The organism is Exiguobacterium alkaliphilum, assembly GCF_018138125.1.
In the GTDB taxonomy this organism is placed as follows: Bacteria; Bacillota; Bacilli; order Exiguobacteriales; family Exiguobacteriaceae; genus Exiguobacterium; species Exiguobacterium alkaliphilum.
Genome location: NZ_CP073101.1, coordinates 1,559,151 through 1,674,493 on the forward strand (window position 1 = coordinate 1,559,151; position 115,343 = coordinate 1,674,493).

At 53.7% G+C, this 115,343-nt stretch carries 120 protein-coding genes and 1 pseudogene (2 of these 121 cut by a window edge); 87 read left to right on the plus strand and 34 right to left on the minus strand.

What is annotated here, in order from left to right:
* Together KB235_RS08025 and KB235_RS08030 are read left to right on the plus strand one after the other, a co-directional pair.
* Positions 1–445, plus strand: partial view of a hypothetical protein gene (locus tag KB235_RS08025; RefSeq protein ID WP_034806008.1) — the 3' portion only. 101 nt of this gene lie to the left of the window's left edge; the window shows 445 of its 546 coding nt (coding positions 102–546); its start codon lies beyond the left edge, outside the window; the stop codon is at positions 443–445.
* Between the two features lie 29 nt (positions 446–474).
* Positions 475–813: a hypothetical protein gene (locus tag KB235_RS08030; protein WP_211779326.1), complete on the plus strand. Its 339-nt coding sequence runs from the start codon at positions 475–477 to the stop codon at positions 811–813.
* A gap of 25 nt (positions 814–838) precedes the next feature.
* Here KB235_RS08030 and KB235_RS08035 read toward each other — a convergent pair whose 3' ends face one another.
* The gene (locus KB235_RS08035; RefSeq protein ID WP_034806010.1) at positions 839–1,633 is read right to left on the minus strand and encodes an SDR family NAD(P)-dependent oxidoreductase; all 795 of its coding nucleotides are present in this window, start codon (positions 1,631–1,633) and stop codon (positions 839–841) included.
* Between the two features lie 147 nt (positions 1,634–1,780).
* Between KB235_RS08035 and KB235_RS08040 the strand changes: the two genes are divergently transcribed.
* From KB235_RS08040 to KB235_RS08050, 3 genes are all read left to right on the plus strand, one after another.
* The gene (locus tag KB235_RS08040) at positions 1,781–2,680 is read left to right on the plus strand and encodes a peptidase U32 family protein (RefSeq protein WP_211779327.1); all 900 of its coding nucleotides are present in this window, start codon (positions 1,781–1,783) and stop codon (positions 2,678–2,680) included.
* A gap of 10 nt (positions 2,681–2,690) precedes the next feature.
* Positions 2,691–3,941 carry a peptidase U32 family protein gene (locus KB235_RS08045; RefSeq protein ID WP_211779328.1) on the plus strand — a complete coding sequence of 417 codons (1,251 nt, stop codon included), beginning with the start codon at positions 2,691–2,693 and terminating at the stop codon, positions 3,939–3,941.
* 81 nt (positions 3,942–4,022) lie between these two features.
* A complete protein-coding gene (locus KB235_RS08050; RefSeq protein WP_211779329.1) occupies positions 4,023–5,402 on the plus strand; it encodes an MATE family efflux transporter in 1,380 nt (459 codons plus the stop codon).
* Here KB235_RS08050 and KB235_RS08055 read toward each other — a convergent pair.
* On the minus strand, positions 5,397–6,266 hold the full coding sequence (locus KB235_RS08055; protein ID WP_211779330.1) for a DMT family transporter: 870 nt from the start codon (positions 6,264–6,266) through the stop codon (positions 5,397–5,399). The two genes, KB235_RS08050 and KB235_RS08055, sit on opposite strands and share 6 nt — an antisense overlap.
* Before the next feature lie 124 nt (positions 6,267–6,390).
* On the opposite strand from KB235_RS08055, the gene KB235_RS08060 reads away from it, so the two are divergent.
* Complete coding sequence (locus KB235_RS08060; RefSeq protein ID WP_211779331.1) at positions 6,391–8,523, plus strand: DNA topoisomerase III; 2,133 nt, start codon at positions 6,391–6,393, stop codon at positions 8,521–8,523.
* A 14-nt stretch (positions 8,524–8,537) separates the two neighbouring features.
* Here KB235_RS08060 and ytzI read toward each other — a convergent pair whose 3' ends face one another.
* Positions 8,538–8,717, minus strand: coding sequence for a YtzI protein (ytzI, locus tag KB235_RS08065; protein ID WP_034806018.1), 180 nt, complete (start codon positions 8,715–8,717; stop codon positions 8,538–8,540).
* A gap of 154 nt (positions 8,718–8,871) precedes the next feature.
* Between ytzI and KB235_RS08070 the strand changes: the two genes are divergently transcribed.
* Positions 8,872–9,990 carry a PP2C family protein-serine/threonine phosphatase gene (locus KB235_RS08070; protein ID WP_246514143.1) on the plus strand — a complete coding sequence of 373 codons (1,119 nt, stop codon included), beginning with the start codon at positions 8,872–8,874 and terminating at the stop codon, positions 9,988–9,990.
* 591 nt (positions 9,991–10,581) lie between these two features.
* Here KB235_RS08070 and KB235_RS08075 read toward each other — a convergent pair.
* On the minus strand, positions 10,582–11,517 hold the full coding sequence (locus KB235_RS08075; RefSeq protein ID WP_034806021.1) for a magnesium transporter CorA family protein: 936 nt from the start codon (positions 11,515–11,517) through the stop codon (positions 10,582–10,584).
* A gap of 139 nt (positions 11,518–11,656) precedes the next feature.
* Here KB235_RS08075 and KB235_RS08080 point away from each other — a divergent pair, with 139 nt between their 5' ends.
* On the plus strand, positions 11,657–12,034 hold the full coding sequence (locus KB235_RS08080; protein WP_211779332.1) for an Hpt domain-containing protein: 378 nt from the start codon (positions 11,657–11,659) through the stop codon (positions 12,032–12,034).
* Between the two features lie 39 nt (positions 12,035–12,073).
* Here KB235_RS08080 and KB235_RS15765 read toward each other — a convergent pair whose 3' ends face one another.
* Entirely contained in the window at positions 12,074–12,955 is an 882-nt protein-coding gene (locus KB235_RS15765; protein ID WP_211779333.1) for a chemotaxis protein CheV, read from the minus strand.
* 222 nt (positions 12,956–13,177) lie between these two features.
* Between KB235_RS15765 and KB235_RS08090 the strand changes: the two genes are divergently transcribed.
* The 9 genes from KB235_RS08090 to KB235_RS08130 all read left to right on the plus strand — a co-directional run bounded on the left by KB235_RS08090 (position 13,178) and on the right by KB235_RS08130 (position 21,481).
* Positions 13,178–14,614 (plus strand): NADP-dependent glyceraldehyde-3-phosphate dehydrogenase, encoded by a 1,437-nt coding sequence (locus KB235_RS08090; protein WP_034818292.1) that lies wholly within the window; start codon positions 13,178–13,180, stop codon positions 14,612–14,614.
* Positions 14,615–14,716: 102 nt separating this feature from the next.
* Positions 14,717–15,691, plus strand: a complete 975-nt coding sequence (locus tag KB235_RS08095) for an MBL fold metallo-hydrolase (protein WP_211779334.1) — start codon at positions 14,717–14,719, stop codon at positions 15,689–15,691.
* Positions 15,691–16,437 (plus strand): SDR family NAD(P)-dependent oxidoreductase, encoded by a 747-nt coding sequence (locus tag KB235_RS08100; protein ID WP_211779335.1) that lies wholly within the window; start codon positions 15,691–15,693, stop codon positions 16,435–16,437. The genes KB235_RS08095 and KB235_RS08100 overlap by 1 nt, the downstream gene beginning before the upstream one ends.
* 19 nt (positions 16,438–16,456) lie before the next feature.
* Positions 16,457–17,626, plus strand: a complete 1,170-nt coding sequence (locus KB235_RS08105) for an ABC transporter substrate-binding protein (RefSeq protein ID WP_211779336.1) — start codon at positions 16,457–16,459, stop codon at positions 17,624–17,626.
* Entirely contained in the window at positions 17,613–18,389 is a 777-nt protein-coding gene (locus tag KB235_RS08110) for an ABC transporter permease subunit (RefSeq protein ID WP_211779337.1), read from the plus strand. Before KB235_RS08105 ends, KB235_RS08110 begins: the two co-directional genes overlap by 14 nt.
* A complete protein-coding gene (locus KB235_RS08115; protein ID WP_211779338.1) occupies positions 18,386–19,081 on the plus strand; it encodes an ABC transporter permease subunit in 696 nt (231 codons plus the stop codon). The genes KB235_RS08110 and KB235_RS08115 overlap by 4 nt, the downstream gene beginning before the upstream one ends.
* A complete protein-coding gene (locus tag KB235_RS08120; protein ID WP_211779339.1) occupies positions 19,081–19,956 on the plus strand; it encodes an ABC transporter ATP-binding protein in 876 nt (291 codons plus the stop codon). The genes KB235_RS08115 and KB235_RS08120 overlap by 1 nt, the downstream gene beginning before the upstream one ends.
* An 11-nt stretch (positions 19,957–19,967) precedes the next feature.
* Positions 19,968–20,549: a CDP-alcohol phosphatidyltransferase family protein gene (locus KB235_RS08125; protein ID WP_211779340.1), complete on the plus strand. Its 582-nt coding sequence runs from the start codon at positions 19,968–19,970 to the stop codon at positions 20,547–20,549.
* Positions 20,546–21,481 carry an FAD-dependent oxidoreductase gene (locus KB235_RS08130; RefSeq protein WP_211779341.1) on the plus strand — a complete coding sequence of 312 codons (936 nt, stop codon included), beginning with the start codon at positions 20,546–20,548 and terminating at the stop codon, positions 21,479–21,481. Before KB235_RS08125 ends, KB235_RS08130 begins: the two co-directional genes overlap by 4 nt.
* A 28-nt stretch (positions 21,482–21,509) precedes the next feature.
* Here KB235_RS08130 and KB235_RS08135 read toward each other — a convergent pair.
* Positions 21,510–21,854: pseudogene (locus KB235_RS08135) on the minus strand (thioredoxin family protein); the annotation flags it as partial.
* Positions 21,855–21,953: 99 nt separating this feature from the next.
* Between KB235_RS08135 and KB235_RS08140 the strand changes: the two are divergent.
* Positions 21,954–22,493 (plus strand): PadR family transcriptional regulator, encoded by a 540-nt coding sequence (locus KB235_RS08140; RefSeq protein WP_211779342.1) that lies wholly within the window; start codon positions 21,954–21,956, stop codon positions 22,491–22,493.
* A gap of 3 nt (positions 22,494–22,496) precedes the next feature.
* Here KB235_RS08140 and KB235_RS08145 read toward each other — a convergent pair whose 3' ends face one another.
* Positions 22,497–23,327, minus strand: coding sequence for an aldo/keto reductase (locus tag KB235_RS08145; RefSeq protein ID WP_211779343.1), 831 nt, complete (start codon positions 23,325–23,327; stop codon positions 22,497–22,499).
* A 77-nt stretch (positions 23,328–23,404) separates the two neighbouring features.
* On the opposite strand from KB235_RS08145, the gene KB235_RS08150 reads away from it, so the two are divergent.
* Together KB235_RS08150 and fur are read left to right on the plus strand one after the other, a co-directional pair.
* Positions 23,405–23,935 (plus strand): NUDIX domain-containing protein, encoded by a 531-nt coding sequence (locus KB235_RS08150; protein WP_211779344.1) that lies wholly within the window; start codon positions 23,405–23,407, stop codon positions 23,933–23,935.
* Positions 23,936–24,048: 113 nt separating this feature from the next.
* The gene (gene fur, locus KB235_RS08155) at positions 24,049–24,528 is read left to right on the plus strand and encodes a ferric iron uptake transcriptional regulator (protein WP_034818178.1); all 480 of its coding nucleotides are present in this window, start codon (positions 24,049–24,051) and stop codon (positions 24,526–24,528) included.
* Between the two features lie 44 nt (positions 24,529–24,572).
* Here the strand turns inward: fur and KB235_RS08160 are convergent, their stop codons facing one another.
* From KB235_RS08160 to KB235_RS08175, 4 genes are read right to left on the minus strand one after another with little or no spacing between them, the layout of a single operon-like run.
* Positions 24,573–25,406, minus strand: coding sequence for a Cof-type HAD-IIB family hydrolase (locus tag KB235_RS08160; protein WP_211779345.1), 834 nt, complete (start codon positions 25,404–25,406; stop codon positions 24,573–24,575).
* Positions 25,407–25,420: 14 nt separating this feature from the next.
* Entirely contained in the window at positions 25,421–25,801 is a 381-nt protein-coding gene (locus KB235_RS08165; RefSeq protein ID WP_211779346.1) for a VOC family protein, read from the minus strand.
* On the minus strand, positions 25,798–26,973 hold the full coding sequence (locus KB235_RS08170) for an MFS transporter (protein ID WP_211779347.1): 1,176 nt from the start codon (positions 26,971–26,973) through the stop codon (positions 25,798–25,800). The genes KB235_RS08165 and KB235_RS08170 overlap by 4 nt, the downstream gene beginning before the upstream one ends.
* Positions 26,974–26,985: 12 nt before the next feature.
* Positions 26,986–27,978: an ROK family transcriptional regulator gene (locus tag KB235_RS08175; RefSeq protein WP_211779348.1), complete on the minus strand. Its 993-nt coding sequence runs from the start codon at positions 27,976–27,978 to the stop codon at positions 26,986–26,988.
* Between the two features lie 226 nt (positions 27,979–28,204).
* Between KB235_RS08175 and xerD the strand changes: the two genes are divergently transcribed.
* From xerD to KB235_RS08205, 6 genes are all read left to right on the plus strand, one after another.
* Complete coding sequence (gene xerD, locus KB235_RS08180) at positions 28,205–29,089, plus strand: site-specific tyrosine recombinase XerD (RefSeq protein ID WP_034818193.1); 885 nt, start codon at positions 28,205–28,207, stop codon at positions 29,087–29,089.
* A 23-nt stretch (positions 29,090–29,112) separates the two neighbouring features.
* Entirely contained in the window at positions 29,113–30,279 is a 1,167-nt protein-coding gene (gene deoB / locus KB235_RS08185) for a phosphopentomutase (RefSeq protein WP_211779349.1), read from the plus strand.
* Positions 30,280–30,292: 13 nt separating this feature from the next.
* Complete coding sequence (locus KB235_RS08190) at positions 30,293–31,102, plus strand: purine-nucleoside phosphorylase (RefSeq protein WP_034805097.1); 810 nt, start codon at positions 30,293–30,295, stop codon at positions 31,100–31,102.
* 38 nt (positions 31,103–31,140) lie between these two features.
* Complete coding sequence (locus KB235_RS08195; RefSeq protein WP_034805095.1) at positions 31,141–32,442, plus strand: pyrimidine-nucleoside phosphorylase; 1,302 nt, start codon at positions 31,141–31,143, stop codon at positions 32,440–32,442.
* Positions 32,443–32,547: 105 nt separating this feature from the next.
* Positions 32,548–32,988 (plus strand): peptidylprolyl isomerase, encoded by a 441-nt coding sequence (locus KB235_RS08200; RefSeq protein WP_034805093.1) that lies wholly within the window; start codon positions 32,548–32,550, stop codon positions 32,986–32,988.
* An 89-nt stretch (positions 32,989–33,077) separates the two neighbouring features.
* Complete coding sequence (locus KB235_RS08205) at positions 33,078–33,434, plus strand: GNAT family N-acetyltransferase (RefSeq protein ID WP_034805092.1); 357 nt, start codon at positions 33,078–33,080, stop codon at positions 33,432–33,434.
* A gap of 60 nt (positions 33,435–33,494) precedes the next feature.
* Here the strand turns inward: KB235_RS08205 and KB235_RS08210 are convergent, their stop codons facing one another.
* Positions 33,495–33,965, minus strand: coding sequence for a DUF309 domain-containing protein (locus tag KB235_RS08210; protein ID WP_246514145.1), 471 nt, complete (start codon positions 33,963–33,965; stop codon positions 33,495–33,497).
* 81 nt (positions 33,966–34,046) lie between these two features.
* On the opposite strand from KB235_RS08210, the gene KB235_RS08215 reads away from it, so the two are divergent.
* The 24 genes from KB235_RS08215 to KB235_RS08330 all read left to right on the plus strand — a co-directional run bounded on the left by KB235_RS08215 (position 34,047) and on the right by KB235_RS08330 (position 57,160).
* Complete coding sequence (locus KB235_RS08215; protein WP_211779351.1) at positions 34,047–34,811, plus strand: segregation and condensation protein A; 765 nt, start codon at positions 34,047–34,049, stop codon at positions 34,809–34,811.
* On the plus strand, positions 34,789–35,382 hold the full coding sequence (gene scpB / locus KB235_RS08220; protein WP_200871096.1) for an SMC-Scp complex subunit ScpB: 594 nt from the start codon (positions 34,789–34,791) through the stop codon (positions 35,380–35,382). Before KB235_RS08215 ends, scpB begins: the two co-directional genes overlap by 23 nt.
* 3 nt (positions 35,383–35,385) lie before the next feature.
* Entirely contained in the window at positions 35,386–36,144 is a 759-nt protein-coding gene (locus KB235_RS08225; RefSeq protein WP_034805086.1) for a pseudouridine synthase, read from the plus strand.
* 138 nt (positions 36,145–36,282) lie between these two features.
* Entirely contained in the window at positions 36,283–36,861 is a 579-nt protein-coding gene (locus tag KB235_RS08230) for a redoxin domain-containing protein (RefSeq protein ID WP_051690385.1), read from the plus strand.
* A 19-nt stretch (positions 36,862–36,880) separates the two neighbouring features.
* Positions 36,881–38,428 carry a cytochrome c biogenesis protein ResB gene (gene resB / locus KB235_RS08235; RefSeq protein WP_034805081.1) on the plus strand — a complete coding sequence of 516 codons (1,548 nt, stop codon included), beginning with the start codon at positions 36,881–36,883 and terminating at the stop codon, positions 38,426–38,428.
* Positions 38,428–39,612, plus strand: coding sequence for a c-type cytochrome biogenesis protein CcsB (gene ccsB / locus KB235_RS08240; protein WP_034805078.1), 1,185 nt, complete (start codon positions 38,428–38,430; stop codon positions 39,610–39,612). Before resB ends, ccsB begins: the two co-directional genes overlap by 1 nt.
* A 160-nt stretch (positions 39,613–39,772) precedes the next feature.
* The gene (locus KB235_RS08245) at positions 39,773–40,489 is read left to right on the plus strand and encodes a response regulator transcription factor (RefSeq protein WP_211779352.1); all 717 of its coding nucleotides are present in this window, start codon (positions 39,773–39,775) and stop codon (positions 40,487–40,489) included.
* Positions 40,489–42,192, plus strand: coding sequence for a sensor histidine kinase (locus KB235_RS08250; protein ID WP_034818207.1), 1,704 nt, complete (start codon positions 40,489–40,491; stop codon positions 42,190–42,192). The genes KB235_RS08245 and KB235_RS08250 overlap by 1 nt, the downstream gene beginning before the upstream one ends.
* 53 nt (positions 42,193–42,245) lie before the next feature.
* A complete protein-coding gene (locus KB235_RS08255; protein WP_034818209.1) occupies positions 42,246–42,797 on the plus strand; it encodes a cob(I)yrinic acid a,c-diamide adenosyltransferase in 552 nt (183 codons plus the stop codon).
* Positions 42,798–42,805: 8 nt separating this feature from the next.
* Positions 42,806–44,044 (plus strand): EF-P 5-aminopentanol modification-associated protein YfmF, encoded by a 1,239-nt coding sequence (gene yfmF / locus KB235_RS08260; protein WP_034818211.1) that lies wholly within the window; start codon positions 42,806–42,808, stop codon positions 44,042–44,044.
* Positions 44,041–45,300, plus strand: coding sequence for an EF-P 5-aminopentanol modification-associated protein YfmH (gene yfmH, locus KB235_RS08265; RefSeq protein ID WP_211779353.1), 1,260 nt, complete (start codon positions 44,041–44,043; stop codon positions 45,298–45,300). The genes yfmF and yfmH overlap by 4 nt, the downstream gene beginning before the upstream one ends.
* Positions 45,297–45,992 carry an SDR family NAD(P)-dependent oxidoreductase gene (locus KB235_RS08270; RefSeq protein WP_211779354.1) on the plus strand — a complete coding sequence of 232 codons (696 nt, stop codon included), beginning with the start codon at positions 45,297–45,299 and terminating at the stop codon, positions 45,990–45,992. Before yfmH ends, KB235_RS08270 begins: the two co-directional genes overlap by 4 nt.
* 96 nt (positions 45,993–46,088) lie before the next feature.
* Positions 46,089–46,865 carry a YmfK family protein gene (locus KB235_RS08275; protein WP_024371601.1) on the plus strand — a complete coding sequence of 259 codons (777 nt, stop codon included), beginning with the start codon at positions 46,089–46,091 and terminating at the stop codon, positions 46,863–46,865.
* A gap of 27 nt (positions 46,866–46,892) precedes the next feature.
* Complete coding sequence (locus tag KB235_RS08280; RefSeq protein ID WP_211779355.1) at positions 46,893–47,765, plus strand: helix-turn-helix domain-containing protein; 873 nt, start codon at positions 46,893–46,895, stop codon at positions 47,763–47,765.
* Between the two features lie 30 nt (positions 47,766–47,795).
* A complete protein-coding gene (pgsA, locus tag KB235_RS08285) occupies positions 47,796–48,374 on the plus strand; it encodes a CDP-diacylglycerol--glycerol-3-phosphate 3-phosphatidyltransferase (RefSeq protein WP_034818218.1) in 579 nt (192 codons plus the stop codon).
* Between the two features lie 59 nt (positions 48,375–48,433).
* Positions 48,434–49,663, plus strand: coding sequence for a competence/damage-inducible protein A (locus tag KB235_RS08290; protein WP_211779356.1), 1,230 nt, complete (start codon positions 48,434–48,436; stop codon positions 49,661–49,663).
* Positions 49,664–49,739: 76 nt separating this feature from the next.
* On the plus strand, positions 49,740–50,789 hold the full coding sequence (recA, locus tag KB235_RS08295; protein ID WP_211779357.1) for a recombinase RecA: 1,050 nt from the start codon (positions 49,740–49,742) through the stop codon (positions 50,787–50,789).
* A gap of 185 nt (positions 50,790–50,974) precedes the next feature.
* Positions 50,975–52,537, plus strand: a complete 1,563-nt coding sequence (gene rny / locus KB235_RS08300) for a ribonuclease Y (RefSeq protein ID WP_034818221.1) — start codon at positions 50,975–50,977, stop codon at positions 52,535–52,537.
* A gap of 48 nt (positions 52,538–52,585) precedes the next feature.
* Positions 52,586–53,380, plus strand: coding sequence for a TIGR00282 family metallophosphoesterase (locus KB235_RS08305; protein WP_034805045.1), 795 nt, complete (start codon positions 52,586–52,588; stop codon positions 53,378–53,380).
* A gap of 26 nt (positions 53,381–53,406) precedes the next feature.
* Positions 53,407–53,667, plus strand: a complete 261-nt coding sequence (locus KB235_RS08310; RefSeq protein ID WP_024371608.1) for a stage V sporulation protein S — start codon at positions 53,407–53,409, stop codon at positions 53,665–53,667.
* Positions 53,668–53,836: 169 nt separating this feature from the next.
* Complete coding sequence (gene tdh, locus KB235_RS08315; protein WP_211779358.1) at positions 53,837–54,913, plus strand: L-threonine 3-dehydrogenase; 1,077 nt, start codon at positions 53,837–53,839, stop codon at positions 54,911–54,913.
* Positions 54,914–54,928: 15 nt separating this feature from the next.
* On the plus strand, positions 54,929–56,110 hold the full coding sequence (locus KB235_RS08320; RefSeq protein WP_211779359.1) for a glycine C-acetyltransferase: 1,182 nt from the start codon (positions 54,929–54,931) through the stop codon (positions 56,108–56,110).
* Positions 56,111–56,369: 259 nt separating this feature from the next.
* Positions 56,370–56,642: a hypothetical protein gene (locus KB235_RS08325; protein WP_211779360.1), complete on the plus strand. Its 273-nt coding sequence runs from the start codon at positions 56,370–56,372 to the stop codon at positions 56,640–56,642.
* On the plus strand, positions 56,639–57,160 hold the full coding sequence (locus KB235_RS08330; protein ID WP_211779361.1) for a hypothetical protein: 522 nt from the start codon (positions 56,639–56,641) through the stop codon (positions 57,158–57,160). The genes KB235_RS08325 and KB235_RS08330 overlap by 4 nt, the downstream gene beginning before the upstream one ends.
* Here the strand turns inward: KB235_RS08330 and KB235_RS08335 are convergent.
* A complete protein-coding gene (locus KB235_RS08335; protein WP_034818227.1) occupies positions 57,150–57,698 on the minus strand; it encodes a DUF4256 domain-containing protein in 549 nt (182 codons plus the stop codon). The two genes, KB235_RS08330 and KB235_RS08335, sit on opposite strands and share 11 nt — an antisense overlap.
* A gap of 90 nt (positions 57,699–57,788) precedes the next feature.
* On the opposite strand from KB235_RS08335, the gene KB235_RS08340 reads away from it, so the two are divergent.
* Both KB235_RS08340 and KB235_RS08345 read left to right on the plus strand, forming a co-directional pair.
* Positions 57,789–58,616: a hypothetical protein gene (locus KB235_RS08340; protein WP_034818228.1), complete on the plus strand. Its 828-nt coding sequence runs from the start codon at positions 57,789–57,791 to the stop codon at positions 58,614–58,616.
* Positions 58,606–59,112: a hypothetical protein gene (locus KB235_RS08345; protein WP_211779362.1), complete on the plus strand. Its 507-nt coding sequence runs from the start codon at positions 58,606–58,608 to the stop codon at positions 59,110–59,112. Before KB235_RS08340 ends, KB235_RS08345 begins: the two co-directional genes overlap by 11 nt.
* A 59-nt stretch (positions 59,113–59,171) precedes the next feature.
* On the opposite strand, the gene KB235_RS08350 is transcribed toward KB235_RS08345, so the two are convergent.
* A complete protein-coding gene (locus KB235_RS08350; RefSeq protein ID WP_211779363.1) occupies positions 59,172–60,332 on the minus strand; it encodes an MFS transporter in 1,161 nt (386 codons plus the stop codon).
* Positions 60,333–60,474: 142 nt separating this feature from the next.
* On the opposite strand from KB235_RS08350, the gene KB235_RS08355 reads away from it, so the two are divergent.
* Positions 60,475–61,023, plus strand: a complete 549-nt coding sequence (locus KB235_RS08355; protein ID WP_211779364.1) for a GNAT family N-acetyltransferase — start codon at positions 60,475–60,477, stop codon at positions 61,021–61,023.
* Here KB235_RS08355 and KB235_RS08360 read toward each other — a convergent pair whose 3' ends face one another.
* The gene (locus KB235_RS08360) at positions 61,024–61,419 is read right to left on the minus strand and encodes a hypothetical protein (protein ID WP_211779365.1); all 396 of its coding nucleotides are present in this window, start codon (positions 61,417–61,419) and stop codon (positions 61,024–61,026) included. It abuts the gene before it with no gap.
* Between the two features lie 57 nt (positions 61,420–61,476).
* Positions 61,477–62,472 carry a tyrosine-type recombinase/integrase gene (locus KB235_RS08365; protein WP_034805020.1) on the minus strand — a complete coding sequence of 332 codons (996 nt, stop codon included), beginning with the start codon at positions 62,470–62,472 and terminating at the stop codon, positions 61,477–61,479.
* Between the two features lie 104 nt (positions 62,473–62,576).
* Between KB235_RS08365 and hflX the strand changes: the two genes are divergently transcribed.
* The 4 genes from hflX (at position 62,577) to glnA (ending at position 67,005) form a co-directional block, all read left to right on the plus strand.
* Positions 62,577–63,821: a GTPase HflX gene (hflX, locus tag KB235_RS08370; RefSeq protein ID WP_246514148.1), complete on the plus strand. Its 1,245-nt coding sequence runs from the start codon at positions 62,577–62,579 to the stop codon at positions 63,819–63,821.
* A 3-nt stretch (positions 63,822–63,824) separates the two neighbouring features.
* Positions 63,825–65,120 carry a methionine gamma-lyase family protein gene (locus KB235_RS08375; protein ID WP_211779367.1) on the plus strand — a complete coding sequence of 432 codons (1,296 nt, stop codon included), beginning with the start codon at positions 63,825–63,827 and terminating at the stop codon, positions 65,118–65,120.
* 93 nt (positions 65,121–65,213) lie between these two features.
* Entirely contained in the window at positions 65,214–65,618 is a 405-nt protein-coding gene (locus tag KB235_RS08380) for a MerR family transcriptional regulator (protein WP_034805014.1), read from the plus strand.
* Between the two features lie 46 nt (positions 65,619–65,664).
* Entirely contained in the window at positions 65,665–67,005 is a 1,341-nt protein-coding gene (gene glnA, locus KB235_RS08385) for a type I glutamate--ammonia ligase (RefSeq protein WP_034805011.1), read from the plus strand.
* Between the two features lie 92 nt (positions 67,006–67,097).
* Here the strand turns inward: glnA and KB235_RS08390 are convergent, their stop codons facing one another.
* Positions 67,098–67,538 (minus strand): metal-binding protein, encoded by a 441-nt coding sequence (locus KB235_RS08390; protein WP_034805008.1) that lies wholly within the window; start codon positions 67,536–67,538, stop codon positions 67,098–67,100.
* Positions 67,538–68,158, minus strand: coding sequence for a transcriptional repressor LexA (gene lexA / locus KB235_RS08395; RefSeq protein ID WP_034818240.1), 621 nt, complete (start codon positions 68,156–68,158; stop codon positions 67,538–67,540). Before lexA ends, KB235_RS08390 begins: the two co-directional genes overlap by 1 nt.
* 204 nt (positions 68,159–68,362) lie before the next feature.
* On the opposite strand from lexA, the gene KB235_RS08400 reads away from it, so the two are divergent.
* The 7 genes from KB235_RS08400 (at position 68,363) to KB235_RS08430 (ending at position 75,792) form a co-directional block, all read left to right on the plus strand.
* Positions 68,363–68,596, plus strand: coding sequence for a hypothetical protein (locus KB235_RS08400; RefSeq protein WP_034818241.1), 234 nt, complete (start codon positions 68,363–68,365; stop codon positions 68,594–68,596).
* Positions 68,597–68,668: 72 nt separating this feature from the next.
* On the plus strand, positions 68,669–69,313 hold the full coding sequence (locus tag KB235_RS08405) for a YneB family resolvase-like protein (protein WP_034805000.1): 645 nt from the start codon (positions 68,669–68,671) through the stop codon (positions 69,311–69,313).
* 60 nt (positions 69,314–69,373) lie between these two features.
* Complete coding sequence (locus tag KB235_RS08410; RefSeq protein ID WP_211779368.1) at positions 69,374–69,607, plus strand: DUF896 domain-containing protein; 234 nt, start codon at positions 69,374–69,376, stop codon at positions 69,605–69,607.
* 198 nt (positions 69,608–69,805) lie between these two features.
* The gene (tkt, locus tag KB235_RS08415) at positions 69,806–71,797 is read left to right on the plus strand and encodes a transketolase (RefSeq protein ID WP_034818244.1); all 1,992 of its coding nucleotides are present in this window, start codon (positions 69,806–69,808) and stop codon (positions 71,795–71,797) included.
* 128 nt (positions 71,798–71,925) lie between these two features.
* Positions 71,926–72,159 carry a YneF family protein gene (locus KB235_RS08420; protein ID WP_024372458.1) on the plus strand — a complete coding sequence of 78 codons (234 nt, stop codon included), beginning with the start codon at positions 71,926–71,928 and terminating at the stop codon, positions 72,157–72,159.
* Between the two features lie 125 nt (positions 72,160–72,284).
* Positions 72,285–74,039, plus strand: coding sequence for an ABC transporter transmembrane domain-containing protein (locus KB235_RS08425; protein ID WP_211780936.1), 1,755 nt, complete (start codon positions 72,285–72,287; stop codon positions 74,037–74,039).
* Positions 74,029–75,792, plus strand: a complete 1,764-nt coding sequence (locus KB235_RS08430; protein ID WP_034804992.1) for an ABC transporter ATP-binding protein — start codon at positions 74,029–74,031, stop codon at positions 75,790–75,792. Before KB235_RS08425 ends, KB235_RS08430 begins: the two co-directional genes overlap by 11 nt.
* A 76-nt stretch (positions 75,793–75,868) precedes the next feature.
* On the opposite strand, the gene KB235_RS08435 is transcribed toward KB235_RS08430, so the two are convergent.
* A complete protein-coding gene (locus KB235_RS08435) occupies positions 75,869–76,051 on the minus strand; it encodes an aspartyl-phosphate phosphatase Spo0E family protein (RefSeq protein WP_211779369.1) in 183 nt (60 codons plus the stop codon).
* A gap of 192 nt (positions 76,052–76,243) precedes the next feature.
* On the opposite strand from KB235_RS08435, the gene KB235_RS08440 reads away from it, so the two are divergent.
* Together KB235_RS08440 and KB235_RS08445 are read left to right on the plus strand one after the other, a co-directional pair.
* A complete protein-coding gene (locus tag KB235_RS08440) occupies positions 76,244–76,942 on the plus strand; it encodes a cytochrome c biogenesis CcdA family protein (RefSeq protein ID WP_211779370.1) in 699 nt (232 codons plus the stop codon).
* Between the two features lie 19 nt (positions 76,943–76,961).
* A complete protein-coding gene (locus KB235_RS08445) occupies positions 76,962–77,414 on the plus strand; it encodes a CcdC family protein (protein ID WP_034805147.1) in 453 nt (150 codons plus the stop codon).
* Positions 77,415–77,450: 36 nt separating this feature from the next.
* On the opposite strand, the gene KB235_RS08450 is transcribed toward KB235_RS08445, so the two are convergent.
* From KB235_RS08450 to KB235_RS08460, 3 genes are all read right to left on the minus strand, one after another.
* A complete protein-coding gene (locus KB235_RS08450) occupies positions 77,451–79,010 on the minus strand; it encodes a solute symporter family protein (protein WP_034818246.1) in 1,560 nt (519 codons plus the stop codon).
* The gene (locus KB235_RS08455; RefSeq protein ID WP_034804984.1) at positions 79,007–79,336 is read right to left on the minus strand and encodes a DUF485 domain-containing protein; all 330 of its coding nucleotides are present in this window, start codon (positions 79,334–79,336) and stop codon (positions 79,007–79,009) included. Before KB235_RS08455 ends, KB235_RS08450 begins: the two co-directional genes overlap by 4 nt.
* 259 nt (positions 79,337–79,595) lie before the next feature.
* Complete coding sequence (locus KB235_RS08460) at positions 79,596–80,027, minus strand: DUF2621 family protein (RefSeq protein ID WP_034804980.1); 432 nt, start codon at positions 80,025–80,027, stop codon at positions 79,596–79,598.
* A gap of 173 nt (positions 80,028–80,200) precedes the next feature.
* Between KB235_RS08460 and KB235_RS08465 the strand changes: the two genes are divergently transcribed.
* The 12 genes from KB235_RS08465 to KB235_RS08520 all read left to right on the plus strand — a co-directional run bounded on the left by KB235_RS08465 (position 80,201) and on the right by KB235_RS08520 (position 94,529).
* The gene (locus KB235_RS08465) at positions 80,201–81,796 is read left to right on the plus strand and encodes a peptide chain release factor 3 (RefSeq protein WP_211779371.1); all 1,596 of its coding nucleotides are present in this window, start codon (positions 80,201–80,203) and stop codon (positions 81,794–81,796) included.
* 201 nt (positions 81,797–81,997) lie between these two features.
* Positions 81,998–84,712 (plus strand): aconitate hydratase AcnA, encoded by a 2,715-nt coding sequence (gene acnA / locus KB235_RS08470; RefSeq protein ID WP_211779372.1) that lies wholly within the window; start codon positions 81,998–82,000, stop codon positions 84,710–84,712.
* A 107-nt stretch (positions 84,713–84,819) separates the two neighbouring features.
* The gene (locus KB235_RS08475) at positions 84,820–85,308 is read left to right on the plus strand and encodes a DUF3939 domain-containing protein (protein WP_245175570.1); all 489 of its coding nucleotides are present in this window, start codon (positions 84,820–84,822) and stop codon (positions 85,306–85,308) included.
* Between the two features lie 126 nt (positions 85,309–85,434).
* Positions 85,435–87,000: a BCCT family transporter gene (locus tag KB235_RS08480; protein WP_211779373.1), complete on the plus strand. Its 1,566-nt coding sequence runs from the start codon at positions 85,435–85,437 to the stop codon at positions 86,998–87,000.
* Positions 87,001–87,103: 103 nt separating this feature from the next.
* Positions 87,104–87,787: a hypothetical protein gene (locus KB235_RS08485; protein ID WP_211779374.1), complete on the plus strand. Its 684-nt coding sequence runs from the start codon at positions 87,104–87,106 to the stop codon at positions 87,785–87,787.
* Positions 87,788–87,844: 57 nt separating this feature from the next.
* On the plus strand, positions 87,845–90,106 hold the full coding sequence (locus KB235_RS08490; RefSeq protein WP_211779375.1) for an AAA family ATPase: 2,262 nt from the start codon (positions 87,845–87,847) through the stop codon (positions 90,104–90,106).
* 30 nt (positions 90,107–90,136) lie between these two features.
* Positions 90,137–90,556 carry an acyl-CoA thioesterase gene (locus tag KB235_RS08495; RefSeq protein WP_034805448.1) on the plus strand — a complete coding sequence of 140 codons (420 nt, stop codon included), beginning with the start codon at positions 90,137–90,139 and terminating at the stop codon, positions 90,554–90,556.
* Positions 90,557–90,631: 75 nt separating this feature from the next.
* Positions 90,632–91,516 carry a M15 family metallopeptidase gene (locus KB235_RS08500; protein WP_211779376.1) on the plus strand — a complete coding sequence of 295 codons (885 nt, stop codon included), beginning with the start codon at positions 90,632–90,634 and terminating at the stop codon, positions 91,514–91,516.
* An 11-nt stretch (positions 91,517–91,527) separates the two neighbouring features.
* Positions 91,528–92,142, plus strand: coding sequence for a glycerol-3-phosphate 1-O-acyltransferase PlsY (plsY, locus tag KB235_RS08505; RefSeq protein WP_211779377.1), 615 nt, complete (start codon positions 91,528–91,530; stop codon positions 92,140–92,142).
* Between the two features lie 223 nt (positions 92,143–92,365).
* Complete coding sequence (locus KB235_RS08510; RefSeq protein WP_034805457.1) at positions 92,366–93,136, plus strand: DeoR/GlpR family DNA-binding transcription regulator; 771 nt, start codon at positions 92,366–92,368, stop codon at positions 93,134–93,136.
* A gap of 16 nt (positions 93,137–93,152) precedes the next feature.
* Entirely contained in the window at positions 93,153–93,815 is a 663-nt protein-coding gene (locus tag KB235_RS08515; protein WP_034818258.1) for a copper homeostasis protein CutC, read from the plus strand.
* Between the two features lie 60 nt (positions 93,816–93,875).
* Positions 93,876–94,529: a DUF975 family protein gene (locus KB235_RS08520; RefSeq protein WP_211779378.1), complete on the plus strand. Its 654-nt coding sequence runs from the start codon at positions 93,876–93,878 to the stop codon at positions 94,527–94,529.
* 21 nt (positions 94,530–94,550) lie between these two features.
* Here KB235_RS08520 and KB235_RS08525 read toward each other — a convergent pair whose 3' ends face one another.
* The 3 genes from KB235_RS08525 to KB235_RS08535 are packed head-to-tail and all read right to left on the minus strand — an operon-like array spanning position 94,551 to position 97,432.
* Positions 94,551–94,784, minus strand: coding sequence for a DUF2188 domain-containing protein (locus tag KB235_RS08525; RefSeq protein WP_211779379.1), 234 nt, complete (start codon positions 94,782–94,784; stop codon positions 94,551–94,553).
* A gap of 45 nt (positions 94,785–94,829) precedes the next feature.
* Positions 94,830–95,702 carry an NAD(P)-dependent oxidoreductase gene (locus KB235_RS08530; RefSeq protein WP_211779380.1) on the minus strand — a complete coding sequence of 291 codons (873 nt, stop codon included), beginning with the start codon at positions 95,700–95,702 and terminating at the stop codon, positions 94,830–94,832.
* On the minus strand, positions 95,699–97,432 hold the full coding sequence (locus KB235_RS08535; RefSeq protein WP_211779381.1) for an ABC transporter ATP-binding protein: 1,734 nt from the start codon (positions 97,430–97,432) through the stop codon (positions 95,699–95,701). Before KB235_RS08535 ends, KB235_RS08530 begins: the two co-directional genes overlap by 4 nt.
* Before the next feature lie 104 nt (positions 97,433–97,536).
* On the opposite strand from KB235_RS08535, the gene KB235_RS08540 reads away from it, so the two are divergent.
* From KB235_RS08540 to KB235_RS08565, 6 genes are all read left to right on the plus strand, one after another.
* Entirely contained in the window at positions 97,537–98,643 is a 1,107-nt protein-coding gene (locus tag KB235_RS08540; protein WP_211779382.1) for an exonuclease SbcCD subunit D, read from the plus strand.
* Positions 98,640–101,651, plus strand: coding sequence for an AAA family ATPase (locus tag KB235_RS08545; protein WP_211779383.1), 3,012 nt, complete (start codon positions 98,640–98,642; stop codon positions 101,649–101,651). Before KB235_RS08540 ends, KB235_RS08545 begins: the two co-directional genes overlap by 4 nt.
* Positions 101,652–101,657: 6 nt before the next feature.
* A complete protein-coding gene (locus KB235_RS08550) occupies positions 101,658–102,449 on the plus strand; it encodes an AAC(3) family N-acetyltransferase (protein ID WP_246514150.1) in 792 nt (263 codons plus the stop codon).
* A gap of 20 nt (positions 102,450–102,469) precedes the next feature.
* Entirely contained in the window at positions 102,470–103,357 is an 888-nt protein-coding gene (locus KB235_RS08555; protein WP_034818268.1) for an alpha/beta hydrolase, read from the plus strand.
* Between the two features lie 81 nt (positions 103,358–103,438).
* Positions 103,439–103,849 carry a WapI family immunity protein gene (locus KB235_RS08560; RefSeq protein WP_211779384.1) on the plus strand — a complete coding sequence of 137 codons (411 nt, stop codon included), beginning with the start codon at positions 103,439–103,441 and terminating at the stop codon, positions 103,847–103,849.
* Positions 103,850–103,923: 74 nt separating this feature from the next.
* A complete protein-coding gene (locus KB235_RS08565) occupies positions 103,924–104,778 on the plus strand; it encodes a sulfite exporter TauE/SafE family protein (RefSeq protein WP_246514152.1) in 855 nt (284 codons plus the stop codon).
* Positions 104,779–104,806: 28 nt separating this feature from the next.
* On the opposite strand, the gene KB235_RS08570 is transcribed toward KB235_RS08565, so the two are convergent.
* From KB235_RS08570 to KB235_RS08600, 7 genes are all read right to left on the minus strand, one after another.
* Complete coding sequence (locus KB235_RS08570) at positions 104,807–104,998, minus strand: hypothetical protein (RefSeq protein ID WP_034808114.1); 192 nt, start codon at positions 104,996–104,998, stop codon at positions 104,807–104,809.
* A 64-nt stretch (positions 104,999–105,062) separates the two neighbouring features.
* Positions 105,063–105,593 (minus strand): biotin transporter BioY, encoded by a 531-nt coding sequence (locus KB235_RS08575; RefSeq protein ID WP_034818272.1) that lies wholly within the window; start codon positions 105,591–105,593, stop codon positions 105,063–105,065.
* A 109-nt stretch (positions 105,594–105,702) separates the two neighbouring features.
* Positions 105,703–107,085, minus strand: coding sequence for an argininosuccinate lyase (argH, locus tag KB235_RS08580; RefSeq protein ID WP_211779385.1), 1,383 nt, complete (start codon positions 107,083–107,085; stop codon positions 105,703–105,705).
* The gene (locus KB235_RS08585; RefSeq protein ID WP_211779386.1) at positions 107,078–108,292 is read right to left on the minus strand and encodes an argininosuccinate synthase; all 1,215 of its coding nucleotides are present in this window, start codon (positions 108,290–108,292) and stop codon (positions 107,078–107,080) included. The genes argH and KB235_RS08585 overlap by 8 nt, the downstream gene beginning before the upstream one ends.
* A 127-nt stretch (positions 108,293–108,419) precedes the next feature.
* Positions 108,420–109,613, minus strand: coding sequence for a CapA family protein (locus tag KB235_RS08590; RefSeq protein ID WP_081852739.1), 1,194 nt, complete (start codon positions 109,611–109,613; stop codon positions 108,420–108,422).
* Positions 109,614–109,700: 87 nt separating this feature from the next.
* Positions 109,701–111,188 carry a sodium/proline symporter PutP gene (putP, locus tag KB235_RS08595; RefSeq protein WP_211779387.1) on the minus strand — a complete coding sequence of 496 codons (1,488 nt, stop codon included), beginning with the start codon at positions 111,186–111,188 and terminating at the stop codon, positions 109,701–109,703.
* A gap of 129 nt (positions 111,189–111,317) precedes the next feature.
* Positions 111,318–111,875: a DNA-3-methyladenine glycosylase I gene (locus KB235_RS08600; protein ID WP_211779388.1), complete on the minus strand. Its 558-nt coding sequence runs from the start codon at positions 111,873–111,875 to the stop codon at positions 111,318–111,320.
* A 99-nt stretch (positions 111,876–111,974) separates the two neighbouring features.
* On the opposite strand from KB235_RS08600, the gene KB235_RS08605 reads away from it, so the two are divergent.
* Positions 111,975–112,604 carry a DedA family protein gene (locus tag KB235_RS08605; protein WP_034814898.1) on the plus strand — a complete coding sequence of 210 codons (630 nt, stop codon included), beginning with the start codon at positions 111,975–111,977 and terminating at the stop codon, positions 112,602–112,604.
* Between the two features lie 44 nt (positions 112,605–112,648).
* On the opposite strand, the gene KB235_RS08610 is transcribed toward KB235_RS08605, so the two are convergent.
* Positions 112,649–113,821, minus strand: coding sequence for a cation:proton antiporter (locus KB235_RS08610; protein WP_211779389.1), 1,173 nt, complete (start codon positions 113,819–113,821; stop codon positions 112,649–112,651).
* A 37-nt stretch (positions 113,822–113,858) separates the two neighbouring features.
* Entirely contained in the window at positions 113,859–114,278 is a 420-nt protein-coding gene (locus tag KB235_RS08615; protein ID WP_034814902.1) for a GNAT family N-acetyltransferase, read from the minus strand.
* Between the two features lie 120 nt (positions 114,279–114,398).
* Between KB235_RS08615 and KB235_RS08620 the strand changes: the two genes are divergently transcribed.
* Both KB235_RS08620 and KB235_RS08625 read left to right on the plus strand, forming a co-directional pair.
* On the plus strand, positions 114,399–114,959 hold the full coding sequence (locus KB235_RS08620) for a glycerol-3-phosphate responsive antiterminator (protein WP_034814903.1): 561 nt from the start codon (positions 114,399–114,401) through the stop codon (positions 114,957–114,959).
* Between the two features lie 37 nt (positions 114,960–114,996).
* Positions 114,997–115,343, plus strand: partial view of an SDR family NAD(P)-dependent oxidoreductase gene (locus tag KB235_RS08625; RefSeq protein ID WP_211779390.1) — the start only. The gene runs 358 nt beyond the window's last position; the window shows 347 of its 705 coding nt (coding positions 1–347); it begins with the start codon at positions 114,997–114,999; its stop codon lies beyond the right edge, outside the window.

A 115,343-nucleotide genomic window follows, 5' to 3' on the forward strand; every position in this document is an offset into this window, starting at 1 on the left:
GGCCGTCATCGGTCGTTGGCTGTTCGTCGCCATTCCGAACGTCCAACCGACGACGGCAATCATCATGTTGACCGCACTGTATTTTGGGTGGACGAGTGCCGCGATGCTCGCCTTGTTCGTCCCGGTTTTATCCGGACTGTTGCTCGGACTCGGTCCGTTCGTCTTGTATCAGTTTCTAGGGTGGCTCGTCGTCGTGACGACGGTGGTCGCGCTTCGGCGAATACTTATGAAGTCGAGACTCTTGCTCGGTCTCACCGGTCTAGCGGCGGGCTTTCTGTTCGGATGGACGACGAACGTCGCTTACGCCGAGGTGATTGGCAGTGAATTCGTGAATTTGCTCATCTTGAGCGTACCGTTCGACTTGGCCCATGGCGTCGGTAACGTTTTCTTCTTGCTCGTCTTGCGAGATCTGTTTGTTCGCATATTTGTCCGGGACGAAGGGTAAATGTTATGGAAAGAGTGAGGTGATGCATCGTGAGTGATTATATCAACGTCTATGAATTTGGCATGTTCCTCTTCATCGGATTGTTCTTCATCGGACTTCATATCTTTTTCATTCTTCGCCGCTTCGTCCGGACGCGTTATGCGATGGTCGGGGTGCTCGCCGCGAGTGTCTGGCCGGCACTCATGATCGTCTTGTCCATCCAGTCCATCGACTTGGTTCAAGGGATCATGTCACGGGAAGCATCGACCGCTTCCATCCTCGCTGTCACGAGCGTGGCTGTGACCGGGCTGATGCTCCTCATTCCTGCAGTCGTCCTCATCAAGCGCCTGTTCCACGTCGTCGATTGGCCGACACGTAAAAAACCGTAAAGCGCCGCAGCGCTTTACGGTTTTTCTATGCGTTCGGAACTTGTTCCACTGCCGCGTCGGTCGGTTTTTGGAAACGTCGTAAAATTTCGAGGCTGACGGCGCGTGGCATTAGTTTCGCCGCGCCGACGAGCAATTGGTTCGATAGCCCTGGCACGATGACACGTTTATTGTTCATGACCCCTTTGTATCCGAAGAAAGCGACAAGGTGCGATGGCATTTTCGATACCATCATCTCGCTGCCGGCTCGATTGAAGAAGCCTGTGTCGGTCGGACCCGGACAGAGGACGCTGACGTGAACACCGGTGCCTTTCACTTCGGCATGAAGCGCTTCGGTGAGGGAGAGGACATACGCTTTCGTCGCATAATAGACCGCCATGTATGGACCAGGCTGGAACGCTGCGACGGAGGCGACATTTAACACATGACCGTGATTGCGACGGACCATGTCTGGCAAATAGGCCTTCGTCAATTCCGTCAAGGCGTTGACGTTCAGGCGGACTTCTTCGGCTTCGGTCTCTGCATCCAAGTCGATGAACTCCCCGGCCGTGCCGAACCCGGCATTGTTGATGAGAAAGTCGACCGTCAACCCGGCTTCTTCGATGGCGTGGGTCAGTCGCTTCGCAGCCTGATGTTCCGACAAATCGAGGGCGAAGACGTGGACGTTCACCCGGTATCGCTTTTCGAGCACTTTCTTCAATTCATGTAGGCGGGGCTCGTTTCGTGACACGAGGATGCAATCATACCCATCGCGGGCAGCCAATACGGCGAGGTCGAGACCGATGCCGGTCGAGGCTCCAGTGATTAAAGCTGTTTTGGACAAAGTGGTTCACTCCTTTAGAAAAGTCATACATTGTTACTCATTTCTTCACGAGATGTTAAATTCCTGCCTCGCTCGCATATCGAAACGTATGCTAGAGTATAGCAAGAATATGTGATTAGACTCACAAAGTCAGGAGAAGAGAATGAGATGATGATTCAGTTAATCGCGACGGCGCAAAGCGTCGCGCAAGCAGAAGCACTTATGTTAGCGGGGGCAGACCGTCTCACCGTCGGAGAATCGACGTATGGATTGCGTCACAAAGGTGACTGGTCGCTCTCGGCTGTGAGAGAAGTCACAGCGCTTGCACATCGCTATGGAAAAGAAGTCACGGTCGCCGTGAACAACTTGATGCACAACGATCAAATCGCGTCATTACCGGACTATTTGAGCGCGTTAAAAACGATTGGGGTCGACAGTGTGACGGCCGGCGACCCTGGTGCGATTTCATTAATCCGTAAAGCCAATATCCCCTATTGGTACGACGCTCAAACGCTCGTCACGTCGGCCCGGCAGATTCAATTTTGGGCGAAGCGGGAAGCGATTGGTGCCGTCGTCGCCCGTGAAGTGACGTTGACCGAACTTAATCAGATTCAGCGTCAACTTGGTCTGCCGATTGAGGTACAAGTATACGGTCCGACATGTATCCACCATTCTAAACGTCCACTCGTAACGAACTACTTCAACGAGTTAGGACGAAACGAGTCGGGGGAGATGCGTGAATATTATATAAGCGAACCGAATGATGAAACGAGCCGTTATCCGATTTACGAAGATGCGAACGGCACCCACGTCTTTTCAGAGGATTTGACGTTAATGGGCCAACTGCCCGAACTGTTCCGAAACGGGCTCCATACGTGGAAGCTTGACGGATGGCATGCCGGGGAGCAGTTCGTTGAAATTGTCGCCTTGTTTAGTCAGGCCCGCTCGCACCTGTTGAACGCCAAGTTTGACCGATTCGAGATGGAGCGGCGTTTGGCCGCACTCCAGCCTGAACCGTTCCGGCTCGGAACCGGACTACTGTTACGAAATCCAGAAGAGATCAAGTGAGGGAACGATGATGAGAAGACGACCAGAATTATTGGCACCGGCAGGGAACTTGGAAAAATTGAAGATGGCGATTCGATACGGGGCGGACGCGGTCTATATCGGCGGGCAACAGTTCGGTTTACGCTCGCGCGCCGGAAACTTCAGTTATGACGAAATGCAAGAAGGGATTGCGTTCGCCCATGCGAATGCAGCGAAAGTGTATGTGGCCGCCAACATGGTTACGCACGAAGGCGATATCGAAGGGGCGGGCAAGTTCTTCACGACGCTACGCGACATTGGAATCGATGCCGTCATCGTCTCAGACCCTGCGATGATCGAAGTGTGTCTGAGCGAGGCGCCCGGTCTCCCGGTCCATCTTTCGACACAGGCCTCGGCCACGAACTACGAGACGCTTCGATTCTGGAAAGCGGAAGGGTTGGAGCGGGTCGTACTCGCACGTGAAGTCTCGATGGAAGAAATCAAAGAGATGAAACGGCAAGTCGACGTCGAGATTGAGACGTTCGTCCATGGGGCGATGTGCATCTCGTACTCCGGTCGATGCACGCTCTCGAACCATATGGCGCTCCGTGACGCGAACCGAGGCGGCTGTGCGCAGTCTTGTCGGTGGAAATATGGTTTTTTTGAAGCCGATGAACTCTTGACCCCGGCTATGGAAGCCCGAGACGAGGAACCGTTCTCGATGAGCTCGGTCGATTTATCGATGGTTCGTCACATTCCAGACTTGGTCGAGGCGGGTGTCGACAGTTTAAAAGTGGAAGGACGGATGAAGTCGATTCATTATGTGGCGACGGTCTGTAACGTGTATCGAAAAGTAATCGATGCCTATTGTGACGATCCCGAAGCGTTCGAATTCGACCCGGCGTGGGAAGAGGAGATTTGGAAAGCGGCCCAGCGTGAACTATCGACCGGCTTTTATTACGGGACGCCGACCGAGAGAGAGCAACTGTTCGGACAGCGTCGGGCCATCCCGCAGTATGCGTTCGCGGCGCGCGTCATCGCGTACGACGAAGCATCAAAGACGGCCACGCTCGAACAACGGAATCACTTCCGATGTGGCGAAGAGGTCGAGTTCTTCGGACCTGGTTTTACGCGCTTCACGCAGCGGATTGAAGACATGTGGGACGTAGAAGGTAACCGAATCGAGACGGCACATCAAGCGATGATGACCGTCCGTATCGTCGTCGATCATCCGGTCGATGTTGACTTTATCATGCGGAAGCGAAAAGTCATGGCGAAGGAAGCCGTCCCTCTCAAAACGTGACACATCGCACAAGACAACATAGTCGACCGTTCCATTCAATCTTGCTACCCTATTACCATAAGAGATGGAGGGGATGGAAGGATGAATCAAAATACGGAGCAACTCCGGACCGAGCCGATTGCGCGACTGCTGTTTAAACTGTCGCTCCCGGCGATGATCGGGATGCTCGTGACGGCGCTCTATAACATCATCGATACGATCTTTGTTGCACGTGGCATCGGGGCGTCAGCAGTTGCGGCGATTGGGATTGCGTTTCCGATTCAAATGATTCTCATGGCTGTCTCGAGCGCGGTCGGGTTAGGGGGCGCTTCCATCAGTTCCCGGAAGCTCGGAAAAGGAGATGACGCCGGCGCGGCCGTGACGTTTTTAAACGTGCTCGTCCTCGTCGGCGTGTTCGCCGCCTTTGCCGTCAGTTCGGCCTTCTTTATGCTTGATTCGATTTTGACCGTCTTCGGGGCGACGGCCGCCATCATGGAGTTGAGTCAACAATACTTATCTGTCGTACTGATCAGTTCTCCGTTCTTCATGTTTACGCTCGCGGCCAGTGCGATGGTACGGGCCGAAGGACAAGCGCCGTATCAGATGAAAGTCATGCTCACGACAGTCGTCGTCAACTTGGTGACAACACCGCTCTTCATCTTCACGTTTGGCTGGGGCATTTACGGTGCAGCTTGGTCGACCGCGCTCGCTCAAGTCATTGGTTCGGTTCTTATGCTGCGCTTTTTCTTCTCAAAAAATCGCCGAACGGCGCTCGACTTTCAATGGCGGAAGTTTCGGCTTCGTTTCGGCGAGTTGAAAGAGATTATGGCGATCGGGTCTTCGTCGTTCATCATGATGGTGTCGCAATCGATATTATTCGTTTGTGTCAACGTCATGCTCGGGACGTACGGTGGAACGGAGGAGTTGGCTATTTTCGCCATCATCAACAAGTTCATGGCACTCGTTGGCATGCCGATCATGGGCATCGTGCAAGGGATGCAACCGATTGTCGGCTATAATTTTGGCGCGCGCCAGTTCGAACGAATGCGCGAGACGATTTGGACGGCGCTTCGGGCCGGCCTCGCGATCGCCGTGTTGATTTGGCTGACACTTCAGCTGTTCCCGAACCCGCTCATGCGCATGTTCACGAACGATACCGCACTCATCGCCGGAGGGGTCACGGCGATTCATGTCCTGTTCGCCGCGTCGTTTTTACCGAGCGTCCAAATGCTCATCAACGGCATCTATCAATCGCTCGGCAAGGCACGGGTGGCGATGTTTTTATCGCTCTCGCGTCAGACGCTTTACACAATCCCGCTCGTGTTTATCTTGCCGTCTTACCTTGGCGTATTCGGCGTTTGGCTCGCGTTTCCGATTGCCGACGCGTTGACATTTTTGACAGCGGTCGGCATGGCCGTCTGGGATCGGAAACTGTTATTCCGCCCGGCAGAAGAGGAAGTCAAACAAGCGACCAACTTATGAAACGACGTCCGCTCTTACAGAGCGGGCGTCTTCTTTTAAGAACAAGTATATCCCGCCGAGTAAGACGGCTGCCCCAATCAGCTGGAACGGGCCGAGCCGTTCCTCGAAAAAGAAGAAGCCGAACAACATGCCCCAGAGCGCTTCTCCGAGAATGGTGATGCTGACGACAGTGGCGCTCACACGGGCAAGCGCATAATTGAATAAGTTATGCCCGAGTAGCGTCGGGAAGAAGGCGAGGGCGATGAAATACCACCAGTTGACCGTCTCAAAGGCGACGAACGTCGTATCGCGAACGAGCAGCATGAAGCCGAGCACGATTGTCGCGACGATATAGACGCTAAACGAATAGTCGTTCGTCTTCATCTCCGTCCGGACGTGTTGTCCGACGAGCCAATAGCCGGCAATCAAGATAGCGGCAGCTAAAGCGAGCGCGTCCCCGATGAGTGCGTCCCGACCGAGCTGGAAATCACCGGCCGCGACGAGCATGCCGCCGAGAACGGCGACGAGGGCGAACGTGAGTCCTTTCGGTGTCGGTCGTTTTTTGAAGAACACGGCGTTCCCGATTAACACAAAAATCGGACTCGACGTGACGAATAGTGTCGAGCTCGCGACGGTCGTATAGTCGAGCGATAAGAACCATAACCAGAAATGGAAGGCGAGCAAGACGCCGCTCAGCCCAATCGCATAGCGGGTGTTCGTCCGCAAGGAGACGAGCGATCGATAATCGAGAAACGGCAACAGCATCAGGCTCGAGAACAACATGCGATAAAATGCGGCCGTCTCGGCTGGTGCGGACGTCCATTTGACGAAGAGGACGCTCGTTGATAAGAAAAAGACGGCAGCAAAAAGAATCAGATAAGACAATCGATGGCCCTCCTTTTGTATGTATGTAATCCTCCTAATGATATAGTAAAATGACAGAGCGACCAACATAAACTCGAATCGTGACGCAAACAATTGTAGTCGCGTCACAGAGGAAAGGAACGATATGAGACTAATCATTGCCGAGAAACCATCGCAAGCACAAAAGCTTGCGGCCCCATATCCGTCAAAAAAACGGAAAGAAGAGATTGAAATCTCGCCGTGTGCCCGTTTCCCGGAAGGGGCGATCGTCGTTTGGGCGGTCGGGCACCTGTGCGAGTTGCAAGAGCCGGCCTATTACCGACCGGAATGGAAGTCATGGAAGTACGAGGCGCTCCCGATCGTGCCGGACCGGTTCGACTATCGCATTTCGAAAGGGAAGTCAAAGCCGTTCCAGACGATCAAACGATGGCTCCATGATAAGTCGATCACGGACATCATCATCGCCTCGGATGCCGAACGCGAAGGTGAGGCGATCGTCCGGCTCATCTTGCGGTTGGCCGGGAATAAGAAGCCGCTCACGCGCCTTTGGATTTCCAGTTTGACGGAACAGGCGGTCGACCGTGGCTTCGCGAACTTGCTACCAGGAGAAGAGACGGTCCCGTACTATCACGAGGCGATGAGCCGGGCCTGTGCCGATTGGCTTGTCGGGATGAACGCTTCGCGTGCATATACGACGTTACTGAAGACGATCGGGATTGAAGACGTCTTTTCGCTCGGCCGCGTGCAGACGCCAACCCTCGCACTCATCGTCGAGCGGGAACGTGAAATAAAACAGTTCGTCCCAGAACCGTATTTTGAGGTCGAGGCGACGCTTCAAAAATCACGGGCGACCTTCAAAGCAAAATATACGGTCGGGAAGTCAACGAAATTGAAGACCCGGCAAGAAGCGGACGACGTCGTCAAACGCGCTTCCGGTCAAGCGGTCGTCCAATCGATTGATACGGAAGAGAAAATCGAACAACCGCCGTTTTGGTTCAGTTTGTCCGGCTTGCAAGCCGAGGCTGGGAAACGATTCGGGTTCGGTGCAAAAAAGACGCTCGATGTGGCCCAAAAGTTGTACACAAAAGGTTGGATCAGCTATCCGCGGACGGACTCCGGATTCGTGACGCCAGACGAGGCGACGCTCTTTCCGGTGACGAAGGCCCGTCTGTTGAAGTCTTCGGCTTATGCCGAGCTCGCGCCTTTCTTGACCGAGAATCCGGCGTCCAATAAACGTTACGTCAACGCGAAAAAAGTGAGTGACCACTATGCGATCATTCCGACGGAGGCGTGCGGGGACGTGATGCGGTTGAGCGGGGACGAGGCGAAGCTTTACGATTTAATCAACCGACGATTCCTCGCCGCGTTCGCTAAACCGGCAAAGCTCGAGAAGACGACGGTCGATTTAGTGGACGGGAACGATTTGTACCGGGCAAAAGGGACGGTCGTCGTCAGCCCCGGGTATCGTCAAGTCGTCGAGATGAAATCAAAAGACGTCGAACTGCCTGCCCTTGAAAAAGGAGAGGTGCTCGCTGAACGAAAAGTCGAAGTACTGTCAAAGCAGACCGAACCACCGAAACGGTACACGGAAGGGGCACTCATCTTGGCGATGAAAGTCGCCGGCCGCCAGCTAGACGATGATGAGTTGATTCATATCATGAAAGAGGTCGAAGGGCTCGGGACGGAAGCGACTCGAGCGAACATCATCGACGGGTTGAAAAAGCGCGGGTACGTCATGCTTCAAAAGAAAGAGCTCGTCCCGACGGACAAAGGCCGACTGCTCATCGATGTCCTCGGAGACAGCATCCTTGCTTCCCCGGCGATGACAGCGAAATGGGAGAAGCGACTTCATGAAATCGGTCAAGGCGCGGCTTCTGCCGCCGAGTTCATCGATCAAGCGAAGAAGATGTCTATCCATCTCGTCGATGAGGCGAAAAATCGAGTCGGGTCAGCCAACCCGGAAGGCTATACGATTGAACCGAGACGCGGTTCGCGTAAAGGCCCGGGCTCGAGTCGTCCAAAACCGTCGTTCGGCGTATGCCCGAGCTGCGGGAAAGCACTCGTCGAGCATCCGAAATTCATCGGGTGTAGCGGTTTTCGAGACGGCTGCAAATTCACGATGTCGAAGCAAGTGCTCGGAGTCGGCATCTCGAAAGACGAGTTAAAGCAGATGATCGGTGGGGGCCAGTCGAACGTTCATACGTTTACGAAAGGGGAAAAGACGTTCAATGCCGCCCTTTATCTCGAGGAGGGGGCGCTTCGATTCGAGTTCAAATGAAAACAAGACCGTCCTCATGGGCGGTCTTGTTTCTCTTCTTGCTCTTTTTCTAAAATGCGGCGATTGATCTCGTCATAATCGAGGACGATGTCATCCTTGTTGTCTTTATAAGCGTACCCTTTTTGGATGACAACGACAGAGGCGATTAAGACGAGCAAGATAATCAAGCCGCTCACGGCGAATATCCATCCCATCCGGCATCCCTCGCTTTCATAATTCTAGTATGCCAAACTCTGCATCATTTCTCCACGCTTGAACCCGACGAACTGTCACAAGTTTGAAATGGGCGGACCGCCGAATAAATATGATACAATAACTCTTAAATGAACATTGACTGAGAAGGTAGGGATGAAGATGGCGATTATGATTGTGGATGATGAACCGGTCAACACGATGGTTCTCGAACAATTATTGCATCAACACAATTACGAGACAATCGCTGTCTCAAGCGGTGAAGCTGCGCTTGAGCTCCTCATGGATCCGCAGGCACCGTCACTGTATGATCTAGTCTTACTCGATGTCGAGATGCCCGGTATTTCAGGTATCGAGACGTGTAAGCGAATTCGTCAGATGGCCGGGTACGAAGAACTGCCGGTGATCATGGTGTCGGGGCGAACAGAAGAAAAACAAATTGCCGAAGGACTCGACGCCGAAGCGTCGGACTATACGACGAAGCCGATTAAAATTACGGAATTGCTTGCCCGGATTCGTTCGGCTTTGCGCTACAAGGCAGCCGTCGATGAACGAAAAAAATATGAGGCGCGACTGCAGTACGACCTCGACTTGGCGCAAAAGATTCAACAAAGCGCGTTGACGCCGCCAATCAGCAATGGTGAGATTGATGTGCGCGCGCTCTATTTACCGTCTAAAAAATTGGCGGGCGATATGTACGCTTGGTTCCAAGTCGCCCCGGACCGCTATGGCGTTATCATCTTCGACGTCATGGGGCATGGCGTCTCCTCGGCGCTCATCACGATGGGCATCCGTTCGATTTTGCCAGGGCTCGTCGGGAACGTCCAGTACCCGGTTGACGTCATGAGCGAATTGAACCGACAGATGACTTTCTTGTTCTCTGGGGACGACATGCAAAGTTACTTCACAGCCGTCTACTGTTACATCGATACGACGAACCGCCGAATCGAATACGTCAACGCGGGCCATCCGCCGGTCATCGTCACGTCAGATGAAGGCGTCTGTCACTTGGAGACGACCGGGGTGCCGGTCGGCATGTTCGAAGAGCCGAACTATGAGGCGAAAGAGATTGAGATGCAGTCGGGGATGGTCTTGCATATGTACACAGACGGATTGATGGAGTGCTACAGTAAAGACATCGACGATGGCATCCGTTGGCTCGAGAAAGACATCGCTACATACGGTGTCGGCTATGCCGACCACGTCGCCGAACGTCTCGTTCCGAAAATCGAGATTGAAGATGACCTTTGTCTCGTCACGGTCAAACTGATGTAAGGTGATCGAAAAGGAGCGTCATTCCGGAAGGGATGACGCTCCTTTGTTTTCCTTGCTTCAGCCGCCCTGTCCGGCACGCCGCTTTCGTGTCGGCGGGCGTCGAGCCGTATCGCGAAGCGCTGCTCGGTCTTGCTGATTCCCTTGTCGGTGTGCCCTAGGGTGGCGCGTCATTCCGGACGATGCTGGCTGTAACCAGCCAACATGGAGACGATCTCGCTGCTGTCCAACCTACCGAACATGAAGCTGAGCCTGTATGTGGCCCTCTATGACCTGTTGATTCCGGCCGATGTCATGTAGCAAGTCGGGCCAGTCACCTTTATCACATTCTCAGACTCGAATAGATCGAGGCTTTATCTTCGGCCTTCGAAGCCGAAGATAAAGACAAGCGGCCACCGAATGGCAACCGTTTGCGTCGCTCGTCCGAGGCGCCCCGAATCCTGCAGGAAAGCAATCTAACGGAGACCCAGCAGCGACGCGAGTCGCGATGCGGCTCCGGGATTGCCTGCGGAAAGCGTGGGCGCTGGAAGGACGAGCGATGTCAGTCATGTTAGTCAACAAATTAAGCAACCACACGTAGTGATTGCTTTCTGTCTAAAAATACCGTTTCCGCCATAAGATGTAGAAGGCGAGGCTCGAGAATCCGAGCATGAGCGTGATGGCGATGACGAAGCCGATCTCTTGTCCTTCGAACGGCACTTCGACGTTCATCCCAAAAATCCCAGAGATCATCGTCGGGATGCTCAAGACGATTGTGATGGACGCCAAGAACTTCATGACGAAGTTGACGTTGTTCGAAATGATTGAGCCGAACGCTTCCATCTTGATGCTGATGATGTCGTTATAAATCGACGCCATCTCCATCGCCTGGCGGTGCTCGACGAACACATCGTCGAGTAGCTCCTCGTCCTCTTCATGCTTCTCGAGACTCGGCGTCTTGACGATTCGGTCGAGGACACTGTCATTCGCCTTCAAGGACGTCATGAAGTAGACGAGAGATTTCTGTAAGTTCATCAATTGAAAAATTTCTTGGTTTCGCATCGATCGTTGCAACTCTTGCTCGAGCTCATCCATCCGCCGGTCGATTTGACGCAAAAAGCGCAAATACGTCATGCTGACGCGGTGCAGAATTTGAAAGACGAATCGGCTGCGATAGTTCGTCCGGAACAAGCGGGCTTTTCCGGTCGAAAACAAGTTCAATACGTCAAGTTCTCGTGAACAGACGGTAATGAAATGTCTCCCGGTCACGATGATACCGAGCGGGATCGTGTTGTAGGCTCTTCCCGTATCGTCTTCTTCAACGTACGGTACGTCGATGATCATGAGGAGGCCTTCATCATCTTTTTCAAACCGTGGTTTTTCTTCAATATCGAGCGGGTCATAGACGAAGTCTTCCGGGATGCCGGAGGCGGCGATGACTTGATCGGCCTCGTCTTTCGTCGGATTGACGAGCTGAATCCAACTGCCTTTTTCAAAGTCTGCAATCTCGTCGACATGTCCTGACGCGTCGGTCCGGTAAATCGTTAGCATAGTTCTCCTCCTACCTTAGCTCAACTTCATTATAGGTAGGCGTTTAGGGGAGCGCAATCGGAAAGAAGGAGATTTTTTCTTTTCTGGCGAAAACGTGCTACAGTGAGGAAGAATGGATTGACATTCAGACAAAGGAGGGATGGAGTTGTCACAAACGCCCAAGCATGCTCTGTTTAACGAAGAAAAGTTGGCGGAGCTCCATCAAATTGCCGGCGGGAATAAAGATTTTCTAACGAAAATCGCTCAAACGTACTTGAAACAGTTTGAGGACAAGTTTCCTGAATTGAAGCAAGCGGTCCAACGTGAGGACCACGAACAAGTCGAACAACTCGCCCACCTGTTAAAAGGTGCATCGTATTCGGTCGGTCTCGAACAGACGGCCGAACAGTTCCACACGCTCGAACGAGCGGGGGAAGAGGAGGTTTCGGACGATTTAGATCCGGTGCTCGATACGATCGAACAACAAATGGAACGATTTTTGGTGGAATGGGATGACCATTTCGACCGATTCAATTAAATCATAAGGGTCCCGCCATTCCTGGCGGGACCCTTTGTCTTAAGCGAGAAACTCGTCGAGCGTCGCAATCAAAATCCCGATTTCGGGTTTCGTGATTTGGGCGTTCGCACCGACAGCCTCTCCTTTATGTTTCAAATCGTCCGAGATGAGCGAGGAGAAGATGATGATCGGAAGGTCGCTGTACTGCTCCATCTCCCGGAGACGTTTCGTCAAATGCAAGCCGTCCATCTGTGGCATCTCGATGTCCGTGATGAGCAGGTCACAACTTGCCCCGTCCACCTCGAACGCCTCGAGTGCTTCCTTCCCGTTATTAAAGATCGTCGTGTTGAAATAGCCTGCATCGTCGAGCGTATCGATGATGAGCGTACGGAGCATCTCCGAGTCTTCGGCGAGCCAAATCTGTTTATGCGATCGTTCACGGGCACCGAGGCGTTTCACCGACTCCCGAGCCATGATGTCTTTTCGTGACAATTCGAGGGCGATTCGTTCGTAGTCAAGTAAGATGATCATTTGGTCGCCCGTCTTGACGACGCCGTTCGTGATGCCTTGCATGCCGCGCGCCAAGTCAGACGGCGTATCGATTTGTTCCCAAGAGATTCGTTTAATCTCGGTCACTTGATCGACCCGAAGCACCGACTTCTCACCGTTGAACTCACAGACGATTAAACGGTCGCCTTCGCCGACTTCACGCGGATGACCGATGACCATCGGCAAATCGATGACAGTCATCACTTCTCCACGTAGTTCGATGAGCCCCATGATGGCCTCCGGCGTCCCCGGCAGCGGGGTGAGCGGAAGCATTGTGATGATTTCTCTGACTTTCATGACGTTGATCCCTAAAATGAACGGGCCCGATTGGAAAATGACGATCTCGAGCTCATTCGTGCCTGCTTCAAGTAAAATGTTATGGTCCATGCTCATTCGTAGTCCCTCCTAGTTCACGTACTCTCTTCTTCTCTATCGGTCGAACGGGCCGGACTCTTCAGTTGAAAAGTGTCAATCTGGAGACGGATTTCACAAAAAGTTGCCACGTAACCGTTTACATTACATAAACTGAATCTTTATAGTTGTTCATCCGAATTAATTTTGCATACAATGGGGATGGCAACGAGATATCAAAGCTTACTCAGGAGGCAGATAGAGATTATGAGTATGAACACGTATCCATATTTAATCAATGGACAATGGCAGGAATCAACAACCAACGAGACGATTGAACTCGTTTCCCCTTATACAGAAGAAGTTGTCGGCAGCGTACAGGCAATGTCACGTGATGAAGTCGACGAAGCCATTCATGGCGCCAAACGTGCACAACAAGAGTGGGCAGCGCTTCCGGTCAACAAGCGTGCTGAACTCCTTTACGCATGGGCAGATAAGTTAGAAGAGCGTGTCGATGAGATTGGTCAAATCATCATGCGCGAAGTCGGGAAAAACTTGAGCGACGCGAAGAAAGAAGTCGTCCGGACAGCGGAAATCATCCGTTACACGGCTGAAGAAGGTCTTCGCTTCACGGGCGGGTTCATGCAAGGCGATTCGTTCCCGGGTGGTTCGAAAAACAAGATGGCAATCATTAAAAAAGAGGCGCTCGGTGTCGTCCTCGCCATCTCGCCGTTCAACTATCCGGTCAACTTGGCGGCAGCCAAGATTGCACCGGCACTCATCACAGGAAACGCCGTCGTCTTCAAACCGGCGACACAAGGCGCGATCAGTGGGGTGAAAATGGTCGAGGCGCTTCAAGACGCGGGTCTTCCGAGCGGTCTTTTGAACCTCGTCACAGGACGGGGCTCGGTCATCGGTGACTATTTGACGTCGCATCCGGGCATCGACATGATCACGTTCACGGGCGGCACGGGGACAGGGCAACACTTGTCGCAACAAGCTTCGATGGTACCGGTCGTCTTAGAGCTCGGAGGGAAAGATCCGGCGCTCGTCTTAGAAGACGCCGACCTCACGCTTGCTGCCGATCAAATCGTCAGCGGTGCGTTCTCGTACTCTGGACAGCGCTGTACGGCGATCAAGCGTGTTTTTGTGCTCGAACACCAAGCGGACGAGCTCGTCGGTATGTTGAAAGAGCGCGTCGAGAAGCTCTCGGTCGGTTCGCCGGTCGACAATAGCTTCATCGTGCCGCTCATCGACAAGAAGTCGGCGGATTACGTGCAAGGCTTGATTGACGATGCCGTCAACAAGCAGGCGACGGTCGTACACGGCAACGAACGCGACGGCAACTTGCTTCACCCGACGCTCCTTGACCACGTCACACGTGAGATGCGTGTCGCATGGGAAGAGCCGTTCGGACCGGTCTTGCCGATCATCCGTGTCTCGTCACTTGACGAGATGATTGAGCTTACGAACGAATCAGAGTTCGGCCTTCAAGCGAGTGTGTTCACGCAAAACGTGAACAACGCCTTCACTGTGGCCGACAAGCTCGACGTCGGGACGGTTCAAGTGAACGGACGCACAGAGCGCGGCCCTGACCACTTCCCGTTCATCGGCGTGAAGCAGTCAGGTCTCGGCGTTCAAGGGATTGGACGCAGTCTCGAGACGATGACGCGCGATAAAGTGACGGTCATCAACTTATAATTTGTCAGGAGAGGAGACATCCTCTCCTTTTTTTGTGTCATTGAAATCCAATCTTTCAGACGGGTATAATGGGTGGAGATAGGTGGAAGGGGTTGGGGGCACGTGGCGAACTGGATTTCGAGCCAATTGGCTAGATTGGACATACCGACGCCGTTTGAAGTCGGGAACGTGAACGTATACATCGTCGAACATATGAACCGGTTCTTTATGGTCGATTGCGGACCGGATACGGAAGAGGCGTGGACGTCGTTGAATGCACAGCTCGCAGAGTTGGAGCTGTCGCTCGAGTCGATCGACTTCTTGTTTTTGACGCACCACCATGCCGATCATGCCGGACAAGCGTGGCGCCTTCGAGACGCCGCGATTCCGGTGTATGGTCATGAAAAACTCGTCCGTTACTTGGAGCAGACACCGAACTTCATCAAGCGGGGTAATCAATTTCTGCACGATTTGGCCCATTCGTTCGGCACCCCCGAGTCGATTGTCGCCAAACTGCCCGACTACCGGGAAGCGCTACGTTGGATCGGCCCGACGACCGTGACGATGACGTTCGAGGACGGTCAGGCCGTCACACCGGACGGGGCGTGGCGGACGATTCACTTGCCGGGTCATGCGAGCGACCAGCTTGGACTCATCGGACCTGGCGGCGTCTTGATTGCCGGTGACCATCTGATTGACGCGGTCGAACCGAACCCGCTCATCGAACAACCGTATGAAGGGGAAGGGTTTGCGTCGCCGGTGCTCTTGTATCTCGATTCGCTCCGTAAGCTGCAGACGTATGAGTTGAAGCTCGTCGTGAGCGGGCACGGCGACCCGATTCTGCACCCGATGCCGTTGATCGAGAATCGAATTTCACAGCGATACGACCGGAGCGAGCAACTATTAGGCGATTGGGTCGACGGATTGAGCGTCTTCGATTGGTCGATGCGCCTTTATGGGCGTAAGATGCGCCGGGCGATGCCGCTCGTCTTCAGCGAAGTGTTCGCCCGTCTGACGTTGCTCGAAGAACGTGGCCACGTCGAACGAATTCTCGTCGACCGGAAATGGACATATGAACGGACAAAGGAAGTGGAATGATGAAACATATCGTGATCACAGGTGCGTCAAGCGGCTTTGGTGCCGCAATGGCGCACTGTTTTTATGAACGAGGTTACAAGTTGACGTTAGTGGCGCGAAGCGAGGAGCGGCTGAAAGGCTTGGCCAAACAACTTAACGCAAATTGGCACGTCGCCGACGTCATTACGAGCTATGACACGCTCGTGTCGGAAATCGAACAGGCTTACGGACCGATTGACGGTTGGGTGAACAATGCCGGAATCGGCGAGTTCGATGCGGTCATCGATCAAACAAAAGCCGTCATCGAAGAGACGATGATGTTGAACGCGACGGCGCCGATGGTCCTGTCACGCGACTGTGCGAAGCTGATGCGTGCCGGCGGGACGATCGTCAACGTCTGCTCCCAGGCAGCGAAAGTGCCAACGCCGAAGTCGGCGGTCTATGCCGGTTCGAAAGCGGCTTTGCTCCAATTTTCAAATGCACTCCGGCTCGAGCTCAGACCGCGAGATATTCACGTGCTGACCGTCAACCCGGGACCGATCGCGACTCCGTTCTTTGAACGGGCCGACAAGAGTGGACGCTACGAACAGAGCGTCAAACGAATCATGCTATCTCCTGACCGCCTGGCCCGGCGCGTCGTCAAGGCGTTTGAACGGGCCGAACGGGAAGTGAACGCCCCGTGGTGGATGAATGCAGGCGCAAAAGCGTATGCGATGTGCCCGGTCTGGTTCGAACGGCTCGCAAAACGGGGATTTGATAAAAAATAAAGAATTAGGGGGAACATGAATGAACCGATTACGTATAGCCGGGCTCTTGCTCGTTTTGTTTTTAAGTGCGTGTGGCGAGGAACGTGCGGAGGTCGCGGGGACATACGATGAGGCGACCGAAACCGCGAAAGGGACGACCGTCAACTTTTACTTATGGGGCGGTGACGAAGGCATCAACCGCTACTTGGATGAATACGTCGCACCTCGACTCGCGTCGTCCCACGACATCGAGTTGAAACGTGTGCCGATGGATACGGCCGAGTTCGTGCGACAGCTGTCGCTCGACAAACAGCCTGACCGTGAACGCGGGACCATCGATTTGATGTGGATCAACGGGGACAACTTCCGGAACGCCGCCGAAGCGGACTTGCTAACAGGCGGCCTGTTAGAGCGGATTCCGAACGCGTCACTGTTGAACGAGACGGCGCAAGCGACCGATGCGGGTACGCCGACCGATGGCCTCGAAGTCGCCTGGGGCAACGTACAATTCGTCCTTCATTACGATGCGGATAACGTCAAAAATCCGCCCGAAACGTTCGAACAACTCATTCGATGGACCGAGGAAAATCCTGGCCGTTTCACGTATCCTGAAGTGACGGACTTCACAGGTAACGCCTTTATCCGTCATCTGCTATATGCGGAATATGGAGAGTCTTTACGTGACATGGAGACGATTCCTGAAGCGTTTTGGGACGAACTCGCCGCCTGGTCACCGAACTTGTGGAAACAAGGCGAGACGTATCCGAAGTCGCTCGCCCAGCTGGACCAACTGTACGCAAACGGTGATGTGTGGATGACGATGGGCTTCAATGAACGTCGAGCTGAGGCGGAAGTGAACGCCGGCGTCTTCCCGGACAGAACACGCGCGCTCGTGCTTGATCATTCCATCGCCTCCACGCACTTCCTTGCCGTACCGTTCAACGCACCGAACCCGAACGGCGCCATCGTCGTCATCAACGAATTGCTCGCCCCGGAAGTCCAGCTCATGAAACAACAGGACACATACTGGGGCGACGGGACGTCACTCGACCTCGAGAAGCTCGACGAGGGTGACCGGGAAGCCTTTTTGGCGCTAGATGCAGGCCGCACGTATCCGGACCCGGAACGGTTGAGCGAGCGTCAAGTCCCGGACTATGGACCGAACGTGATCGACCTCGTCCGAGAGGGTTGGACACGTGTCGCGCGTTAACGTCTTCGTCAGCCTTATCGTCGCATCGTTGCCGATCACGGCGATTTTGTTCTTATTCCGTGGGGCAGTCGGTACCGACATCGTGGCACTCGCACAAGATGAGGCGTGGTGCGCGAGTCTAGGCGTCACGTTATATGTGACGCTCGTCTCGACGTTCTTCTCGCTCGTGCTCGGGACGTTAGCGGCCCGAGCCGTCTACGTGACGGGGCAGACGTGGCTCTTGACTTGGTTGAAGTGGCCGTTGTTCGTCCCGCACATCGCGGGGGCGTATTTGTTTTATTTATTGTTTGCCGGGGGCTTCCCGTTTTACGGACTGATTGAATCGAATGAGCGGCATCATCTCGTCGTCATCTTGACGTATATATGGAAAGAAGTCCCGTTCGTCTTTCTCATGGTGCTCGGCACGTATGCCCAGCTGAACGCCGGCTATCGCGACATGGCGAAGACGCTCCAACTGAGTCGTTGGCGCCAGTTCGCCGTCGCGGAATGGCCATTTCTGATGAAGCCGCTCCTCGACTCGTTTTGGATTTTGGTGGCGTTCGTCTCGTTCGCGTACGAAGTGCCGGCGCTCCTCGGTGTCACGTTTCCGAAACTCTTCGGCGTGCTTGCCTATGACCGGTTGACGACCGGCTTGTTCTTGGACGAGAGCGAGGCGTATGCCGTCGCCCTCATCTGGACGCTCTTCCTCTTCGTCGGCGTATTGATTTCATACGCATTGACGGCGAGGCACCGGCGTCGAATTGAGAGAGGGGTGAGACGATGAGACGTTTCTTTGTGCTCGTGCTCATCTTGTCGCCGTTCCTTGGATTGCTCACGACCGTGCCGACCTTGGTCTGGGACGATGCGATCGTCAACACGGTCGTCCACGTCGTCGTCATCGCGAGTTTGAACGTATGGCTCGCCCTCGGGACGGCGTGGTGGATCCTGTTCACACAATCTAAGTGGCGCACGTTCGTCGAATGGTTCGTCTTTTTACCTTTGTTCATCCCGGCGCTCGCGGGTACGTTCGGCATGTATATCGCGCTCGCACGGTTCGGACTCATCGGTACAGACATCGGCGTGCTCATCGTGCTGCTCGTCGTGACGTTGCCGTACTCGATTCGGCTCGCCTATAACGCGATGTATGTGATCGGGCGACCGATGTTCGAACAGGCGCTATTTTTACCGCCGCTCAGACGGTATCGTGTCGTCTTGTTCCCGCTTTTAAGCGGGACGATACAGACGATTGTCCTCATGTCGACGGTGATCGTGCTCGGTCAGTTCGTCCTCGTCCAACTGATCGGGGCAGGACTCGTGCCGACCGTGACGACGAGGCTGTATCAAGTTTATGCGGGGAATGATATCGCGCTCGCGTTACAACATACGTGGCTCTTGATTCTCATTCCGGCGGCTTTATATATCGCTATCGGCTTTGGGGTGCGCATGGGGGTGAAGTTCGTGAAAGGAAGGTTATGATGGGCTTACAATTGACGAACATACAAAAGCGATTTAAACGACGTGACGTGTTGGCAGGCGTCGACTTTTTTGTGCGGCAAGGGGAGATACACGCCCTTGTCGGCACGAGCGGGTCCGGGAAATCCACACTGTTGCGCATCATCGCCGGTCTCGAGACGCCGGATGTAGGGAACGTCACATGGAACGGGGCGGCTCTGCTCGGTGTCCCGGCCCACGAGCGGAAAATCACGTTGCTGTCGCAGACCCCGCTCTTGTTCCCGCATTTGACGGTCGGCGAGAACGTGTTGCTCGCAATCCCTGACCGCTCACGCGAGCAGGCAGAGCGCTGGCTCGCACGCGTCCGACTCGCCGGCCGTTACGACGATGAAGTGCACACGTTGTCAGGTGGGGAGGGACAACGGGCCAGCTTTGCCCGGGCGCTCGCCGCCGACCCGCGTCTGATTTTACTCGATGAACCGTTCACGAACCTCGATCCCGATTTGAAGTATGAGCTGCAACAGTTGATTCGTGAGGTGGTAGGCGAGCTTGGTCTGACGGCGCTACTCGTGACGCATGACCGGGAAGAGGCGATGCTCGTCGCGGACCGGGTCACGTTACTCGACGGCGGAACGGTTCACGCGACCGGGACACCACGAGAATTGAGTGAGACAGAACCGACGTTCGGTGATTTCATCGAATTTGAAGGCGAGATGTATCCACTGACGCAATTCGGCGTGTTTGACGACGAAGACGGGGAACGGGTCGAATTGACCCGTCACCTCGTCAAGTTCGGTGTCCGGCTCGGTGAATATCGACGTTCGAACGGGGAGTATGTGATCTTGCCGTCGGACGAGTCGTACACGACTGGCCGAGCGTATTCGTTACGGAAAAAATAAGGAGTGGTTTTATGTTAGATACGTATGGAAGCCGAATCGTCCGTCCCGTCGTCGAACGCGGGGCCGATCGGCTGTTGAAATGGAAGTTTACGCCGAACGAGGTCACCTTACTCGGCGGCATCGTCGGGGTGTCGGTCGGCTTCTTCATCTATAACGATATGCACTGGACGGCCGTCATCTTGTTATGGCTGTCAGGACTGTTCGACGTATTGGATGGGACGATGGCCCGGCGTTCCTCGAAGACAGGATTCGGGACGGTGTTAGACCTTGTCGTGGACCGTCTCGTCGAAATCGCGGTCGTCATCGCGCTCGCTTTGCGGTACCCGGAGCATATGACCGTGTTTCTGTTGCTCCTTGCCTCGTTCATCGTGGCAATGACGGTGTTTTTGGCCGTCGGCGCGAGCAGTTCTCGTCGGTCGGAAAAGACGTTTTATTATCAGCCGGGGATACTCGAACGGACCGAATGCTTTATCTTGTTCAGTCTCATGATTTTGTTCCCGAGGTTTGTCGGGGTCATCGCCACGATTTTCTTGATTCTCGAAGTGGTGACGATCTCTCAACGGATGCTCGAAGTCCGGCGGATTTTACCATGAAGCCGCGTCTCGTTCTCGTCGGTCTCGGGCACGGCCAACTTGAGATTCTGGACCGATTCGACGAGTTGCAAAAGTCGTATGACGTCAAATATATCGGCGGGGAAGAAGCGATCTATACCGGTGCCTTCCCCCAAGTCATCGCCGGAGAACTGACGGACGCGACCGTTCACTTGAGACAAGACGTCAAACCGATCGCTTCGCGACTCGTGTCACTTGACCCGATCAACCGCATCGTGAAAACAGAAACGGGCGAGGTCCCGTATGACGTGCTCGTCCTTGCGACGGGAGCGGTCAGCCGTGGTGTCGGGCTGGACATTAAGCCGATGACGAAGGAAGGATTGGCAAAGATCGCTTCGAGCGATGCTGTCACGATTGTCGGGGGCGGCAAGGCGGGCGTCGAACTCGCTTTCGCATGCATCCGGACGAAACGTCACGTCACGCTATACGCCTCTGACGTCTTGTCGGATTTGCCGGCCCGTGTGCAACGGACGATAAAGCGACACCTCGTGAGGAGCGGTGTCACCCTCGTATTGCGTAAATACGAGAGGAATGTACTCCAAGACGGTCTCGTCCTTGATGCGTCAGGCGTCGTACCCGATGGTTGGTGGCGAGAAGCTCGACTCGCAAAGGCGGGTGCGTTCATAGAGACGGACCATTATTTGAGACACGCTGACTATAAACAAATTTTCATCACCGGCGACATGGCCTCAAGGTTGAACGGCGGCGTCGATGCGGTCCGTTCCGGGCGACACGTCGCCGCCTATTTGCTCGGAGACCGCCGACCGTTCCGGGAGCAGACGTCACTCAATATTTTATTGACGCTACCCGGACAGGCGTTGTTGACGTACGGGAAGTGGACGTGGCACGGACGTCTCCCAAATCATGTGAAACGGCTGATTGATTCACGCTACTTGAAACGGTTCCATTCATGAAAAAAGACGGCCGTAGCCGTCTTGTCGTTTATACGTTCAACGTGTCGAGGAACGATCGGATTTGCATCTCCGTCTTGGCGTGCGCCGAGTGAAGATGTTCTTGTTTCGTGCCGTCTTGATAGAAGAGTAGTGACGGGATGCCACGTACTTCTTGTTCGTCGGAAAGCTCGGGTAACTCGTCGCGGTCGACGACGTACCAATTGAACTGTGGATAGTCTTTGACGAGTTCGTCGACATACATATCGAGACGACGGCAATCCGGGCACCAAGATGTCGTGAAGATGACCATGCCGTTCTCTTTCGTCGCTTCTTGGAATTGTGCTGCTGTTTGAATCGGTTTCATCGTTGAATCTCCCCTTTCCATCTTATTGTCTGTGTCTTTCGAGCGTCCGTCAACCGATTGGCGTTCTCGGTCTGTTCCCTAGATGTGATACACTGAAAAAAATAGAACCGCAAGGGATAGGTGATGGTTATGGCGTTACGTCATGCACTACTCGGGTTGTTGACCCATCAGCCTGCGACCGGCTACGCCTTGAACGCGACGTTCAAAGCACAAATGATTCATTTTTGGCACGCTCATCATACACAGATTTATCGTGAGTTACTGAAGATGGAAGACGAGGCGCTCGTCTCATCTGAACACGTCGCCCAACACGATTTGCCGGATAAGAAAATCTATTCGATCACCGATCGTGGACGGGAGGAATTGATCGATTGGCTCCGGCAGCCGACGTCGTTCCAACCGAAGATGAAAGATGAGAACTTGCTTCGGATGAGCCTGCTCCAACTCCTTCCGCTCGATGAGGCGATTCGATACGTCGAGGAGACGAAAGCCCATCACGAGCAGGTCGCCCAGCAAATCCGGACTTTCCAAGCCGCCCATCAATCCGAAGACGACACGCTCGGTTATTTATTGACGAGCGAATATGCGATTCGGATGATGGAAAACTATGCAGGTTGGGCCGATTGGGCCATTGAAGAAATGAAACGACGCGCTCCGAATGCGACCTGACGATCAGGTCGCATGTTTTGTGTACGGATGAATCGGGAGACGGGACAAGACGTCGTCGAGCTTGTCCTCGTCGACTGATTGCTGAAACGCGTCAATCGTCTCTTGAAGCTGCTCGACCGACGAAGCACCCGGCAAGACGACGGCGCACGTTCGTCTCGCCGCGGCAAGCGCGTACGCTTGGATCGGTTTTGGCAACGTCGGCAACAGGTCGCGCAACTCGTCCTCGTTCCAAGACTCAAATCCTTTCTCACCCAGACGTTCGGACCATTCGTCGGTCAACAGCCCTTTTGCGAGCGGACCACGGCCAACGATTGGGACGTCGAGCTCGAGCGTCTCAATGCGTCGGTCGAGCAAAGAATATGGCGTCATCAACACGTCGAGCTCGCCGTGCTCGAGCCAATAACGGATGACGTTCGGACGGATGGACGACAAACCGATTTGACGGATGACGCCTCGCTGTTTCTGTTCACGCATGAACGCGATCGTCTCGTCGAGATCATCTTCAATCGTACCGCCGTGGACGTAGTATAAATCTAAATAGTCGGTCTGCAATCGCTCGAGCGAGCCGGCGAGCGCCGTCTCTAAATAGCTCGCCCGCGGATTCCACCGCATCCCGTCTGCCGTCAGTTCATTGCCGCCTTTACTTGTCAAAAACAGTTCTTCGCGACGAGAGGCGAACGTCGAACCGACGATCTCCTCGACTTTGTACCGGTCATAGACGTCAGCGGTGTCGAAGTGCCGAATCCCCGCACGATAGGCGGCTTCTAAAATCGCTTTCGCTTCCGTTTCACCATGCTTCAAGATGGACATCGTGCCAAGACCTAGTTCTGCCATTCATAATTCCTCCTTGTTCCGTCTACTTGTTTCACTCATAATCAAAGTATAAAGCAAAAAGTGAGGCGGATATACATATGGTCGAGAAAACGATTGAACGTGAAGTCATCTATGAAGGAAAAATCTTTGACGTCGAGAGGCACGTCGTCGAACTGCCAAACGGTGGAACGTCGGTCCGTGAGCTCGTCTACCATAACGGTGCCGTCGCCGTACTCGTCATCGATGAAGACGATCGCATTGTGCTTGTGGAGCAGTATCGGAAGGCGTTCGAGTCGATGTCACTCGAAATTCCGGCCGGGAAACTTGAAAAAGGAGAAGAAGTGCTCGCGAGCGCACGACGGGAACTCGAGGAAGAGACCGGTTATCGGGCTGAGTCGCTTGAAAAGATCTTCTCGTTCTATGGGGCTCCGGGCTTTTGCAGCGAGCGGGTGGATGTGTTCGTCGCACACGGGCTGACGGCAGGGGCGATGAATTTAGACGAAGACGAATTTTTGAACGTGGAACGTTTCACGTTCGACGAGGCGAGTGGGCTGTTAGCGAGCGGGCGCATCACTGACGCCAAGACGATTATGGCGATTCAATGGTGGCAATTGTCCAAATTAAAATAATTCTAATCTGAAGTGTCGTGTGCTACACTTACTTAGTAATGATTTTAATTTGAAAATGATGCCGATTTTCGGTATGCTTTGAATAGCGAACTATTGTAAAGAGGGGGCGCCTTATGGAAACGCGAATTGACCGAATCAAACAGCAGTTGAGCGCCAAAGGATATAAATTGACTCCGCAGCGAGAATCAACCGTCCGCATTCTACTTGAGAATGAGGCCGACCATCTTAGCGCCGAGAACGTCTTCATGCTCGTCAAGGCGATCGCACCTGAGATCGGTCTCGCGACGGTTTACCGTACGCTCGAGTTATTGACCGAACTCGGTGTCGTCGATAAAGTGAACTTTGGAGACGGCGTAGCCCGATTCGACTTGAGACCGGAAGGGGCGAACCACTCGCACCATCATCTCGTCTGTGTCGAGTGCGGGTCGGTCGAAGAGATCATGGAAGATTTGCTCGTCGACGTCGAGAAAAAAGTGGAACGTAAATACGAATTCTTAATCAAAGACCACCGCCTGACGTTTCACGGTATCTGTAAAGTATGCCAAGCGAAAGGTGTCACGCTTGAAGGCCATAAGGCCGTCATCAACGGATGAATCGAAAAGCCGCACGCTCCGACTTGGAGCGTGCGGCTTTGTTGTTAAGGCAAATATCGGGCTAGATGATGCGCGATGCCCTCTTCATTGTTCGAGCGGGTCACGTCGGTCGCGATCGCTTTAATCGCGTCGACCGCATTATCCATCGCCACACTGATCCCTGCATATTCGAGCATGGAACGGTCGTTATGGCCGTCTCCGAAAGCGATCGTCTGGTCACGTGCGATGCCGACCTGTTGAAAGACATGGTCGAGGGCACGTGCTTTGTCGATCCCGTAATCCGTGAACTCGTAATACATATTTGCGGTGAACATCCCGGTCACTTGTTGATTGAACGGTTGCGACATGGCGTCCGCGTTCGCCTGCAAGTAGTCCGGTTGGCCGGCGACGAGGATTTTATATACGGGGAAGGCGATCGCATCTGCGAGGCGCGGTTCTTCCCTCAGTTGAAACCGTCCGCCACGCGATTCATATTCGATGATGTTGAACGGTTCCCCGTTTAGTTCAAGCATGCCAGAAAACACGTCGTTCACGTACAAGTACGTCTCATCGTTAAGCATCGGGATGACATCAAAGCCGGTCAAATGGTCGAGTATTGCGCGCGCAACGTCTCGGTCGATTGCTTGTTCAAACAACGTCTCGCCGGTCGTCGCATCCGTCACACATGCCCCGTTCGACGAGACAATCAACCCCCCGTATTGTTCGAGCTTCAATTCCGTCGCGAACGGTTCGATGCCCCGCTTCGGCCGACCCGAGGCGAGCACGACTCTTATACCGTTCGCTTGGAGCGAGAGGAGCGTCTCTTTCGTCTTCGGTGAAATCATCTTCTGGTCGTTCAATAATGTGCCGTCAAGGTCTAACAAAACCGCTTGAATCATTTGTCCATCTCCTTTTAAACGGTGAGTTCGATGCGGTTGGATTCAGGATCGAGGATGACGCTTTCGTAATAGCCGTCCCCAGTCGTACGCGGACCGTCAAGTCGCTCATAACCGTCGTCGACGAGACGTCTCGTCATCACATCGACTGCTTCTTTGCTGCCAAGACGGATGGCGAGGTGGGCATAACCGAGCGTCTCTTGTCCCGGGTCTTGAATATCCGCCCGGCGCATAAGTTCAAGTCGACAGTCCGACTTCGGAAACGTCAAGAAATAAGAAGCAAACTGTTTTTGTTCATTCTTATAAAGGTCATTCGCCTTCGCCTCAAAATATGTTTCATAAAAACGACGCATGACGTCTAGGTCGTTCACCCAGATGGCGAGATGGTCAATTTTCATACGGTTTCCTCCTTATGTTTAGCTAAGATCCGGTTCAGTCGTTCCGTGTTCAGCAGCATGAAGAGCATGATGAACAAGAGGACGATTGGGAAGATGCCGAGTGACAACTTCGTGGCGATCAAGCCGAATAGTGGAGGCAAGAACGTGCTCCCGATATAGGCGAACGCCATTTGGTAACCCATCAAGTGTTTCGCCCGCTGTCTACCGAATCGAACGGGCGTCTCATGCAACATACTCGGATAGATCGGGGCAAGGCCGAGACCGACTAGAATGAGACCGACAATCATCGCACCGTTGAGCGGAAGGAAGAATACGAGACTTCCTATTAAGGCGAGGCATTGACCGAGACGAATCATCTGACGATTCGTAAAACGGAACGACAAAAACCCGCTCAACAATCGTCCGACTGTGATGCTGCCGTAGTAAATCGACACCCACGTCGCGGCCGTTGCAATCGAGAACTGCTTCATTTGGACGAGATAGCTGCTCGCCCACAAACCGACGAGCGCCTCGACGCCGCAGTATAAGAGAAACGTGACGAGCGCATAAGACAAGCCGCGCGGAAGCGTGTGGTCCAGTTCGGTCACGGCCGCCTCATCCTGATGATTGGATTTGTCGCGTTTTACTTCCTGACGCCACAAAGGAAAGGATAGTAACAGTAAGAATGCCAGACCGAATTGAATCAAAGCGACGACGAGATAGCCGTCGCGCCATCCGTTCTCATCCAACAAGGAAGCCATGATGAGCGGGCCACCGGTCGCCCCGACTCCCCAAAAACAGTGGAGCCAGTTCATATGATGTGCCGCGTAATGCTCGGCCACATAATGATTCAACGCGGCATCGACGGCACCGGCGCCAAGGCCGAGCGGAATCGACAGGGCGAATAACCACGGGAGCGACGGGGCGGTAGAGAAACCGAATAGACAAAGGGCCGTCAAGACGCCTGAACCAAACGTCACTTGTTTCGTGTCGAACCGCTCGAGCAGTTTCCCGCTGAACAAACTCGATATAATCGTTCCTGCTGCGATGGTCATGAAAATCCAGCCCGCCATCGCCAGAGGCGCATCCAATTCTACACGCATCGATGGCCAACCAACTCCGAGTAACGCATCGGGGAGGCCTAAGCTAATAAAGGCGATATAAATCACCGTCAATAATAAAAAGCCGCTCATGTGTCACCTCATTCAAATCGTTTCAAGTAGTGTCTCGACACAAAAGGTGATGAGACCTTGGAAGTAATGCTCTTCCCATAGACCGCGTGTTAAATCGGGCAAATGCGTCGCCGCGATGTAGCGTTCACTTCGTTTACGAACCCGGCGGATATCTTCCTCAGTCACATCGATATCCGAAAAGACGATCGTATGCGGATTGAGCGTCGCAGTGAACGTCGTGACGAGCCGGGCAAGCGCATCGCATGCTTGATCCGTCAGCGGCGTTCCGCGTTGGTGATTGCGAATGCGATCGTAAAACGTGTGATGCGCATAAAACGGTAGAAACGAAATCTCCCCCGTGAAATTCGTCTTTCCACGAATTAAACGACCGTTAAGGAGAATGCCCGACCCCGGCCCGTTCTTGCCTAAATAGACGTAAACGATTGTTTCATCTGCATACGTCGGTACAGACCGACCGTAGCCGTATACAGCTGCGTTCATGTCGTTCTCGACTACGACGGGCACATCGAACGTCGACTCAAGTAACGTGGTCAGCGCAACGTTAGAAAGGGTCGGGTAATCCGGTGCATAGATAATCTCACCGTCTGCGACGGCGGCAGCGACGCCGATCGTGATGGCTTGTATCGAATGTGACGCCAGTTGGCTAGCCAACAAGTCGAACAGCGTCTGTAGATGATTTCCGTGTCGGATCGCCATCCGGCCCTTGTCGAGCGTCGTCCCGATCGCGTCAATGCGGCGGTAGGCGATGACATCTTGCTCGATGTAGGCACATAGTCCGTTCGCCGCAGACGGATTGAATACATAGCGTGTGGCCGGTCTTCCTCCTGTCGAAGGGGTGAGGCCTTGTTCGTTGACTTCGCCAGCCGCACGCATCAATTCCAAATGCTTTTTGACCGTCGGAAAACTATGACCGATCGCTTCGCTAATTTCAGCGACGGTGTGATGGTCATGAAAGACGAGTTGACGTCGAATCGCAACCGACAACGGAGTCGCGTTTCCTTTCATCTCAATCCTCCCTTCCTACTTTTTAAATAATTTTAATAAGTCGTCGATAGTGTAGCAAACTATTCATTTCCGAGCAACTCAATTGTCAAAACGTTGGCGGGATTCATCACGAAAAATTGTCACAAAAAAGCTTTAAAAAAATTGAGGTCAGACGTCTTCACAACGGTTTACATAAGTGATATGATGTAAGCGTATTCAGGTGTGAACGAGAAAGGAGGGGGATATCATGCGTTCGCAAGTCGAGTCTTTTTTACAATATATGACCGTTGAGAAACGAATGTCCTCGAACACGAGACAAGCCTATGCGAGCGATTTGACGCAGTACTTATCGACATTGACGCAACTCGATGTCACGGACTGGAACGATGTCTCACGGTCCCATATCGTCAAACATATGGAAGAGTTGTCTCAAGCAGGACGAGCCGCATCATCACTTCGACGCGCCGTCAGTTCGATTCGGACGTTCCATCATTATCTAAAGATGACGAATGAAACGTCGACCGACCCGTCACTGTATCTAGAGTCGCCGAAAGCGGAGCGGCAACTGCCGGACACGTGGTCGCAAGAGGAAGTCGAGCGGTTGCTCGACAGCGTCCCGACGTCAGACCCGCTCGCGCTTCGTGACCGGGCCATGCTCGAACTGTTGTATGGTACCGGGATGCGGGTCAGTGAACTTCTTGGCCTTGATTTGGATGATTTACAGTTCGAATTGGGGTATTTACAGTGTGAAGGCAAAGGGGAGAGTGCTCGAATCATCCCGGTCTCCTCTGTCGCCCAAGGATTTGTCGAACGGTATATCCAGCAAGCCCGTAACGGGATTGGTGGTCGGGAGACGGAAGCACTGTTTCTGAATGGACGGGGTGGACGCCTCAGCCGTCAAGGATTTTGGAAGATGATCAAGCGACGCGCGAAAGAGGCCGGCATCCAAAAAGAAATTACGCCGCACGTGCTCCGTCATTCGTTCGCCACGCACCTTCTCGAGAACGGTGCCGATTTGCGTGCGATTCAACAGATGCTCGGTCATGCAGACCTCTCTACGACTCAAGTTTACACCCATGTCAATAAGTCCCGGCTTCACGATGTATATCGGAAACATCATCCCCGGGCGTAACACCTTTAAAGGAGGAACTTTTTGTGAAGAAATTTAAACGTATTTTCCTAGTCGTCATGGACTCGGTCGGGATTGGCGAAGCGCCAGATGCCGAACAGTTCGGGGACGCAGGCTCAGACACGCTCGGTCATATCGCTCGCGAGCACGGCGGGTTGGCGATGCCGCACATGGGCCGTCTCGGTCTAGCGAACATCAAACCAATCGAAGGCATCGAGGCATCGGACGCACCGAGCGCTTACGGACGGATGCAAGAAATCTCGGCTGGGAAAGATACGATGACAGGACACTGGGAAATCATGGGGCTTCACATCGATACGCCGTTCCGTGTATTCGAGGAGTTCCCTGACGATTTGATCAATCGATTGAAAGAGTTCAGCGGGCGTGACATTATCGGCAACAAACCGGCTTCAGGGACAGAGATTTTAGATGAGCTCGGAGAAGAGCACGTCAACACGGGCGCCCTCATCGTCTACACGTCGGCCGATTCGGTGCTCCAAATCGCAGCGCACGAAGAAGTCGTGCCGCTCGACGAGTTATACCGCATCTGTGAGTATGCGCGTGAAATCACACGAGAAGATCCGTACATGCTCGGTCGCATCATCGCGCGCCCGTTCATCGGTACGCCTGGGGCTTGGGTCCGGACCTCGAACCGTCACGATTATGCCCTCAAACCGTTCGGGAAAACGGTCATGAACACGCTTCAAGATGCCGGGAAAGATGTGATCGCACTCGGGAAGATTAGCGATATTTACGACGGTGAAGGCGTGACGAAGGCCGTTCGCACAAAGTCGAACATGGACGGCATGGACAAACTTGTCGAATCGCTCGATGAAACGTTCGAAGGACTTTGCTTCTTGAACCTCGTCGACTTTGATGCACTCTTCGGTCATCGCCGTGACCCGGCTGGTTATGCGCAGGCACTCGAAGAATATGACGCGCGGTTACCAGAAGTGTTTGCCAAGTTGCGCGAGGACGACCTCTTAATCATCACGGCAGACCACGGGAACGACCCGACGCATCCAGGTACGGACCATACGCGTGAATACGTCCCGCTCATCGTTCATCACCACGGAGCGACAGCGATCGACCTCGGCATTCGAGGCACGTTCGCAGATATCGGCGCGACGGTCGCGGATAACTTTGACGTCGACGCACCAGCAATCGGAAAAAGTTTCTTAAACGAAATTTGAGGAGGCCATTCACATGGTAAATTGGAATGAAACGAAAGCATTTTTACAGGAACGCATGAACGGCACACCGGAGATCGGTTTGATTTTAGGGTCAGGGCTCGGTGTACTTGCCGACGAGATTGAAAACCCTGTCGCCATCCCTTATGAAGACATCCCACATTTCCCGGTGTCGACGGTCGAAGGCCATGCCGGCCAACTTGTCTTCGGAGACCTTGAAGGAAAACGCGTCGTCGCGATGCAAGGTCGTTTCCACTTCTACGAAGGCTATTCGATGGAGCAAGTGACGTTCCCGGTACGTGTCCTCAAATTGATTGGTGTCGAGACGCTCATCGTCACAAACGCTGCCGGCGCATGTAATGAGAACTTCAACCCGGGAGATTTGATGATCATCACGGATCACATCAACTTCTTCGGGACGAGCCCGCTCATCGGAAAAAACGCGAACGAATTCGGAACGCGTTTCCCGGATATGTCGGAAGCTTATGACAAACAGCTCGTGAAATTGACGGAACAAGTCGCTTCAGACCTCGGTCTCAACGTCCAAAAAGGGGTGTACTTCGGGAACACCGGCCCGACGTATGAGACGCCTGCCGAAGTGAGAATGGCTCGCCTGCTCGGAGGCGACGTCGTCGGGATGTCGACGGTCCCAGAAGTCATCGTCGCACGTCACTCGGATATGCGCGTTCTTGGCATTTCTTGCGTCTCGAACATGGCGGCCGGTATTTTGGATCAGCCGCTCAATCACGAGGAAGTCATCGAGACGACAGAACGCGTCCGTCAAGACTTCTTGTCACTCGTGCGCGGCACAATTAAAAGCATCTAATTCAATCCCACTTACATCCAACTAGGAGGACGAAACTTATGCGTATGGTCGACTTGATTTTGAAGAAACGTAACGGTGGCGAATTGAACGAGGAAGAGATTCGCTTCGTCGTCGAAGGGTTCACGAACGAATCGATTCCAGATTATCAAATGTCTGCCCTCTCGATGGCGATTTACTTCAACGGGATGACAGAGAAAGAGACAGCTGCCCTCACGATGGAGATGGTGAAGTCTGGGGACGTCATCGACCTCTCGAACATCGAAGGCAAAAAAGTCGATAAACACTCGACAGGAGGCGTCGGCGACAAGATCAGTCTCATCGTCGCGCCACTCGTCGCGTCAATCGGGATTCCGGTCGCGAAGATGAGTGGCCGTGGCCTCGGCCACACGGGCGGAACGATTGACAAGTTGGAGTCGTTCCCTGGTTTTAACGTCGAATTGACGGAAGAACAGTTCACGAAACAAGTGAACGACATCAAGATGTCGATTATCGGCCAGACGGGGAACTTGACGCCGGCTGATAAGCGCCTGTATGCGCTACGTGATGTCACGGCGACAGTTGATTCAATCCCGCTCATCGCGAGCTCGATTATGTCGAAGAAGATTGCGGCCGGTGCCGACAGCATCGTCCTCGACGTGAAGACGGGGTCTGGCGCGTTCATGAAATCGTTCGATGATGCGAAAGCGCTCGCCGAGGAGATGGTCGCGATTGGGAAGAACGTTGGCCGCCAAACGGTCGCTGTCATTACCGACATGGACCAACCGCTCGGTTTTGAGGTCGGGAACGCGAACGAAGTGAAGGAAGCGATTGAGGTATTGTCTGGAAAAGACGTCGAGGACTTGAAGACGATCGCGTTGACGATTGCTGGCCACATGGCCGTTCTCGGCGGGTTCTATCCGACGTTCGATGAAGCGTACGCTGACCTCGAGAAACGGATTGCCGATGGGCACGCCCTCGAGGTGTTCCGTCAGTTCGTAGCGGCACAAGGTGGCGACGCGTCGCTCGTCGATGACTTGTCGAAACTTCCGCAAGCAAAATATGAGACGACGTTCGTCGCGAAGCAGGCGGGCTACGTCGAGTCAATCATCGCCGATGAAGTCGGTGTCGCCGCGATGCTCCTCGGGGCAGGTCGGGCAACAAAAGATGATCAGCTCGACTTCGCGGCCGGCATCACGCTCGAGAAGAAAGTCGGCGACCGGGTCGAAGAAGGCGACGTCATCGCCGTCTTGCGCGCGAACATTGAAGATATGTCTTCGGCGCTCGAACGGATGGATCACGCCTACACAATCGGTGAGGCGAAGCCTGAGGCGCGTCCGCTCATTCACGCGGTCATTCAGTAAGTCAGAACGCCTGTTTCCACAAAACAGTGGAGACAGGCGTCTTTTTTTGATAGAATGGGCAATGTGAGTGATGATAACTATATGAACATAAAGGGGTTTTTGTACATGAAAAAAGGATCGATGAAACTTGAGAACGGTGAAATGATCGAATTCGACTTGTTCCATGACGCAGCACCAATCACGGTAGAAAACTTCGAAAAACTTGCGAACAGCGGCTTCTACAACGGCTTGACGTTCCACCGTGTCATCCCTGGCTTCGTGAGCCAAGGCGGATGCCCACAAGGAACGGGTATGGGCGGCGCAGGCTATACGATTCCTTGCGAGACGTCGACATCGTTCCCATATAAACATGAGGCAGGCTCGCTCTCGATGGCACACGCTGGACGCAACACAGGTTCGTCACAGTTCTTCATCGTCCACGAGCCACAGCCGCACTTGGACGGTGTGCACACCGTATTCGGGAAAGTGACGTCTGGTCTCGAGCATGCAGTCAAGCTCCGTCAAGGCACGAAGATGGCCGAAGTCAAGGTGTGGGACGAGAATTGATTTTTGTATGACCGTTATGGCACAATGAGCCATGTCTCTCACGTGTTCACTTCGTGAAACTTGAATGACTAAAGGTGGTGAAACCAGCAATGCTGGTGAAATATAAACAATCGTACGAAAAGACAGCGATGGGCCTCTTGGCGTTCTCGTGTAGCGACAAGTCCCCGCTCGCGCTGTTAGAGCTCGTCCGCTCTTACGAGGAAGACCCTGCCCGTTTCCTTTATCTATGGAAAGTCGGGGAAGACTTCGTCGGAATCATCGGGATGGAACAACAAGATACGACGATGCATATTTTGCATATCGCCTTGTCGCCATCGTTCCGGGGCGAGAAACGCTCTTATGAACTGCTCGATGAGACTCGAAATTTGTTGCCGCTTGACTTGACGCTAACGGGTCAAGGCAAGACAGGTGAACTGCTTGATAAATGGAATCAAGTGGCCATATAAAAAGCTAGGCAGCGTGCCTAGCTACTTGACTGCAGACAACGATGTCTGCAGTTTTTTATGTCATTTTTTGGCCTTGTTTCGAGCTTCAAGTGCCCGCAGTCGTTCCTTGACGACTGGACTTCGGTCGCGATACAGGTGCTTGTGCACGAGCTCTTCAAAAGAGAGGTCGGTCGGTGCGAACGCGTGTTTCAATCGTTCGATGCGGGCCCTCGTCGTCGGCTCGAGCGGGAGTACGGTCGACAAAGGCCATATAGTCAGGTCGCGTTTGAATTGTGGGATGTCGACGCCGAGCGACTGGAGTTCGTCTGCGGCGAAATCGAGTTTACGGTGCAACGCGGCGATACTCTTTCGTGCACCGATCTCATTGCCGCGTCGGGCGTGATAGTGGGCGACCGCATATTGGATGAGCACCGCATAGCCGAGTGATGCCCGGTTTCCGGCTTGCCATGCCTCTTCGAGCACTTCGTGGCATTCAAAATAATCGGCATGGCACTCGAACAAGAGCGTATACTGGGTAAAAGGGGTAGTCAAATCAAATTTCTCCTTTCGTGGTCGCAGTCCTATAAAACATGTTATACTAAAGCGCAAAAATGTAAAATGGCAGGTGTCTCTATGGAAGCGTATAACGTCAAAATTGATACGTTCGAAGGGCCGCTCGATTTGTTGCTCCATTTGATTGGGAAGATGGAGCTCGACATCGTCGATATTTCTGTTGCGGAAGTCACGGACCAGTATGTCGCCTTCATCCGTACAATGCAAAAGTTTGAGCTCGACGTCGCGAGCGAATATTTGGTCATGGCAGCGACGCTCCTCCAATTGAAGAGTAAGCAGCTATTGCCCCCTGTACCCGTCGAGGAAGACGACATCCCTGACTTTTCGGATGAACCGACACGCGAAGGGTTGATTCGTCAATTGATTGAATATAAAGCGTACAAAGAAGCGGTCGTCTTCATGCGTGAACAAGAGGAGCAACGGCTCGAAATGTATAGCCGTCCCGGTGACGATTTATCGCGTTATACGTCTGAACATGAGCCGTATGACGGGCCGCTGAACTTTTCTGATTTACTTCACGCCTACTCGAAGATGGTCGAGCGAAAGCGTTGGAAAGAACGGCGTAAGAAAACGATCAAACGTGAAACGCGCACGCTTGAAGAGCAGATGACGCGGCTGCATGAACACGTCGCATCGAAACGGAAGACGTCGTTCTTCGCTTTCTTCGAGGAACGGCCGGACGTGTCCGACCTCGTCGTGACGTTCATGGCGCTCCTCGAGTTGATCAAGTTGCGCGTCGTGACGACTTCGCAAGTCGAGCGTGATATCGAGATCTCGTTCATCGAGACGTCAAAGGAAAGGGATGAAGCCGTTGTTGTCCTATGAAACTATCATTGAAAGTTTACTGTTCGTCGTCGGGGAGGAAGGGATGGAAGTCCGAGCACTCGCCGAGACGCTCGACATCTCGGAAGCCGCCGCCCGTGAACAGTTAACGAAACTCGAGATCTCGTTCAAAGACTCGGGTCGTCCGTTTCAACTGATTGAATCGGCCGGTGTCTATAAGCTCGTGACAATCCCGGACGTGTCGCCTTACATTCAGCGATACGTCGGGACGATGGCGGAACAGGCGCTCTCGCGTGCGGCGATGGAGACGCTCGTCATCATCGCGTATAAGCAACCGGTGACGCGGGCAGACATCGAGGAAGTGCGCGGTGTGAAAGTGGAACGTGTCATTCACACGCTACTCTCAAAAGGCCTCATCGAATCGGCCGGTCGCGCGAAGACGCTCGGTCGCGCAAAGCTTTACCGGACGACCGAGCATTTCCTTGATCATTTCGGGTTTAACTCGCTCGACGAGTTACCACCATTAACATTTGAAGACGAGCTCTCGGACGAAGGCGATTTGTTCTTCGCAGAGCCGGCACGTCATTCGCAAGACAGATTGGAGAAGGATTAATTCATGGAACGTTTACAAAAAGTAATTGCCCAAGCAGGTGTCGCTTCACGGCGAAAAGCAGAAGAAATGATTTTAGACGGCCGCGTCCGTGTCAACGGGAAAGTCGTCCGTGAACTCGGTACGAAAGTTGGACCGAAATCAGAAGTTGAAGTCGATGGTGTCAAAATCGAACAAGAAGAGCACGTCTATTACGTCGTCTACAAACCGAGCGGCTACGTCTCGACGGTCGATGACGATAAAGGACGAAAAGTCGTCACGGACCTCGTCCCACCAGGCTCGCGCGTTTTCCCGGTCGGTCGTCTCGACTACAATACGACAGGGTTGATTCTACTCACGAACGACGGCGAGTTCTCGAACTTGATGACGCACCCGAAGTTCAAGATTCCGAAGCGCTATGTCGCGAAAGTGAAAAATGTCCCGTCGTACATCGCCATCAAAGAACTCGAGTCGGGCGTCAAGCTTGACGACGGCTTCAAGACGGGTGGTGCGAAAGTCCGGATGAAATCGGTCGACCATAAGAAAAACACGGCGATCGTCGAGCTCGTCATCTCCGAAGGTCATAATCGCCAAGTCCGTCGCATGTTCGAAGCGGTCGGCTCGGAAGTGATTAAACTGAAACGTGAACAGTTCGGTTTCTTGACGCTTGACGGGTTGACGACAGGAGAATGGCGTGAACTTTCACGCAAAGAAGTGTCGAAACTTCGCGAACTCGCGAACCCGACCGTCCCGCTCGAAAAACGAGGCAAGAAAAAGAAGAAATGACAATAAAAAAATCGTCCTTTGTAGGATGATTTTTTTGATTGTGGAGATTGTGTGACAAAACAATGAAAAAAGTCTGTTAATGTGCGTTTTTATTGTTTTTTCAGTACAATAGCAACTGAAAGGAAGGTGTGATCAATCATGAAGAAAGAGAAGACGGGTGACCGCATGGAGCAAGCGATGGCCCATAAGAAGAAACGTTCGTTTTGGCGGCTCATGGTCATGACGATGGTGCTGTTCGCAGGTGCGGTCGTCGTCATGCAACTGATTGAACAAGCAGGAAACGACGGCCGGGTCGAAGCCGGAGATACGGCACCGAATTTCAAGCTTGTCAGCCTCGATGGGGCGACGATGCTCGAACGTGAGAACTACGAGGGCAAGGGACTGCTTTTAAACTTCTGGGGTACGTTCTGTGAGCCGTGCAAGAAAGAGATGCCGGTCGTCCAAGAAAACTATGCGACGCTACAAGACATGGGGGTCGACTTCTGGGCGGTCAACGTCGGGGAGACGCCACTTCGCGTCGACAATTTTGTAAACGGTCTCGGCGTCAAGCTCGACTATCCGATTTTGATGGATACGCGTAGCGAGGTCGAGAAGGCATACGGCATTTATAACTTGCCGGTCACGTTCGTCATCGATGAGGACGGGAACGTGATTGAGAAATATGAAGGTGAACTCACAAAAGAGAAATTGATGGAGTTGGCCGAGAAGTCATTGTAAGGGAACGGGGGGCGCACACATGCTAGATATGAAATATGACGGCGCTGATTTGCGGTCGAAACGACGTCCGAGATCATGGATTGATCGCGTCTGGAGCTTCTTTGCATCGGTAAAGGTCGGGCTCTGGTTGATTGCTGTGATTATCGTCGGTTCCGCTGTCGGTACGATTTTCCCGCAGGAAATGTACATCCCGCAACAATTGCCGGCGAGCCAGTATTACACGCAAGAGTACGGTTCGGCCGGAACGCTCTACTACACGCTTGGATTCCATAATCTTTATACGTCATGGTGGTATATCGGGCTCATCGTCATGTTGACACTGTCGCTCATCGTCGTGTCAATCGATCGGTTCTTCCCGTTGTACAAAGCGTTGAAAAACCAGCCGGTGCGACGTACCGACCGTTTCATGCGTGGGCAACGTCTAACTGGAGAAGGAAAAGGCTCGGACGCACAAATCGATGCGTTCGGTGACGCTTTAAAAGCGAAACGCTATCAAGTGAAGCGTGACGGTGACGCACTGCTCGCCGAGAAACATCGCTTCGGGCGCTGGGGCCCATACGTCAACCACGTCGGTCTCGTCATCTTCTTCATCGGGGCGATGCTCCGCGTCTTCCCTGCCTTCTATACAGACACGCTCGAATGGGTGCGGGAAGGGGACACGGTCGCGCTCGAGGCGACCGAAGACGAGTATTATTTGCGCAACGACCAATTCATTCTCGAGATGTACGACCCAGAGAACAATGAGGAAGATGCGAAGTTCGCCGATGCAATCGAGAAGGCGGGTGCCGTCCCGAAAAACTATGAGACGGAATTGACGCTCTTCAAGAAGACCGGGACGAACGATGACGGATCGCCTGTTCTCGAAGAAGTCGAGGTCGGTTCGACGAAAGTGAACCATCCGTTCAAGTTTGATAAGTATGAAGTCTATCAAGAGCAGTACTCGAGCCGTCCCGAGTTCTTATCGATGTCGTTTAGCGTCGGTGATAAAGAGACGGGCGAACTGTACGGCCCGTTCACGGTCGACTTGGACAACCCGGAGACGACGTATGCGCTCGGGGACGTGACGGTCTCGTTGAAAGACTTATATCCTGACTTTGAAGTGCGAAACGGGGTGCCGGATACGAAATCGCCGCGCGCATTGAACCCGGCGTTCTTCTTCACAATCGATACGCCGGAAGGGACGAGCGAGACGAACTTGATTGGAATCCGGATGAACGTGGCCGACGAAGAGAATCGGTATGCCGTTCAATTCGCAGGGACCGAGATGGCGAGTACGAGTGGTCTCCGGGTGAAGAGCGACTCGACGTACCCGATTTTAATCGTCGGTGGGACGATCTTTATGATTGGGATCGTGATGGGCATGTATTGGCCACACCGTCGCGTCTGGATACGTCGTCACGGTGAGACGGACGTCCTCGTCGCGGGCTTCACGAATAAAAACCCGTCGTCGCTTCGTCGTGAAGTGTCGCCGCTTCTCGAGAAGGCAGGGCTGCCGATTTGGGAAGATCAGGCGATGTTCGAAAAAGAGACAAACGCCAACTCAACAACTGAAAGAGGGGAATCTTAATGGAATGGATTCAATGGAGCAGTCGTCTGCTCCTCATCGCGTTCATTTTATACGCCGTCGCGACCGTGTTGTTCACGATCGCGGTCAGCGGGATGCGTAAAGACCGAAACGTCAACCGTGTCCCATACGGCAAAATCGCGTTCATCTTGGCTGTGATCGGCTTTATCGCCCAGACAGGCTACTTTATTTTACGCTGGGCCGGTGTCGGTTATGCGCCTGTGTCGAACTTGTACGAATATACGACGTTCTTTGGAATGATGATAGTGCTCGGTTTCCTCGTCGTCTATGGGATTTATAAAAATGATGTGCTCGGCTTGTTCGCGATGCCGGTGGCGCTACTCGTCATCGCCTTCGCTTCGATGTTCTCAAGCGACGTGGCACCACTTATCCCGGCACTCAACAGTGTCTGGTTGAAGATTCACGTCACGACGGCCGCCCTCGGGCAAGGCATTCTCGCAATCAGTTTCGCGTCAGGACTCATCTTCTTGTTAAATGAGACATCGATGCGCGAACAATCGAAGTCGCGCACGTGGCTCGAAGTGACGATGTTCGTCCTCGTCTGTACGCTCGGCTTCATCCTCATCTCGATGCTCTTCAAAGGGATTGGTGCCGGTGGTGTCGTCGAGTTCACGAACGACCGAGGCGGCCAAGAGACGTACGAGTACTTCATGCCGATCTTGTTCGCACCAGAAGGCGCACAACTCCTATCTGGGTCGAGCGGCTTGTCACTTGAGCTTCCGAACTTCATCAACACGTTGAAGTTGAATACGCTCGTCTGGTCGGTCATCGCGGGACTCGTGCTCTACGTCTTGCTCCGCTTCGTCATTCTCCGTAAGCGGATCGCCGAGTCGTTGCAGCCGCTCGCGAAGAAGGTCAGCCTCGACCTCGCCGATGAGATCAGTTATCGCTCGGTCGCCATCGGGCTACCGGTCTTCATCCTCGGCGGCCTCATCTTCGCCATGATTTGGGCACAAATCGCCTGGAACCGATTCTGGGGCTGGGATCCGAAAGAAGTGTGGGCGCTCATCACGATGCTCATCTATATCTATTATCTCCACATGCGAATTCAGCGCGGGTGGACGGGAACGAAAGCGGCCTGGCTATGTGTCGGCGGTTTCGCTGTCATCATGTTCAACCTCGTCTTCGTCAACCTCGTCATCGCCGGGTTGCATTCGTACGCGTAATGAAAGAAGTCACTTCGGTGGCTTCTTTTTTCGTAAGGGCATAGAACTCACCGTTGTGAAGCCAAATAATAGAGTGGTATAGTTATGAAAGAGAGCGGAATGTTCACAATTGTGCAACAATCGCTACATCTTGCAATGGATCTCTAGGAGGTTTTAGTGGATGGCTGATAAAACGAAAATTCTAGTGGTCGACGATGAGGAAAGAATTCGTCGACTGTTGAAAATGTATCTCGAACGCGAACAGTACGTCATCGAAGAAGCGACGAACGGGGAAGAGGCGCTGCAGCTCGCACTTGAGCGTGATTATGACGTCATCTTGCTCGATTTGATGATGCCTAAGATGGACGGGGTCGAGGTGTGTACGGAACTCCGTAAGTCGAAAGCGACGCCGGTCATCATGTTGACGGCGAAAGGCGAAGAGATTGACCGGGTCCAAGGGTTCGAGGTCGGGGCGGACGATTATATCGTCAAACCGTTCAGCCCACGTGAAGTCGTCCTGCGCGTCAAGGCGCTTCTTCGCCGCTCGGGAGCGACGAAGTTCCTCCGGACGTCAGAGAAGTCGAAAGACTTGATCGTTTATCCGCATCTGACGATTGACAATGACGCCCACCGCGTCACCGTCGATGGCGAAGAGATCGCCCTCACGCCGAAAGAGTATGAGCTCTTGTTCTTCTTGGCGAAACAAGTCGATAAGGTGTTCTCGCGCGAACAGTTGTTAAAAGAGGTATGGAACTATGAATTCTTTGGAGACCTTCGAACGGTCGACACGCACGTCAAACGGCTTCGTGAGAAGCTGAACCGGATCTCCCCTGACGCCGCCCAAATGATTACGACGGTATGGGGTGTCGGCTACAAGTTCGAAGCCGTCAGTGAGTGATGGTTCGCCGTAACAGTATCGTCACGAAGCTCTGGCTGACGATTCTCGTCCTCGTCAGTCTCGTCTTGTTCATCGTCTCGGTCCTCATGCTCGAGTTCTTCAACTCGTTTCATATCGACCAGGAGCGAGGACACTTGGCCAAGCTCGGTGGACAAGTCCAGTCGGTGTTGCTTCAAGAAGGCGACACGTCGCGCACCGTCGACCAAATCATCGAGGTGTACGGGGCCAACTATATTCTAGAGAATGGTTCTGTCCGTTCGAACTTCGGGACGGAAGTGGACGGACTGATGACCGAGCTCGGACGTCAGGCATGGGAGCCGTATCAACAAGTCGGCGAGACGGCGATTGGTAATTTTTCTTCCTTCGACGATCAAGCCGCCTTGGCGTACCGGACGACGTTCCCGCTCGAGACGGGTGACTACACGCTCTACTTGCTCGAGCCGCTCGATGCGATTTCAAGCGCCAATGAAGGGGCGCGCACGATCATCTTTTGGACCGTCGCCTCCGCGATTATCGCGACGACCGTGTTCGCGTTCTTCCTGTCGACGCGAATCACGGCGCCGCTTCGGGAGATGCGTGACGCCGTCAATAAGACGGCCGAAGGTCAATTCGATTTACGTCTTGAACAACGGACACATGATGAAATCGGACAGCTCGCCGGATCGTTCAACGCGATGAGCAGCCAGCTCGCGACGTACGTCAACGCGCTCGACCGGGAGCGGCTACAACTCGCCTCGATTTTACGCTCGATGGCCGACGGTGTCATCACGCTCGACCGCCACGCGAACGTCATCGTGACCAACCCGCAAGCCGACCCGTTGTTCATCGACGGGCAGCCGCATGACGTCGTCTTGTCACTCTATGAGGAAGTCGTCGACGGCGCCCCGGAGAAGACGATTGAAGTGAAACAGAACGAGCATTATTATACGCTCACGGTCACGCCGCTCATCGGGGAAGAGGATTTCGAAGGCGCCGTCGTCGTCATCCGCGACACGACCGAGAGCCATCGCCTCGACAAGATGCGGACCGATTTCGTGGCGAACGTCAGCCATGAGCTCAGGACCCCGCTCGTCACGCTACAAGGCTATTCGGAAGCGATTATCGACGGGATGACGGAAAGCGATGACGCGACGAAAGAATTCGCCTCCATCATCTACGATGAGTCGCTCCGTCTTGCGAGGCTTGTCAACGATTTGCTCGACCTCGCGAGAATCGAGTCGGGCAAAGAGACGATGCAGTTCATGCCGCTCGACCTCGGTGAGTTCTTGCCGCGCGTCATGCGCAAGTTTAAGCAGATGGCGAAAGAGAAAGGGATTGAACTCGATGCGAGCGCACCGAGCCGGATGCTTGAAGCAGACGGCGACCGTCTTGAGCAAGTGTTCACGAACTTGATCGGCAACGCCATCGCCCATACGGACAGCGGATCGATTCGCCTTGACGCGGTCGAGGAGGAAGACGGGGTAGTGATTCGCCTCATCGACACCGGTACGGGTATCCCGAAAGAAGACTTGCCGTTCGTGTTCGAACGGTTCTATAAAGCCGACAAGGCGCGGACGAGCGGTGGCAAGACCGGCACCGGAATCGGCCTCGCCATCGTCAAAAACGTCATCGATGCCCATCACGGATCGGTCGACGTCTCAAGTGTGCTCGGTGAGGGGACGACGTTCACGATTCGTCTCCCGTACACCCAGCCCGATGCATAATGACAATGGTGACTCCTATGGGTCACCATTTGTGGCATAAAGGAGGAAATGACATGAAACTGTACACTCGAGGCGGTGACAAAGGCGAGACGTCTCTTATCGGGGGACGCGTCTTAAAAGTTCATCCGCACATTCAGGCGATGGGGTTGTTAGATGAACTGAACAGTCATATCGGGCTCGCGCTCGCCCATCAAACCGATGATGTGCTTCGTGCCCAGCTGACGAAGATTCAACACGACTTGTTCGACCTCGGTTCAGAGCTCATGTACACTGAGACCCCACCGAAACTCGTCGATCTGGTCATCGTCACCGAGCTCGAGACATGGATTGACGAGCTCGAACCGAAATGCCCGGAACTGAAACGGTTCATCTTACCGGGTGGGAGCGTCGCTGCGGCGAGCCTGCACGTGGCGCGCACCGTCTGTCGACGTGTCGAGCGAGAGCTCGTCAATGTCGATGCGGCCTCACGCCAACTCCCATTTTATAACCGGCTGAGCGATTACTTGTTCACTGCGGCCCGTTACGCGAACGTCGTGGCCGGTGTGCCCGACCAAGAATATGCCCGTGGCGCCGACGTGTTCAAAACGAAAAAGAAAAAGGAGTAGGTCTACTTATGAAAGGAATCGAACAATTCCAACAGCGTTTGCACTATTCGGTCTATCCGACCGATAAGTTTAAGACGACGACGTGCCTCGTCTCGTTCTCGGCACCGCTTTCGAAAGAGACGATTGCCGACCGTGCGTTGTTGCCGTATATCATGGAGAAGTCGACAGCGAACTATCCATCGATTGAAGCGTTCCATACGCCGTTAGAAGAACTGTACGACGCCGCGCTCTACGCCGGCGCCTCGAAAGTCGGGGCCGAACATGTCATCCAGTTCCAACTCGAGGTCGTGAACGACAGTCTCGTCGGGGAAGCCGTACTCGCGAAGGCGATCAAACTACTAGAAGAAGTGCTGCTTCGCCCGAACGCGTTCGATGGCGCATTCCAACCGTTGATTGTGGAACAGGAACTGCGTCTTCAACGACAGCGCATCGAATCCGTCTACGATGACAAGATGCGTTTCGCCCAACAACGCCTGCAGGAGATGCTCGGCGGCGAGCTCGCCATCCCGTCGCTCGGTACGCTCGAGCAGTTGGCGGAAGTGACGCCGCGCTCGTTATTCGAGGCGTACGAGGCGATGATTCAACACGACCGAATCGACGTCTACGTCGTCGGCGATGTCGACCGGGCTCAAGTGACGGAAGCGTTCGCGCCGATTGAAACGCTCGGCGCCGCGCTACCGCGCCGCTACCCAGAATCCGTCGTACGCGAGTTCCAACGTCTCGAGGAAGCCCAGTCCATCAACCAGAGCAAACTTCACCTCGCCTATGCCGTCGATGTCGACCCGACGAGCGAGGATGCGGTCCGGATGCAAGTCGTCAACGGGTTGTTCGGTGGGTTCCCACATTCGAAGCTGTTCATGAACGTGCGCGAGAAGGAGAGCTTGGCGTACTACGCGGCCTCGCAATATAGCTCGCTTAGCCGCATGTTGTTCGTCTACGCCGGCATCGACATGACGAATCAAGCAAAGACCGAACAGATTATCACCGACCAGCTCGTTGACTTGCAGGCGGGTACGTTCGAAGAGGAGACGCTCGAGCAGACGAAAGAGATGCTCTACCACCAGCGCCGTCAGCTCGGAGACAACCCGCGTCAATTGATCGCCTGGATGAGCGGGTCGGATATCCGCCCGTTCACACTCGAGGAAGAGATGGCGATTATCGGACGGACATCGCGAGACGATGTCGCGAAGCTTGCACAACGAATCGATTTGAAGGCAGTGTATTGTTTAAAGGGGGAGACGACATGAGAGTAGAGTTTCCGCACGTCGGTGAGACGCTGCATCATACCGTGCTCGACAACGGATTGACCGTCTATTTATTGAAAAAAGTCGGCTATGAGAAGACGTACGCCACATTCACGACGAAATACGGGTCGATTGACCGCCGCTTTAAGACGGAAGAATGGGTGGACGTGCCGGACGGGATTGCCCATTTCCTCGAGCATAAGATGTTTGAAAAAGAAGACGGGGACGTCTTCCAGAAGTTCGGGCGATTCGGGGCGTCGGCGAACGCATTCACCTCGTTCACCCGGACGGCGTATTTGTTCGGAGCGACCTCGAACGTCGAAGCGAACTTGACGACGTTGATCGACTTTGTCCAAGCACCTTATTTCACCGAGGCGTCGGTCGAGAAAGAGAAAGGGATTATCGGTCAAGAGATTCAAATGTATCAAGACAATCCCGGGTGGCGTCTATACTTTGGATTGATTGGGGCGATGTACGCCGAGCATCCAGTGAACATCGATATCGCCGGAACGATCGAATCGATTGGCAAAATCACGGCGGACGACTTGTACACCTGCCACCACGCCTTCTACCACCCGAGCAACATGGTGTTGTTCGTCGTCGGGAACATCGATCCTGAAGGCGTGCTCGAGCAGATCAAAGCAAATCAAGCCGCGAAGACGTTCGAAGCACCCGTCTTGACGGCACGGGAACAAATCGAGGAACCAGAAGCAGTCCATCAGTCCGAACGAATCATCGAGATGGACGTCTCGGTGCCGAAAGTGATGATTGGTTACAAAGACACGCCACGTGCCGGTGCGGCGGGCATGAAGCAGGAGCTCATCGTCGAGTTGCTCCTCCACAGCCTGTTCGACACGACGGCGCCCCTTTACGCGGAACTTTATGCGGAAGGATTGATTGACGATGCGTTCTCGTTCGATTATACGTCGGAAGACACGTTCGCGTTCGCCGCGCTATCGATGGAGACGCCTCACGTCGACACGTTCGTCTCGCGCATCACGGCCGCGCTTGAACGTCCGCTCAACTTAGACGAGGCGACGCTCGACCGCAAGAAACGGATGATGAAAGGGCAATTTTTAAAAGCGCTCAACTCACCGGAGTTTATCGCCAACCAGTTTTCACGGTACGCCCTTAGCGGTGGCAACATGTTCGAGATGCCGGACGTGATCGATGAAATCACGCTCGATGACCTATACGAGGCGTACGGCCGACTGTTCCAGTCTGACAAACGAGCCGTCTCGATCGTCAAAAAGCCGTGAGAACGCTCATTACCGGTGCGAGCGGGGCGATCGGCCAAGCGGTCGCGAGAGCGTTTCGCGGTGACGCACTCATCTTGCAGGCGAATCGAAACGGCGCCACGCTCGAGGCGTTCGTGAAAGCGGAACGACTCGATGCCCGAGTCGACACGTGCGACCTCGAAGACGAAGACGCGCTCGAAGCGTGGATGACGTCAATCGAGCAAATCGACCGTCTCGTCTACGTCGCAGGGAACCACGTCCACGGCCTCGTCGTCGACCAACCGATTCACGACCTCGATCGTTTATACCGTGTCCACGTCCGTGCGCTCACACGTCTCGTTCAACGGGCCGTCGCAGCGAAACCGTATGACGCCCCGCTCGACATCGTCGTCGTCTCGAGCGTCTGGGGCGAGGTCGGGGCAGCCGGTGAAGTGTTTTACTCGACCGTGAAAGCGGCGCAGCTCGGTTTCGTCAAAGCGTTCGCCCGCGAGGCCGGACCGTTCCATGTACGCATCAACGCCGTCACGCCGGGCTGGATAGATACGCCGATGAATGATACGGTAGAAGAGACGAAAGACGAGGCGATTCAGGCGATTCCGCTCGGGCGTCTCGGCCATGTCGACGAAGTGGCCCGGACGATTCGCTTCCTCTGTTCTGAGGAGGCAGGATATATGACCGGCGCCATCCTGCGAATCGATGGAGGTTGGCAGTGACGACTTCGTGAAATGGAAAAACGAGTTCTTTTCAATTCTTCTAAAATAATTTAGAATGAACAAGGTAGTGAACGTGTAGCGGAAAGGGTGGACCGGATGGATCATAAGTTCGAAGAATGGTATCTCGAGTATGAACTTTGCCAAAATCGACCTGGTATTCTCGGTGACATCGCATCACTCATGGGAATGCTCCAAATCTCAATCGTGACGATTAACGGGGTCGACCTGCAACGCCGTGGGATGCTGTTAAAAGCGCCGGCAGCCGATCACGTCCACCGGCTCGAACATATCCTCCGCAAGATGGAAGCGATCGCCGTCATCAAGCTGCGTCGGCCGAAACTTCGCGACCGTATCGCGATTCGGCACGGGCGCTATATCGAACATGATAACGATGACAAAAAGACGTTCCGGTTCGTCCGCGAGGACTTAGGTGTCCTCGTCGACTTTGTCGCCGAACTGATGAAAGAAGAGCGTCACCTGTTGATTGGTGTCCGCGGCAATCCGCGTGTCGGGAAGACCGAGTCGATTGTTGCGGCCAGCGTATGTGCCAACAAGCGCTGGCTCTTCCTCTCGTCGACGCTCATGAAGCAGACGGTTCGGACATCGTTGTTTGAAGAAGAACGGGAAGGCGATCACGTCTACATAATCGACGGCGCCGTCTCGACAAGGACGATGGACGAGCGGCACCGTCAACTGATTCGAGAAGTCATGCGGCTCCCGGCCGTCAAAGTGATTGAACATCCTGACCTATACGTCCGGAACACGGACTGCGTGTTCGAGGACTTTGACTATATTATCGAGTTGCGCAACAATCAAGATGAAGTCATCATCATCCCGCAAGAAACGCATCGTGAAGCAGAATGGTTTGAATAATTACTTGAATGGAAGGTGTGGACCCCTGTGACAGAACTAGGGACTTTTTTGAAAGAAAGGCGTGAGGCGAGCGGCTTGACGCTCGACCAAATCCAGCAGACGACGAAGATTCAAAAGCGCTATATCATCGCGATCGAGGAAGGTGATTATAAAAATCTCCCTGGTTCGTTCTATGCACGGGCGTTCATCAAGACGTATGCCGAGTCGCTCGGTCTAGACGTCGACGAGTTGTACGAAACGTATGCGAAAGACTTGCCGAAAATCGAACCGCAACCGACGGCGCAGTTGTCTCGCAAACAGACGTACTCGAAAGCATCGGAGACGTCGAGCCGCGTCTCACGTTGGGTGCCGAAAGTGATGCTCGTTCTCGTCGCCTTCTTGCTCATGACGGCCGTGTGGTACGTGGTCCGAAGCCTTGATTTTGGCGGGCAAGACGCTTCACCGAACGAGGCGCCGAGCTCTGGCGTGTCAATCAACCAAAATGAAGAAGTGCCAGAAGAAGAGCCGGCTGAAGAAGCGCCGGTCGAGGAAGAGCCAGTCGAGGAAGAGCCGGTCGAAGAGACAGGCCCCATCGCCGTCACCGAGACGAACGGAGCCGACTTGACGTATGAGATTGCGACCGCTGAGCGATTGACGACCGAGATTCATGTGAAGGAGTCACCGGCGACGTATGTCGGGGTCCGCGATACGTCGCTTGAAGGACCGTTCCTCGCACCTGAGTATCCGAACCAATCGAAACAAAATCCAATCGTCATCGAAGACGCCGAGACGGACACGCTACGCATCCGAATCGGTTTGATCGGTGGCGTCGAGAAAATCGTCGTCAACGGTCGAGAGCTCGAACTAGCCGATTCACCGGTCACACAAAATATTTTTGTGAAGAGAGTCGATGCTGAATAAGCCGACGCTCTTCTAGAGGAGGAGTTCTCGATGAACCTACCTAACCGCTTGACGATGTTACGGGTCGTATTGATTCCCGTCTTCGTCGTCTTGCTCGCAGTAGACTTTGAGTGGGGAGACATCGCTTTCCTCGGAGCGGAAGTCCCGCTCCATCAATTTTTAGCCGCCGTCGTCTTCACGGTCGCGGCCATCACCGATTGGCTGGATGGCCATTTGGCGAGAAAGCACAATTTGGTGACGAACTTTGGGAAGTTCATGGATCCGCTCGCAGACAAATTACTCGTCACCGCGGCGCTCGTCTTGCTCGTCGAGATGAATCTCGTCGCGGCGTGGGTCGTCGTCGTCATCTTGTCGCGTGAGTTTGCCGTGACCGGGCTGCGACTCGTCGCAGCCGATGAAGGCATCGTCGTCGCGGCCGGTAAGTCAGGCAAGGCGAAGACGTGGGTCCAGCTGTTTGCCATCATCTTCTTATTGTTCGGGAACCCGATTTTCAGTTACGTCGGCATCCCGTTCGGAGAGTGGGCGATGTGGCTCGCTCTCGCCTTGACGATTTATTCGGGAGCCGAATATTTCGCCCAAAACTATAAAATCATTGTAAAGTCGATGTGAATCGAGGAGACGAGTTGTGGTTGCAACTCGTCTTTTTTGAATCGTGAGGAGGAGAATCCATGCAACGGACCGAAATCATTGCGGTAGGTTCTGAACTACTGCTAGGCGAAATCACAAACACGAACGCGCGTTACATCTCACTTCAATTGTCGAAGCATGGCATCCCCGTCCTGTATCATGTAGTCGTCGGGGATAACGCCGCGCGCCTTAAAGAGACGTTCGCCAAGGCGCGGGAGCGCAGCGACTTCGTCATCGTCACCGGCGGGCTCGGCCCGACGAATGACGACATCACGAAGACGGTTCTCGCCGACTTACTCGGCCGTCGAATCACCCGGGACGAAGCCTCGCTCGACACGATTGCGCGATTCGTCCGCTCGCGAGGACGTGAATTGAACGAAGGGGACCGACGGCAAGCCGACGTGTTAGAAGGTTGTGAGGTGCTCGCCAACCCGGTCGGTCTCGCTCCCGGGATGTGGCTAGACGATGGGGGGACGACGTGGCTCCTCTTGCCGGGCGTCCCTCGGGAGATGAAGGCGCTCGTCGAAGCGACGTTTCCGCAAAAGTTTTCGGGGGCGACACTCGTATCCGAGTCGCTCCGTTTCTATGAGATAGGCGAATCGGCACTCGATGACGCCGTGTCGCACTTGATGACCGGATCGAATCCGACCGTCGCCCCGTATGCGGAGTCCGGGGAGGCGCGGCTACGGATCAGTGCGAAGGCGACAACGGAAAGCGAGGCAAACGAGATGATTGCCGCCGTGAAGCAAGATATTTTGAACCGTGTCGGCGCCTATTATTTTGGGTCGGATGAGGATACGTTGGCGACCGCGTTGCTTCGCGAACTCGAACGTCGACAGTCCACGTTGTCCGTCGCCGAGTCGTTGACGGGCGGACGCGTCCAAGCGATGCTCACCGCCGTCCCGGGTGCGTCGAACGTGTTTCGAGGTGGCGTCGTCACGTACTCCGACGAGCTAAAAAATAGGTGTTTAGGGGTGTCTCTTGCTACAATAAAGTCTCACTCGGTCGTCTCAAAAGAAGTGGCTTCTGAGATGATCCACGGCTTGATTCAACTGACGTCGACCGATTATGGGTTGGCTTATACAGGAGAGGCCGGTCCCGTCTCAAGTTCCGGACGGCCTGTCGGGACGGTATATATCGGCGTGAAGACGAGACGTGGCATTGATGTGATTGAACGCCACTATCCGCATCAAGAACGACACGTGATTCAAGAACGGGCCGCAAAAGATGGATTATGGGCATTATTGAAACGAGTAAAAAAAGGCGAATAAACGTTCGCAAAAAACTTGTGTATGTGATGTCGTTAGCTTATAATAGGAGTATCAATCAAAGGAGGCTCATTTATCTATGAGTGATCGTAAACAAGCGTTAGACATGGCGTTACGCCAAATCGAGAAACAGTTCGGTAAAGGCTCAATCATGCGCCTTGGTGAAAATACAGATCAACAAGTATCGGTCACACCGTCAGGGTCGATCGCCCTCGACATCGCCCTCGGCGCCGGCGGCTATCCGCGGGGACGCGTCATCGAAGTGTACGGACCAGAATCTTCAGGTAAGACGACAGTAGCCCTCCACGCGATCGCCGAAGTACAAAAACGCGGAGGTCAGGCAGCGTTCGTCGATGCCGAGCACGCCCTCGACCCGAAATACGCGAAGAACCTCGGTGTCAACATCGACGAGCTTCTCTTGTCACAGCCTGATACAGGGGAGCAAGCGCTTGAAATCGCTGAGGCGCTCGTCCGTTCAGGTGCGGTCGACATCCTCGTCGTCGACTCGGTTGCGGCACTCGTCCCGAAAGCCGAGATTGAAGGGGAAATGGGGGACTCGCACGTCGGTCTCCAAGCCCGTCTCATGAGCCAAGCGCTCCGTAAGTTGTCTGGGGCGACGAACAAGTCGAAGACGATCGTCATCTTCATCAACCAAATCCGTGAGAAGATTGGGATCATGTTCGGGAACCCGGAAACGACTCCAGGTGGACGTGCCCTCAAGTTCTACTCGTCTGTCCGTCTTGAAGTGCGTCGTGCTGAGACGCTCAAGCAAGGACAAGACATGGTCGGGAACCGGACGAAGATTAAAGTCGTCAAAAACAAGATCGCACCACCGTTCAAAACGGCGGAAGTTGACATCATGTACGGAGAAGGAATCTCACGTGAAGGGGAGCTCATCGACATCGGGGCCGACCTCGATATCGTTCAAAAGAGCGGTGCGTGGTACTCATACAATGAAGAACGTCTCGGTCAAGGCCGTGAGAATGCCAAACAGTTCATGAAAGAGAATCCGCACGTCGCGGCAGCTGTCGAAGAACAGATTCGCGATCATTACGGGTTGAACGGCGAAAAAACGGTCACCGTCGCTGCGGAAGACGATGACGTGCTCTCGCTTTTAGATGAGGAATAAGTGACACGTCTCACTCAGAGGATTCTGAGTGAGATTTTTTTAGTATAATTTTTTTATGAATTGGTAGTTCTATCCTGTCCGCGCATTGCATTCTCCTATGTAAATAAGTACAATAAAGCTAGACGCGGGCTCGCTCGCGTATTCATTCATGAAAAATAAAATAACCTTGCGAAAGGGAGGTGAACATGATGGAATGGCTATTAGAGCTTATTCTGATCCTCCTTTTGCCGATAGCTTTTGTTGCAGGTTTTTTTGTGCGTAAATCGATCGCCGAAGCGAAGATTCAAGGTGCTGAGACGGAAGCGACCAAGATTGTAGAGCAAGCGCGACAACAATCGGAAGCGATGCAAAAAGAAGCACGGCTTGAAGTAAAAGAAGAGATGATTCAACTTCGCAACGAGACGGAGCAAGAACTGCGCGAACGTCGCGAAGAGCAAAAGGTGAAAGAGAACCGCCTCGTTCAAAAAGAAGAGGTCCTCGACCGGAAAGCAGACATGCTCGAACGGAAAGAAGACTCACTCGACGAACGGGAAGCGACACTCGCGAAACGCAAACGCGAAGCCGAGACGCTTGAGAGCAAAGTGGAGGAACTGTACGAGGAAGCGCGCCAAGAACTCGTTCGCGTCGCAGCCTTGTCGAAAGAAGAAGCACGGACCATCATCATGGACGAAGCGAAGCAGGAAGCGCTTCACGATGCTGCTCTCCTTCAAAAAGAAATCGAGCAAAAAGCAAAATTTGAAGCTGATAAAAAAGCGAAGCACCTCTTGTCGCTCACGATGCAACGTTACGCCGCCGAGCATGTGGCGGAGACGACGGTTTCGGTCGTCAACTTGCCGAGCGATGAGATGAAAGGCCGCATCATCGGACGCGAAGGACGTAACATCCGGACGCTCGAGACGCTCACAGGTATTGACCTCATCATCGATGACACACCGGAAGCGGTCATCCTATCCGGATTCGACCCGGTCCGTCGTGAAATTGCCAAGATGACGCTCGAGAAACTCGTCCAAGACGGTCGGATTCACCCGGCCCGAATCGAAGAGATGGTCGAGAAGTCACGCCGTGAAGTCGATGAGCGCATCCGTGAATACGGGGAAGAAGCGACGTTTGAGGCCGGCATCCACGGTGTCCATCCAGACCTCGTCAAGACGCTCGGTCGCATGCGCTACCGGACGAGCTACGGTCAAAACGTACTCGCCCACTCGGTCGAAGTGGCACATCTCGCCGGCATGATGGCCGCCGAGCTCGGAGAAGACGTGACGCTCGCGAAACGAGCGGGTCTCCTCCACGACATCGGGAAAGCGATTGACCATGAGGTCGAAGGCAGCCACGTCGAGATTGGCGTCGAGCTGGCCACGAAGTACAAAGAGCATCCGGTCGTCATCAATTCGATCGCCTCGCACCACGGAGACGTCGAAGCGACATCGACGATTGCAGTGCTCGTCGCTGCGGCCGACGCGTTGTCAGCGGCACGGCCTGGTGCCCGCCAAGAGACGCTCGAAAGCTACATTCGTCGCTTAGAGCGCCTCGAATCGATTTGTGAATCGTTCGATGGCGTCGAGAAATCATACGCGATTCAAGCAGGTCGAGAAGTGCGCATCATCGTACGTCCGGACGTCGTCGACGACGTCGTGGCAAGCAAGATGGCACGCGATATCTGTAAGCGGATTGAAGATGAACTCGATTATCCAGGACAAATTAAAGTGACGGTCATCCGCGAAACGCGGTCCGTCGATTATGCGAAGTAAAAAAGCGGAGACCTTCTCCGCTTTTTCTATTGATGGAGGAGGAACAGCATGAAGATTTTATTTATCGGTGACGTCGTCGGGAAACCGGGACGGGACATTTTGGCCGCGCAAATCGGTCGTTTGAAAGATAAGTACAACCCGACGTTCATGCTCGTCAACGGCGAGAACGCGGCGAACGGGCGCGGCATCACGAAGAAGATTTACCAACAGTTTTTAGAGCTCGGTTTCCATGGTGTGACGATGGGGAACCATACGTGGGACAACCGCGACATCTTCGATTGGATTGATGATGCCGATCGCATCGTCCGCCCGGCCAACTATCCGGACGGGACACCAGGCGTCGGGGTGATGGTGTTGAAGCAGCGCGGGAAGAAGCTCGCCGTCATCAATGCGATGGGGACGGTCTTCCTCCCGTCGCTCAACTGTCCGTTTCGAACGGTCGACGCATTGATTGAAGAGGTGAAAGATGACGTCGACGCCATCTTCGTCGATATGCACGCCGAGGCGACGAGCGAGAAGATTGCGATGGGCTACCACTTAGACGGTCGTGTCCAAGCGGTCGTCGGCACACACACGCACGTCCAGACGGCCGATGAGCGCGTGCTCGCGGGTGGGACGGCCTATATCACAGACGTCGGCATGACGGGACCGCTCGACGGTGTGCTCGGTATGGACGCGGACGTCGTGTTGAAAAAATTCCTGACACAACTGCCGGTCCGGTTTGAAGTTGCCGAGGGACGGGAACAACTTAATGGAGTTTTAATCACAATCGATGACCAATCGAAGCGAGCCACAAAAATCGAACGCATACACCTAGACGATCAGACCGTTTGGTTTGACTGAACAACCTACCCGAGGGGGAAACAAGAATGGACGTACTCAAAGTTTCGGCAAAATCGAATCCCAACTCCGTTGCGGGTGCACTCGCTGGCGTACTTCGTGAAAAGGGAACGTGTGAAATTCAAGCAATCGGCGCCGGAGCGCTCAATCAATCGATTAAGGCGGTCGCCATCGCGCGCGGTTTCGTCGCGCCGAGCGGTCTCGACTTGATTTGTATTCCGGCGTTCACGGATATTTTGATTGACGGGGAAGAACGAACTGCGATTAAGCTCATCATCGAACCGAGATGAGCTTGCGGTCGGGACATAGGTCCTATTCTTGTAAAGAGGAGCCATCGGCGCGGATGGCTCCTCTTTTTTTGATTGAAATCCGACGTTCTGTCTTCTCAGTTTCGTCATTTTATGACAAGATGAAAGAGAACGTGAAGTTCGATTAAGAGATAAGAGGGGGACGTTTTCAATGGCACAGCTCGTGTCAACGACAGAGAAGGAAGCAACGACACCTGTTATGAAAGCGATTCAAAAACATGCGGCCGGGTTCGGGGCAAGATTGGTCGAAGTACCGATTCCGACACCGGGTCCGGGTGAAGTATTAATCAAAGTGACGGCGACATCGATTTGTGGGACCGATGTCCATATTTACGAGTGGGATGATTGGGCGAAGAGCCGCGTCAAGCCGCCGTACGTGTTCGGTCACGAGTTCTCGGGGGAAGTCGTGGCGCTCGGGGAAGGGGCGAAGCGCATCAAAATCGGTCAAGCCGTTTCGGCCGAGACGCACATCGTCTGTCACCAGTGCAAACAGTGTCTGCGCGGACAATATCACATCTGTAAAAACACGAAGATCATCGGCGTCGACACGCAAGGGTGCTTCGCCGAGTACGTCGTCATGCCGGAAGAAAATTTATGGGTCAACCCAGACTCGATGCCGGCGAAGCTCGCCTCGATTCAGGAGCCGCTCGGCAACGCCGTCCATACGGTGCTCGCGAGCGACGTGTCGGCCAAATCGGTCGCCATCGTCGGCTGCGGACCGATCGGGCTCATGGCCGTCGGGGTCGCCAAGGCGGCCGGGGCGAGCCGTGTGTATGCGATTGACGTCAACCCGTATCGGTTGAAGCTCGCCGAAGAGATGGGGGCGGACGTCGTCATCAATAGCTTAGAAGAGAATCCGCTCGAGTTGATTATGAACGAGACGGACGGAGACGGCATCGATGTCGTCTGTGAGATGAGCGGGCATCCCGTCGCGATTGATCAAGCGTTCAAGATGGTCACGGCAGGGGGCGACGTCAACGTGTTGTCCCTTCCGGCGAAACCGGTCGCCATCGACTTGACGCGCGACGTCGTCTTTAAAGGGGTCCGAGTTCAAGGAATCACCGGGCGCAAGATGTATGAGACGTGGGGCCAAGTGTCGACGATGCTTGCGACCGGGCAATTGAACGTCGAACCGATTATCACCCACGTGTTCAAGCTCGAGGAGTTCGAGCAAGGTTTCGAGCTCATGCGGGCCGGGAAATGTGGAAAGGTCGTCTTATTACCATAAATAGGGGGAATCGATATGGCATTTGAACATATTACAGAAGCAGTCAATGAGATGAAGCAAGCGGGCACGTTCCGCTCGCTCGTGCCGCTCGAGTCGGCGCAAGGGAACGAGGTCACGATCAATGGGAAGTCGCTCGTGCAATTGTCATCGAACAACTATCTCGGCCTCGCCAACCATCCACGTCTGAAGCAAGCGGCGATTGAAGCGGTCGAACAGTTCGGCGCCGGTACGGGCTCGGTCCGGACGATTGCCGGGACGTTCAAGATGCATGAGGCGTTCGAACGTGAGCTCGCCGAGTTCAAACATACGGAAGCGGCACTCGTGTTCCAGTCGGGCTTCGCGACGAACCTCGGCGTCTTGTCGGCGCTCCTCGGTCCGGAAGACGTCGTCATCAGTGACGCGCTCAACCACGCCTCGATTATCGACGGCATCCGCTTGACGAAGGCGGCCCGTCGCATCTATAAACACGTCGACCTCGCCGATTTAGAGGTGGCGTTGAAAGAGACGCAAGACTATCGGACGCGCCTCATCGTCACGGACGGCGTCTTCTCGATGGACGGAAACATCGCCCCGCTCCCAGAGATCGTCGAGCTCGCCGAGAAGTATGACGCGGCGGTCATGGTCGACGATGCGCACGCCTCGGGCGTCCTCGGTCAGAACGGGCGCGGGACGGTCAATCACTTCGGACTCGATGGACGGGTCGCGCTCCAAGTCGGGACGCTCTCAAAAGCAATCGGTGTCCTCGGCGGTTACGTCGCCTGTTCGAACGACGTCCGCGACTTCTTGATTCAAAAGGGACGTCCATTTTTGTTCTCGACGTCACACCCGCCAGCGGTCGTCGCGGCGAACCGCGAGGCGATTCGTGTTATGAAAGAGGAAGAAGAGCTGTTCGATAAGCTTTGGGCGAACACGGAGTTCTTCAAGACGGGTCTTCGTGACCTCGGCTTCGACATCGGTCACGCGACGACGCCGATCACACCGGTCATGCTCGGCGAAGAGACGCTCGCGCACACGTTCTCGGACAAGTTGAAAGACCACGGCGTGTTCGCACAGAGCATCGCTTTCCCGACGGTCGAGAAAGGCAAGGCGCGGATCCGGACGATCGTGACGGCGGAACATACACGTGACGACCTCGAACGCGCGCTCGCTTCCTTCAAGGCGGTCGCAGAAGAATTGAACGTGACGCTCCACGCGTAAACTTGAGACTGCAGACGAACTGTCTGCAGTTTTTTTGTGTCTTGGTAAGTGCAGGATTGTTCTCGATTTTTCAATCAATCGTGCAGCCCGACCGATCGAGGAGTGGGCGATTAGTGTTTTAAACAAGGTAATGCGTTTCATCTTGAAAATTTTGGTAGACATTTCAAAGGGGAGACTATAAAATTTGAAGAGGAATATTTAAAAAAGTGTTTTTATTTCAAATACCGATTTAAAATTAAAAGTTTGGAGAAATATTGGGATGATTGATTTTATTTTAATTGCGAGCCTAAGTATGCTTGTTTCGACAGTAGGCATTTATTTATTAGTGAAACCTAAACAAGCAATCACGGATGGCTCTAGTACGGTAGACAGCATCATCGCAACGATTGTGATTCATGTACTGCTTCTCTTCATGACGACGAAACATCTCGGTGCAATCTTGTTACTTATCGGCATCGGGCTAGGCATTATGCTGTACGTCGAATTATATGACACATTGCTCCCACCCGTAAAAGCGATGAGGATCCGATGATGGGTCAACTTTCAAATGTAGTAGCCGGATCATTCATGACAGCTGAAGAATTTTCGATTCTGACGATTTCTCCGCTGTTTATTATTAACGTTGTGATTGGGATTGGAATTTTAATCGCCATTTGTATCATCGACGTGGAATCGTGGAAAGAATTTTTCATATTTTTATGGATGACGATTTGGGCATCGCTGTTCGTATCAGTTTATGCGATGGCGTGGTACGTACGCATTAAATATGATACGTCGTCGGATTTCACGGCATCGTTTGGGATCGATTCATTCCCTGGATGGGGAGCTTACTTTAGTCAAATGCTGCATGGGTCAAACGTCACACAGAATGCACTGCTTCACGCCCTCTTTTTGTTCTGGATGCGTAAAAACAACGCCTGGTATGTGTGGGTGCTGAAAGTACCCTCGCTTTTTTTTCGTAAGCCTCTTCTTTATCAAATACATTCCGGTCGTCTTTCAGTGGCTATTCACGTAAAAAGAGCAAGGCACTTGGCCTTGCTCAAATCTTGAACATCCCACGAAATCCACGGGCCGCGTAATACGAATCGGCACCGTTGTGATAAACAAAGGTGTGGTCATAGCGGCGGTCGCAGAACAAGGCGCCGCCTTTTTGACGAATCGTCTCTGGCGTTACAATCCAACTCGACGTCTTTAAGTCGAACGTACCGAGCGTCTGCAAATAGCGATACGTCGCTTCGTCAAGTAGCTCAAGCCCCATCTGTTCAGCTAAGGCGACGACACTCCCGTCCGGCTTGTTCTTCTTCCGGGCCGCTAGCGCCTGCTCATCGTAACAAAGACTACGCCGTCCGCTCGGACTTTCCGGGGAGCAGTCACAAAAGGCGAGCTCACCGTTTGGAAGTCGAATTACGTCCGGTTCGCCGCCGGTCCGTTCCATTTCAAAGAGTGTGAGGAGCTTGTCCGGATTCGTCTCAAGCTTCATTACCACATCTGACCAGACGACATCCGGATGTCGCTCCATGTGGCTATCAAAGCGCGATTCGATCATCGCAAATAACTCGTTTTTGTCTTCAGTTGAGAGGTCGGTCACGATGCTTCACTCCGTTTCAGTAGTTTCTATCAGTATAAGATATTTTTTCGCCATCCATTCATAATTCATTGAGCGAAAGGGGAATGTACGTTGAACTTTGATGAAGTGAATGTCCAGAAGCTACACGAGCAGACGTTCCAGACGATTGATTTGTTTCAAATCAAAACGATTTGGTCTGATTGTCTGCTGAATGATTCTTATCGTGTGACAGATTATTCAGAGCTGAACTTACATATGACGAAGCAAGAATTACTTCAGCTTCGGTGGATTGATTTGACGTTACCGATTGGCATCTATTCGAATGAAAAACTAGTCTTTTTGTATAATTCGTATCATCGCAAATTATATACAGAAAATGTTGTGTCCATCGCGCTAGCCGGACACGATGCTTCCTTCCTCGATTTTTTATTAGCACACAGTCAGACATTTCATTATCCAGATTCATTCTCTGCACAAATGGAATCTCTCTATGATTTTTCGTGGGACAATTTGTGGGACAGCCAATGGAGGGAGTTTTATTTACCGAAGTTGAAAGAACCTACATCATTTATAACTTATTTGTTGGTCACGCTTGGTGCTCAATCATTTCATATCGTTTCATCAAAGAATGAATTTTTGTCCGGTTTTGAAATCTGGGCGAAGCGGACGGGATGCGATCATTCGATGGAACGCATCGGGAAATGGATGTGGTCGAAGACATATAAGGTGAGAGGTGAGATATCACAACTTTCAGAACATTCCTTGCATCAGCTTGTCTCATTAGTAAACCAATCTGAAGAGTGGAAAGGCATTCGATTCCTCATCCCGACCGCGACAGAAACCGTCTCATTGTTCATCGGAGGCGATTTGACACAAGGGGATGGGTACGGTGCGTTTCAGTATAAACTTGCGGGAGAAGTGATTTCCAATGAGATTTGAAGATTTATTCTTGTATGACGGGATGATGCACGTGTTTGCTTTCAATTATGAGATCGGTCCGAAACGCCTGACGTTCCAGCTGCAACTTTTCGACCACCGCAAGAAACAGAACACCTCTTTCCGTGAGCGCCTCGAGACGAATGGGGTTCATCCGCAAAGCGAGATGGTGAACGTGAAGCTCCGCTTTGAAGACATCATCTACATGGAAGTCATCGATGAATCGTATGCCGATGGGGTGGTGGTCACGTCTCACGACCACTTTGAAGGGAATCAAGTCGTTCGCTATACAAAGTCAGGTTATCTCGACCAGCTACAAAAGACGCGATTTCAGTTATGGGAGTTCATCAAACCGGACGATGCCATGTTGTATCACTATCGGATTTACGGTTTGGACACGGTCCTTGAGATCATCACGCTGTCGGACCCGACTGTCGAGGCGGCGATTGGGTTAACCTGTATCCGTCGCGGAAGCCCGAGCTTTTACTTTGATTGGTAAACTAAAGTACGCATGACAGTAAACAGGCGCCCTCTCAGAAGCGAGAAGGCGCCTATTTGTTAAGTTGATTGAACTACATCTTCCGTCAAATCGATTTGTCGACCGAGCCAGACGAGTGGGACGGTCAACGCTGCACCAATCAAATAGACGACAGCGATCGGCAATCCGTCCGCGAGTAGCCCGAACGTCAGACTGCCGATGCTGAAGGCGAGGGTGTAGGCCGTCTGTTGGACGCTATAGACGTATGGCAGTTGCGCGGCCGGCATTGTCTCTTGGAGCACCGTGTTCGTCTGGACGATCCGGAGTTGGGTGGCGTATCCTTGAACCGCGAGCGCGATGAGTGCGAACACGATATGAGACGTCACGCCGAACAACAAGGCCGCCCCGACCGACAGCATGGAGCTGATTCCAAGCGAACTGCTTCGGTGCTCGCGATACAGATACGCACTGGCCAGAATCATGCTGATCAAGAAGCTCGCGTTCATCGTTCCCCACCAGCCTGTATCGATGTGGAGGTGGCGTTCCAGATAGACGAGCAGGAGCGCCGAAATCCAGAGCGTGCTGACGAACGATTCGAACGTGACGAACACCGTGATTAAGCGAGCGTTAGGTGCTGTTCGCACGATGGCAAGGCTGTCTCTGAGGGAAATGTCTGATTCACCATTCTCTATCGTCACGTCGCGCTCAAGGGAACGGACGAATTGATACGTGACGAGCGTCGAGAGTATGAACATCATCAACGCGATCATCAGAGCAAGTGCGCTAGAAAACGAGGTGACAACAATCGTACCGAGCGGCCACATCGCCAGCTGGATGAACTGGTTCGACCCTTGAACGAGACTGTTCGCTTGTTGGCGATTCGTCGTCAGCCGTGGGATGAAAGACGCCTGGACCGGACGGGCGAACCCGTCCAAGAAGGCGATGAGCACGACGAGTCCGAGGACGAGAATCGAGTCAGACCAGATGACGGTCCCGAGCAAGACCGTCTTCAACAGTTGTGTGACGAGCAACGTCTGACCGAGGGTGAACCGAGACAAGACGCGGGCAAAGAACAGACCGCTCACGGTCATGCCGATTGTGACGGCAATCGGGAAACTAGCGGCGGCCAGAGCGGAACCGGTCTGTTGATATAACAAAGCGATCAAGGCGACGATATAAAGCACGTCACCGATATTCGCCAGCCATTGACTGACCAGCAGCAGGTAAAACGACTTCATCATGATTCTCCTCCAGAACTATTCAATTTTGGGTGGATGACATGATGTCGATTTACATACTTTCACCGCTTTCAAATTATTTACAAATAGTTTACGATAAAATGATTAAGAACACAATAAATGGAAAGTGACAGGGGGAAACGACATGTTACACTATGACATCAATGACCAGCTTCAACTACGAATGTTTACCATCGATGATGCGGAGGCGTTGTTCCAATTGACGATGGCCTCGAAGCCATACCTTCGCGAATGGCTCGGTTGGCTCGATTATATCGAGACGGTCGACGATTCGCGACAAAATATCGAAGGCAGAATTAAAGGATTGATGGAGACGGGCGGGTATCCGAAATCGTTCGCGATTGTGTATCAGGGCGAGCTCGCCGGGACGATCGGCTTCAACGATATCAACCGGGGCATTAAGTGCGGCACGGTCGGCTATTGGCTCGGCCAAGACTTTCAAGGGAAGGGCATTATGAGTCAAGCGCTCGAGACGCTCATCGAGTATGGGTTCCGCGACCTCGGGCTCAATAAAATCGAGATTCGTGTCGCGACGGGGAACGTGAAAAGCCGGGCGCTCCCGGAACGACTCGGATTCAAACAAGAAGGCGTGCTCCGCGACGCCGAATGGCTATACGACCGCTACGTCGACCATGTCGTCTATGGGCTGTTGCGAGCGGAATGGACCGGTTGATTATGAGGTTTTGAAATAATGACCGAGCAGCTGATCGATGATGAAAAAGACGGCTGCGCTCAATACACCGAGTAAGGATGCGAAGTTGAACACTCCCGTCTCGAAAATCGATAGGTCGAACAACAGGCCGTATGGAAGCACGAACAACCAGCCAGCGATAAGGTGGAACATCAAAGACGTCATCCGTTTCGAGCGGAATGGCGTCTTTTCGCTGAGGTATTCCGACAATAGCGACATCGTCGTCCCGTACAGAAACACGACGGGGAGGGCGAACAAGGCATAGACGAGGACGCTCTGCCAATACGGTAATTCGAATGCGTCCGGGAGTACGAGCGGTAAGACGAACGGGATGATGAACAGACTGAACAATGCGGCTTGAATCTTTTGGAACAGCATGGCCTCTCCTCCTTGAAATCATCAGTCGAAAAGCCGACATGCGTTCATGCCGGCTCGTTACAGAATCGTTTTTGATGCATAGAGCGTCTCACCGAACTCGGCATACGCCTGCTCATAACGGCGAAGCGACGACTCCTTATGCATGCACGTGACGTTCATGCGCTCGATTGGGGTCATGTCTTCCGCATACGTCTTCAAAACATGGGCGTTCCGGAGCATCGACGGTGTGACCGAGCGGGCGAGACCGCTCCGTTCGTTCAACTGGCGCATCATTTTCGTGATCATGACGATCGTCAGCTGCTTCGGCTGGTTCTTCGCATACACCCAGCGGAACGTCATCCGGGCGAAATCGAACGAGACGAAGACGGGGTCGTCCGAGTACCAGCGCGGGCGCACCGGTGTCGGGATGTCGGCGAGATAGTTCATGAGGAGCGACTGGTCCGCTTGGCTGAGTTTCAACGTGAATTTGTTGCCGAGCCGGTCGTAGACGTCGAACGCATGGCTCGCGAGATGCAAATCATTCATTCGCAGCCGGATGATATGGTGGACGCGGAGCCCGTATTTATAGAAGAGCGTCACAATCAGCTCATTCCGGTTGACAAGATACGGATGCGCTTGCAGTTGGTTCTCGCTCAATCCTTTCGTCGAACGAATCGTCTTGACGAGCCGGTCGAACTCCGTCTCGAGTGCGATTTGGTCAATCGTCAGCGTATGCGCCGGTTGCGCGTAGTGGAGCATCTTTTTACGGAGCGGGTTCAAAAATGTCGTCAAGCTGTTGATGACCGTGACGATGCGGGCGACCGTCGCCTGTTGGTACAGTTTCTCTTCGATGAGGAAGTCGTTGACGAACGTCTTCCACGATTCGAGCGGGACGGCAAGCCAGTCGTTCGGTGTGTCGAGTTCGACGTTATGGTCACGGAAGTATTTATGGACGTCGATCAAGTCGTAGCGGTAGCGTTTCAGCGTCGACGGTTGCCGTCCGCTCGCCCCGAGGTGATACAAATACGTCTCGATGTATTCCGGGAGTGGATAATCTTTCGTTCGTTTCGTCATCGTCGTTCCTCCTTCTCTTCTTATCGTACCACAAACGGACGTTCTCCATTCCTCGATTCGTGGTAAGATGGGAGGTGAGATTCAAAAAGGAATGAGGAATGGATATGCAACGAGAGAAAGTAATCATCGTCGGCTGTCAGCTACCGACGGTCGATGATTGGACATATGAACAGTCGATGGGCGAGCTCGTCGAACTCGTCGACACCGCGAAGGGTGAAGTCGTCGCGAGACTCGATCAAAAGCGGCAACAAGTCGACCGCCGCACGTTCATCGGCAAAGGGAAAATCGAAGAGCTCGCCATGCTCGTCGAACAGTTCGAGCCGGACATCGTCATCTTCAACGCCGAGCTGTCACCGGCGCAATCGAAGAACATCCGCATCTCGCTGAACGATCCCGAAGAGATGAAATTGATTGACCGGACCCAGCTCATCCTCGACATTTTCGCAGGACGCGCCCAATCGAAAGAAGGGAAGCTCCAAGTCGAGCTCGCACAGATGAACTATCTGTTGCCACGCCTAATCGGACAGGGCACGCAGTTGTCACGTCTTGGAGGCGGCATCGGGACACGCGGACCGGGTGAGACGAAACTCGAATCGGACCGTCGTCACATCAAGCGTCGAATCGATGAGATCTCGAAGCAACTCGAAGGGACCGTCGCGCACCGTGACCGTTACCGAGAACGCCGGAAAGAGAACCGCGTCTTCCAAATCGCCCTCGTCGGATATACGAACGCCGGGAAGTCGACAATCTTTAACCGTTTGACCGAGGCGGACACGTATGAGCAAGACGAACTGTTCGCGACGCTCGATCCGCTCACACGTGAGCTCGAACTGCCGCGGGGCGGAAAAGTGCTCATTACCGACACGGTCGGATTCATCCGCGACTTGCCGACGAAACTCGTCGCGGCGTTCCGGTCGACACTCGAAGAAGTCGTCGGGGCTGACTTGGTGCTACACGTCATCGACGCGTCGAACCCGCACTACTTGAACCAAATCGACACGACGAACTCCGTTCTTTCAGAGCTCGGGGCGAGCGAGGTGCCTCAACTCGAGGTGTACAACAAGAAAGACCGGTTGACCGAGGACTTCCTCGGTGGGCGGCTCCTCATCTCGGCGATTGACCCGAGCGACATCGAGACGCTCATCGGCGCGGTCGAAGATAAGATTTGTGACGTGTTGACGCGCGTCCACGTCGTCTTGCCGGTCAGTTCGTTCGAGCACTATCATCCGGCGAAAGAGGCGATGTATCGGCTTGAAGAGAAGTTTTTAGATGACGGTTCGGTCGAACTCGTCGGATATATGAGAGAAGACACGCGTCTATATGCGACGCTGAAACAATTTGAGGTGTGACGTATGTGGCAGGAAAAGATTGAACATTATGAAGAGATTGCGCCGTTCGTGAAAGCGGCGGAAGCGCGAATCAAACCATTCGTGGAACGAATCGAGGAGACGGCGGAATACAACCAGTTCCGCGTCCTCGAATCGTTCAAAAAACATAAAGTGTCGGATTTCCATTTCAATCCGACGACGGGCTACGGCTATGACGACATCGGTCGGGATACGCTCGAAGCCATCTATGCCGACGTGTTCGGTGCCGAGCTCGCGCTCTGCCGGCCACAAATCATCTCAGGGACGCACGCCATCGGGATTGCCTTGTTCGGTGTGCTCTTGCCTGGAGACGAGTTGCTCTATATCACCGGGAAGCCATACGACACGCTCGAGGAAATCGTCGGGATTCGCGGCGATGGTCGCGGTTCATTGAAAGAGCTCGGCGTGACGTATGACAAAGTCGAACTGAAAGACGACCGGATTGACATCGACGCGGTCATCGCGCGGATTCGTCCCGAGACGAAGCTCGTCGGCATCCAGCGCTCAAAAGGCTACGCCAACCGGCGCAGCATCCCGGTGCAGGAGATTGGGGAGGCGATTACAAAAATCAAGGCGGCCCATCCGCACGTGTTCGTCTTCGTCGACAACTGTTACGGCGAGTTCGTCGAGACGTTGGAGCCGACACATGTCGGAGCCGACCTCATGGCCGGTTCCCTCATTAAGAACCCGGGAGGTGGGCTCGCGAAGACGGGCGGCTATATCGCCGGGACACGTGAACTCGTGGAACGTTGTTCGTTCCGAATGACGACCCCTGGTATCGGCAGCGAGGCAGGCCCGTCGCTCTATTCGCTCCAAGAGATGTACCAAGGCTTCTATATGGCCCCGCACACGGTCGCCCAGGCGTTGAAAGGGGCGCATCTGTCAGCAAGCCTGCTCGCGTTGCTCGGTTTCGAGACGACGCCGCACCACGCCGAGCGTCGGACCGATTTGATTCAATCGGTGACGTTCCGAGACCGCGACAAGATGATCGCTTTCTGCCAAAGCATCCAGATGGCCTCGCCCGTGAACGCGCATGCGCTCCCGGTGCCGGCGTATATGCCAGGCTATGAGGATGACGTCATCATGGCGGCCGGGACGTTCATCCAAGGGTCGTCGATCGAGCTATCAGCCGATGGACCGCTCCGCGCACCGTATACGGCTTACGTTCAAGGCGGCTTGACGTATGCGCATGTCAAGGTCGCATTGATGCTCGCCTTGAGCCAGTTACGCACGAAAGGACTCGTCTCGTTTGACCAGACTAAACTCACAACTGAATTGTAACCGAAATGTCATGTTAACTTTCTTAACATCTCTTGACAGGAAAAGTGTCATGTATTATTCTCACAGTGTAAGACAGCAAAGGAGGGGTAAGGGATGGCCGATCAATTTCGTCGCTCCAACCCGTTGTTTCCGATTGGAATCGTCCAAGATTTAACGCAACTGACAGGTAGGCAGATTCGGTATTATGAAGAACAGGGTCTGATTTCGCCTAGTCGGACGGAATCGAAACGACGACTTTATTCCTTCAATGATGTCGAACGTCTACTCGCGATCAAGGACTTCATCGACCAAGGGTTCAACTTGGCGGCGATTCGCCACATGTTGGACAATGAAGAGCCGAAAGAGGCGGAAGCTTCCGCCGCACCGGCACCGGTCAGTGATGCGCCGAAAATCTCGGAAAAAGAATTGCATCAACTGTTAAAGACACAACTGCAAGAAGCCGGACGCTTCAATAAGACATCGCTCATCCAAGGTGAGCTTTCGCGCTTTTATCGCTGACGGCAACACATCAACCATTACACAATGTGAGAGGGGACATTTCACCATGGCCAGAAAAACGTTCACAAAAGAAGACATTAAACGGATCGCACAAGAAGAGGACGTACGCTTTATTCGTCTTCAATTCACAGACATCCTCGGAACAATCAAAAACGTCGAGGTGCCAATCAGCCAATTGGACAAAGCACTCGACAACAAGATGATGTTCGACGGTTCTTCAATCGAAGGTTTCGTCCGCATCGAGGAGTCAGACATGTACCTTTATCCAGACCTTAACACGTGGGTTGTCTTCCCGTGGACAGATGGCAGCGGAAAAGTCGCCCGCTTGATTTGTGATATTTATAACCCAGACGGCACACCGTTCAGCGGTGACCCGCGCGGTACGCTCAAACGCAACCTTGAGCACATGCAAAAGCTTGGCTTCACAGCGTTCAACGTCGGTCCTGAGCCAGAGTTCTTCCTCTTCAAAAAGGATTTGAACGGTCAACCGACGCTCGAATTGAACGACCAAGGCGGCTACTTCGACTTGGCGCCGGTCGACCTCGGTGAGAACTGCCGTAAAGAGATCGTCATCGAGCTTGAGAATATGGGCTTTGAAATCGAAGCGTCACACCACGAAGTCGCACCAGGGCAACACGAGATCGACTTCAAATATGCGGATGCCGTGACGACAGCCGATAACATCCAAACGTTCAAGCTCGTCGTCAAGACGATTGCGGCGAAGTACGGTCTTCACGCGACGTTCATGCCGAAGCCGCTCTTCGGCGTCAACGGTTCAGGGATGCACGCGAACATGTCGCTCTTCAAAGGCGACACGAACGTCTTCTACGATCCGAACGGCGAAATGGAGCTTTCAGACACGGCCCGCGCCTTCACGGCGGGAATCCTCGAGCACGCTCGTGCGTTCACGGCCATCTGTAACCCGACGGTCAACTCGTATAAGCGTCTCGTCCCAGGTTACGAAGCACCTTGCTACGTAGCGTGGAGCGCCCGCAACCGTTCACCACTCGTTCGTGTCCCGGCGGCCCGTGGCCTCTCGACGCGTATCGAAGTACGTTCGGTCGACCCGGCGGCGAACCCGTACCTCGCGCTCTCGTCACTCTTGGCTTCTGGCCTCGACGGAATCGAGAAAGATTTGGTTGCTCCAAAACCAATCGACAGCAACATCTACGTGATGGACAAGCCTGAGCGTGTCGCGAACGGAATCGATGATCTTCCAGCGACGCTCTTCGACGCACTCGAAGTACTTCGTGGCGACAAAGTCGTCATGGACTCACTCGGCGAGCATATCGGCGAACACTTCCTCGAATTGAAAGAGATCGAGTGGGACATGTTCCGTATGCAAGTGACAGAGTGGGAACGCGATCAGTATATGACGCTCTACTAATCCAAGCAAAAAAGCGCTCGTGCCTTCTTCGGAAAGCACGGGCGCTTTTTTTTGCGCGTTTAAAAGGACGTCCCCGAGTGGAGACGTCCTGATTAGAACGCACGTTTGAAAAACGTGGACGTATAGTCGAGCGTCGTATGTAACGTCGTCGCGAACGTGAGCCCGAGGAAGAACGACAAGCCGAACTCGTCGAGCCAAGCGATCGCCGCCGTCTCGTACGGCGTGAACGTGAGCAGAATGACAAGCGGGAAACCGAGATAGATGACGCGAATCAAGTCGCTCAGTACCGGTAAGTGCGAAAACAACGACCGGTGCGGCATGAGTTTCACGTAAGGCAACCAAAATCCACGGAGCGGCCCCCAACGGAAATAGGCGTCCGATTTCAAATCGAGGTCCGGGGAGAGCCAGAGCGTCCCGACGATCGCGCCGAGAAGGAGGGCGAGCGGGACATCGAGTTCAATAAAAGGCGTGGCAATCGCTAAAGCTCCGATTGCCACGAAATTCGTACGCGTATGCGTCTTACCACTCGCCATTAATGAATCGTCCGGTATACACCGATGACCTTCCCTAAAATCGACACGTTATCAAAATACATCGCCTCGAGCTCGTCGTTCTCTGGTTGCAGTCTGATTTTCGAAGCTTCTTTATAGATGCGTTTGACGGTCGCCTCGCCTTCGTCGGTCATCGCGACGACAATCTCTCCATTGTCGGCTGTGCTTTGTTGACGCACGAGCACCCGGTCTCCATCTAAGATTCCGGCGTTAACCATCGAATCTCCTGAGACAGAAAGCATATAGACGTTATCGGCGCCGACCATGTGTGTCGGGAGCGGGAAATGTTCTTCCACGTTCTCGATTGCAGTGATCGGTGTACCGGCCGTGACTTTCCCGATGACCGGGACGTACGTGACGGCGTCGTGGTCTTCGATGACGACCGTGTCATCGCTCAAAATCTCGATTGCCCGCGGTTTCGTCTTGTCACGGCGGATAAGGCCGCGCTTTTCAAGACGGTCCAAATGACCGTGGACGGTCGAGCTTGAGGCCAAACCGACGGCTTCACCGATTTCACGGACCGAAGGCGGATAACCTTTGGTGCGGACCTCGTCTTTTATAAAATCAAGTATCTGCTGTTGTCTTGCTGACATTTTTTTCAATGGAAGTCACCTCGATTATGTCGAATATCCTGCGAACGCATCCTATTCTTTATGGTCTAAGTTTAACATAGAACACATGAGCGCACAAACATTCGTTCGTTTTTTTAGCTTGACCGAACAGAAGTTCCTGTTTTATGATGAGAACAGATAAACGAACAAACGTTCTTGGGAACGTGTATTCCTATGATACGGAGGCGAAATTTAATGAAAGATACAGTGAATGGAATCATTTTAGTCGGATTGTTGGTAGTAGGGATGTTCGCATTTTTTATGGTCGGAGAAATGAGACAAGTGGACGTGGCGGCGCCGGTCGTCGAAGACACGCGTAGCATCGAGGCGGAAGTTGCCAAGACGGAAGCGGAGACGCTCGAAGCGCGCATCATCGCTGAGCGGGCTGAAAAGCAAGAGCGCAAGACGACTTGGTTCGCCTCGGAATAATCGTTTCTGTTTGCGAAACGCCCCCGTTCCTGTGTATCGTAGATAGGGAATGGAAAGAAAGGAAGTGACGAGATGCGAGTCGTCATTTATTGTCGCGTATCGACGAACAAGGCGGCGCAAGAGACGTCTCTTGATCGCCAAGTCGACGAATTGACGCGGATGGCGCGTCGGCTCGAGGCCGACGTCGTCGATGTCATCACCGAACAAGAGAGCGGATACGAAGTGAACCGTGGCGGGCTCCTCGACTTACTCGAACACGTATCCGCCTCGAACCTCGACGCCGTCCTCGTGACCGACGATAGCCGTCTCGGGCGAGGGAACGCTAAAATCGCGATTTTGCACACGCTCATGAAGCATGACGTTCGGCTCTTGACGATGCAATCACCAGACGAATATATCGTATCCGATGCCGAGAAGATGGTGCTCGAGATTGTGAGCGTCGTCGAGGAGTATCAGCGGAAAATCCATAACGCCAAAATCTCACGCGGGATGCGCCGGGCCGTCGCGAACGGGTTCAACCCACAGCGAAACATTCAGCACCATGACCAAGGCGGTCGGAGCCGCATCGAAGTGCCGATTGAGGAGATCGTCCAGCTACGCGAACGAGGCCTGACGTTCGCCGAAATCGCGGCCACGTTGCGCGGGTTCGGTTACGAAGTGTCGAAAGCGACCGTGAACCGGCGTTACCTCGAGCACGTCTCAGGATTGAAAACTTGATTCCTCGCCGCTGATTTTGTACAGTAGAAGAACAAATTCAGTAGAGAGGGGGCGAGCCTGATGCTAGCACCTGAACAGTTAGAACGAATCAATTTCCTCGCCAACAAAGCGAAGACAGACGGTCTGTCACAACAAGAGATGGACGAGCAACATGCGCTTCGTCAGCAATATTTGAAAGCGTTCCGACAATCGTTCAAGTCCCAGATGATGGGCATGAAGGTGGTCGATCCGGAAGGAAACGACGTGACGCCACAAAAACTAAAAGAAGAGCAAGATCGACAACGCTCCGAGTGACTTCGAATGCACATCCTATTTCATATAGGATGTGCATGTTTGTTATACACGAACATGGATAAGGTTCGACGATTGACGGGTAAACAAAGCGAAGGAAGTAAACGATTTCAATCAATGTGTTATACTAATTAATTAGTTGTGACACACGAATGAGTGTGCTAAAATATGACGGGTAGAAACTTTGTAACAACAGAGAGGATGAAATTAGTGGAAACAACTACTAAAGAATTATTAGCGATTAACTCGATTCGGACGCTCTCGATTGATGCGGTCCAAAAAGCGAACTCTGGTCACCCGGGTATGCCGATGGGTGCGGCTCCGATGGCGTTCACGCTTTGGACAGATAAGATGCGTCACAACCCGAAAAACCCGAACTGGTTCAACCGCGACCGGTTCGTGCTTTCAGCGGGACACGGTTCGATGCTCTTGTACTCGCTCCTTCACTTATCTGGTTACGACCTTTCACTCGACGATCTCAAATCGTTCCGTCAAATGGATTCGAAGACGCCTGGACACCCAGAGTACCGTCACACGGCCGGTGTCGACGCGACGACTGGACCGCTCGGCCAAGGGATTGCCATGGCAGTCGGGATGGCGATGGCAGAGAAACATTTGGAAGCGACATACAACCGTGATGAGTTCAAAGTGGTTGACCACTTCACATACGGGATTTGCGGAGACGGTGACTTGATGGAAGGCGTGTCGGCAGAAGCTGCCTCACTCGCTGGTCACTTGAAGCTCGGCAAGCTCGTCGTCCTTTATGATTCAAACGACATCTCACTCGACGGTGACCTTCACAAGTCGTTCTCGGAGAGCGTCGAAGACCGTTTCAACGCATACGGCTGGCAAGTCATCCGTGTCGAGGACGGAACGGACATCGACACGATCGCGAAGGCGATCGATGAAGCGAAAGCGGAGACGTCGAAACCGACGCTCATCGAAGTGAAGACGGTCATCGGCTTCGGTTCACCGAACAAGTCAGGGAAATCGGCGTCGCACGGCGCACCACTCGGCGAAGCCGAAATCGAGCTCACGAAACAGTTCTACAAGTGGGAAGGCGAGAACTTCTACGTGCCGACTGAAGTGTATGACTTGTTCAACGAGAAAGTCATCGAGCCGGGCGCGAAGTATGAGTCGGACTGGAACGAACTCGTCGAAGCTTACAAATCGGCTCATCCAGAGCTCGGTGCCCAATTCGAGCGTGCGATGAACAACGAACTCCCAGAAGGTTGGGACAGCGAGTTGCCGACGTTTGAAATCGGCTCGAAGAAAGCGACACGTCAGACGAGCGGAGAAGTATTGAACGCGATCGCGAAAGCCGTTCCGACGCTCTTCGGTGGGTCGGCTGACCTTGCCGGTTCGAACAACTCGATGATTAAAGGTGCGGCGGACTTCGACGAAGATCCGGCTGGTCGCAACATCTGGTTCGGTGTCCGTGAGTTCGCGATGGCAGCTGCCGTCAACGGCATGGCCCTCCACGGTGGCGTCCTTCCTTACGGCGCGACGTTCTTCGTCTTCTCAGACTACCTCCGTCCAGCGGTCCGCTTGGCTGCCCTCATGGGTCTCCCGTCGACGTTCATCTTGACGCACGATTCGATTGCGGTCGGTGAAGATGGTCCGACACACGAACCGGTCGAGCACTTGATGAGCTTCCGCGCGATGCCAAACGTTTCAGTTCTCCGCCCAGCGGATGGGAAAGAGACGATCGCGGCTTGGAAACAGGCGGTGACGACGACATCGACACCATCACTTCTCGTCTTGACGCGTCAAGCGCTTCCTGAGCTTGAAGGGACGTCAGTCGAGCAGGCGGCGAAAGGTGCATACGTCGTCGCGGGCGACTCGAACGGGGCGGACGTGCTTCTCCTCGGTACGGGTTCTGAAGTCCACGTCCTCGTCGAAGCGCGCGAACAACTCGCTTCAGAAGGCGTGAACGCGGCTGTCGTGTCGATGCCTTCTTGGGAATTGTTCGAAGCACAATCGGCTGAATACAAAGAGTCTGTCCTTCCGTCATCTGTGACGAAGCGCGTCTCGCTCGAAGCGGGATCGACGCTCGGATGGTACAAATACGTCGGCTTCGGCGGTAAAGTACTCGGAATCGACAAGTTCGGGGCCTCGGCTCCTGGCGACCTCCTCATGAAGGAGTATGGCATGTCGGTCGAGAACGTCGTCGACGCTGTCAAATCGCTTTAAATCAAGAACCGTCGTGATGTCATCCGTTTCTGGAGGGCATCACGATTTTTTTTCTGACGACTAGCGAATTAGCGTAATATAGTGTATAGTAAAAAACGATGTTTCATATGGTAGAGGAGGTAAAAACCTTGAGTACATTGTTCTGGATTCTTATCGTCGTAGCAGCACTCATCGGAGGTATCGCGATCGGTTTCTTCATCGCTCGTAAATACATGATGAACTACCTCGAACAAAACCCGCCAATCAATGAAGACATGATTCGCACGTTGATGATGCAGATGGGTCAAAAACCGTCACAGAAGAAAGTCAACCAAGTGATGCGTGCCATGAACGTTCAAATGAAGAACGAAAAGAAATCATAATGTTTGTGTTTGAGACACTCCGCCATCGCGGAGTGTTTTTTCGTACCCATATTTTGTTAGACAATCGAACAAACTTTCGCTACCATAAATGAATAGTCTTATTTCAAGATAAGGGGGCGATTCACATTCGTGTATTTAAACAATTATCATGGTTTTTCAAGCTTGAATGGCGAACGTATGCGCTCGGGATCGTGCTGCTCATGTTCGTCGCCGCACTCGAGCTCGTACCGCCACGCATCATCGGCCGCATCGTCGACGAGATGAACGAAGGGTCGCTTGAGCGAAACCTATTATGGCTCCTCCTCGGTGGACTCGCAGCCGTCGGGATTGGCAACTATGTCGCGCGCTTCTTCTGGCGCTACTTCATCTTCGGTGCCTCGATTCGGCTCGGGCGATTGCTCCGGAGCCAGCTCTATCGACATTTCACCGATTTGGATCAACGGTTTTATAAGAAGTCCCGTGTCGGCGATTTGATGGCCCACGCGACGAACGACGTGCAAGCCGTCTCGATGACGGCCGGTGCCGGGATTTTGACGCTCGTCGACAGTGTGACGATGGGGACGTTCGTCATCATCACGATGGTGACGACGATCAGTTGGAAGTTGACGGTCGTCGCGCTCTTACCGCTACCAATCATGGTCGCCTTGACGACACGTTACGGAAAGTTACTACATAGCCGCTTCGGCGTCGCGCAGGCGGCGTTCTCGGAGCTAAACGACAAAGTCCAAGAGAGCGTCAGTGGCGTCCGTGTCTTAAAGTCGACCGGGGAAGTCGGGCGTGACATCGATTCGTTCGAGACGCTCTCGGACGAGGTCATGGCAAAGAACGTCCGCGTCGCCAAAATCGACGCCCTGTATGACCCGACCATCTTCGGTATCGTGGGGTTATCGTATATCCTCTCGATCGGTTACGGCGCATACTTGATTGAACAAGGCGAACTGACAATCGGACAAATCGTCAGCTTCACCGCTTACCTCAGTTTACTCACGTGGCCGATGCTCGCCTTCGGCTGGCTATTCAACATCGTCGAACGTGGTCGCGCTTCATACGACCGAATCGAGCGTATGCTCGCCGTCAAACCTGAGATTCAAGACGATCCGGTCGCGGCGACGAAGCTCGCGCACTCGGAGGTTGAGGCGGACATCCGTTCGTTCGCCTATGACGAACATGCCGTCCTTACAGACGTCTCGTTCCGGCTCGAACGTGGGAAGACGCTCGGCGTGGTCGGTCGGACCGGTTCCGGGAAGACGACGCTCGTCCGTCTGTTGACGCGTGAGTACGATGTGAGCGAAGGGAAAGTCAAAATCGGGGGCATCAACATCCGACAAGTGCAGAAACAGGTCCTGCTCGAGCGGGTCGCGCTCGTCCCGCAAGACCATTTCTTATTCTCAGACTCGATCGCAAGCAACATCGCGTTCGGTCGCCCGGACGCAAAAATGGATGAAATCATGGAGGCGGCGAAAATCGCAGAGGTCCATGACGACATCATGCGCCTCCCGGACGGATATGCAACGCTTGTCGGGGAACGCGGCGTCACGCTGTCTGGCGGACAGAAGCAGCGTATCTCAATCGCGCGGGCGCTCATGGTCGAGGCGGACGTGCTCATCCTCGATGATGCGTTATCTGCCGTCGATGCGAAGACAGAGGAAGCGATTATCGACCATTTTCGAACCGGCAATCCGGATCAATCGCGTCTCATTGTGGCGCATCGACTGTCGGCCGTCGAACATGCGGACGAGATTCTCGTCCTCGAAGCAGGACGCGTCATCCAACGGGGGAGTCACGCCGACTTGATTCGACAAGACGGTTGGTATAAAGACACGTATGATCGTCAACAGCTCGAGGCGATTGTAGAAGGAGGTGGCCATCATGAAGCATGATATTCAGGAATGGGCGGTCATCAAGCGGCTACTTGGCTATACGAAACGGTATGGTCGACCGCTCGGCCTCGCGTTCGTCTTCCTGTTGCTCGCGACAGGCGCGAAGCTCGCCGGACCGTTTTTAATCAAGGTGTTCATCGATGAGTTCGTCACGCCGGGCGTCTATCCGACGAACTGGGTCGTCACACTTTTCGTCGTCTATATGGTGCTCCACGTGTCGGCGATCGTATTCGATTATTTGCAGTCCATCTCGTTTCAAAAGATTGCGCTCAAAATCGTCCAAAACATCCGAATCGACATTTTCAAACATGTGATGGGAATGCGTCTCGCCTACTTCGACCGGACCCCGGCCGGCGTGCTCGTCTCCCGGATCACGAATGACACGGAAGCCGTCAAAGAGTTGTACGTCGGTGTCATGAGTACGTTCGTCCAGTCAGGGGTGCAGTTGCTCGGGACGTACATTTTCCTTTACATCCTCGAGCCGACGCTCGCGACGATGGGGCTCGTGCTCGTCCCGTTGTTTTGGCTCATCATCTGGGCGTACCGCCGATACTCGACGAAGTATTTCGCGCAAGTGCGCGATTTGTTGTCCCAATTGAACGCCCAATTGAACGAGTCGATTAACGGCATGGGCATCGTGCAACAGTTCCGTCAAGAAGAGCGGTTGATTCGCCAGTTTGAAGAGACGAACGAAGCGCATCAAGAGGCGCGTTACCGCAACTTGAAGCTCGATAGCATGTTGCTGCGCCCAATCATCGAACTGCTGCTCGCCTTCTCGATTATCGGTCTGCTCGGTTACTACGGTGTCTTGTCGACGACCGAACAAGTCCAAGTCGGGGTCGTCTATGCGTTCATCAGCTATATCGAGCGCATTTTCCGCCCGGTGCTCGATATTATGCAACGGTTGAGCGAGTTCCAACAGGCCGTCGTCTCGGCCGACCGCGTCTTCAAGATTCTCGACACGGACGAGCCGGCCCCTGGAAAGAGGCTTCCGGGAGAAGCGGAAGTCGCCTCGGGAGAGGTCCGCTTCGACAACGTCACGTTCAGTTATGACGGCGAAGTCGACGTGCTGAAGAACATCTCGTTTGTCGCAAAGCCAGGGGAAACGGTCGCGCTCGTCGGCCACACCGGCAGCGGAAAGAGCTCGATCATCAACTTGCTGACGCGGTTCTATCCGTATCAATCCGGTCAAATCACGATTGATGGGCAACCGATTGAACAGTTTGAAGAGGCGGAACTACGGGACAAGGTCGGCCTCGTCCTTCAAGACCCGTTCTTGTTCACGGGGACGATTGAAGACAACTTGAAGCTGTTCAATCCTTCGATTGATTCGGACCGGGTGCGCGAGGCGGCCGAATTCGTCCAAGCCCACACGTTCATCGAAAAACTAGATGCCGGCTACGGTCATCAAGTCGGAGAACGCGGGGCGACGTTCTCGAGCGGGGAGCGGCAGTTACTCGCTTTCGCCCGCACTGTCGCGCGGGACCCGAAAATCCTCATCCTGGATGAGGCGACGAGTTCGATCGATACGGAAACGGAAGAACGCGTCCAACTCGCGCTCGACCGGATGCGTCGCGGACGCACGACAATCGCGATCGCCCACCGACTCTCGACAATTCAAGATGCGGATTTGATTCTCGTCTTACATCGAGGGGAAATCGTCGAGCGAGGCAACCATCAGGCGCTGCTCCGCCAGGACGGACTCTACAAGAAGATGTACGAGTTACAGTCCGGTCAACGTCTGATGTCATAAAATTGAAAAGATACCGTTTGCGTATCGAGTTTCCAAAAAAAGCTCGTCCCTCATGTCGAGGGACGAGCTGTTGTGTTCAACGAATCAATTGTTCTTCCGGGTGTTTCAATAGGACGTGCCGTGTAATCAACGTATCTAATTCCTGGCTGATATGAATCACTTCAGGAGACGTCCAACTTTGTTGCGACGCGATTTCGTATAGTTCATCGCGTTTTTGTTCAATGGCATGGTGTAAGTTTTCAGCTGTGATGACCGCCACTTTGTTTCCCCCATCGTTATAAAATAGAAACTGGCATACTTGAATATCCAAATGTTAGCATCTAACTCAACGTATGACAAGTTTCATTTCCATGTCAAACATTACAAAAAAAAGTGACACTTACCATAAACAAAAGATACGAGCATTTTGAAAAGGTTTTCGCTATAATGGGGCTGAAAGGTGGAAGATCGCATGGAAGTCACTCTATGGCTCGCTTTTGGGGCGGGCGTCTTATCATTTTTATCTCCGTGTACACTCCCGCTTTATCCCGTCTTCTTGTCCTATATTACCGGAGTATCGGTCTCTGACTTGAAGAATGAAGGATTGCGGCAACGGAAAGCTTGGTTTCATACATTCGCGTTTTTGTTCGGGTTCTCGATCGTCTTCCTCGTCCTCGGACTATCAACCTCACTGATCGCCGACGTCTTTATCCAGTATAAGGACAGCTTGCGCATGTTCGGCGCCATCCTCATCTTCGTATTCGGTGTCTTTTTGGCGGGGATTTGGCAACCGAGCTTCATGATGCGGGAGAAAAAGCTGTCGTTCGGGGAACGGAAGAGCGGTTATTTCGGTACGGTCTTGATTGGAATCGGTTTTGCGGCAGGGTGGACACCGTGCACAGGACCGATCCTCGCCGGGGTCATCGCGCTCGCGGCATCGAATCCGAGTCAAGGGATGGGCTATATGCTCGCTTACGTCATCGGCTTCGCGATTCCGTTCCTCATCATGGCCGGTTTTGTAGGGAAGATTAAATATTTGGCAAGAAACAGTGCGACCGTCGCCAAATTCGGCGGCTATCTCATGATGGCGTTCGGCGTCTTGTTATATTTTGATGGTATGAACCGATTCGCTGCGTGGATGAGCGAACTCGTCGGCTTCACCGGATTTTAAAGGGGTTGACCATATGTCGATATTTTGGGGATCGACCATCGTCGCGTTGCTCATGGGGCTCGTAGCAAGTTTCGTTCGGGTCAAAGCCTCGGCCTATCCGACGAACGCGAAGAAGATCTTAATCCCGCCACTCGCGATGTCGACCGGGATGCTCCAATTTCTCGTTCCCGCTTTTCGGCTCACGTGGCTCGAGGTCGGAGAGGCGCTTCTCGTCGGTTTGATTTTTAGTGTGTTCCTCATCAAGACGTCAAACTTCGAGAAACGGGACGGGGAAGTCTATCTGTCCCGTTCGAAAGCCTTCTTCATCGTCGTTTTCGTCCTGCTCGCCATCCGGACCGCGATGAAGGCGTTCATCGGGGCGGAAGTGAACATCTTCGCGACGGGCGGACTATTTTACTTGATCGCCTGGGGCATGATCGTGCCGTGGCGAATCGCGATGTATCAAAAGTACAAACAGATCATGGCCACATGAAAAGCGTACCTGATGATGAAATCAGGTACGCTTTTTTTAGTCTGCTTTCGATGCGGCAGCTTCCGTCTCGGCATCGATGCCGGTGTTCGCCTTTACGAGAATCCGTTCATAGTTCCCAATCGCTTCGTCAGACTTGGTCAAATACGTCCCGACGATCGCAGCGAGGAAGCCGAGCGGAATCGAGACGATCCCCGGGTTCGTGAGCGGGAAGAGGGCTTCGCCGATAAAGATAGCGGAGCCGTCTGGCGCCCAAATGTTCGGACTGATGGCGACGAGGAACAAGGAAGAGAACAAGCCGACGACCATCCCGAAGATGGCACCACCCGTGTTGAACCGTCGCCAGAAAATCGTGAAGAGGATGACCGGCAAGTTCGCACTCGCCGCGACAGCGAACGCGAGCGAGACGAGGAACGCCACGTTCATCGACTGGGCGAAGAAAGCGAGGCCCATCGACACGACGGCGACGGCGACCGAAGCGATGCGAGCCGCAGCCACTTGTTCTTTCTCCGTCGCTTCGCCTTTACGGATAATGTGACCGTAAAAATCGTGGGCAAACGCGGAGGCGGCCGACAAGACGAGACCGGCGACGACAGCGAGGATCGTCGCGAAGGCGATCGCGGCGACGAAGGCGAACAATAAGTCTCCGCCGAGCACTTGTGCGAGGAGCGGAGCGGCCATGTTTCCGGCCGGGTTGGCAGCGATGATGGCGTCAGACCCGACGAAGGCGGCGGCACCAAAACCAAGGAAGATGGTCAATATGTAAAACGCGCCGATGACCCACGTCGCATAGACGACCGATTGACGCGCGGTCGGTGCATCTTTGACCGTAAAGAAACGGATCAAAATATGCGGGAGACCGGCCGTCCCGAGGACGAGCGCCAAGTTAAGCGAAATCGTATCGAGCGGTAGTTTGAACTTGTTGCCCGGATTCAAGAAGCTCTCACCGAGCGGGGTCGCCTTGCTCACTTCCGAGAACATCTTGAAGACGGAGAAGTCGAACTTGGCGAAAACGAGGAACGAGATGATGGCCGTCCCGATCATCAAGAGGACTGCCTTCGTAATTTGAACCCACGACGTGGCCGTCATCCCACCGAAGACAACGTACACCGTCATCAAAATTCCGACGACGACGACGCTCGTCGTGTAAGGGATGCCGAGCAATAGCTCGATGAGCGCACCGGCGCCGACAAGTTGGGCAATCATGTAAAAGATAGAGATGACGATAGCGTTCATCGCGGCGACGCCGCGGACGCGCGGCTTGTTGAAGCGAGCGGCAATCATGTCGGCCATCGTGTATTTCCCTAGGTTTCGAAGCGGCTCGGCGACGAGATATAAGACGACGAGGTACGCGACGAGAAACCCGATTGAATAGAAGAATCCGTCGAAGCCGGCGAGGGCAATCATTCCGGCAATCCCGAGGAACGAGGCGGCCGACATATAGTCCCCGGCGATGGCGAGACCGTTTTGAAAACCGGTCAGTCCGCCGTCGGCCGTATAAAAATCGCTGGCCGTCTTCGTTTTTCGGGCGGCAAAAAATGTGATGACGAGCGTCAATCCGACAATGGCGAGAAACAAGAGTACGGCAGTCAAGTTCATCGTGTTTCCTCCTGCTTAATTTGTTCGACGAGCTCATCGAAGCGACGGGCGCGTCGGCTGTAGAGGACGCAGAACGTCCATGTCATGAAGAACTGAGCGAAGGCGAGTACCCACGCCCATGTGATGTACCCGGCGACTTGATTGTTTAAAAATGTAAAATAACTCGTCGAAACCGGTAACGTAAAATAAAAGATAAGTGAGAAAATAATCGATGGGAGAATGAAGCGGTTCTTCTCCCGCATGAGTTGAATGAACGTCGGACTCTCGACGATCGCCTCAGCAGAACGGCTACTCTCGGTCTGGGTTGCTTGCGTGACGTCATGCATAAGTGTACCTCCTTCATATTCGAGATACGTACATTATAGAAACGACAATAAAGGAAAAGCTATCCATTTTTTCACTACTGAAATCCAAACGTTATACTAATATTGGTCATACCAATTTATTGTAAGCGTTTTCAATATTGTCTAAATGTTGAACGTTATTCTATAATAATTAATACCGGAAAAAATAGTTCTTTAGACTTACTAGTCGTATGGCACAATTTACAAACGATGCCATACAAAAAGTCCTCGAAATCGAGGACTACTGTTGGAAATAGTGTTTGTATCTCGTCCAGTCGATCTGTTCTTGCTCGAGCGCTTTCTTTAAAAACTTGTGGTCGCGTTTTGGCGTTGCTGCGATATACCCTTTCACGACGAGTTCGGTCGTCATCTCGTTCGCCCGCGATTCGAGCGCGAACTGTCCGATTTTACCGGCGATTTTCCGAATCGCGACGTCACGGAACAGTTCCGGCACCGGCGTGACGAGCCGGTCCAACAGTGTGCGCGTCTCTGGCGTCCACATGTGCCGGGTGCGGTCGATATAATCGTCTTCGATATCGAGCAGGGACAGCCCGTCCTCTTTTGGCATCCGCTTTAAAAATTTGCGGAACATGAAAAATCCGCCGATGGACATTAAGCCGATCATTACGAAACCCCAAAAGACAATGAAATACATGACCAGACTTTCTGGCATCGTCTTTCCCCCGTTCTATTTACAGTCATTCAAACTTAGTATACAAAAAACTGTTCGATTGCAAAAGTATCCGCTTTGACTCAGGATGGACGAACCGGGCACATTTCGTTAGAATAGATAGCGTTGCAAAATGAACGAATCAGGAACGTCTTGAATCAGAAAGGATCACATATATGAGCCAATTGAAACACGAAGTAGAAAAACGTCGCATCTTCGGTATCATCTCCCACCCGGATGCCGGTAAGACGACTTTAACAGAAAAACTGCTCCTACACGGAGGGGCCATCCGTGAAGCGGGGACGGTCAAGGCCCGCAAGAACTCAAAACACGCCAAATCCGACTGGATGGAAATCGAGAAGCAGCGTGGAATCTCGGTCACATCTTCGGTCATGCAATTTGTCTATCAGGACAAAGTTGTCTCGATCATGGATACGCCGGGGCATAACGATTTCGGTGAGGACACGTATCGCGTTTTGACGTCGGTCGACAGCGCCGTCATGGTCATCGATGCCGCGAAGGGGATTGAGACGCAGACGAAGAAACTGTTCCAAGTTTGCCGCATGCGTGGAATCCCAATCTTTACGTTCATGAACAAACTCGACCGTCAGGCGAAAGATCCGCTCGAGTTGATGGAAGAACTAGAAGAAGTACTCGGTATGCCTTCAGTCGCCGTCACTTGGCCGATCGGTAGCGGGATGCAGTTCGAAGGGGTGTATGACCGCATCAAGAACGAAGTGCATTTGTTCCGAGGCGACAAGTCGACGCTCACGCTAAACGAAGACGGTGTGAAAGACCCGGTGCTCGCCGACTATTTGACGGAAGAGAACTTGACGAACTTACGTGATGAGATTGACCTGTTAGACGGTGCCGGCAACGAGATTGACGTCGAGGCGATTCAACACGGAAAATTGACGCCGGTCTTCTTCGGGACGGCCCTCGTCGATTTCGGTGTCACGTCGTTCCTTAACCACTACCTCGACATGTCACCGGCGCCAGAAGCACGCAAATCGAACGTCGGTCCAATCGACCCGACGTCAGAAGAGTTCAGTGGCTTCGTCTTCAAAATCCAGGCGAACATGAATCCGGCCCACCGTGACCGCATCGCGTTCGTGCGCATCTGTTCGGGTGTGTTCGAGCGGGGCATGGATGTGACGCTTACGCGGACGGGCAAGAAAATCAAGCTCAGTCAATCGACACAGCTCATGGCGAACGACCGGGAAACGGTCGACAAAGCGTTCGCCGGCGACGTCATCGGGATTTACGATTCGGGCACGTATCAAATCGGGGACACGATCACGACGGCGAAGCAAAAGATTGCGTTCGAGGCGTTGCCGACGTTCCCGCCAGAACTGTTCATGCGTGTCTCGCCAATCAACTCCCTCAAGTCGAAGCACTTCCACAAAGGGGTCGAGCAGCTCGCGCAAGAAGGTGCGATTCAAGTGTATCGCAACGAATATAACGAGATTTACCTCGGTGCGGTCGGCCAACTCCAATTCGAAGTGTTCGAGTACCGCTTGAATAACGAGTATGGTGTCGACATCCGCATGGAGCCGGTCTCTTACAGTGTCGCACGTTGGGTGAAGGACAAGGAATTGAAGGCGCTCAAGCCGTTTCAAGACTCACGTAACATGCTCGTGACGGACCGCTGGGAACGCCCGGTGTTCTTGTTTGCCAATGAATTCACGTTCGACCGCTTCAAAGAGCGTTACGAAGACGAACTCACGCTCGTCGATGCGCTCGACGTGAATGCGGAAATCGGTGTAGAGTAAGTTCGGCTGTCAAAGCGATTCCGTTATGGAGTTGCTTTTTTCATGTTCAACCGAAAATGGAATCTTGATAAGTTTTACTTATGACTAATTTGTGACGGAATGTATTTTACGTCACGCTATAGTTGTATTATGATAAACATGTGATAAGTAAGCGATTACGGCAACTGCCGACGTCGCCGCTTTCAAAAAGGGGGAAATCGTATGGAACAAACGAACGTGTTAGACGCTTTTTCATCGCGGACGAAGTTCGAGGTGAACGGGCAAGCGTATGACTATTACCGACTTAGAAAACTTGAAGAAGATGGAGTGACTGAACTCAGTCGTCTTCCATATTCGATTCGTGTCTTGCTCGAATCGGTGCTACGTCAACAAGATGGCCGCGGCATCACGAAAGAGCACGTCGAGAACTTGGCTAAATGGGGTACAGCCGAGGTGTCGAAAGATATCGACGTCCCGTTCAAACCGGCCCGCGTCGTCCTTCAGGACTTCACAGGCGTCCCGACCGTCGTCGACCTCGCCTCACTCCGTAAAGCGATGGCTGACCTTGGGGGAGACCCGAACAAGATTAACCCGGAAATCCCGGTCGACCTCGTCGTCGACCACTCGGTCCAAGTCGATGCGTATGGTTTCGCCGGCGCACTCATGAAAAACATGGACATCGAGTTCGAGCGGAACGAAGAGCGCTACAAGTTCTTACGTTGGGCTCAAACGGCGTTCGACAACTATCGTGCCGTCCCACCAGCGACCGGAATCGTCCACCAAGTCAACTTGGAGTACTTGGCGTCGGTCGTCCTCGAGAAGAATGACGGAACGGGCAACGTCGCCTATCCGGATTCACTCGTCGGAACGGATTCGCATACGACGATGATCAACGGTCTCGGTGTCCTCGGTTGGGGTGTCGGTGGGATTGAAGCCGAAGCGAGCATGCTCGGTCAACCGTCATACTTCCCGGTACCGGACGTCGTCGGCGTCAAAATCATCGGAGAAGTCAACCCGGGTGTCACGGCGACCGACGTCGCGCTCGTCGTCACAGAAATGCTCCGGAACGAGAAAGTCGTCGGCAAGTTCGTCGAGTTCTTCGGTCCATCGCTTCACACGATGCCGCTCTCAGACCGGGCGACGATCGCCAACATGGCGCCTGAATATGGTGCGACGTGTGGCTTCTTCCCAGTCGACACCGAGACGCTCAACTACATGCGCACAACGGGTCGCCCAGAAGAATTGATCGACCTCGTCGAAGCGTACTCAAAAGCGAACGACTTATTCTATACACCGGACCAAGCCGATCCGTCGTTCACGAAGACGCTCACGCTCGACTTGTCGAAAGTTGAGCCGTCGCTTGCTGGACCGAAACGTCCACAAGACCGCATCAACTTATCAGACCTTCAGACGGCATTCGTCGACAGTGTGACGGCACCAGCCGGACACAGTGGCTTCGGTCTTGAAAAAGCTGAGCTTGAGAAGACGGCGGCGGTCAACTACACAGACGGCGCTGTCGACATGCGTACGGGTGACGTCGCGATCGCAGCCATCACGAGCTGTACGAACACGTCAAACCCATACGTCATGGTCGGAGCAGGACTTGTCGCGAAGAAAGCCGTCGAACGCGGTCTCACGGTTCCAAAGTTCGTGAAGACGTCGCTCGCACCGGGCTCGAAAGTCGTTACCGACTACCTCGACAAAGCCGGCCTCACGCCGTACCTCGACCAACTCGGTTTCAACACCGTCGGTTACGGATGTACGACATGTATCGGAAACTCGGGTCCACTCGACCGCGAAGTCGAAGACGCGATCACATCGAATGATTTGCTCGTCTCATCGGTCCTATCGGGGAACCGTAACTTTGAAGGCCGCGTCCACCCGCTCGTCAAAGCGAACTTCTTGGCGTCACCGCCACTCGTCGTCGCGTACGCGCTCGCTGGATCGGTCAACTTCGACATCATGAACGAGTCGTTCGGAACAGACAAAGATGGCAACGAGGTCTTCTTCAAAGACATCTGGCCATCAAACGATGAAATCAAGATGGTCGTTCAAGACGTCGTCTCACCGGAAGCGTTCCGCAAAGAGTACGATACGGTCTTCACGGGCAATGAGCGTTGGAACGCGCTTGACGTGCCAGAAGGCAACTTGTATGACTTCTCGGACGACTCGACGTATATCCAAAACCCGCCGTTCTTTGAGAACCTCGAGCCGGAAGCGGGAGAAGTCCATGCGTTGAACGGCCTCCGCGTCATCGGGAAGTTTGGCGATTCGGTCACGACCGACCACATTTCACCAGCCGGTGCGTTCTCGAAGACGACTCCAGCTGGACAGTACCTTCAGTCGAAGGGCGTCGCACCGCTCGACTTCAACTCGTACGGCTCACGCCGTGGGAACCACGAAGTCATGATGCGCGGCACGTTCGCGAACATCCGCATCCGTAACCAAGTCGCACCAGGCACTGAAGGCGGCTTCACGACGTACTGGCCGACTGGCGAAATCATGCCGATGTACGATGCGGCCATGAAGTACAAAGAGCAAGGCACAGGCCTCGTCGTCTTCGCTGGAAACGACTACGGTATGGGCTCGTCGCGTGACTGGGCAGCCAAAGGAACGAATCTTCTCGGCATCCGTGCCGTCATCGCGCAAAGCTTCGAACGGATTCACCGCTCGAACCTCGTCATGATGGGCGTCTTGCCACTCCAGTTCATGGACGGGGAGTCAGCCGACTCCCTCGGACTCACAGGCGAAGAAGCGATCGACATCCAAGTCGACGAGTCGGTCCGCCCACGTGATATCTTGAACGTCAAAGCAACGCATGAGAACGGCACGGTGACCGAATTCAAAGTCATCGCTCGGTTCGACTCTGAGATTGAAATCGACTACTACCGTCACGGCGGCATCCTACAGATGGTCCTTCGTGACAAATTGAAGTAAACATGTTGACCTTCCTTTGAAAAAAGGAAGGTTTTTTTTGTGAATGTGCGGAATTAAGGTGAGAGGCCCATCGATATCGGGAACAGGATGAGGAGAGGGGGGAGTGTATGGAGCGACAGACGAAATCAGGGAAAAGCTGGTGGCAACGTTTGATGCAAAAGGAAGAGGTCGTAGAGCATGACGTCGACATCACGCTACCGGAACTCAGACAGGCGATTCATGAGTACGAACAGACGCTACCGAAAGGGGTCAACCGGACCGTCTTACTCGATGATACACAAGAAATCGACTTGACGCGGTTGAAGCGGCATCTGCCCGGCAAACCGAGACAGCGGTTTTTCATGTCGAAAGAGACGTTTTATATCGTTCCAGAAGAGGAGCGGGACATCATTTATGAGATGGACCAAGTCCAACGGGCACTCGACCTGTACATGGAACAAGAACAGAAATTACCGCTCCGCAAGTTTCAACAGACGATGCAACTCGATTTGGCACGTCTACGAGAAGGCGGTTATTTGAAAACGCTACCGAAGCGCCCGTATTATGTCGTTGATGAGACGTTGATTGTCTCGCTCGAGCCGAAACCACCTGAGTGACGTTCACGTTCCGTCACTCTTTTTGGTTTCATTCAATACAGGTCGAGCAGTTGTGGAGGGTTTACAAAGTATGTTACGGTGGAAAACGTATATGAAAATAAGAAAATTGAATAGGAGTGACTACTAATGAAAAGGAAAAGCCAAGTGACGACCGTTTTCATCGTTTCAGCTATCATCACGGTCTTGTTCACGATTTGGGGCATCTTTCCGGAACGCCTCCTTGGCAACGCCAGCCTATTGAACGTGACGACGACCGTTCAAGGATGGCTCTCGAACGGCATGGGCTGGTTTTACTTGCTCAGCGCGACCGGGATTTTGCTCGTCGCCGTCTTTTTAATCTTCTCGCGATTCGGCTCGATTCGGCTCGGAAAAGATACGGATCGTCCCGACTTCGGTTATTTGACGTGGTTCGCCATGCTGTTCAGTGCCGGGATGGGAATCGGACTCATCTTCTGGGGGGCGGCCGAACCGCTCCTCCACTTCCACAGCCCGCCATTCGAATCACCGACTCCTGAAGGCGACGCTCGTACCGCGATGCGCTACGCGTTCTTCCATTGGGGCTTCCATCCATGGGCGATTTACGCGATGATCGCACTCGCCATCGCCTACTCGACGTTCAGAAAAGGACGTCCGGCGACAATCGGAGAGACAATCGGGTCGCTCGTGAACGATCGTTATGAACGTCCCGTTAAACAGACAGTCGACATCCTCGCGGTCATCGCGACGGCATTCGGTGTCGCGACGTCGCTCGGGTTCGGGGCGCAGCAAATCGCAGGGGGTCTTCACTATTTGATTCCAAGCGTACCGAACGCGTTCTCGACGCAACTGATTATCATCGCTGTCGTGACGGTGCTCTACATGATTAGCGCCTCGACCGGCCTCGAGAAAGGGATTCGGATTTTAAGTAATACGAACATCTTTCTTGCCGTTGTCTTGCTCGTCGCGACACTTATTGCGGGTCCGAGCGCATTCATTCTCGATTTGTTCACCCAGACGATTGGAACGTATCTTCAACAGTTACCGTCGATGAGTTTCCGGACGGCCGCGCTTGAACCGGTCGAACGAGAGTGGATTAACGGATGGACGATTTTTTATTGGGCATGGTGGATTTCATGGTCACCGTTCGTCGGAACGTTCATCGCCCGTGTCTCAAAAGGACGGACGATTCGCGAGTTCATTATCGGGATTTTACTCGTACCGACGTCATTCGGGTTGCTTTGGTTCTCTGTGTTCGGCGGGTCAGCCATCTGGGCAGACTTATTCGGTGGACAGAACTTGATTACGGCCGTCAATGAGATTGGAACGGAAGTCGGATTGTTCGCCTTGTTTGAAACGTTCGGCGGATTCGGTACGGTGCTCAGCATCATCGCCATCTTCCTCATCTCGACGTTCTTCATCACCTCTGCCGACTCGGCGACGTACGTGCTCGGGATGCTCACGACGAACGGAAAGTTGATTCCTCCGATGCGTATCAAATTGACGTGGGGCTTCATTCAGTCCTCGATCGCCGCCGTGCTCCTATATGCCGGTGGACTAAGCGCCTTACAAGCAGTCGCGATTCTCGTCGCGTTCCCGTTCATTTTCGTACTGATCTTCATGATCATCGCATTGTTCAAAGATTTGTCAGATGAACCGGATGAACGTGACAAATGGATCGATGCATATAAAAAAGAAGAAGATAAACTGAGTTGATGCAACAGGGGTCTCGAATGAGGCCCTTTTTTGGTCGTAAATATTTTGCATGACCTCCACGCTAGTGTAGGATAGTAAGTGAAGCATAATGGGAGGGCATGAGATGAAACAACAAATGAAAAAACGTCTGAGCTGGGTGATTGGAGCCGGGATTCTCATCATCGGTGCCTTGCTCATCTACAACCTTTATTCATTATTCAACTTTACGGATGACGAAGGCAGAGAGAACCGCACGGAGCCATTCTACACGTCAGTCATCATCGGCTATGAAGAGAAAAAGCTACCGACTGAAGGCGAGACACTAGAGGTACGCGACTACCTCGTCACATATGATGAAAACGGACACTTCGTTTCGGAAGTCGTCTCAGGTCCGAACGTCGGAGCGAAGGCGGAATGGGACGGCTCGATTTACCGCGAGTTGAACCCTGAAGGGGAAGAGACGATTCGTCAAGAGACGACGTCAGGCGCGGTCGCGCCACATCCGTTCCTGTCACGGGCGACGAACGAACAGATCCGGCGATGGCTCGATGACGGCTCACTCGGTTCGAGTGAAGGCGATGTCGAGATAATCGGGCGTACCGCGCAAGCGTTCGTGAAGACGCAAACGGCGGAATCCGTGCCGACTGAGTGGATCGAGAACTACCCTTCCATCTTCAGCGAAGAAGAGAACGAGGAAGCGGTCACGTATTACATCGATGCGAACGAACGAATCTTACTCGCCGCAGAATCTCGAAATAACGGTAACTTGTTCCACTCGATTCGCATGACGTCTTTTGAATCACGATAAATCGGCTAGGAGCAGACTCATACGTCCGCTCCTTTGTCGTCTGAAAGGAAGAATGGAATGAAACAAATCAACTTGGACCAGGTACAAGCGGACTTATCGCGTTGGGAGACTGGCGAAACCGTCGACGAGGCCGCTTTATTATCTTACGCCCATTGGTCGCGGGCCACTGGACAACGTGACGAGTTGGTTCGTACGTTGACGCTCCTCGCGACGAGACGATTTCGGGAGACGGAGACGATGGACCCGCTCCTTAACCGTTGGATGAAAGAACTAGAATCGATGCACGCGTTGCCTGCAGAGCTCCGTGTCAGTCAATTGAATGAAAAGTTACGTCGTTTCCGGCAAACGCTCCAAATCGAGTGGCCGACACTTCGTGAGGCGGATTACGCCTCCATGAAAGTGCAAATCTTGACGGACTATGAAGCGAAAACAACGAGTCTACTTGAACAGCTAGATCAACTCCACGAAGAAATCGAACGGGCAAAGTCGGACTTGCGCGATTCAGAGTTCAAGCATCAGCTCGAGCAATTGTCCGACGCTGTCGTCGACGCGACACAGGAAGTCGCAGCGCTCGAGGACGATACGGCATCGCTTCTCGCTTCGATGCAAGGCAACTATTTCAGTCGCGAGGCGTTCCGTCGCTTCAATGAGCGCGTCACGACCGTAAAGTCGAGAATCGGGACGATTGTCGGGCTATTGCCGGAACAAAAGCGTGAAACGAAGTCGAGCGGGATTAAGAAGTTAGAGACGATGATCGGCTTGACCGACATTAAAGCCCGGGTCAAATCGTGGTATCGCTTTTTACTGTTTCAACAGGAGCGAGAAAAAGCCGGCTTCTCATCGGTTCATCAACCGTCGCTCCATCTCGTCTTCACCGGGAATCCAGGGACGGGCAAGACGACGCTCGCTCGGTTGATGGCTGAGATTTACTTTGAACTCGGACTTCTCAGCCGTCCTGACGTGATTGAAGCCGATCGCTCGAGCCTTGTCGGTGCGTTCGTCGGCCAGACGGAAGAACAAGTCATGAATAAAGTGAAAGAAGCCGAAGGGGGCGTCTTATTCATCGATGAGGCGTACGCGCTGAAGCGACAAGATGCGAGCGGGAGCGACTATGGACAAGCCGCGATCGATACACTTGTCGCCGCGATGACGAGCGGCGAATATGCCGGGAAATTCGTCGTTATCCTCGCCGGGTATCCGGAAGAGATGCGTCACTTCCTCCTCGCCAACCCTGGCCTCCGGTCCCGGTTTCCAGAGTCGAACCATTACGAGCTACCGAACTATTCGGACGAAGAGCTTATCGCGATCGGTGAAAAAGTGGCTGATGAGAACAATTACGTCCTTACGGCTGAAGCGAAACGGGCGCTCCTCGCCCGACTCGACCGCGAACGTGTCGATGCGACGTTCGGAAACGCGCGCACGGTCCATAACATCTTGCTCGATGCGATGTTCCAAAAAGGGTCACGATTCGGCGCGGAGGCTCCGCTTGACGAGATGGCGATTTTGACCGAACTCGATTTTGTTGAGACTGAGTCCGAGGAAGACCGTGCGTTGTCTGTTGACGACCTCGTCGGCATGGATGAGGCGAAACGACAACTCCGGGAAATCGAGGCGCTCATTACCGTCCAAAAACGGCGGCGTGAACTCGGTCTGAAGACGGCGCCGGTCGAGCTCCATGCCACGCTCGTCGGAAACAGCGGGACCGGCAAGACGACGTTCGCCCATCTGTACGCCCAGCTGCTTAAAAAGACGGGCTACCTGAAGCGGGGCCATTTGAAAGTTGTCAGCCGTGCCGACCTCGTCAGCGGATACGTCGGTCAGACGGCACAGAAGACAAAAGCCGCGATCCGGGATGCGCTCGGCGGGGTGTTGCTCATCGATGAGGCGTATAGTTTGAGCGGGGGCCCGAACGATTATGGCAAAGAAGCGATTGACACGCTCGTCGACGAGATGCCGAAACACGGGGAGAACTTGGTCGTCGTGCTCGCGGGCTACGATGCCCCGATGCGTCGATTGATTGAATCGAATCCAGGGCTCAGCAGTCGAATTAAACGAAGCATTCACTTCGAGGACTATTCGACGAATGAGCTCGTCGAAATCGCCATCCGCTACGCCGAGAAATTCGGCTACGTGATGGACGAGGACGTCCGCAGCGAAATCGAGAATCGAATCAGGCAGATGGAACGGCCGAACGCCCGCATGGCCCTGTCACTCATCGACGAGGCGATTGCAAGGCAGTCGTATCGACTTGTCGGCCAAGACGTGTCAGAAAGTGATTTCAACCAACTGTTAGTAGTAGATATTAGTATCAAGTTATAATATAATGATGTGGAAAGTGAGGACGATTTAATGCATACGATTCAAATTCCGGTTCGTTATCAAGAGACTGATATGATGGGGATCGTCTACCATGCGAACTATCTCGTCTATCTGGAGATTGCCAGAACCGAACTCTTGCGTGAACTCGGCGTCGAGTATAAAGACATGGAACAGGCGGGCTTCGTCTCGCCGGTCACGAACGTATCGGTCGACTACAAGAAAAGCGTGACGTTTGGTGACACGGTCAACGTCCGGGTCTGGGTCGACAGTTATTCTAAAATTCGTACCGTTTACGGCTATGAATTGACCGACCAGGATGGTCATTTGGTCGGCACCGCGAAAACGACACACGTCGTCGTCAAACAAGGCGATTTTAAACCGGTCCGCCTTGACCGAGAGTTTCCAGAATGGCATGAGATGTATATGCGTGTCATGAGTCCCGTCTCATAACAGTGGTTCTTTTGTACCGTCAGTATGGTATCATATCTTGACGGTACTTTTTGTATATAGAAAGGGGAAGATCGCATGCGAAACCCATCGCAATGGATGGTGTGCTGCGCCTTGACGCTCACGTTAGTGGGCTGTACCACCAGCGAACAACCCGCAACGAATGAACCGGTGGAAGAGCCGGTCGTGATGGAAGAACCGACCGCGCCAGAAGAGGCACCGGAATCAACTGACGATGCCTCCGATACACCAGAACCGGAAGTGGCAGAAGAGCCGCCTACCGAAGAGGAACCGCCAGCGGAAACACCAGAAACGACGCCTGAAGAAGAGGCACCTCGGGTTGAACTCGTACCGAAAGAGCCGCTGCAAACGAACGGTCAAGCAAATTTGGCCCTCGATACCCTCATTCTCGTGAATAAACAAATCGCGCTTCCGAGCAACTATAAACCGCAAGACCTCGTGACCCCGAACATCGCTTTCGTCGACTCGGCGACGGGTGACCGTCGCATGCTTCGTCAAGAGGCGGCGACCGGAATCGAGGGACTCATGGCTGCCGCTAAATCGGCAGGGATTGACTTGAAAGGGACGAGCGCTTTCCGCTCTTATGACTATCAAGTTCAGCTCTTCAACGCGTACGTCGCCCGCGATGGCAAAGAACAAGCGATGAAATATTCAGCGCCACCGGGTCATTCTGAACATCAGACCGGACTCGCGATTGATGTCTCGAGCGCCTCGGTCGGGTATCAGTTGACGCAAGGGCTCGAGCAGACGAAAGAAGGCAAGTGGCTTGCCGACAACGCCCATAAGTACGGATTTATCGTCCGTTACCAGCGGGCTTTTGAAGATGAGACGGGTTATATGTATGAACCGTGGCATCTACGTTACATCGGGGTAGAACACGCAACGAACGTCAAGCAGATGAACGTCCCGTTCGAACAATACCTCCAGCAATTAATGGACTAAGGGGAATTGCGATGCCTTATTTAACAGAGATTTTCATTGTATTAATCAGTTATGTGCTCGGGTCGATCCCGTTCGCGCTCATCATCGGCAAGCTCGGCTATCGGGTCGACGTCCGTGAACATGGGAGCGGGAACCTTGGGACGACGAACACGTTCCGTGTGCTCGGCAAACGGGCCGGAACGCTCGTCTTGCTCGGGGACATGGGGAAAGGGCTCCTCGCCGCATTGCTCCCTCTTCTGTTCGGAAGTGACATGAGCTTGCTTTTAGCCGGAATCCCGGCCATCATCGGCCATTCGTACCCGATCTTTGCGAAATTCAAAGGTGGCAAGTCGGTTGCGACGAGCGCTGGCGTCTTGTTAGCGGCGTTCCCATTGTTTTTCCTCGTTGTCGTCGCGACGTTCCTATTGACGCTTATGATTTCAAAGATGGTCTCACTCTCGTCGATGGCGGCGTCCGTCGTCGGACTCGTGACCGTGATCGCGTACGGCATCATTGCGCGAGATTGGTTGCCGCTCATTGTCATCGTGCCGCTCGCCTTGTTCATCATCATCAAGCACCGCTCGAACTGGCAACGCATTCGTTCTGGGACCGAGCCGAAAGTGCCATTGTTTCAAAAGCGAAAATAAGGCGAATACGGAGATGGATCGTTCAATGACCTCCATCTCTCGTGTCCTCGATTCTTAGAGCCAAGCTTAACAAGCTTGGCTTTTTTGTGGATTTCTGTTGATTTTAACGAAAATTCACGAAAAACATGTTGGATTTGCCCGTTCTTTACCTTCCGTTTACGTTAAATTTACATCCGTTCGCTACACTAAGAAAGGAAACGAATATTGCGGAGGAGGCAGGCTTGTGTCTTTAATAGGAGAAGAACGTAAACAAAAGATTGTCGAGTGGATTGAACGGGAAGGAAAAGTGAAGACGAGTGAATTGATTGAACGATTGAACGTCTCGGGGGAGTCGATTCGTCGTTATTTAGAGGAGCTCGAGAAAGAACATCGGATTAAACGCGTTTACGGCGGCGCCGTCTTGCATCAAAGCGTCTCGTTCCAACCGATGATGATTTCCAATATGGACGGGATTCGTCGCATCGCCTATACGGCGTTCCAACTTGTCGAAGATGACGCGCTCCTCTATATCGGTCACGGTGTCGCGCCCGAGCAAGTCGCGGCCCGGATGCGTGGACGGAATTTGACGATCGTCACGCCGTCGCTCATGGTCGCGAAAGCCCTGTTCGAACAGCGGGCGAAAGGTGTCTTCACGGGTGACGTCCAGCTCCTCGGCGGCACCATCGACCCGAAACATCTCGTCACGGTCGGTGAGCAAGTGTTACAACAGCTGAAGGCATACGTGTTCGATGCCGCCTTCCTGTCCGTCGAAGGGGTCGACCCTACGCTCGGGCTGACGTGCGACGCGTACGGGCTCGCTACGGTGTCACAAGCGGTCATGCAGCAGAGCCGTACGTGTTATTTGCTCGTTGACCATACCCAGTTCAATCAACAAAAGCGGTATCGGGTCTCGGACTTTTCAATGGTGACGACGATCATCTCCGACTTCCCGGAACCGACGGATTGGAAGCGCGACCTTGCAATCCACGAGGTCGATTGGCGCTTTGCCCCATAACAAAGGAGGAGTTTGAATGATTGAAGTCATCGTGACTACGTTAGAAGAAGCGAAACAAGCAGAACGTTTTGGAGCGGACCGGCTCGAGTTAATTGCCGATTTCCCTTCAGGCGGGACGACACCGAGCTTCGGGACGATTCGAAACGTGGTCGAGCATGTTTCGATCCCGGTCCATGTCATGATTCGTCCGCACGCGAACTCGTTCGTTTACAGCGAGGACGATGAGGAGACGTTGCTCGCGGACGTCGGGCTCTGTCGCGAACTCGGAGCTGCAGGAATCGTCTTCGGCGCATTGACGGCTGACGGTAGCCTCGATGAACGGATCCTTGGTGAAGTGATCAAGCATAAAGGGGACATGGCGCTCACGTTCCATCGCGCCATCGATGAGGTGAGAGATATACTCGCCGCCGTCGAGGTATTAAACGATTTTCCTGAAGTCGATCACGTCCTGACGTCCGGTGGAGCCGCGACGGCACGAGAAGGAATCGATTCGCTCAAGGCGATGCGTGAGACGGCCGAGATGAACATCTTACCCGGAGCCGGTATCGATGCGAATAATGTACGCGAACTGATGGAGACACTTGACGTCTCATTCGTCCACGTCGGGTCCGGGGTCCGGACTGACGGCGCGCTCGATGAGTCGAAGTTCCGACAGTTGCGCGAACAAATGAGGCAATGAAGCAGTCGTTAGACTGTTTTTTTGCTATAATGAAAAAAACGATATAATGTAGGTGACGTTATGCAGGCTTCCGTATATAAACAATTTGCTTTACGTATGCTCTCTGGAAATTGGGGCATCGCAATCTTTGCGGCCATCGCGACGATGCTCGTGCAAACGGTCGTCACGTCGCAACTCGACCTCTCGGCTGATGCGACGCCGGACGTTCTGTTCACATCGATTCTATTGTTGTACAGCTCGCTCGTCCTGCTCGCCCCGCTCGAATTGGGCCGGAACTGGATTTATCTCGACATCGCGAAAGAAGACAAACCGACGCTCGGCTTGCTATTCGATTCGTTCGGATCGCTCAGACAGTATGTGAAGGCCGTTGGTTATTACGCGGTGTTCTATCTTGGGTTGAATCTCCTCATGTTGCTCTTGATCGTACCGGGTGTGTGGTTTTATTTAACGTTTCGCATGGTGCCGTTCATTTTACGCGACCAGCCCGACCTATCCGTTCTCGCCGCCATGAAAGCGAGCAAGCGACTCATGGACGGTAAAAAGCTCGTCATGCTCAAGCTGCTCGCAAGTTTTATCGGCTGGTACGTGCTCGTCTTAGTGACAGGCGGGCTTGCCTTAATTTTCGTCCAACCTTATCTTGAGACAGCACTTGCAGGACTCTATTTAGAAATCAAGGCAGAAAAAGAGGCGGAGCACGTAAAAACAGTCAGCTGAGCATACTCAGCTGACTGTTTTTCATGTGTCATGACGATCTGATTTTTGTGGGTCAGGTGCCTCATCGAACGCTTTCCGCTCTTCGCTCGATGCTTCCGCGTGCCATTTTTTTGCTTGTTCGGTGGCAATCGGGATGGCTTTTTTAGGAGAATATCCTTGGGCGAGCAAGGCGTTGGCGATATCGATGGCTTTCTTTTTGACGAGCGGGTCAAAGTTCTTCAACGATTGCGGATAGTCCTTCATGTTCCATGGCATGGACATTCGCCTCCTTCACTCACTTAATTCCACGCATCCCTCATTTCAAACGTCTTGATGTAGATAGTACTCAATCAGCGCCTGTGTCCCGTTATCCCCATAGCCGTTCTCTTGAAGAATCGTATATAGCTTCGCGGCGAGCTCGAGGCTTGGCAGTTTCACGTTCAGCTGCTCGGCACTCGCTAAGGCGAGCCCCATGTCTTTGATGAAGTGTTTGATAAAGAACCCTGGCGAGTAATCCTCTTGAATCATCCGGGGGACGAGGTTCTCGAGCGTCCAGCTCCCGGCCGCGCCGCCACGGATCGTCTGACGCAACTGCTCGGCGTCGAGCCCGGCTTTTTTCGCGAACGCGAGCATCTCGGCGTTGCCCATCATGATGCCGGCGATGGCGATTTGGTTCGCGAGCTTGGCATATTGGCCGCTCCCGGCATAGCCCATCCGCTCGATCGCCTGACCCATCGCTTCAAACAAGGGACGCGCCTTCGTGAACGCGAACTCCCCACCGCCGACGAGGATGGACAGCGTCCCGTTTTTCGCACCGACGTCACCGCCCGTGACCGGGGCATCGAGCGGGAGCAAGCTCCGGTCGATGGCCGCCTCGGCGATGCGTTCGGCGAGGATTGGGGAAGACGTCGTCATGTCGATGACGAGCGTACCCGGTTCAGCCGATTGAAGAATCATCCCTTCGCCGAAATAAACTTCCTCGACGTCGGACGGATAGCCGACAATCGTGATGACGGCATCGGCCCCGGCGCAGACGTCAGCGACGGTGTCGCACCACGTGACGCCCGTCTCGAGTAAAGCGATTGCTTTCTCTTTTGTCCGTGTATGGGCCTGGACGTGGAATCCCGCTTTCATCAAGTTCCTGACCATCGCTTGTCCCATGACCCCGAGTCCGATAAATCCGATTGTCTTCATACTGATTGACCTCCTAATTGTTGTTGCGTGACAAGTTTTTCATAAAGTGCGTTATCTCGTAACAGTTGTTGATGCGTGCCACGACCACTAATCGCACCGTTCTCGAGAACGATAATCTGTTCGGCGTGTTGTACCGTCGACAGACGGTGGGCGATGACGAGCGTCGTCCGGCCGCGCATGAGCCGGTCGAGCGCCTCTTGGACGAGCCGTTCCGACTCGGAATCAAGGCTTGACGTGGCTTCGTCGAGAAGCAAGATTTGCGGATCGCGTAGAAGCGCTCGGGCGATGGCAAGTCGCTGACGCTGCCCACCGGACAACCGGACCCCACGCTCCCCAATCTCGGTATCGAGCCCGTCTGTCATCGCCTCGATGAAGAGACGGGCGTTCGCCATCTCACACGCCTGTAAAATCTCTTCCTCGGAGGCGTCTCGTTTCAATCCGTACAAGATATTGTCACGGACCGTGCCCGATAGGACAGGCGAGTCTTGCGCGACGTAGCCGATGATTTGGCGCCAATCGTTCCGGCCATATGTTTGAATGTCTCGACTGCCGTAAGTGATTCGCCCTGACGTCGGCAGATAGAATTGTTCGACGAGCGCGAAGAGCGTCGTCTTGCCGGCTCCGCTCGGTCCAACGATCGCTGTCGTCGCCCCGAACGGAACGGTCATCGACAGCTGTTTGATGATGGGTGTCTCACCATATTGGAACGTCACATCCTCAAAGGCGAGTGACGCCTGTTGAATCGATTCCGCCCTGTCCGTATAAGGTTCTGCTTCCACGAGAAGCAGTTCTGAAATCCGTTCGGTCGCACCGCGCGCCTTTTGGAGACGCGTCAAAAACTCCGACATCGTGATAAGCGGCGTGATGATTTGGAACAAGTAGAGCATGAACGCGAGGAGTGACCCCGTCGACAGGGCACCGGTCGAGACACGGTACGCCCCGAAGCCGAGGATGGCGATGAGCATCGCCGTCAGCGTCACGTTAAGTAGCGGGATTAACAGCGCTTGAATGCGTCCTTCTTTTACCCCGTAATTGAACAGGAGCTCAATCCGGCGTTTTCCTTCTGTCACTTCTTCCGGCTCCGTCGCTTGCGACTTCACGAGGCGAATCTCGCCGAGCAGTTCGGCGAAGAACCCGGACAAAGCACCGAGCTCGTGTTGTGTCTTTTTGGCGATGACGCGCAACTTTCGGCCGAGCGGGATGACGATGAGCAGTGTCGTCGGCACAGAGAACAGGATGACGAGCGTCATCTGCCAATCGAGCGTGAACAAGATGCCGACCGCCCCGATGATCGAGACGAGTGAGGTCAGCAGACGGACGCTCTGCTCGGACAACAGTTGTTGGAGCGTCGTCGTATCGTTATTGAGCCGCGAGACGAGCTCGCCCGACTTGATGCCGTCGTAAAACGGGATCGGCAACGCGACGAGCCGTTCCCATAACGTCGTCCGTAAGTTCGCGACGACGCGCTGACCGACAATATGTAACCAATAGATTGAAATCGCGCTCGAGATGACTTGGACCAAAAACGCCCCGATGAAGATGGTGACGAGCCGTGCATCGAGCAAGGCGACGCTCCAGTTGTCGACGACACGTTGCAAGATGAGCGGGATGGCAAGTGAGGCCATCGCTTGAACGAGCGAGATGAGGATTGCCCCGATGAATAACGCTTTCGGAGGCTTGGCGATTCGAAACAGTCGAACGAATGACCGCCATGTGGTCGTAGATTCCATCACACGACCCCCTTTCCATTTAACTTTCGCTGTTTCGAAATGAAGTGTCAAGACGTCGAACTGGATTACCGAATAATGATAGAATAGATACGAGGTGAAGTGACATGAAATGGATACATACGGCCGATTGGCATCTGGGCAAGATCGTCCACGGCCACCATATGACAGAAGACCAACGGATCGTCTTGTTCGATTCGTTTTTAACCATCGTCGATGAGGAGAAACCGGACGCGATCGTCGTCGCGGGAGATTTATACGACCGCGCCGTGCCGCCGGTCGAGGCCGTCGATTTGCTCGACGAGATGTGGAAAGCGCTCGTCTTAGAACGGAACATTCCCGTCCTCGCCATCGCCGGCAATCACGATTCGGCAGAGCGCTTGCAGTACAGCTCGAAACTGTTGACGAAAGTCGGGCTCCATATCGTCGGGAAGCTTGAGCCGGACGCAGGACCGCTTGAAATCGGCGGTGTCCCGTTTTATTTGATGCCGTTCCTCGAGCCGGCGCGGATTCGTTACGCTTTTCATGACGACTCCATTCGGACGCATCACGATGCGCTCGCCGCGGTCGTCGACGCTTACGGCGACATCGATAAACGAGCGGTCGCCGTCGGCCATAGCTTTGTCGCGGGCGGGCTCGAGACCGATTCTGAGCGTCAACTGTCCGTCGGGACGGCCGGACAAGTCGCGAAAGGCTTGTACGCCCCGTTCGGCTATACGGCACTCGGTCATTTGCATAACCGGGACGCGATTCAAGATGACCGGATCGCGTACAGCGGTTCGCTCATGAAATACTCGTTCTCCGAGGCGAACCATGTCAAATCGGTCGATATCATCGAGTGGGACGGGACGTGGACGCGCCGGCGTCGCCCGCTCGAGGCGCGACGGGATCTTCGCATCTTGACCGGGACGTTAGACGAGCTGCTCGCCCCGTCATTTTATCAAGACGAGGCTGTGGAGGATTATTTGAAGATTGTGTTGACGGATGAGCGCGCCTTGTTCGACCCGATGGCGAAGCTGCGCACGGTTTATCCGAACATTCTCCATCTCGAGCTCGAACTGTTGCGCCGTCAGGACGAGACGTCACGCGTCGAACGGGAGAAGCTCGACCGTCGTTCGATTGAGGACGTCTATCTCGACTTTTTCAAAGCTGTACATGGGAAAGACGCTGACGCACATGTCCGTGAACTGATCGAAGGGGGTGGTCTGAAATGAGACCTGTCAGCCTGACCATCACCGCATTCGGCCCTTACGCCGAGACGGAGACGATTGATTTCACGAAACTTGAAGGGCGTTCGATGTTCGTCATCAGCGGACGCACAGGTGCCGGCAAGACGACCATCTTTGACGCGATGACGTTCGCCCTATACGGCCGGGCGAGCGGGTCGCTTCGAAACGCGAGCGACTTTAGAAGTCAGTATGCGGAACCGGAGCGGAAGACCGAGATCGACTTCTCGTTCACGATTCGAGACGAGCGGTACCGCATCGTCCGTCAGCCGCAGCAACCGCATCCGAAGAACAAGACGCCGATTCCGCACGAGGCGGTGCTCTATGAATGGAACGACGCGTGGAAACCTGTCGCGACGAAAGTGAACGACGTCGAACAGACGATTGAGTCGCTCCTGCAGCTCAGTTATGAACAGTTCAGCCAAATCTTACTGCTTCCGCAAAATCAGTTCCGGCAACTGCTCGACTCGGATTCCGTCAAGAAACAACAGATTTTACAGTCGATCTTCAAGACGGAAGCGTATCGCGCGTTCCAAGAGGAATGGGTCGAACGACATGGGAAGTATCGAAAACAGGTCGAGTGGGCGATTGAGACGACGCGGTTAAAACTGTTAGAACTTGAAGACGAAGAGATCGAAACAGTTGCGATGCGGAACGTACCGGATATTGTCACGTGGCTTGAGGATAGGGAAGAACGTCTGTTACAAACGAAAGACACGGTGCAGCTAGAGAAGCGGGCGGCTGAGATCCGACTCGAGGAAGCACGGACGCATTTGAATGAGGCAACGGTACTACTCACGTTAATGGAAGAGCGGGATACGTACCGTAACGCGCTCAACACGTTCCGTGACGCAGAAAAGGATCGCGTGAGACGACGTGCCTTGATTGAGCGGCTCGAGAAAGTCGTGAACGTCCAACCGCACTATGAACGGTTCGAGACGCTTCGGCGCGATGCCGAGCGCATCAAAAAAGACCGCATCGAATCACAAAAGCGTGACGAGACGTATGCGGCACAGCTTGAGACGTTACATGAACAATCCGACAAGATGACGGAGCTCCGCCAAGAAGCCGAACGGGCGAACAACCGATTGACTGACATCGCTGAATTGCTACCATATGTCGAGGAATGGCAACGCGCGACAGAAAAGCGGACAGCGTTGAAGCGACAGGTCGAGCAACTCGGTGTGTTCACGGACGAGGCTCGCTTAGTTGAGCTACGTAACCTGGAACAGAAGCTCGCGAAACAGCTTGAAGACAAGCCTGCGACTGAACAACTCGTCGAAGCGGAGCGGCGCTACAGTCAGCTCGAGTATCACAGCCACCTCGTTGAAAAATGCGAGCGTGTCGCCAGCGAGCTCGCCGCTTGTGAGCGGAACGGGAAAGACGTGCAGCGTCAACATACAGCCCAAACCACGCTTGTCGAGCGTTTCGTCGAAGCCGAGCATGCGCTCATGGCGGACACGCTCCGGGACCGGCTCAAGGCGGGCGATCCGTGCCCGGTTTGCGGTTCACGTAGCCATGAACCTGTCGAACGTTCTGGTGGAGGGGCGAACGTGACCGAGCATCAATTAGCGATCGAAACGCTCCGGCGGCTCGACACCGCGCTCCATGAGGCACGCGCCGACTATCGGGCGCTCAAGCTCCAACTCGATGAACTCGTCAATGAGCGCGACACCGCTTCCGAAGCGTTACAATTCCACGGTCCGGCGAGCGAGGCGCTCAAACATCAAGCGTCTCTCGTCCAAACACTCCGGGGCGATGTCGAAGAGCGTAAGCGCCTCGAGGCGACGTATCGGACGACCACGCAGGCGGTCAGGAAACTTGAGACCGCCAAGCGAGAGCAGGCGGAGAAGCGGCAATCCTTATTCGAAGCGTTGCAATCGATTCAAGAAACGTTACAGACGATGCGACAAGTGGACGGCATGACACGCACCACGTTGACGACTGAACGCGACCAGCTGACGTTACGACTCCAAGCCGTTACGCGTGAGGTCGCGGAGTATGAGCGTCGACTTGAAGAGGTCAATCGTCTGAAGTGGGGGGAAGCCGAACGATTCCGATTGCTCACGGAACAGCTCGAATTCGAGGAACGCCGGTTAAACGAAGCGCGGGCGCAACTCGACGAGGCACTTCAGAAAATCGAGTTGACAGAAGAAGCATTCTTACAGGACCGGACGCTCGTCGACACGTTGCCGACGTTAAAAGAACGTCTCGCCAAAGAGCTCGAAGAGGCGGGGCGAATCGAACACGCCCTGCAAGCAGTGGAAGTGAAGATCGGGGCGCGGCCACGTCCTGAGGTCGAAGCGCTTAAAGAACGCGTCCGAGTGGCACAGGAGGAGAACGAGTCGCTCTCCGAACGTCTCGTCACCGCTGACGTCCACTTGAAACGTCACCGCCAGACGGTCCGCGAGTGGAATGCGCTTCGTGAACAAACGGATGCCGACGTCAGACGGCTTGAAACAATCAAGCTGATCGCCGATACGGGGCGCGGCGTGAACCCGCAGAAGCTGACGTTCGAGACGTACGTCCAGACGGCGTTCTTCGACCAAATCTTACATGCGGCCAATATCCATCTCGATCAAATGACGAGCGGACAGTTCCAACTTGAACGAAAAATCGAGACGGCAAAAGGAAATGCGAAGTCCGGCCTCGAATTATTAGTCTTTGACGCCTATACGGGCCAGTCGCGGCGTGTGCAAAACTTATCCGGCGGTGAAGGCTTTAAAGCTTCCTTGTCACTCGCCCTCGGCCTAGCTGAAGTCGTGCAGCAATTGAGCGGTGGCGTCAGCCTCGAGACGATGCTGATCGATGAAGGTTTCGGGACACTTGACGCCGAATCGCTCGACCAGGCGATCGAGTTGCTCATGTCGCTCCAATCGAGCGGTCGGCTCGTCGGGGTGATCAGCCACGTTCAAGAGTTGAAAGACCGCGTCGATGCCCGGATTGAAGTGAAGAAAACAAGGAGCGGGTCGACGATCCAGCTCGTCGTGGAGTGAGAGATGATGATGATGAGACATATGGAAACGAAATCGAGTTTAATCAGTCAGTTGCAAGCAGCCGGAATTCGACGAGGAGACGCGCTGTTCGTCCACACGTCCCTATCGAAGCTCGGTTGGGTATCGGGCGGAGCTCAGACAGTCATCGAAGCGTTGCAAGAGACCGTCGGACCGGAAGGGTTACTCATGATGGCGACCCAGACCGGGGACAACTCGGACCCTGCAGGCTGGGAGGCGCCGCCTGTGCCGGTCGAATGGTGGGAGACGATACGTGAGACGATGCCGCCCTACGACCCGGAAAAGACGGCGACGCGCGGAATGGGTCGTGTCCCCGAACTGTTCAGGTCGTACCCGAATGTGTATCGCAGCCAACACCCGATGTGGTCCGTCGCCGCTTGGGGAGACGACGCCGAGCAGGTCGTCTCCGGTCATACGCTCGAAGCGGGCTTTGGACCGGGCTCCCCGATTGAGAAGATGATTGAACGGAACGCAAAAATCCTTCATCTCGGTTCACCGCTCGATGCGACGACGCTCTGGCATTATGCCGAGTACGGGATTGACGGTCCGATGAAGCCGTTCGGTTGCGCGATGGTCGAGTCAGGGGAGCGGGTATGGAAGACGTTCGAGCATGTCGACGTCAACAGTGACCCGTTCGGTCCGATCGGTGAGAATATCGTCAAACGAAAAGACGTCAAGACGTTCACGATTCACGAGGCGACGTGCTACGTCATCCCGTCGGACACGTGGGAGCCCGTCCAACACGCGCTCGTCGCGTTGCGTAGCTGGCTATCTGACTAACAATGGAGAGGGGAAATCGGATGAACCGTTTTGTGAAGTATACAGGAATCGCGCTGGCCGTCATCGTGCTCGTCGCGTTCCTTGCTGTCGTGGGCATCTCGGCCCATATCGGCGACCAATTGACGTCACCCGTCCGCGAGACGTTGACGTTCACACCGAAAGCGCTCGACATCAAGTATGAGAACGTGACGATTCAAGCAGAGGATGGCAGCGACTTATACGGCTGGTGGATCCCGCACCCGACGCCACGGGCGACGATCGTGTTCGCCCACGGGTACGGGAAAAACCGGGAACAGTCGGATTTGCCATTGAAAGAACTGATCCCAGAGTTCCATAAACAAGGCTATCAGTTCTTGACGTTTGATTTTCGGGCGTCAGGCATCTCGGAAGGTGACCGCGTCACGGTCGGGGCGAAAGAACAGTCCGACTTACAAGCGGCCATCGCCTTCGCGAGGGAGCGGACTGATGGACCGATCGTCTTGTACGGCGTCTCGATGGGAGCGGCGACGGCGCTTGCGACGGCCGATGAGACAGCGGTCGCAGCCGTCATCGCCGACAGTCCGTTCAGTGACTTGCGTGCGTATCTCGAGACGAATTTGCCGGTGTGGAGCGATTTGCCGAACTTCCCGTTCACTCCGGTCATCATGACGGTGACGCCGTGGTTCACCGGACTTGATGCGGATCTTGTCAAACCGATTGACGACGTCGAAAACATCGATGCGCCGATTCTCTTGATTCATGGAAGAGGGGACGACGCCATCCCAGTGTCAGAGAGCGAACGGTTGGCCGAACGAAACGACCAAATCGAGTTATGGGTGACCGATAATGACGGTCATGTCGCCTCGCATAAAACGTTCCAAGCTGAATATCGGGAGCAACTGTTCGATTTTTTAGAGCGGGTGCTCTGAACGTGGAGTCTAGGGTAGCCTAGACTCTTTTCGTTCAGTCTGAAGTACCGTATAGGAATGGAAATCGATTGGAGTGATCAGATGGCGAAGATTCATCAAGCGGACGTGACGATTGAACTGTTCCCAAGAAAGTATTCAGAGAAAGGGGAAGACGTGTTCATCGCCTCCATGTTCACGATCGAGGTAGAACAGAGATTCATCTTCAATTTTTATGGATCATTGCTCCTCGAGTCAGAGTTTCAAGATTTATTGTCTGGTATGAGAGAATTGTTAGATGGCACGTCGGAGAAGTTTTTGCTCGATCCAATCGAACCATATTTCGTCTTAAGGATTGAACGGAAGGCGGACGATTTGTATAAATGGACGGTTTGGGCGAGGACCGGACCGAAGCGGGTGGATGCATTCTTCTTCCCGAGAGAGGCGGTGGAACGGTTTTATGGGCAGTTGGAGCAAGAGATGACGGAAATCTTGCCGCCACCGTTCTTGCCGTAATTCACATCAGAGACGCAGATAGCGTCTCTTTTTGTTATGATTAGTAACGAGAAGGAAAGAAAGAAGGGACCAAAATGGACATCATGGCAATACTCTCGTTTCTACTGCTTGGAGCGCTCATCGGGATTTTGAGCGGATTCTTCGGCATCGGGGGCGGGATTTTACTCACGCCGCTCCTGCTCGTCTTCGGCTACGAGGCGAGTGCAGCCATCGCGCTCAGTCTCATGCTCACGCTTGGGTCGACGACGGCGGGGACGATCTCCCATATCAAATTAAAAAACGTCAATCCGAAACACGCCCTCTTGATCGGTGCGTTCGGGGTCGTCGGGACGTGGGTGGCGACACCGCTCGTGTTTTATCTCGAGACGCTCGACGGGGCGAAACCCGTCATCTCGCTCGCCTATATCGCACTGTTGACGTATTTCGCGATCTCGTTTTTCCGTTCCAAACAACACGTCGAAGGGAGTGTCGGCTCCGAATCGGTTCCGCGGATCGGATTCATCGGACTGTTCGGCGGATTCATCTCGTCACTTATGGGTGTCAGCGGTGGCTTCGTGTTGACGCCACTTCAAGTCAAGTTACTCAACACCGAGATGAAACGGGCCGTCGGGACGAGTATCACGGCAGCGCTATTGATCGTCTTGTCCGGTGTCGTCAGTTATGCGATTGCCGGGGCTGATACGAACTATTGGCACGGCATTGCGCTCATCGCTGGCGCGATGATCGGCTCTCCGATTGGGGCGAAGCAATTGCAACGGTTCAGTTCGCAACTCGTGAAAAAAGCGCTCGGTGGCTTTTATGTCGCCGTCGCGCTCAGTGTGGCGTTGAACTTGCTCGGATTCAATGACATCTCGCTCGGGCTACTCGTCGTCCTCGCACTGACGTTCATCGTGGCGTTGTTCGTTCGTCCGACAACAGCAGCTAAGTAGAAGAAAAACCCCGTCAACCGACGGGGTTTTATCGTCTAGAAATATGGTCGATGTTTTCTTGAATCTCGCCGACCTTACTCTTCGCTTCGCGCAATCGTCGTTCGAACGCCTCGGTGTCACGTTTTGGTCGCCGCTCTTCTTTACCTCGACGTTGTCCTTCACTCGAGCGATGGAGATGGGTCGCTTTCATCAACCGCTTTTTAAACGATGAATCGCTCATAAGGACACCCCCTTCCATACTTATATGTTCCACCGTCGAAAGCGCGTGAAACGCGTCGATGTACTCAAGACGCAAGCGAACGTTGTACCTGCTTGTTGGCCGTCACCTTGACTGCAAGGAATGCGGCGAGCAGCGCTTTTAACGTATCCCCGATGATGAACGGGATATTCACGGTCAAGGCGTCTAGGAACGACAACCCGAGCATCACTTGCAACCCGAGGCTACCGAGTAGGTAGACGAGCCCGAGGCCGAAGACGAGGTTGTACGTCACGAGCGCCGGGAAGGACCGGTGTTGCTCAGAGAAGTAACCGATTAAATAGGCCGCAATCGGGAACGATAGTAAATAGCCGACCGTCGGACCGACGAACGGGGCGAGGCCGCCTGAGCCGCTCAACACCGGAAGGCCAATCATGCCGAGCAACAAATAGACGATGACGGCGAGGGATCCCTTCTTCGCACCGAGGATCGAGGCGACGGTCATGATGCCGAGCATTTGGAGCGTGATGGGCACTGGACCGATCGGGATGGCAATGGAACCGATGCTCGCGAGCAGCGCCGCCCCGATGGCGATTTGCGTGATATCTTTGATTTTCATATGTAAACCCCTTTTCTGTTAACGTTGACCAAAACTAGGTTAACATTATTTGAGGAAGTGAACAAGCAAAAAATGAAGACCAGGTCATAAATGACGTGGTCTTCATCGATTAGGCGTGCGTCGGTAATTTTTGTTTCGCCTCGTCTAGCTGCGTTCGAACCGCATCGAAGCCGGTTCCGCCGTAGCTGTTTCGGCGTGCGACGGCCGTCACAGGGGACAACGCGTCATATAAGTCCTCGGTGATCAACGCGCTATGGGCTTGATACGTCTCGAGCGGAAGCTCTGACAAGTAGAGCCGCTCTTCAATGCAGTGACGGACGAGCGTGCCTGTCACTTCGTGCGCTTCCCGGAACGGCATCCCTTTCGCCGACAAATAATCAGCGAGCTCGGTCGCGTTCGAGAAGTCGCGCTCGGTCGCTCGTTTCATCGTGTCCGCGTGGAACGTCATGTCTTGAATCATCCCGGCCATGATGCTGAGGCTGCCTTGGACCGTCTTGACGGTATCGAACATGCCTTCTTTGTCTTCTTGCAAGTCTTTGTTGTAGGCGAGAGGAAGACCTTTCATAATCGTCAACAGCCCGATTAAATTCCCAACGACCCGACCAGATTTACCACGAACGAGTTCGGCCATGTCCGGGTTCTTCTTCTGCGGCATCATGCTCGAACCGGTCGAGAACACGTCTGAGATCGTGATGAATTTAAACTCTTCACTGCTCCATAAAATCAACTCTTCGCAAAAGCGTGACAAGTGCATCATGAGGAACGAGGCGTTCGACAAATATTCCAAGATGAAATCACGGTCGCTCACGGCGTCGAGGCTGTTCGGATAGACACGGCTAAAGCCGAGCAGTTCGGCTGAACGATGGCGATCGATGGGGAACGTCGTCCCGGCGAGCGCACCGGCCCCGAGCGGACTCATGTCGATTCGTTTCAAACTGTCAAGGAAGCGCTCCTTGTCGCGCTCGAGCATCCAAAAATATGCGAGCAAGTGGTGCGCGAGGGAGACCGGTTGGGCCCGTTGTAAATGTGTATAGCCTGGCATGACCGTCTCGATGTTTTGTGAGGCGTGTGAGACGAGTGCTGACTGCACCGACTCGATGCCCGCAATCGTCTCGATGACGCGGTTCTTCAAATAAAGATGCATGTCGGTCGCGACCTGGTCGTTTCGACTCCGGGCCGTATGCATCTTACCGGCGACGGGACCGATCTCTTCATGAAGCAGTGCCTCAAGGTTCATATGGATGTCTTCATGGAAGACGTTGAACGTCAACGCGTCCTGTTTCGCCTTTTTTGCGAGCGTATGGAGACCACCGACGATTTGATCGACTTCAGCCGAAGTCAAAATCCCTTGCTCCCCGAGCATCGTCACGTGGGCGATGCTCCCTTCGATGTCTTCGAGCACGAGCGCTTGGTCGAAGTGAATCGATGCCCCGAACTCGTCGACCCATTCGCTAGCCGTCTGTTCGAACCGACCGCCCCATAGTTTACTCATGCACCATCGTTCCTTTCTCAGCGAGCACTTCCGCTTGTACTTTCGTCGGCAGTCCCCATAACTTGATGAAGCCGACGGCAGCCTGTTGGTCGAACGTGTCGGCCGACGTGTAGGTCGCGAGTTCTTCGTCGTAAAGCGAGATTGGTGACTTCCGTCCATCGACGATCGCTTGCCCTTTGAAGAGCTTCATCCGTACCGTTCCGGTCACCGTCTGTTGCGTCTCGTCGATGAAGGCGAGGAGCGCCTTCGTGAGCGGCGAGAACCAAAGGCCGTTGTAAATCGTCTCGGTCAATTTCTGCTCGACAATCGGTTTGAAATGGGCAACTTCACGGACGAGCGTCAACGCCTCGAGTGCTTGGTGGGCGGTGATGAGCGTCATCGCACCAGGTGCCTCATATACTTCCCGTGACTTGATCCCGACGACACGGTTCTCGATGTGGTCAATCTTCCCGATACCGTGGGCACCGGCGACGATGTTTAACTCTTCTAGAATCGATGTGAACGAGGCCGCTTTGCCGTCGATGGCGACCGGGACCCCTTGCTTGAATTCGATTTCGACGAATGTCGGTTCGTTCGGCGTGTCTTCAAGTTGAGCCGTCAGTTCGTATGCGCTCGCCGGAGGAGCCGCCCAAGGGTCTTCGAGGATGCCGCACTCGACGGCACGTCCCCAAATGTTTTGGTCAATCGAGAACGGTTCTTCTTGCACGATCGGAATCGGGATACCATGCTCTGCCGCATAGGCAATCTCTTCTTCACGTGACCATTTCCACTCCCGGACCGGAGCCATGATTTCAAGTGATGGGTCGAGCGCATGAATCGACACTTCGAACCGGACTTGGTCGTTCCCTTTCCCTGTGCAGCCGTGAGCGACGGCGACCGCACCTTCCGCTTGTGCCACCTCGACCAATTTTTTCGAGATGAGCGGGCGCGATAGGGCGGAGACGAGCGGGTAGACGCCCTCATACATCGTGTGGGCTTGCATCGAGTACCGAGCGAAGTCGTTCACGAATTCATCGACCGCGTCGATGACGACTGATTTGACCGCACCGACCTTTAGTGCTTTCTGTTGAATTTGATCCAAGTTTTTTCCTTCGCCGACGTTCAAGCAACAGGCGATGACATCATAACCTTGTTCATCTAACCATTTGATTGCGACTGATGTATCCAAACCACCAGAGTATGCGAGCACGAGTTTTTGTTTCATCATCTATACACCCCTTATACATAATTATTCATCTGTATTTATAAATATACGACTTACTTTAACGGATTCTCTCATGGAAAGCAACCCTTTTTCAACAAAAAAAGAATCACTTTGAAAAGTGACTCTTCTTTCATTGCATAATTTCAAGTTCAGGCATCCATTGCGAGACATGTTCACTCGTCGGTGTGAACAGTTCCGGCTTCGCCTGCTGTAGCGGCACGACTTCAAAATAGCCCGCGCTCGAGCGACGGGTGAACGTCGGATAAAACACCGGGTTGGCGAGTTCGAACGTCGTCTCGTCTTCGAGCGTCGTCTTGACGACTTCGATCCCGACGATGCCACCGGTATTCCGCTCATCGCCTTGTTGACCCGATAAGAAGTTACCGAGCGAGTAGGCGACGAACGTCCGATTGCCGTTCGCCCCGTCCACCCAGGCGACCGGTTGCAAAACGTGCGGGTGGTGACCGATGATGATGTCGACGCCGAGGTCGGCCAACTCTTGGACGAGCGTTTCTTGCGACGCGTTCGGGAGCGGCTCGTATTCGTTACCGAAATGGAGTGAGACGACGGTCAGGTCGGCCGCGTCTTCCGCTTTCTCGACGTCTCTGCGAATCAAGTCCAGATCGATGTAGTTGACATGATACGGCTGTTTCGGCACGACGCCGTTCGTCCCGTACGTATAGGCGAGGAAGGCGAACGAGATATCGTTCTCCGTCAGCGTCCGAATGTTCGCTTTGTCTTCTTCTGAGATGAATGAACCGGTATACGGCATCCCGATTGCGTTCCAATGGTCAATCGAGTTCTCGATCGCCCTCACGCCGCGGTCAAGCGTATGATTATTCGCCGTCGTGACGAGGTCGATCCCGGCTTGTTGTAACGCGTCTCCAATCTCGTACGGGCTGTTGAACGCCGGATAGCTCGACAGGCCGATCTCACTGCCCCCAATCATACTCTCTTGGTTGGCGATAGCGATATCCGCGCCTTGTAGAATCGGGGCGATGGCCTGAAGACCAGGGTTGAAGTCGAACCCATCATCGGTCGCGGCGGCGTTATACACCGAGTCATGTAACAAAATATCGCCAATCGCGTAGACGGAGGCGGTCGTAATGACCGGCTCCGGTTCGACCGGTGCAACGGGTTCTGGCGGTTGTTCGGTCTCGACCGGCGGCGTCTCGGCCTGGTCCCCGACGCTTGGTTCGACCTCGGCGGTGGCACAGCCGGCTAATAGAAGGATCGATAATGGAACGACGAGCCTCAAAGAAATAGGGGTCCGTTTCAACTGACAAGTCACGTCCTTTCGATAGGTTACACGAAGTGCAATCATTTATTTCTTCTTTTCGACGAGACTGTCATGAATTCCTCGTCACGACGTAAAAAAATGTACCAGGTGAAAAGCGCCTGGTACATCGCGTCATACTCGTTCTCGTTTTAAAATATGTTCCATTTCCTCGAATTCGTTCTTGATCGTCTGACTCGGCGGTGGCGTCATCAGGCTGACGACGTAAATCGCGAGCGCCGACAAGAAGAACGCCGGAATCATTTCGTATAGCTCACCGATGGTCCCGAACCAACCGGCGGCGAAATTCTTCCAGACGATGACGATGATGGCGCCGGTCAACATACCGGCGAGAGCACCTTGACGCGTCGTCCGTTTCCAGAACAAACTGAACAAGATGAGCGGACCGAACGAGGAGCCGAAGCCGGCCCACGCGTATCCGACGAGGTTGAGAATCGTATCGTCTGCACCGAGGGCGAGCCAAATCGAGACGGCCGAGACGAGGATGACCGTGATGCGTCCGACCATGACGAGCTCGCGATCACCGGCATCTTTACGGAAAAACTTTTGATAGAAGTCCGTCGTCGCTGCACTCGATGACACGAGGAGCTGTGACGAGATGGTCGACATGATGGCCGCAAGGAGGGCCGCTAAGAGCACGCCGGTAATCAAGTCGACGAACAATAAGTCAGACAAGTTAATGAAGATGTTCTCCGGGTTGTCGATGTCTAACCCTTGTTGCGTGTAGTAGGCGAGTCCGAACAATCCGGTCGCCATCGCCCCGACGACGGTGAACACCATCCAAGAGATACCGATGCGGCGTGCCGTTTTAATATCTTTCAACTTTTCAATCGCCATAAAGCGGACGATGATGTGCGGCTGCCCGAAGTAGCCGAGACCCCATGCGAACAATGAGACGATTCCAATCAACGATTGCCCTGTCCATGGATCGAGGAGTGCCGGATCGATGTCGCCGATCGTCTGGAACGCGTTCGAGACGCCGTCCGTTGCCGTGATGGCGATCGCCGGGACGAAGATGAGGGCGAACAACATGATGAGTCCTTGGACAAAGTCGGTCCAACTGACGGCCAAAAAGCCGCCGATGAACGTATAAATGATAATGATGGAAGCCAAAATCAAGACGCCCGTGACGAACTCGATGCCAAACACGGCGTTGAACAACCGTCCGCCGGCGACGAACCCGCTCGTCGCATACAGCGTGAAGAAGATTAGGGTGACCGCGGCCGAGAACGTACGGAGCGTTCCTCGTGTATCTTTGAACCGTTTTTCAAAGTAGTCTGGAATCGTAATCGCATCTTCAGACAAATACGAATACGTCCGCAGACGCGGGGCGACGAGCAGCCAGTTCAAGTATGCACCAATCGTCAACCCGATGACGATCCATCCACTTGAAAGTCCTGTCGCGAACATTGCACCAGGCAGCCCCATTAAGAGCCAGCCGCTCATATCCGAGGCGCCGGCCGATAAAGCTGCCACACCCGGACCGAGCGCCCGCCCGCCGAGCATGTAATCACCGATACTGCTCGTCCGGCGATAGGCGACGATGCCGAGAAGCACCATGAGCGCCATGTAAATCGTGATTGAAATCAAAATACCGTTCATTCTCTTTCCCCCTACCGTTCATGAATTGAAAACGCTTACAAACTATATATATCATGTCTTGACAAAATTTTGTCACAAAAATGAATAGGTTGCACGTCTTACTTTCATGATTGACCAAAAAATAAAAAACTATTTGGCCGGGCATGTCGAGAGATGGTCGTTGACGAGACCGGTCGCCTGCAGATGGGCATAGACGGTCGTCGGACCGAGAAACTTGAATCCCCGACGCTTCAAGTCTTTACTGAGACGCTCGGACAGTTCGGTCACGGCGGGAATCTCCTCGACAGAACGCCATTCATTGCGGACCACTTGATGATCGACGAACGACCAAATATACGCATCGAACGAACCGAACTCGGATTGGACTTCGAGGAAACGTTTGGCGTTATTGATGGACGCCTCGATTTTACGCCGGTTTTTGACGATGCCCGTGTCTCGCATCAAGCGTTCGACATCGTCTGCCGTGAAGGCGGCGACACGGTTAACGTCGAAATCGGAATAGGCCGAGCGGTACTGCTCACGTTTTCGTAAAATCGTCAGCCAGCTCAAGCCGGCCTGCGCGCTCTCGAGCGTCAAGCATTCGAAATGCTTCTGGTCATCGTGCACCGGTTTCCCCCATTCTTCATCATGATAGCGGACGTAGAGCGGGTCGGTCCCGCACCACGGACAACGCATGGCTTCATTCATTCGTCTCAGTCCTTCCAACGTTTACCTATAGTGTAACACGTTGAACCGGTTTTCGAATGCGACGGCGGGGTATAATAGCGAAGAGTGGAGGGTGATCAAATGCGTGATTGGATGATTGGGATCATCGAACAGTTCGGATATGTCGGCATCGCGTTCATGATCTTTATCGAGAACGTGTTCCCGCCGATCCCGTCAGAAGTCGTGCTCTTGTTCGGCGGTTTCTTCGCCGTAAAGACCGACTTGATGATTTGGCTCGTGATCGTCGCGGCCACGGTCGGGGCGATCGCCGGGGCCGTCTTGTTATATGGCATCGGTTTATATTTGGATGTCGAACAGATTGAGAAGTGGACGAAAAAGTATGGGAAGTGGATTCGGCTCGATCTCGACGACGTGCATAAGGCGGATGCCTGGTTCGACCGGTATGGGGGATGGATGGTCTTTTTCGGTCGGCTCATGCCTGTCGTCCGTAGCTTGATCTCGCTCCCGGCCGGCATGTCGAACATGCCGTTCGTCAAGTTTTTACTGCTCAGCACGGCCGGGACGCTCATCTGGAACTCGATTTTAATCTTTATCGGGATTCGGGTCGGGGAGAACTGGGAATCGATACTCCGTTACCTTGACGTTTACTCATACGCCATCTATGCGTTGCTCGCTGTCGGCCTGATTCTGTACTTCATCTGGCGGAAGCGCCGAAAACAAAAGAAATCGAAACAAGCCTCTTCGTTTTGAAAACAAAAAAACGGCTAGACCGGGTGCTCCGAAGAGCGTACGGTCTAGTCGTCTTTCTTTTGATTCGGTCTCATCTTTTCAATCGTCTGTTCGGTCTTCTCCGCTAACCGTTCCGAGAAACGGAACAAGACGATTCCGATGATGGCCGAGACAAAGATATAGAGACCGACGAACAGGTTGATGGCACCGTTCGATAGTGCCGTGAACAAAATCGAGAACTCCCCGCGCGGAGCGAGCGAGAAGCCAGCCTCGTTCGCTTGGACGCGGCTCAGTCCGTACATCCGCCCACCGATCCGTCCGACGATCCACTTCGACAACACGCCCCAGACGATCAACACGAAAAACAGCGCGTTGATGATGACCCCTTGTTCGAGGTTGATGGAAATCCCGAACGAGATGAAGAAGATCGGTAGGAACAAATCGCGAACCGGCACCGTCAAACGCTTCAACGGACGGATATCGTGGATGCCGGCGAGCATGATGCCGGCGATGAATGCCCCGAGAATCTCGGATAGGCCGAACACCATCCCGATCCCTGCGAAAAAGAGAATCAATCCGATTAATCCGATGCTCGCGTCGTCTTGACGGAGCAGATGTTTGACCGTCCGTGGATGGCGCGTCACGAACTTGATGCCGAGGAACAAAAGAACACCGAAAACGAGGAAACCGACGAACACTTTTCCGACGTCGCTGAACGCAATCGGCTCATCTTGAATGATGAACGGTGCAATCGTCAAGAGGAGCGGGGCAAAGATATCCTCAAAGATGAGTAGCGCAAGCACGAACTCTTTAATATTTTCATGCTTATGCTGATGGCGCTCGAGTAGCCGTGCGGATATCGACGAACTCGTCGCATACAACACCGCGCCAATCAAGAACGCTTGTGGGACGTCAAGACCGAACACAAGCGCAATCAACATCGAGACACCGAAGGCGAGACCGATATCGAGGACACCGGCCTTCCATACTTGCCGCATCCGCTTTGTCAGCTCGTTAATGGGAAACTTGAGGCCGAGCAAGAAAAACAACAAGACGATGCCGATCTCACCCGCAATTTTGAACACTTCGTTACCGTCCCAAAAGAAACCGACGATGACGCCGATTCCGATGAACGCAAGAATGCTTGGAAAGAATAAACGCTCAATCAAAAGGCTGACGATGGAAATGAGGGCGAGTGCCGCGCCAAGGAAGATAATGATGTTGATGTCAAGATTCATGCGCCACCTCCTTCACGGGTGAACAGTGGAATCCGGTTCACTCTTTCGGCCATTGATACTCCATCCCGACGGATTCAGGACGCGAGTAATCAAAACCGAAATGCCGATACAGCCCATCGGCTGGGATGTCCGCAATCAGGCTGATGATTGCCGTCTCGTCCGCTTCTCGCAAAATCCATTCCATCAGATGTTCCATGATGAGCTTACCGAGCCCGAGCCCTTGGCAGTCCGGGTCGACGACGATATCGACGAGGTGGAACACCATCCCCCCATCACCGACGACACGCCCCATGCCGACCATCTCATCGTTCAAATATAGGCAGACGCCGAACAGCGTATGGGCGAGCCCTTTCTCGGTCGCCTTGTCCGACCGTTTCGGCATGCCGGCTTTGACGCGTAAGCGCTGATGTTCTTTCGGAGACGGCGTCTCATGCTTCACGTTGACTTCATTGACCATGTTTAAATCCCCTTCCACACTAGATGAAATTATTTTCCCGATATATTGACTCGATAAACCTTGATTTGTGAAGGACAACTTCTCCATAATGAGACCGTATGAAAGCAAAGGAGGGGGACTATGCTAGAGAAACAATCTATTCTACCGGCGATCCGTGACATGCGGGATTTAGAAGTGTTTTTGGCGAGCGATTTCGTCGTCGGGGTGTTGCTTGAAATCCATATCGCGAGACTCGATGCCGTCTTTCGACTCTTGTCCGAGCATGGGAAGAACGTGTTCATCCATTTGGATTTGATTCAAGGGATGAAAGCGGATGAGTATGCGACCGAGTTCGTCTGCCAGACATATCGTCCGTACGGGATCATCTCGACGAAAGGGAGCGTCATTTTGAAGGCGAAACAAAAGCAAGTGAAGACGGTGCAGCGACTGTTTCTCATCGATTCGAGCTCGCTCGAGCGAAGCTATCGGATGATTGAACGCACTCGGCCGGATTATATCGAAGTGCTGCCAGGGCTCGTCCCGAAATATATTCGTGAGGTGAAGGCGCGTACCGGCATCCCGGTGTTCGCCGGAGGCTTGATATCGACCGTAGATGAAGTCGAGGCGGCGCTTTTGGCGGGCGCATCGGTCATCACGACGTCGAATCGCACGCTTTGGGATGGACGCTACGTCTCAAAATGAGCATGGCGGGTATAGACAGAGGAAGGAGGGGACCAATATGCAAGAAACGATGATCATTACGGGAATCAGCCAAGGGATTGGAAACGTCTTGGCGCGTTCGTTTTCAAAGGCGTATCGCGTCATCGGTCTCGATGTGGGGGATGACCCGCAACTGAGTGGTGTGACGTTCATGCAAGTGGATTTGGGGGATCACGAGGCGGTGGCCGAGACGTTCGCGGCGATTGGCGAACAGTTCGGACCGGCCCATGTCCTCATCAACAACGGTGGGGTGTCCTCGCTTGAGACTCCGATGACCGAGCTCGACGTCAAGACGTTCAAACACGTGATCGATGTCAACCTCGTCGGGACGTTCGCCTGCGCCAAAGCCTTTTTGACGCTGAACGA

Coding starts and splice junctions, on each gene's coding strand:
- KB235_RS08360 (WP_211779365.1), bottom strand. CDS start 61,419: ATGCTGTTCCAAAAGATTCAAGCCGCATTGTTCAGTCTGTTCATCATC.
- KB235_RS08480 (WP_211779373.1), top strand. CDS start 85,435: ATGAAAAGGAAAAGCCAAGTGACGACCGTTTTCATCGTTTCAGCTATC.
- KB235_RS08535 (WP_211779381.1), bottom strand. CDS start 97,432: ATGGAATCTACGACCACATGGCGGTCATTCGTTCGACTGTTTCGAATC.
- KB235_RS08310 (WP_024371608.1), top strand. CDS start 53,407: ATGGACGTACTCAAAGTTTCGGCAAAATCGAATCCCAACTCCGTTGCG.
- xerD (WP_034818193.1), top strand. CDS start 28,205: ATGCGTTCGCAAGTCGAGTCTTTTTTACAATATATGACCGTTGAGAAA.
- pgsA (WP_034818218.1), top strand. CDS start 47,796: ATGAACCTACCTAACCGCTTGACGATGTTACGGGTCGTATTGATTCCC.
- KB235_RS08530 (WP_211779380.1), bottom strand. CDS start 95,702: ATGAAGACAATCGGATTTATCGGACTCGGGGTCATGGGACAAGCGATG.
- resB (WP_034805081.1), top strand. CDS start 36,881: ATGCTAGATATGAAATATGACGGCGCTGATTTGCGGTCGAAACGACGT.
- KB235_RS08570 (WP_034808114.1), bottom strand. CDS start 104,998: ATGAGCGATTCATCGTTTAAAAAGCGGTTGATGAAAGCGACCCATCTC.
- acnA (WP_211779372.1), top strand. CDS start 81,998: ATGGAACAAACGAACGTGTTAGACGCTTTTTCATCGCGGACGAAGTTC.
- KB235_RS08160 (WP_211779345.1), bottom strand. CDS start 25,406: ATGATTCAAGCGGTTTTGTTAGACCTTGACGGCACATTATTGAACGAC.
- KB235_RS08380 (WP_034805014.1), top strand. CDS start 65,214: ATGGCCGATCAATTTCGTCGCTCCAACCCGTTGTTTCCGATTGGAATC.
- glnA (WP_034805011.1), top strand. CDS start 65,665: ATGGCCAGAAAAACGTTCACAAAAGAAGACATTAAACGGATCGCACAA.
- KB235_RS08600 (WP_211779388.1), bottom strand. CDS start 111,875: ATGAATGAAGCCATGCGTTGTCCGTGGTGCGGGACCGACCCGCTCTAC.
- KB235_RS08125 (WP_211779340.1), top strand. CDS start 19,968: ATGTTAGATACGTATGGAAGCCGAATCGTCCGTCCCGTCGTCGAACGC.
- KB235_RS08485 (WP_211779374.1), top strand. CDS start 87,104: ATGAAACAACAAATGAAAAAACGTCTGAGCTGGGTGATTGGAGCCGGG.
- KB235_RS08145 (WP_211779343.1), bottom strand. CDS start 23,327: ATGGCAGAACTAGGTCTTGGCACGATGTCCATCTTGAAGCATGGTGAA.
- KB235_RS08245 (WP_211779352.1), top strand. CDS start 39,773: ATGGCTGATAAAACGAAAATTCTAGTGGTCGACGATGAGGAAAGAATT.
- KB235_RS08430 (WP_034804992.1), top strand. CDS start 74,029: ATGAAGCATGATATTCAGGAATGGGCGGTCATCAAGCGGCTACTTGGC.
- KB235_RS08130 (WP_211779341.1), top strand. CDS start 20,546: ATGAAGCCGCGTCTCGTTCTCGTCGGTCTCGGGCACGGCCAACTTGAG.
- KB235_RS08560 (WP_211779384.1), top strand. CDS start 103,439: ATGGCGAAGATTCATCAAGCGGACGTGACGATTGAACTGTTCCCAAGA.
- KB235_RS08290 (WP_211779356.1), top strand. CDS start 48,434: ATGCAACGGACCGAAATCATTGCGGTAGGTTCTGAACTACTGCTAGGC.
- tdh (WP_211779358.1), top strand. CDS start 53,837: ATGGCACAGCTCGTGTCAACGACAGAGAAGGAAGCAACGACACCTGTT.
- KB235_RS08350 (WP_211779363.1), bottom strand. CDS start 60,332: ATGATGAAGTCGTTTTACCTGCTGCTGGTCAGTCAATGGCTGGCGAAT.
- tkt (WP_034818244.1), top strand. CDS start 69,806: ATGAAATTAGTGGAAACAACTACTAAAGAATTATTAGCGATTAACTCG.
- KB235_RS08140 (WP_211779342.1), top strand. CDS start 21,954: ATGGCGTTACGTCATGCACTACTCGGGTTGTTGACCCATCAGCCTGCG.
- KB235_RS08500 (WP_211779376.1), top strand. CDS start 90,632: ATGCGAAACCCATCGCAATGGATGGTGTGCTGCGCCTTGACGCTCACG.
- rny (WP_034818221.1), top strand. CDS start 50,975: ATGATGGAATGGCTATTAGAGCTTATTCTGATCCTCCTTTTGCCGATA.
- KB235_RS08040 (WP_211779327.1), top strand. CDS start 1,781: ATGATGATTCAGTTAATCGCGACGGCGCAAAGCGTCGCGCAAGCAGAA.
- KB235_RS08390 (WP_034805008.1), bottom strand. CDS start 67,538: ATGGCGAGTGGTAAGACGCATACGCGTACGAATTTCGTGGCAATCGGA.
- putP (WP_211779387.1), bottom strand. CDS start 111,188: ATGAACGGTATTTTGATTTCAATCACGATTTACATGGCGCTCATGGTG.
- KB235_RS08075 (WP_034806021.1), bottom strand. CDS start 11,517: ATGCTAACGATTTACCGGACCGACGCGTCAGGACATGTCGACGAGATT.
- KB235_RS08170 (WP_211779347.1), bottom strand. CDS start 26,973: ATGAGCGGCTTTTTATTATTGACGGTGATTTATATCGCCTTTATTAGC.
- KB235_RS08345 (WP_211779362.1), top strand. CDS start 58,606: ATGAGATTTGAAGATTTATTCTTGTATGACGGGATGATGCACGTGTTT.
- KB235_RS08565 (WP_246514152.1), top strand. CDS start 103,924: ATGGACATCATGGCAATACTCTCGTTTCTACTGCTTGGAGCGCTCATC.
- KB235_RS08100 (WP_211779335.1), top strand. CDS start 15,691: ATGAAACATATCGTGATCACAGGTGCGTCAAGCGGCTTTGGTGCCGCA.
- KB235_RS08610 (WP_211779389.1), bottom strand. CDS start 113,821: ATGAATCTTGACATCAACATCATTATCTTCCTTGGCGCGGCACTCGCC.
- KB235_RS08400 (WP_034818241.1), top strand. CDS start 68,363: ATGAAAGATACAGTGAATGGAATCATTTTAGTCGGATTGTTGGTAGTA.
- KB235_RS08355 (WP_211779364.1), top strand. CDS start 60,475: ATGTTACACTATGACATCAATGACCAGCTTCAACTACGAATGTTTACC.
- KB235_RS08540 (WP_211779382.1), top strand. CDS start 97,537: ATGAAATGGATACATACGGCCGATTGGCATCTGGGCAAGATCGTCCAC.
- KB235_RS08545 (WP_211779383.1), top strand. CDS start 98,640: ATGAGACCTGTCAGCCTGACCATCACCGCATTCGGCCCTTACGCCGAG.
- KB235_RS08175 (WP_211779348.1), bottom strand. CDS start 27,978: ATGAAAGGAAACGCGACTCCGTTGTCGGTTGCGATTCGACGTCAACTC.
- KB235_RS08215 (WP_211779351.1), top strand. CDS start 34,047: ATGGAAGCGTATAACGTCAAAATTGATACGTTCGAAGGGCCGCTCGAT.
- KB235_RS08195 (WP_034805095.1), top strand. CDS start 31,141: ATGCGTATGGTCGACTTGATTTTGAAGAAACGTAACGGTGGCGAATTG.
- KB235_RS08275 (WP_024371601.1), top strand. CDS start 46,089: ATGGATCATAAGTTCGAAGAATGGTATCTCGAGTATGAACTTTGCCAA.
- KB235_RS08520 (WP_211779378.1), top strand. CDS start 93,876: ATGCAGGCTTCCGTATATAAACAATTTGCTTTACGTATGCTCTCTGGA.
- KB235_RS08115 (WP_211779338.1), top strand. CDS start 18,386: ATGAGACGTTTCTTTGTGCTCGTGCTCATCTTGTCGCCGTTCCTTGGA.
- plsY (WP_211779377.1), top strand. CDS start 91,528: ATGCCTTATTTAACAGAGATTTTCATTGTATTAATCAGTTATGTGCTC.
- KB235_RS08455 (WP_034804984.1), bottom strand. CDS start 79,336: ATGCATGACGTCACGCAAGCAACCCAGACCGAGAGTAGCCGTTCTGCT.
- KB235_RS08305 (WP_034805045.1), top strand. CDS start 52,586: ATGAAGATTTTATTTATCGGTGACGTCGTCGGGAAACCGGGACGGGAC.
- fur (WP_034818178.1), top strand. CDS start 24,049: ATGGAAACGCGAATTGACCGAATCAAACAGCAGTTGAGCGCCAAAGGA.
- KB235_RS08585 (WP_211779386.1), bottom strand. CDS start 108,292: ATGATGAAACAAAAACTCGTGCTCGCATACTCTGGTGGTTTGGATACA.
- recA (WP_211779357.1), top strand. CDS start 49,740: ATGAGTGATCGTAAACAAGCGTTAGACATGGCGTTACGCCAAATCGAG.
- KB235_RS08495 (WP_034805448.1), top strand. CDS start 90,137: ATGCATACGATTCAAATTCCGGTTCGTTATCAAGAGACTGATATGATG.
- KB235_RS08230 (WP_051690385.1), top strand. CDS start 36,283: ATGAAGAAAGAGAAGACGGGTGACCGCATGGAGCAAGCGATGGCCCAT.
- KB235_RS08575 (WP_034818272.1), bottom strand. CDS start 105,593: ATGAAAATCAAAGATATCACGCAAATCGCCATCGGGGCGGCGCTGCTC.
- KB235_RS08515 (WP_034818258.1), top strand. CDS start 93,153: ATGATTGAAGTCATCGTGACTACGTTAGAAGAAGCGAAACAAGCAGAA.
- KB235_RS08525 (WP_211779379.1), bottom strand. CDS start 94,784: ATGCCATGGAACATGAAGGACTATCCGCAATCGTTGAAGAACTTTGAC.
- yfmF (WP_034818211.1), top strand. CDS start 42,806: ATGAAAGGAATCGAACAATTCCAACAGCGTTTGCACTATTCGGTCTAT.
- yfmH (WP_211779353.1), top strand. CDS start 44,041: ATGAGAGTAGAGTTTCCGCACGTCGGTGAGACGCTGCATCATACCGTG.
- KB235_RS08490 (WP_211779375.1), top strand. CDS start 87,845: ATGAAACAAATCAACTTGGACCAGGTACAAGCGGACTTATCGCGTTGG.
- KB235_RS08615 (WP_034814902.1), bottom strand. CDS start 114,278: ATGGTCAATGAAGTCAACGTGAAGCATGAGACGCCGTCTCCGAAAGAA.
- KB235_RS08590 (WP_081852739.1), bottom strand. CDS start 109,613: ATGATTGCACTTCGTGTAACCTATCGAAAGGACGTGACTTGTCAGTTG.
- KB235_RS08225 (WP_034805086.1), top strand. CDS start 35,386: ATGGAACGTTTACAAAAAGTAATTGCCCAAGCAGGTGTCGCTTCACGG.
- KB235_RS08080 (WP_211779332.1), top strand. CDS start 11,657: ATGGAGTTGTCACAAACGCCCAAGCATGCTCTGTTTAACGAAGAAAAG.
- KB235_RS08475 (WP_245175570.1), top strand. CDS start 84,820: ATGGAGCGACAGACGAAATCAGGGAAAAGCTGGTGGCAACGTTTGATG.
- ccsB (WP_034805078.1), top strand. CDS start 38,428: ATGGAATGGATTCAATGGAGCAGTCGTCTGCTCCTCATCGCGTTCATT.
- KB235_RS08105 (WP_211779336.1), top strand. CDS start 16,457: ATGAACCGATTACGTATAGCCGGGCTCTTGCTCGTTTTGTTTTTAAGT.
- KB235_RS08120 (WP_211779339.1), top strand. CDS start 19,081: ATGGGCTTACAATTGACGAACATACAAAAGCGATTTAAACGACGTGAC.
- KB235_RS08330 (WP_211779361.1), top strand. CDS start 56,639: ATGATGGGTCAACTTTCAAATGTAGTAGCCGGATCATTCATGACAGCT.
- KB235_RS08190 (WP_034805097.1), top strand. CDS start 30,293: ATGGTAAATTGGAATGAAACGAAAGCATTTTTACAGGAACGCATGAAC.
- KB235_RS08050 (WP_211779329.1), top strand. CDS start 4,023: ATGAATCAAAATACGGAGCAACTCCGGACCGAGCCGATTGCGCGACTG.
- KB235_RS08375 (WP_211779367.1), top strand. CDS start 63,825: ATGTGGCAGGAAAAGATTGAACATTATGAAGAGATTGCGCCGTTCGTG.
- KB235_RS08410 (WP_211779368.1), top strand. CDS start 69,374: ATGCTAGCACCTGAACAGTTAGAACGAATCAATTTCCTCGCCAACAAA.
- ytzI (WP_034806018.1), bottom strand. CDS start 8,717: ATGGGATGGATATTCGCCGTGAGCGGCTTGATTATCTTGCTCGTCTTA.
- argH (WP_211779385.1), bottom strand. CDS start 107,085: ATGAGTAAACTATGGGGCGGTCGGTTCGAACAGACGGCTAGCGAATGG.
- KB235_RS08405 (WP_034805000.1), top strand. CDS start 68,669: ATGCGAGTCGTCATTTATTGTCGCGTATCGACGAACAAGGCGGCGCAA.
- KB235_RS08555 (WP_034818268.1), top strand. CDS start 102,470: ATGAACCGTTTTGTGAAGTATACAGGAATCGCGCTGGCCGTCATCGTG.
- KB235_RS08060 (WP_211779331.1), top strand. CDS start 6,391: ATGAGACTAATCATTGCCGAGAAACCATCGCAAGCACAAAAGCTTGCG.
- KB235_RS08605 (WP_034814898.1), top strand. CDS start 111,975: ATGCGTGATTGGATGATTGGGATCATCGAACAGTTCGGATATGTCGGC.
- KB235_RS08620 (WP_034814903.1), top strand. CDS start 114,399: ATGCTAGAGAAACAATCTATTCTACCGGCGATCCGTGACATGCGGGAT.
- scpB (WP_200871096.1), top strand. CDS start 34,789: ATGAAGCCGTTGTTGTCCTATGAAACTATCATTGAAAGTTTACTGTTC.
- KB235_RS15765 (WP_211779333.1), bottom strand. CDS start 12,955: ATGAGCATGGACCATAACATTTTACTTGAAGCAGGCACGAATGAGCTC.
- KB235_RS08045 (WP_211779328.1), top strand. CDS start 2,691: ATGAGAAGACGACCAGAATTATTGGCACCGGCAGGGAACTTGGAAAAA.
- KB235_RS08320 (WP_211779359.1), top strand. CDS start 54,929: ATGGCATTTGAACATATTACAGAAGCAGTCAATGAGATGAAGCAAGCG.
- KB235_RS08165 (WP_211779346.1), bottom strand. CDS start 25,801: ATGAAAATTGACCATCTCGCCATCTGGGTGAACGACCTAGACGTCATG.
- KB235_RS08550 (WP_246514150.1), top strand. CDS start 101,658: ATGATGATGAGACATATGGAAACGAAATCGAGTTTAATCAGTCAGTTG.
- KB235_RS08150 (WP_211779344.1), top strand. CDS start 23,405: ATGGTCGAGAAAACGATTGAACGTGAAGTCATCTATGAAGGAAAAATC.
- KB235_RS08325 (WP_211779360.1), top strand. CDS start 56,370: ATGATTGATTTTATTTTAATTGCGAGCCTAAGTATGCTTGTTTCGACA.
- KB235_RS08365 (WP_034805020.1), bottom strand. CDS start 62,472: ATGACGAAACGAACGAAAGATTATCCACTCCCGGAATACATCGAGACG.
- KB235_RS08205 (WP_034805092.1), top strand. CDS start 33,078: ATGCTGGTGAAATATAAACAATCGTACGAAAAGACAGCGATGGGCCTC.
- KB235_RS08460 (WP_034804980.1), bottom strand. CDS start 80,027: ATGCCAGAAAGTCTGGTCATGTATTTCATTGTCTTTTGGGGTTTCGTA.
- KB235_RS08070 (WP_246514143.1), top strand. CDS start 8,872: ATGAAGATGGCGATTATGATTGTGGATGATGAACCGGTCAACACGATG.
- KB235_RS08440 (WP_211779370.1), top strand. CDS start 76,244: ATGGAAGTCACTCTATGGCTCGCTTTTGGGGCGGGCGTCTTATCATTT.
- KB235_RS08255 (WP_034818209.1), top strand. CDS start 42,246: ATGAAACTGTACACTCGAGGCGGTGACAAAGGCGAGACGTCTCTTATC.
- KB235_RS08465 (WP_211779371.1), top strand. CDS start 80,201: ATGAGCCAATTGAAACACGAAGTAGAAAAACGTCGCATCTTCGGTATC.
- KB235_RS08250 (WP_034818207.1), top strand. CDS start 40,489: ATGGTTCGCCGTAACAGTATCGTCACGAAGCTCTGGCTGACGATTCTC.
- KB235_RS08200 (WP_034805093.1), top strand. CDS start 32,548: ATGAAAAAAGGATCGATGAAACTTGAGAACGGTGAAATGATCGAATTC.
- KB235_RS08450 (WP_034818246.1), bottom strand. CDS start 79,010: ATGAACTTGACTGCCGTACTCTTGTTTCTCGCCATTGTCGGATTGACG.
- hflX (WP_246514148.1), top strand. CDS start 62,577: ATGCAACGAGAGAAAGTAATCATCGTCGGCTGTCAGCTACCGACGGTC.